Origin of the sequence: Sphingomonas sp. MM-1, assembly GCF_000347675.2 — a bacterium.
Taxonomy (GTDB): Bacteria; Pseudomonadota; Alphaproteobacteria; order Sphingomonadales; family Sphingomonadaceae; genus Sphingomonas_E; species Sphingomonas_E fennica.
In genome coordinates, this window is sequence record NC_020561.1 from 1907455 (window position 1) to 2022797 (window position 115343).

At 66.6% G+C, this 115343-nt stretch carries 102 protein-coding genes, 4 tRNA genes and 1 pseudogene (2 of these 107 only partly in view); 55 read left to right on the plus strand and 52 right to left on the minus strand.

Features of this window, described 5'->3' with window-relative positions; all coding sequences use genetic code 11:
- Both G432_RS09310 and G432_RS09315 read left to right on the plus strand, forming a co-directional pair.
- Positions 1-838, plus strand: partial view of a hypothetical protein gene (locus tag G432_RS09310; protein ID WP_015458571.1) — the 3' portion only. The gene continues 38 nt to the left of window position 1, outside the view; only the last 838 of its 876 coding nucleotides appear in the window; the start codon falls outside the window, past its left edge; the stop codon is at positions 836-838.
- Positions 835-1818 (plus strand): lysylphosphatidylglycerol synthase domain-containing protein, encoded by a 984-nt coding sequence (locus G432_RS09315; protein ID WP_015458572.1) that lies wholly within the window; start codon positions 835-837, stop codon positions 1816-1818. Before G432_RS09310 ends, G432_RS09315 begins: the two co-directional genes overlap by 4 nt.
- A gap of 12 nt (positions 1819-1830) precedes the next feature.
- Here G432_RS09315 and lepA read toward each other — a convergent pair whose 3' ends face one another.
- A complete protein-coding gene (lepA, locus tag G432_RS09320; RefSeq protein WP_015458573.1) occupies positions 1831-3654 on the minus strand; it encodes a translation elongation factor 4 in 1824 nt (607 codons plus the stop codon).
- 188 nt (positions 3655-3842) lie between these two features.
- On the opposite strand from lepA, the gene G432_RS09325 reads away from it, so the two are divergent.
- Positions 3843-4592, plus strand: a complete 750-nt coding sequence (locus G432_RS09325) for a CsgG/HfaB family protein (RefSeq protein ID WP_041865292.1) — start codon at positions 3843-3845, stop codon at positions 4590-4592.
- Between the two features lie 42 nt (positions 4593-4634).
- Here the strand turns inward: G432_RS09325 and G432_RS09330 are convergent, their stop codons facing one another.
- Together G432_RS09330 and G432_RS09335 are read right to left on the minus strand one after the other, a co-directional pair.
- Complete coding sequence (locus G432_RS09330) at positions 4635-5645, minus strand: inorganic phosphate transporter (RefSeq protein ID WP_015458575.1); 1011 nt, start codon at positions 5643-5645, stop codon at positions 4635-4637.
- Positions 5646-5663: 18 nt separating this feature from the next.
- Positions 5664-6776: a DUF47 family protein gene (locus G432_RS09335; RefSeq protein ID WP_041864859.1), complete on the minus strand. Its 1113-nt coding sequence runs from the start codon at positions 6774-6776 to the stop codon at positions 5664-5666.
- A 140-nt stretch (positions 6777-6916) separates the two neighbouring features.
- On the opposite strand from G432_RS09335, the gene G432_RS09340 reads away from it, so the two are divergent.
- From G432_RS09340 to G432_RS09360, 5 genes are all read left to right on the plus strand, one after another.
- Complete coding sequence (locus tag G432_RS09340; protein WP_015458577.1) at positions 6917-8224, plus strand: FAD-dependent oxidoreductase; 1308 nt, start codon at positions 6917-6919, stop codon at positions 8222-8224.
- A gap of 88 nt (positions 8225-8312) precedes the next feature.
- A tRNA-Pro gene (locus tag G432_RS09345) sits at positions 8313-8389 on the plus strand.
- Between the two features lie 227 nt (positions 8390-8616).
- On the plus strand, positions 8617-9354 hold the full coding sequence (locus tag G432_RS22530; protein WP_015458578.1) for a helix-turn-helix domain-containing protein: 738 nt from the start codon (positions 8617-8619) through the stop codon (positions 9352-9354).
- 698 nt (positions 9355-10052) lie between these two features.
- Positions 10053-10448 (plus strand): HNH endonuclease signature motif containing protein, encoded by a 396-nt coding sequence (locus G432_RS22535; RefSeq protein WP_015458580.1) that lies wholly within the window; start codon positions 10053-10055, stop codon positions 10446-10448.
- A 160-nt stretch (positions 10449-10608) separates the two neighbouring features.
- A complete protein-coding gene (locus G432_RS09360; protein ID WP_236626882.1) occupies positions 10609-12033 on the plus strand; it encodes a terminase large subunit in 1425 nt (474 codons plus the stop codon).
- Here G432_RS09360 and G432_RS09365 read toward each other — a convergent pair.
- Positions 12030-12254 (minus strand): hypothetical protein, encoded by a 225-nt coding sequence (locus G432_RS09365; RefSeq protein ID WP_015458582.1) that lies wholly within the window; start codon positions 12252-12254, stop codon positions 12030-12032. The genes G432_RS09360 and G432_RS09365 overlap by 4 nt on opposite strands.
- The gene (locus G432_RS22540) at positions 12247-12555 is read right to left on the minus strand and encodes a hypothetical protein (RefSeq protein ID WP_084673637.1); all 309 of its coding nucleotides are present in this window, start codon (positions 12553-12555) and stop codon (positions 12247-12249) included. Before G432_RS22540 ends, G432_RS09365 begins: the two co-directional genes overlap by 8 nt.
- Before the next feature lie 276 nt (positions 12556-12831).
- Here G432_RS22540 and G432_RS22115 point away from each other — a divergent pair, with 276 nt between their 5' ends.
- The 9 genes and pseudogenes from G432_RS22115 to G432_RS09415 all read left to right on the plus strand — a co-directional run bounded on the left by G432_RS22115 (position 12832) and on the right by G432_RS09415 (position 20119).
- Complete coding sequence (locus tag G432_RS22115) at positions 12832-13245, plus strand: hypothetical protein (protein ID WP_015458584.1); 414 nt, start codon at positions 12832-12834, stop codon at positions 13243-13245.
- Positions 13246-13335: 90 nt separating this feature from the next.
- Positions 13336-13836 (plus strand): MerR family transcriptional regulator, encoded by a 501-nt coding sequence (locus tag G432_RS09380; protein WP_015458585.1) that lies wholly within the window; start codon positions 13336-13338, stop codon positions 13834-13836.
- A gap of 160 nt (positions 13837-13996) precedes the next feature.
- Complete coding sequence (locus tag G432_RS09385) at positions 13997-15220, plus strand: phage major capsid protein (protein ID WP_015458586.1); 1224 nt, start codon at positions 13997-13999, stop codon at positions 15218-15220.
- A complete protein-coding gene (locus G432_RS09390; RefSeq protein ID WP_015458587.1) occupies positions 15220-15762 on the plus strand; it encodes an HK97 family phage prohead protease in 543 nt (180 codons plus the stop codon). The genes G432_RS09385 and G432_RS09390 overlap by 1 nt, the downstream gene beginning before the upstream one ends.
- Complete coding sequence (locus G432_RS09395) at positions 15753-16910, plus strand: phage portal protein (protein ID WP_015458588.1); 1158 nt, start codon at positions 15753-15755, stop codon at positions 16908-16910. Before G432_RS09390 ends, G432_RS09395 begins: the two co-directional genes overlap by 10 nt.
- On the plus strand, positions 16910-17236 hold the full coding sequence (locus tag G432_RS09400; RefSeq protein WP_015458589.1) for a head-tail connector protein: 327 nt from the start codon (positions 16910-16912) through the stop codon (positions 17234-17236). Before G432_RS09395 ends, G432_RS09400 begins: the two co-directional genes overlap by 1 nt.
- An 11-nt stretch (positions 17237-17247) precedes the next feature.
- Positions 17248-17382, plus strand: a pseudogene (locus G432_RS24430) (hypothetical protein); the annotation flags it as partial.
- 23 nt (positions 17383-17405) lie between these two features.
- A complete protein-coding gene (locus tag G432_RS09405) occupies positions 17406-18452 on the plus strand; it encodes a tyrosine-type recombinase/integrase (RefSeq protein ID WP_041864861.1) in 1047 nt (348 codons plus the stop codon).
- 896 nt (positions 18453-19348) lie between these two features.
- Entirely contained in the window at positions 19349-20119 is a 771-nt protein-coding gene (locus G432_RS09415; RefSeq protein WP_084673639.1) for a class I SAM-dependent methyltransferase, read from the plus strand.
- Between the two features lie 159 nt (positions 20120-20278).
- Here the strand turns inward: G432_RS09415 and G432_RS09420 are convergent, their stop codons facing one another.
- The 4 genes from G432_RS09420 to G432_RS09435 form a co-directional block, all read right to left on the minus strand.
- Positions 20279-21037: a class I SAM-dependent methyltransferase gene (locus tag G432_RS09420; protein ID WP_015458594.1), complete on the minus strand. Its 759-nt coding sequence runs from the start codon at positions 21035-21037 to the stop codon at positions 20279-20281.
- The gene (prfB, locus tag G432_RS09425) at positions 21034-22161 is read right to left on the minus strand and encodes a peptide chain release factor 2 (RefSeq protein WP_041864863.1); all 1128 of its coding nucleotides are present in this window, start codon (positions 22159-22161) and stop codon (positions 21034-21036) included. Before prfB ends, G432_RS09420 begins: the two co-directional genes overlap by 4 nt.
- 117 nt (positions 22162-22278) lie before the next feature.
- Positions 22279-24777 carry a penicillin-binding protein 1A gene (locus G432_RS09430; RefSeq protein WP_015458596.1) on the minus strand — a complete coding sequence of 833 codons (2499 nt, stop codon included), beginning with the start codon at positions 24775-24777 and terminating at the stop codon, positions 22279-22281.
- Between the two features lie 48 nt (positions 24778-24825).
- Positions 24826-26139 carry an N-acetylmuramoyl-L-alanine amidase gene (locus tag G432_RS09435; RefSeq protein WP_015458597.1) on the minus strand — a complete coding sequence of 438 codons (1314 nt, stop codon included), beginning with the start codon at positions 26137-26139 and terminating at the stop codon, positions 24826-24828.
- 458 nt (positions 26140-26597) lie between these two features.
- Here G432_RS09435 and G432_RS09440 point away from each other — a divergent pair, with 458 nt between their 5' ends.
- From G432_RS09440 to G432_RS09450, 3 genes are all read left to right on the plus strand, one after another.
- Positions 26598-29234, plus strand: a complete 2637-nt coding sequence (locus tag G432_RS09440) for an Rne/Rng family ribonuclease (protein ID WP_015458598.1) — start codon at positions 26598-26600, stop codon at positions 29232-29234.
- Between the two features lie 79 nt (positions 29235-29313).
- The gene (locus G432_RS09445; RefSeq protein ID WP_015458599.1) at positions 29314-30699 is read left to right on the plus strand and encodes a M48 family metalloprotease; all 1386 of its coding nucleotides are present in this window, start codon (positions 29314-29316) and stop codon (positions 30697-30699) included.
- 49 nt (positions 30700-30748) lie between these two features.
- On the plus strand, positions 30749-31477 hold the full coding sequence (locus G432_RS09450) for a DsbA family protein (RefSeq protein ID WP_015458600.1): 729 nt from the start codon (positions 30749-30751) through the stop codon (positions 31475-31477).
- Positions 31478-31502: 25 nt separating this feature from the next.
- On the opposite strand, the gene G432_RS09455 is transcribed toward G432_RS09450, so the two are convergent.
- Complete coding sequence (locus G432_RS09455; protein WP_015458601.1) at positions 31503-32195, minus strand: RlmE family RNA methyltransferase; 693 nt, start codon at positions 32193-32195, stop codon at positions 31503-31505.
- Between the two features lie 10 nt (positions 32196-32205).
- Entirely contained in the window at positions 32206-33255 is a 1050-nt protein-coding gene (locus G432_RS09460) for a Ppx/GppA phosphatase family protein (protein WP_015458602.1), read from the minus strand.
- Between the two features lie 157 nt (positions 33256-33412).
- Between G432_RS09460 and G432_RS09465 the strand changes: the two genes are divergently transcribed.
- Together G432_RS09465 and G432_RS23700 are read left to right on the plus strand one after the other, a co-directional pair.
- Positions 33413-33486, plus strand: a tRNA-Gln gene (locus tag G432_RS09465).
- Between the two features lie 124 nt (positions 33487-33610).
- A complete protein-coding gene (locus tag G432_RS23700) occupies positions 33611-33781 on the plus strand; it encodes a hypothetical protein (protein WP_170112616.1) in 171 nt (56 codons plus the stop codon).
- Positions 33782-33802: 21 nt separating this feature from the next.
- On the opposite strand, the gene G432_RS09470 is transcribed toward G432_RS23700, so the two are convergent.
- Positions 33803-34810, minus strand: a complete 1008-nt coding sequence (locus tag G432_RS09470) for a hypothetical protein (RefSeq protein ID WP_015458603.1) — start codon at positions 34808-34810, stop codon at positions 33803-33805.
- Entirely contained in the window at positions 34807-36207 is a 1401-nt protein-coding gene (locus G432_RS09475; protein ID WP_015458604.1) for a glycosyl transferase family protein, read from the minus strand. The genes G432_RS09470 and G432_RS09475 overlap by 4 nt, the downstream gene beginning before the upstream one ends.
- 170 nt (positions 36208-36377) lie before the next feature.
- Here G432_RS09475 and G432_RS09480 point away from each other — a divergent pair, with 170 nt between their 5' ends.
- The gene (locus G432_RS09480) at positions 36378-42119 is read left to right on the plus strand and encodes an alpha-2-macroglobulin family protein (protein WP_015458605.1); all 5742 of its coding nucleotides are present in this window, start codon (positions 36378-36380) and stop codon (positions 42117-42119) included.
- Positions 42120-42123: 4 nt separating this feature from the next.
- Positions 42124-44253 (plus strand): penicillin-binding protein 1C, encoded by a 2130-nt coding sequence (gene pbpC, locus G432_RS09485; RefSeq protein ID WP_015458606.1) that lies wholly within the window; start codon positions 42124-42126, stop codon positions 44251-44253.
- An 8-nt stretch (positions 44254-44261) separates the two neighbouring features.
- Here pbpC and eda read toward each other — a convergent pair whose 3' ends face one another.
- The 4 genes from eda to zwf form a co-directional block, all read right to left on the minus strand.
- Positions 44262-44873: a bifunctional 4-hydroxy-2-oxoglutarate aldolase/2-dehydro-3-deoxy-phosphogluconate aldolase gene (gene eda, locus G432_RS09490; RefSeq protein WP_015458607.1), complete on the minus strand. Its 612-nt coding sequence runs from the start codon at positions 44871-44873 to the stop codon at positions 44262-44264.
- Between the two features lie 76 nt (positions 44874-44949).
- Positions 44950-46773: a phosphogluconate dehydratase gene (gene edd / locus G432_RS09495; protein WP_015458608.1), complete on the minus strand. Its 1824-nt coding sequence runs from the start codon at positions 46771-46773 to the stop codon at positions 44950-44952.
- A complete protein-coding gene (gene pgl, locus G432_RS09500; protein WP_015458609.1) occupies positions 46770-47477 on the minus strand; it encodes a 6-phosphogluconolactonase in 708 nt (235 codons plus the stop codon). The genes edd and pgl overlap by 4 nt, the downstream gene beginning before the upstream one ends.
- Positions 47470-48927, minus strand: a complete 1458-nt coding sequence (gene zwf, locus G432_RS09505) for a glucose-6-phosphate dehydrogenase (protein ID WP_015458610.1) — start codon at positions 48925-48927, stop codon at positions 47470-47472. Before zwf ends, pgl begins: the two co-directional genes overlap by 8 nt.
- Positions 48928-49056: 129 nt before the next feature.
- Here zwf and G432_RS09510 point away from each other — a divergent pair, with 129 nt between their 5' ends.
- Positions 49057-50463, plus strand: coding sequence for an MATE family efflux transporter (locus G432_RS09510; protein WP_015458611.1), 1407 nt, complete (start codon positions 49057-49059; stop codon positions 50461-50463).
- On the opposite strand, the gene G432_RS09515 is transcribed toward G432_RS09510, so the two are convergent.
- Both G432_RS09515 and G432_RS09520 read right to left on the minus strand, forming a co-directional pair.
- The gene (locus tag G432_RS09515; protein WP_015458612.1) at positions 50438-51091 is read right to left on the minus strand and encodes a glutathione S-transferase family protein; all 654 of its coding nucleotides are present in this window, start codon (positions 51089-51091) and stop codon (positions 50438-50440) included. The genes G432_RS09510 and G432_RS09515 overlap by 26 nt on opposite strands.
- A gap of 85 nt (positions 51092-51176) precedes the next feature.
- Positions 51177-52454, minus strand: a complete 1278-nt coding sequence (locus G432_RS09520; RefSeq protein WP_015458613.1) for an MFS transporter — start codon at positions 52452-52454, stop codon at positions 51177-51179.
- A 116-nt stretch (positions 52455-52570) separates the two neighbouring features.
- Here G432_RS09520 and G432_RS09525 point away from each other — a divergent pair, with 116 nt between their 5' ends.
- Positions 52571-53083, plus strand: coding sequence for a hypothetical protein (locus G432_RS09525; RefSeq protein ID WP_015458614.1), 513 nt, complete (start codon positions 52571-52573; stop codon positions 53081-53083).
- 12 nt (positions 53084-53095) lie between these two features.
- Here the strand turns inward: G432_RS09525 and G432_RS09530 are convergent, their stop codons facing one another.
- Both G432_RS09530 and G432_RS09535 read right to left on the minus strand, forming a co-directional pair.
- Entirely contained in the window at positions 53096-53581 is a 486-nt protein-coding gene (locus G432_RS09530) for a DUF2721 domain-containing protein (RefSeq protein WP_015458615.1), read from the minus strand.
- Positions 53582-53660: 79 nt separating this feature from the next.
- The gene (locus G432_RS09535) at positions 53661-54737 is read right to left on the minus strand and encodes an alkene reductase (RefSeq protein WP_015458616.1); all 1077 of its coding nucleotides are present in this window, start codon (positions 54735-54737) and stop codon (positions 53661-53663) included.
- 56 nt (positions 54738-54793) lie between these two features.
- Here G432_RS09535 and G432_RS09540 point away from each other — a divergent pair, with 56 nt between their 5' ends.
- From G432_RS09540 to feoB, 4 genes are all read left to right on the plus strand, one after another.
- Positions 54794-55729, plus strand: a complete 936-nt coding sequence (locus G432_RS09540) for a DMT family transporter (RefSeq protein ID WP_015458617.1) — start codon at positions 54794-54796, stop codon at positions 55727-55729.
- A gap of 43 nt (positions 55730-55772) precedes the next feature.
- On the plus strand, positions 55773-56435 hold the full coding sequence (locus G432_RS09545) for a COQ9 family protein (RefSeq protein WP_015458618.1): 663 nt from the start codon (positions 55773-55775) through the stop codon (positions 56433-56435).
- A gap of 63 nt (positions 56436-56498) precedes the next feature.
- Positions 56499-56747, plus strand: a complete 249-nt coding sequence (locus tag G432_RS09550; protein WP_084653402.1) for a FeoA family protein — start codon at positions 56499-56501, stop codon at positions 56745-56747.
- On the plus strand, positions 56744-58609 hold the full coding sequence (feoB, locus tag G432_RS09555) for a ferrous iron transporter B (RefSeq protein WP_015458620.1): 1866 nt from the start codon (positions 56744-56746) through the stop codon (positions 58607-58609). The genes G432_RS09550 and feoB overlap by 4 nt, the downstream gene beginning before the upstream one ends.
- Positions 58610-58640: 31 nt before the next feature.
- Here the strand turns inward: feoB and gltX are convergent, their stop codons facing one another.
- Both gltX and G432_RS09565 read right to left on the minus strand, forming a co-directional pair.
- Positions 58641-59975 (minus strand): glutamate--tRNA ligase, encoded by a 1335-nt coding sequence (gltX, locus tag G432_RS09560; RefSeq protein WP_015458621.1) that lies wholly within the window; start codon positions 59973-59975, stop codon positions 58641-58643.
- A gap of 58 nt (positions 59976-60033) precedes the next feature.
- Complete coding sequence (locus G432_RS09565) at positions 60034-61686, minus strand: NAD+ synthase (RefSeq protein WP_015458622.1); 1653 nt, start codon at positions 61684-61686, stop codon at positions 60034-60036.
- A gap of 128 nt (positions 61687-61814) precedes the next feature.
- Here G432_RS09565 and G432_RS09570 point away from each other — a divergent pair, with 128 nt between their 5' ends.
- Positions 61815-62750, plus strand: a complete 936-nt coding sequence (locus G432_RS09570; RefSeq protein WP_015458623.1) for a ribose-phosphate pyrophosphokinase — start codon at positions 61815-61817, stop codon at positions 62748-62750.
- 117 nt (positions 62751-62867) lie between these two features.
- Here G432_RS09570 and G432_RS09575 read toward each other — a convergent pair whose 3' ends face one another.
- From G432_RS09575 to G432_RS09585, 3 genes are read right to left on the minus strand one after another with little or no spacing between them, the layout of a single operon-like run.
- Entirely contained in the window at positions 62868-63368 is a 501-nt protein-coding gene (locus tag G432_RS09575; RefSeq protein WP_015458624.1) for a L,D-transpeptidase family protein, read from the minus strand.
- A complete protein-coding gene (gene ribA / locus G432_RS09580; RefSeq protein WP_015458625.1) occupies positions 63365-64426 on the minus strand; it encodes a GTP cyclohydrolase II in 1062 nt (353 codons plus the stop codon). The genes G432_RS09575 and ribA overlap by 4 nt, the downstream gene beginning before the upstream one ends.
- A complete protein-coding gene (locus G432_RS09585; protein WP_015458626.1) occupies positions 64423-65217 on the minus strand; it encodes an exodeoxyribonuclease III in 795 nt (264 codons plus the stop codon). Before G432_RS09585 ends, ribA begins: the two co-directional genes overlap by 4 nt.
- 131 nt (positions 65218-65348) lie before the next feature.
- On the opposite strand from G432_RS09585, the gene G432_RS09590 reads away from it, so the two are divergent.
- On the plus strand, positions 65349-66146 hold the full coding sequence (locus tag G432_RS09590; protein WP_015458627.1) for a hypothetical protein: 798 nt from the start codon (positions 65349-65351) through the stop codon (positions 66144-66146).
- Positions 66147-66360: 214 nt separating this feature from the next.
- Here G432_RS09590 and G432_RS09595 read toward each other — a convergent pair whose 3' ends face one another.
- Both G432_RS09595 and G432_RS09600 read right to left on the minus strand, forming a co-directional pair.
- Positions 66361-67026, minus strand: coding sequence for a LolA family protein (locus tag G432_RS09595; RefSeq protein ID WP_015458628.1), 666 nt, complete (start codon positions 67024-67026; stop codon positions 66361-66363).
- A gap of 54 nt (positions 67027-67080) precedes the next feature.
- Positions 67081-69429, minus strand: a complete 2349-nt coding sequence (locus tag G432_RS09600; RefSeq protein ID WP_041864866.1) for an FtsK/SpoIIIE family DNA translocase — start codon at positions 69427-69429, stop codon at positions 67081-67083.
- Between the two features lie 186 nt (positions 69430-69615).
- On the opposite strand from G432_RS09600, the gene G432_RS09605 reads away from it, so the two are divergent.
- The 3 genes from G432_RS09605 to G432_RS09615 all read left to right on the plus strand — a co-directional run bounded on the left by G432_RS09605 (position 69616) and on the right by G432_RS09615 (position 72677).
- A complete protein-coding gene (locus G432_RS09605) occupies positions 69616-70848 on the plus strand; it encodes an FAD-dependent monooxygenase (RefSeq protein ID WP_015458630.1) in 1233 nt (410 codons plus the stop codon).
- Between the two features lie 125 nt (positions 70849-70973).
- Positions 70974-71930, plus strand: a complete 957-nt coding sequence (locus G432_RS09610; protein ID WP_015458631.1) for a glycosyltransferase family 2 protein — start codon at positions 70974-70976, stop codon at positions 71928-71930.
- An 18-nt stretch (positions 71931-71948) separates the two neighbouring features.
- Positions 71949-72677, plus strand: coding sequence for a class I SAM-dependent methyltransferase (locus G432_RS09615; RefSeq protein ID WP_015458632.1), 729 nt, complete (start codon positions 71949-71951; stop codon positions 72675-72677).
- 2 nt (positions 72678-72679) lie between these two features.
- Here the strand turns inward: G432_RS09615 and G432_RS09620 are convergent, their stop codons facing one another.
- Entirely contained in the window at positions 72680-73663 is a 984-nt protein-coding gene (locus tag G432_RS09620) for an acyltransferase family protein (RefSeq protein ID WP_015458633.1), read from the minus strand.
- A 244-nt stretch (positions 73664-73907) separates the two neighbouring features.
- On the opposite strand from G432_RS09620, the gene G432_RS09625 reads away from it, so the two are divergent.
- On the plus strand, positions 73908-74690 hold the full coding sequence (locus G432_RS09625) for a glucose 1-dehydrogenase (protein WP_015458634.1): 783 nt from the start codon (positions 73908-73910) through the stop codon (positions 74688-74690).
- 64 nt (positions 74691-74754) lie between these two features.
- On the opposite strand, the gene G432_RS09630 is transcribed toward G432_RS09625, so the two are convergent.
- Together G432_RS09630 and G432_RS24275 are read right to left on the minus strand one after the other, a co-directional pair.
- A tRNA-Gly gene (locus tag G432_RS09630) sits at positions 74755-74828 on the minus strand.
- 4 nt (positions 74829-74832) lie between these two features.
- A complete protein-coding gene (locus tag G432_RS24275; protein WP_269078705.1) occupies positions 74833-74958 on the minus strand; it encodes a hypothetical protein in 126 nt (41 codons plus the stop codon).
- On the opposite strand from G432_RS24275, the gene G432_RS09635 reads away from it, so the two are divergent.
- Both G432_RS09635 and G432_RS09640 read left to right on the plus strand, forming a co-directional pair.
- On the plus strand, positions 74957-75328 hold the full coding sequence (locus tag G432_RS09635) for an STAS/SEC14 domain-containing protein (RefSeq protein WP_015458635.1): 372 nt from the start codon (positions 74957-74959) through the stop codon (positions 75326-75328). The two genes, G432_RS24275 and G432_RS09635, sit on opposite strands and share 2 nt — an antisense overlap.
- Before the next feature lie 50 nt (positions 75329-75378).
- Positions 75379-76212: an arylamine N-acetyltransferase family protein gene (locus G432_RS09640; RefSeq protein WP_041865305.1), complete on the plus strand. Its 834-nt coding sequence runs from the start codon at positions 75379-75381 to the stop codon at positions 76210-76212.
- Here the strand turns inward: G432_RS09640 and G432_RS09645 are convergent.
- The 5 genes from G432_RS09645 to G432_RS09665 form a co-directional block, all read right to left on the minus strand.
- Positions 76202-77437 (minus strand): hypothetical protein, encoded by a 1236-nt coding sequence (locus tag G432_RS09645; RefSeq protein ID WP_015458637.1) that lies wholly within the window; start codon positions 77435-77437, stop codon positions 76202-76204. The two genes, G432_RS09640 and G432_RS09645, sit on opposite strands and share 11 nt — an antisense overlap.
- Entirely contained in the window at positions 77434-78702 is a 1269-nt protein-coding gene (locus G432_RS09650; protein WP_015458638.1) for a sulfotransferase family protein, read from the minus strand. Before G432_RS09650 ends, G432_RS09645 begins: the two co-directional genes overlap by 4 nt.
- A gap of 55 nt (positions 78703-78757) precedes the next feature.
- Positions 78758-79768, minus strand: coding sequence for a zinc-dependent alcohol dehydrogenase (locus G432_RS09655; RefSeq protein ID WP_015458639.1), 1011 nt, complete (start codon positions 79766-79768; stop codon positions 78758-78760).
- 97 nt (positions 79769-79865) lie between these two features.
- Entirely contained in the window at positions 79866-80723 is an 858-nt protein-coding gene (locus tag G432_RS09660; protein WP_015458640.1) for a helix-turn-helix transcriptional regulator, read from the minus strand.
- A gap of 218 nt (positions 80724-80941) precedes the next feature.
- Positions 80942-81559 (minus strand): calcium-binding EF-hand-containing protein, encoded by a 618-nt coding sequence (locus G432_RS09665; protein ID WP_015458641.1) that lies wholly within the window; start codon positions 81557-81559, stop codon positions 80942-80944.
- Positions 81560-81774: 215 nt separating this feature from the next.
- Between G432_RS09665 and G432_RS09670 the strand changes: the two genes are divergently transcribed.
- Positions 81775-82995, plus strand: coding sequence for an argininosuccinate synthase (locus G432_RS09670; protein ID WP_015458642.1), 1221 nt, complete (start codon positions 81775-81777; stop codon positions 82993-82995).
- Here G432_RS09670 and G432_RS09675 read toward each other — a convergent pair.
- On the minus strand, positions 82949-84694 hold the full coding sequence (locus tag G432_RS09675; protein WP_015458643.1) for a hypothetical protein: 1746 nt from the start codon (positions 84692-84694) through the stop codon (positions 82949-82951). The two genes, G432_RS09670 and G432_RS09675, sit on opposite strands and share 47 nt — an antisense overlap.
- 108 nt (positions 84695-84802) lie before the next feature.
- Here G432_RS09675 and G432_RS09680 point away from each other — a divergent pair, with 108 nt between their 5' ends.
- Positions 84803-86368 (plus strand): hypothetical protein, encoded by a 1566-nt coding sequence (locus G432_RS09680; protein ID WP_015458644.1) that lies wholly within the window; start codon positions 84803-84805, stop codon positions 86366-86368.
- A gap of 18 nt (positions 86369-86386) precedes the next feature.
- On the opposite strand, the gene G432_RS09685 is transcribed toward G432_RS09680, so the two are convergent.
- The 4 genes from G432_RS09685 to G432_RS09695 all read right to left on the minus strand — a co-directional run bounded on the left by G432_RS09685 (position 86387) and on the right by G432_RS09695 (position 88931).
- Positions 86387-87898 carry an ATP-binding protein gene (locus tag G432_RS09685; RefSeq protein WP_041864867.1) on the minus strand — a complete coding sequence of 504 codons (1512 nt, stop codon included), beginning with the start codon at positions 87896-87898 and terminating at the stop codon, positions 86387-86389.
- Positions 87899-87971: 73 nt separating this feature from the next.
- Positions 87972-88157, minus strand: coding sequence for a hypothetical protein (locus G432_RS23225; protein WP_139181803.1), 186 nt, complete (start codon positions 88155-88157; stop codon positions 87972-87974).
- Between the two features lie 146 nt (positions 88158-88303).
- Positions 88304-88462: a hypothetical protein gene (locus G432_RS23705; protein ID WP_015458646.1), complete on the minus strand. Its 159-nt coding sequence runs from the start codon at positions 88460-88462 to the stop codon at positions 88304-88306.
- Positions 88463-88640: 178 nt separating this feature from the next.
- Entirely contained in the window at positions 88641-88931 is a 291-nt protein-coding gene (locus tag G432_RS09695) for a hypothetical protein (RefSeq protein WP_015458647.1), read from the minus strand.
- A gap of 215 nt (positions 88932-89146) precedes the next feature.
- Here G432_RS09695 and G432_RS09700 point away from each other — a divergent pair, with 215 nt between their 5' ends.
- Positions 89147-90439, plus strand: coding sequence for a homoserine dehydrogenase (locus tag G432_RS09700; RefSeq protein ID WP_015458648.1), 1293 nt, complete (start codon positions 89147-89149; stop codon positions 90437-90439).
- Positions 90440-90494: 55 nt separating this feature from the next.
- On the opposite strand, the gene G432_RS09705 is transcribed toward G432_RS09700, so the two are convergent.
- A complete protein-coding gene (locus tag G432_RS09705; protein WP_236626883.1) occupies positions 90495-91043 on the minus strand; it encodes a pilus assembly protein PilZ in 549 nt (182 codons plus the stop codon).
- Positions 91044-91227: 184 nt separating this feature from the next.
- On the opposite strand from G432_RS09705, the gene glpX reads away from it, so the two are divergent.
- The 4 genes from glpX (at position 91228) to G432_RS09725 (ending at position 95421) form a co-directional block, all read left to right on the plus strand.
- Positions 91228-92202: a class II fructose-bisphosphatase gene (gene glpX / locus G432_RS09710; RefSeq protein WP_015458650.1), complete on the plus strand. Its 975-nt coding sequence runs from the start codon at positions 91228-91230 to the stop codon at positions 92200-92202.
- A 77-nt stretch (positions 92203-92279) separates the two neighbouring features.
- Positions 92280-94055, plus strand: coding sequence for a single-stranded-DNA-specific exonuclease RecJ (gene recJ / locus G432_RS09715; RefSeq protein WP_041865306.1), 1776 nt, complete (start codon positions 92280-92282; stop codon positions 94053-94055).
- An 81-nt stretch (positions 94056-94136) separates the two neighbouring features.
- Positions 94137-94211 (plus strand) — tRNA-Glu (locus G432_RS09720).
- 622 nt (positions 94212-94833) lie between these two features.
- Complete coding sequence (locus tag G432_RS09725) at positions 94834-95421, plus strand: recombinase family protein (RefSeq protein WP_015458652.1); 588 nt, start codon at positions 94834-94836, stop codon at positions 95419-95421.
- Between the two features lies 1 nt (position 95422).
- Here G432_RS09725 and G432_RS23230 read toward each other — a convergent pair whose 3' ends face one another.
- Positions 95423-95956, minus strand: coding sequence for a PEPxxWA-CTERM sorting domain-containing protein (locus G432_RS23230; RefSeq protein WP_144062018.1), 534 nt, complete (start codon positions 95954-95956; stop codon positions 95423-95425).
- 403 nt (positions 95957-96359) lie between these two features.
- Here G432_RS23230 and G432_RS23235 point away from each other — a divergent pair, with 403 nt between their 5' ends.
- The 4 genes from G432_RS23235 to G432_RS23245 are packed head-to-tail and all read left to right on the plus strand — an operon-like array spanning position 96360 to position 97910.
- A complete protein-coding gene (locus tag G432_RS23235) occupies positions 96360-96806 on the plus strand; it encodes a hypothetical protein (RefSeq protein WP_144062019.1) in 447 nt (148 codons plus the stop codon).
- 12 nt (positions 96807-96818) lie between these two features.
- A complete protein-coding gene (locus G432_RS23240; protein ID WP_144062020.1) occupies positions 96819-97196 on the plus strand; it encodes a hypothetical protein in 378 nt (125 codons plus the stop codon).
- A gap of 12 nt (positions 97197-97208) precedes the next feature.
- A complete protein-coding gene (locus tag G432_RS09730) occupies positions 97209-97526 on the plus strand; it encodes a hypothetical protein (RefSeq protein ID WP_015458653.1) in 318 nt (105 codons plus the stop codon).
- Positions 97527-97565: 39 nt separating this feature from the next.
- Positions 97566-97910: a hypothetical protein gene (locus G432_RS23245; RefSeq protein ID WP_144062021.1), complete on the plus strand. Its 345-nt coding sequence runs from the start codon at positions 97566-97568 to the stop codon at positions 97908-97910.
- Between the two features lie 157 nt (positions 97911-98067).
- Here the strand turns inward: G432_RS23245 and G432_RS22550 are convergent, their stop codons facing one another.
- A complete protein-coding gene (locus tag G432_RS22550; protein ID WP_015458654.1) occupies positions 98068-98526 on the minus strand; it encodes a MucR family transcriptional regulator in 459 nt (152 codons plus the stop codon).
- A gap of 480 nt (positions 98527-99006) precedes the next feature.
- Between G432_RS22550 and G432_RS23250 the strand changes: the two genes are divergently transcribed.
- Positions 99007-100401, plus strand: coding sequence for a hypothetical protein (locus G432_RS23250; RefSeq protein WP_144062022.1), 1395 nt, complete (start codon positions 99007-99009; stop codon positions 100399-100401).
- A 123-nt stretch (positions 100402-100524) separates the two neighbouring features.
- Here G432_RS23250 and G432_RS24435 read toward each other — a convergent pair whose 3' ends face one another.
- The 4 genes from G432_RS24435 to G432_RS09745 all read right to left on the minus strand — a co-directional run bounded on the left by G432_RS24435 (position 100525) and on the right by G432_RS09745 (position 105174).
- On the minus strand, positions 100525-100842 hold the full coding sequence (locus tag G432_RS24435) for an AlpA family phage regulatory protein (protein WP_084673641.1): 318 nt from the start codon (positions 100840-100842) through the stop codon (positions 100525-100527).
- 123 nt (positions 100843-100965) lie between these two features.
- Positions 100966-101382 (minus strand): hypothetical protein, encoded by a 417-nt coding sequence (locus tag G432_RS23255; RefSeq protein WP_187294042.1) that lies wholly within the window; start codon positions 101380-101382, stop codon positions 100966-100968.
- A gap of 68 nt (positions 101383-101450) precedes the next feature.
- On the minus strand, positions 101451-102683 hold the full coding sequence (locus G432_RS23260) for a phage integrase N-terminal SAM-like domain-containing protein (protein WP_144062024.1): 1233 nt from the start codon (positions 102681-102683) through the stop codon (positions 101451-101453).
- A gap of 298 nt (positions 102684-102981) precedes the next feature.
- Positions 102982-105174 carry an alpha-galactosidase gene (locus tag G432_RS09745; RefSeq protein WP_015458657.1) on the minus strand — a complete coding sequence of 731 codons (2193 nt, stop codon included), beginning with the start codon at positions 105172-105174 and terminating at the stop codon, positions 102982-102984.
- 234 nt (positions 105175-105408) lie between these two features.
- Between G432_RS09745 and G432_RS09750 the strand changes: the two genes are divergently transcribed.
- Positions 105409-108144, plus strand: coding sequence for a TonB-dependent receptor (locus tag G432_RS09750; RefSeq protein WP_015458658.1), 2736 nt, complete (start codon positions 105409-105411; stop codon positions 108142-108144).
- Positions 108145-108279: 135 nt separating this feature from the next.
- Entirely contained in the window at positions 108280-109410 is a 1131-nt protein-coding gene (locus tag G432_RS09755) for an aldose epimerase family protein (protein WP_236626884.1), read from the plus strand.
- On the opposite strand, the gene G432_RS09760 is transcribed toward G432_RS09755, so the two are convergent.
- The 4 genes from G432_RS09760 to G432_RS09775 are packed head-to-tail and all read right to left on the minus strand — an operon-like array spanning position 109373 to position 112507.
- Positions 109373-110116, minus strand: coding sequence for a FadR/GntR family transcriptional regulator (locus G432_RS09760; protein ID WP_015458660.1), 744 nt, complete (start codon positions 110114-110116; stop codon positions 109373-109375). The two genes, G432_RS09755 and G432_RS09760, sit on opposite strands and share 38 nt — an antisense overlap.
- 21 nt (positions 110117-110137) lie before the next feature.
- Positions 110138-110761, minus strand: coding sequence for a 2-dehydro-3-deoxy-6-phosphogalactonate aldolase (locus G432_RS09765; protein WP_015458661.1), 624 nt, complete (start codon positions 110759-110761; stop codon positions 110138-110140).
- 1 nt (position 110762) lies between these two features.
- Entirely contained in the window at positions 110763-111650 is an 888-nt protein-coding gene (locus G432_RS09770; protein WP_015458662.1) for a 2-dehydro-3-deoxygalactonokinase, read from the minus strand.
- Positions 111647-112507 (minus strand): SMP-30/gluconolactonase/LRE family protein, encoded by an 861-nt coding sequence (locus G432_RS09775; protein ID WP_015458663.1) that lies wholly within the window; start codon positions 112505-112507, stop codon positions 111647-111649. Before G432_RS09775 ends, G432_RS09770 begins: the two co-directional genes overlap by 4 nt.
- Positions 112508-112660: 153 nt before the next feature.
- Between G432_RS09775 and G432_RS09780 the strand changes: the two genes are divergently transcribed.
- The 3 genes in view from G432_RS09780 to araH are tightly spaced (at most 19 nt apart) and all read left to right on the plus strand, a layout consistent with a single transcriptional unit that may run on beyond the window.
- Positions 112661-113632, plus strand: coding sequence for a substrate-binding domain-containing protein (locus tag G432_RS09780; RefSeq protein ID WP_015458664.1), 972 nt, complete (start codon positions 112661-112663; stop codon positions 113630-113632).
- Positions 113629-115134, plus strand: a complete 1506-nt coding sequence (gene araG, locus G432_RS09785) for an L-arabinose ABC transporter ATP-binding protein AraG (protein WP_015458665.1) — start codon at positions 113629-113631, stop codon at positions 115132-115134. The genes G432_RS09780 and araG overlap by 4 nt, the downstream gene beginning before the upstream one ends.
- Before the next feature lie 19 nt (positions 115135-115153).
- Positions 115154-115343, plus strand: partial view of an L-arabinose ABC transporter permease AraH gene (gene araH / locus G432_RS09790; protein ID WP_015458666.1) — the beginning only. It continues 827 nt past the right edge of the window; only the first 190 of its 1017 coding nucleotides appear in the window; the start codon lies at positions 115154-115156; its stop codon lies beyond the right edge, outside the window.

Sequence of the window (115343 nt, forward strand, 5' to 3'; positions counted from 1 at the left end):
CGGGGGCGCCCCGGCGCCGCTGGGCAGCGAGACGCACAAGACGCTGTTCTGCCGCACCCTGCTGGATACCCATGATCCCTACCGCCCCGCGCTGATCGAATGGCCGAAGCTGGACGCGGACACGCAGGGCAAGATCACCTCGCTGCCGATCTGGGACATCGCCGTCGCCACCGAGGGCCGGGCCGGCATGAACGTGCGCACCTTCGGCGAGGCGGTTTCCGACCCCCTCCTCAAGGAAGCGATCATGATGAACGCCTTCGAGGAGAGCCGCCACAAGCTGGTGCTGGCGGATATGGTGCAGGCCTATGGGATCGAACTGGCGCCCGAGCCCGAATATCGCCGCCCGCGCGATCCCGAATTCGCCTTCATGCGCACCGGATATTCCGAATGCATCGACAGCTTCTTCGGATTCGGCCTGTTCGATGTCGCCCGCAGATCGGGCTTCTTTCCGCCGGAGCTGGTCGACACGTTCGAGCCGGTGATGCGCGAGGAAGGGCGCCATATCCTGTTCTTCGTCAACTGGGTGGCCTGGTGGCGGCGCAACATGCCCTGGTGGCGCCGGCCTTGGTTCGAGCTGAAGGTGATCGCGGTGTGGATCGTGCTGATCCTCGAGCGGATCGACATGGCCAAGGGCATGGGCAGCAACACCAAGGCGCAGGAGAATAATTTCACGCTCAACGGTTCCAAGGAACTGGGCGTGGAAATCAGCTTTCCCGAGCTGGCCCGCATCTGCCTTGCCGAAAACGACCGGCGGCTGGCCCCTTATGACCGCCGCCTGATCCGGCCGCGCTTCGTGCCCGGCGCGATCCGCTTCGTGCTGCGCTTCATGCGATCGTGAAGGTCCCGTTCCGCTGGCCGCTGCTGGCGGCGACCGCGATCGGGCTCGCCATCGCGCTGTGGGCGATCGGCCGGGCGGGGCTGGGCGACATCATGGCCGCCGCCGGCCGGCTGGGCATCGGCGGCTTCCTGCTGCTGATCGCCTGTTCCTTCGCGGTGCTGGGCCTGCTGGGCGCGGCGTGGCTGACGGCGATGCCGGACGCACCTTTCCGCCGCCTGCCGCTCTTCACCTGGGCACGGACGACGCGCGAGGGGGCGAGCGACCTGCTGCCCTTTTCCCAGATCGGCGGCATCGTGGTCGGGGCGTGGACGCTGATCGGCCGCGGCCTGCCGGCGACGCGGGTCTATGCCTCGATCATCGTCGATCTCACCACCGAGATGGCGGCGCAATTGCTGTTCACCCTGTTCGGCCTGTGGATGCTGGGGGCGATCCTGCTGGACGCCGATGCGATGCGATCGCTGCGCACGCTGGCACTGATCGGCGCGGGCGTGGCCGTGGCGGTGACGATCGCCTTCGCCCTTCTGCAGGTGCCGGCGCTGCGCTTCCTCGCCTTCCTCGCCCGGCGGATGCTGCCCAGGGCGGAGGTGGCGGTGGATGCGGTGGTGGCCGAGCTGACGCGCTATTACCGGGTGCGGCGCGCGATCCTCGCCTCCTTCTTCTTCAACCTGCTCGCCTGGGCGGGGAGCGCGGCCTCGGCCTGGCTCACCCTGCGGCTGATGGGGGAGCATCAGACGATCTGGCACATCATAGCGCTGGAAAGCCTGATCTTCGCGCTGCGCAGCGCCGCCTTCGTGGTGCCGGGCGCGATCGGCATCCAGGAGGCGGGTTATATCCTGCTCGGCCCGATATTCGGCATCGGGCCGGAGGCGGCGGTGGCGCTGTCGCTCGTCAAGCGGGCGCGGGACATCGCGATCGGCGTGCCGGCGCTCCTCATCTGGCAGATGGGCGGCGTGCGATCGGGCCTCAGGAAAAGCGCCTGAAACCCGGACGCCTTATCCCTCGTCACCCATGCGCAGCGCGGCGATGAAGGCTTCCTGCGGGATGCTGACCGAACCATATTCGCGCATCCGCTTCTTGCCTTCCTTCTGCTTTTCCAGAAGCTTGCGTTTGCGGGTCGCGTCGCCGCCATAGCATTTGGCGGTCACGTCCTTGCGCAGCGCCGCGATCGTCTCGCGCGCGATCACCTTGCCGCCGATCGCCGCCTGGATCGGGATCTTGAACATGTGGCGGGGGATCAGGTCCTTCAGCCGCTCGCACATGTGGCGGCCCCGCGCCTCGGCGGCGGCGCGGTGGACGATCATGCTGAGCGCATCGACCGGCTCGTTGTTGACGAGGATCGACATCTTCACGAGATCGCCCTCGCGATAGCCGATCTGGTGATAGTCGAAGCTGGCATAGCCGCGCGTGATCGATTTCAGGCGATCGTAGAAATCGAACACCACTTCGTTCAGGGGCAGCTCGTAGGTCACCTGCGCGCGGCCGCCCACATAAGTCAGGTTCTTCTGGATGCCGCGCCGATCCTGGCAGAGCTTGAGGATGCTGCCCAGATATTCGTCGGGCACGTAGATCGTCGCCTCGATCCACGGCTCCTCGATCATTTCGATCTTGTTGGGATCGGGCATGTCGGCGGGGTTGTGCAGCTCGATCGTCCGCGCCTCCGCCTCGCCCGCCGAACGGGTGAGCAGCAGGCGATAGACCACCGACGGCGCAGTGGTGATGAGGTCGAGATCATATTCGCGGGTCAGCCGCTCCTGGATGATCTCCAGGTGGAGCAGGCCGAGGAAGCCGCAGCGGAAGCCGAAGCCCAGCGCGGCGGACGTCTCCATCTCGAAGCTGAACGAAGCGTCGTTGAGGCGCAGCTTGGAGATCGATTCGCGCAATTTCTCGAAATCATTGGCGTCGACCGGGAAGAGGCCGCAGAACACCACCGACTGCACTTCCTTGAAGCCGGGCAGCGGCTCTGCCGCCGGCTTCTTCGCATCGGTGATGGTATCGCCGACGGCGGTCTGCGACACTTCCTTGATCTGGGCGGTGATGAAGCCGACCTCGCCGGGGCCGAGATCGCCGAGCTGCTCGATCTTCGGGCGGAAGCAGCCGACGCGATCGACCAGATGGGTGGTGCCGGCCTGCATGAACTTGATCTGCTGGCCCTTGCGGATCACGCCGTCGATCACGCGGATCAGGATGACGACGCCCAGATAGGGATCATACCAGCTATCCACCAGCATCGCCTTGAGCGGCGCGGTCGCATCGCCCTTGGGCGGCGGGATCTTGGCGACGATCGCCTCGAGAATGTCGTCGATGCCGATGCCCGACTTGGCCGACGCCAGCACCGCGCCCGATGCATCGAGGCCGATCACCTCCTCGATCTCCTCGCGCACCTTCTCGGGCTCGGCGGCCGGCAGGTCGATCTTGTTGATGACGGGCACGATCTCGTGATCATGCTCGATCGACTGGTAGACGTTGGCCAGCGTCTGCGCCTCCACGCCCTGCGCCGCGTCCACCACCAGCAGCGCGCCCTCGCAGGCGGCGAGGCTGCGCGAGACCTCATAGGCGAAGTCCACGTGCCCCGGCGTGTCCATCAGGTTCAGGACATAGCTCTGCCCGTCCTTCGCGGTATAATCGAGGCGCACGGTCTGCGCCTTGATGGTGATGCCGCGCTCCTTCTCGATATCCATGTTGTCGAGGACCTGGGCGGACATCTCGCGGTCCGAAAGCCCACCGGTGCGCTGGATCAGGCGGTCGGCCAGCGTCGACTTGCCATGGTCGATATGCGCGATGATCGAGAAATTGCGGATACGGTCGAGCGGGGTCACGGAAAGGGCCGATCTTCTGGGATGGATGGAATTGGCGCCGCCGATAGCATCAAGCAGGCCGCTTGCCAAAGATATGTGAAATCCGCCGGCATGTGACCCGCGTCACAAAATCCGTTAAGGGGTTGGTGTTAACGCGCAGGCGTTATCGGGGGTCGCATAACTGGGAGGCATTTGTTGTGAAGAAGATCATGTTGCTCGCTGGCGCGTTGGCCAGCGTGGCCCTGCTGCCGCCCGCGGCCCAGGCGCAATCCTCGGCCCGCAAGCAGCAGACCGCCAAGCAGGCGGAGATCCCCGTCTGCACCCGCAAGCTGGGCACCATCGCCATCGTCGAGCCCGAGAATCAGTGGTGGCGTGAACTGAGCCTCGGCAGCCCCGAGGCGATCATCAAGACGTTCGTCCAGAAATCGGGCTGCTTCACGCTGGTCAATCGCGGCCGATCGCTCGCCAGCCGCAACATGGAGCGCGCGCTGGCCGATTCCGGCGAGCTTCAGGCCAAGTCCAATATCGGCAAGGGCCAGGTGAAGGCGGCCGATTATTTCCTGCAGCCGGATATCGTGAGCTCCAACAACAATGCCGGCGGCAATGCGCTGGGCGGCCTGCTGGGCGGTGTCCTCGGCCGCAACACGTTCGGCGCGCTGGCCGGCGGCCTTTCGATCAAGAAGAAGGAAGCCAACGTCACGCTTTCGGTCGTCAACGCCCGCACCACCGAGGAAGAGGCGCTGATCGAAGGCTATGCCCGCAAGCAGGATCTGGGCTTCGGCGCCGGCGCCGGCCTGTTCAGCGGCGGGGCCTTCGGTGCCGGCGGCGGCGGTTATGAGAATACCGAGATCGGCCAGGTGATCGTGCTCGCCTATCTCGATGCCTATACCAAGCTGGTCACCCAGCTCGGCGGCCTGCCCGCCGACGCATCGGCCGCGGCGCCCAAGGCGGCCAACTGATCGGGCAGGCGGGCGACCCCGAGGTCGCCCGCCTGTTTGCGGTCACCAGGCGAAAAGACCCGCCAGCCAGTAGAAGAGCGCGCCGATCGCGGCCGCCGCCGGCAGCGTCACCACCCAGGCGATGACGATGCGGCTGGCGATGTTCCAGCGCACGGCCGACATGCGCCGTGCCGATCCCACGCCGACGATCGCGCCGGTGATGGTGTGCGTGGTCGATACCGGCACCCCCAGCCATGTCGCGCCGAACAGGGTGAGCGCGCCGCCCGTTTCCGCGCAGAAGCCCTGCGCCGGGGTGAGGCGGGTGATCTTCGATCCCATGGTGTGGACGATCTTCCATCCGCCCATCAGCGTGCCCAGCCCCATCGCCGCCTGGCAGCTTATCACCACCCAAAAGGGCACGTGAAATCCGCCGCTCAGCATCCCCTGCGAATAAAGCAGCACGGCGATGATCCCCATCGTCTTCTGCGCGTCATTGCCGCCATGGCCGAGCGAATAGAGCGATGCCGAGACGAGCTGGAGCTTGCGGAACCAGCGATCGGCAAGCGTGGGCGTGGCCTTCACGAACGCCCATGAGGTGATGAGCACCAGCACCAGCGCCAGCACCAGGCCGATGGTGGGCGACAGCACGATGGCGGCGGCCGTCTTGAACACGCCGCTCCACACCACCGCGTGCAGCCCCGCCTTGGCAGTGCCGGCGCCCAGAAGGCCGCCGATCAGCGCGTGGCTGCTGCTGGAAGGGATGCCCAGCCCCCAGGTGATGAGGTTCCACGATATCGCCCCCATCAGCGCGCCGAAGATCACATGGGCATCGACGATCTCCGCGCTGACGATGCCGCGCCCCACCGTCTCGGCGACATGCAGGCCGAAGAAGAGGAAGGCGATGAAGTTGAAGAAGGCGGCCCAGACCACCGCATATTGCGGGCGGAGCACCCGGGTGGAGACGATCGTCGCGATCGAGTTGGCGGCATCGTGCAGGCCGTTCAGGAAATCGAACAGCAAGGCGACGCCGATCAGCCCGATCAGCAGCGGCAGCGAAAGAGCAGCGGCTTCCATGATGATTGTCCGGCGCGATCAGGCGTGATCGATCACGAGACCCTGGATCTCGTTGGCCACGTCCTCGAACCGGTCGACGATCTTTTCCAGATGGCTGTAGATTTCGCGCCCGACGATGAATTCCAGCGGCTTGCTGTCGATATGGGCGCGGTAGAGCGCGCGCAGGCCGGCATCGTGGATCTCGTCGGCATGGCCTTCGATCCTGACCAGCCGTTCGGTCAGCTCATGCAGCCGCCCGCCATTGGTGCCGACGGACCGCAGCAGCGGCATCGCCTCCACCGTGATCCGCGCAGCCTCCACGATGATACCGGCCATGTCGCGCATCTGCGGCTCGAACCGGGTGATCTCGTAGAGGGTGATCGCCTTGGCGGTCTTGTTCATCTGGTCGATCGCATCGTCCATCACCCCGATCAGGCTGGTGATGGCGCTGCGGTCGAACGGGGTGATGAGGATACGGCGCACATCCTGCAGCACCTCACGGATGATCTCGTCCGCTTCATGCTCGCGCTCGAAGATCTCGCGGACATGGTCCGCCATGTCGTCGCCGCCTTCCAGCAGCCGCGCGAGCGCGTCGGCGCCGGCGACCAGCGTGGCGGCATGATCCTCGAACTGTTCGAAGAAGCGCCCCTGTTTCGGCATCAAGGCCTGGAACCAGCGCAGCATCGGTATCGTAGCTCCCCAATTGCGGACGCAGGCGAGGCCGCGCTCCAGCAGGCCGGCGGGCGCGACGGGCGCCCGGAAACCGGCGATCAGTTGTTTCAGTTGCGGCTCGGCGACGGCATCCGCGGCCTCGGCCAGGGTGAACCATCGCGTCTCGCGCTCATCCTGCTCCGGCCATTCTTCCGCCTGCTTCAGCACCGCCAGCGGGAAGACCGCGACGGTGGCGTTGCGCGATTCGCCATTATTCTTTCTCTTGCGATAGCGATAGGTGCCGAGCGCGGACGGGCAGGGAATGCCCGATACGCCCGCTTCCTCATAAGCCTCGTGCGCGGCGGCGCGGTGCGGGTCGAGCCCGCGGATCGGATTGCCCTTGGGAATCACCCAGCGCCCCGTATCGCGGGAGGTGATGAGCATCACGCGCGCCGATCCGTCCGCCTCGATACGGTAGGGCAAGGCAGCGATCTGGCGGATGGGACGGGCTCCTTCGGGAATGCGCGGCTGTCATTGAAACGTAATATTGGCAAATGCAATCGCCAGCCGCCCGCCGGACGGCCCTTGTGCCGCGCCCGCACCGCGTTACCATCGTCCAAAATACTGGAGAGGCGAACGATATGCGGCATATCGCGATCATCGGTTCGGGCCCGGCGGGCTATTATACGGCGGAAGCCTGCCAGAAGCAGTTCGGCGACCAGGTGAGCATCGACATCATCGATCGTCTGCCCGTGCCCTACGGCCTCATCCGGTTCGGCGTCGCGCCGGATCACCAGTCGATCAAGGCGGTATCCCAGCGCTACGAGCAGGTATCGCTCAACCCCAATGTCCGGTTCGTCGGCAACATCACCGTCGGCGGCGAGGTGACGGTGGCGGAGCTGATCGCCCTCTATGACGCCGTGATCCTCGCCACCGGCGCACCCGTCGATCGCCCGCTCGGCATCCTCGGCGGCGACCTGCCCGGCGTCATCGGGTCGGCAGCCTTCGTCGGCTGGTATAACGGCCATCCCGATTTCGCCGGGCTCAACCCGCCACTCGACTGCGAGGGCGCGGTGGTGATCGGCAACGGCAATGTCGCGCTGGACGTGACGCGCATCCTCGCCAAGGCGCCGGCCGAGTTCGTCGGGTCGGATATCGTCGCCCACGCCTTCGAGGCGCTGGGCAATTCGGCCATCCGCAGGGTGACGATGGTGGGCCGCCGCGGCCCGCACGAAATGCAGATGACGCCCAAGGAGCTGGGCGAGCTCGGCCACCTCCAGCGCGCCGTGCCGCATGTCGACCCCGCCGATCTGCCGCCCGTGGAGGCCGATGCCGCGCTCGAGCCGGGCCAGCGCAAGGCGATGGGCCATCTGCGCGGCTTCGTCTCGCTCGCCCAGGACAAGGAGGTCGCGATCGACTTCGATTTCTTCGCCAAGCCGGTCGCGATCGAGGGCGACGGCCGCGTCGAGCGCCTGATCGTCGAGCGCACCCGGCCGATCGGCGACGGGCAGGTGGAAGGCACGGGCGAAACCTATGCGATTCCGTGCGGGCTGGTCGTATCCTGCATCGGCTATCGCACGCCGCCCATTCCCGGCGTGCCCTATGACGAGAGCGCCGGGCGATTCGCCAACAGCGAGGGCCGCGTGCCCGTGGACGGCGGCAACCTCTACGCCGTCGGCTGGGCCAGGCGGGGGCCCACCGGCACGATCGGCACGAATCGTCCCGATGGCTACAAGATCGCCGAGGAGATCGCCGCCGATCATCCCGCCCCCGCCAACAAGGCCGGCGGCAAGGGGCTGGACGCGCTGCTGGCCGAGCGCGGGGCGGACAAGGTGAGCTTCGCCGACTGGCAGAAAATCGAGGCGGCGGAGACCGCGCGCGCCCGCGACGGAGCCCCGCGCGAAAAATTCGTGGTGGTTGCGGACATGCTGGCTGCACGAGGCGCTTGAAAGCCGGAAAAATCCCCCCTATAGGCGCCCGACTTGGCAAGCAGTCGCGCCTTCCCGAGAGGCACAAAACAGCGATTGCACTCCGCGTCGGGGAGTAGCTCAGCCTGGTAGAGCACTGTCTTCGGGAGGCAGGGGCCGGAGGTTCGAATCCTCTCTCCCCGACCATTAATTTCAATAGCTTCGGTGGAAAACGGGCAGGCCTTCGGGCCGGGCCCGTCCGAGTTATGTCCGCGTTACGCCGATCCGCCCGATAACGAGAAAGCCCCCGCACCGGCTGGACCCGGGGCGAGGGCTGAAACTGGCTACCGTGCGGGCGGCCTCGATCTGGATAGCACAGCCGCCGCCGCCAGCCAACGCATTCGGCGCCCGATCCTCTCGCTGAGGTTCGGGGCATGAGCATTCGTATCATGTCGGCAGTGTGGGGCCTGAAGCTGGGTGACAGCGACAAGCTGGTACTGCTCGCGCTCGCCGATCAGGCGAACGACGATGGCGTCTGCTGGCCCTCCATGGCTTCGCTCGCGGCAAAGTGCAGCAAGTCGGATCGGACGGTTCAGGCGGCCATCAAGTCGCTTGTGGACGCCGGCCACCTTTCCCGCGTCGAGCGGCCGGGAAAAGGGGTCCGCTATACCGTCCACCCCCGAAGCGATTTCACCCCCGAAGCGGCTTCACCCCCGAAGGGAACGACGTCCACCCCCGAAGCGGCTTCGGACAAACCATCAAGAACCATCACTCTTTCTCAGAAGACTTCGTCTTCTTCGAAAGCGCGCGCGAAGAAATCGGCTGTTGAGCCGTTCGCGGTTCCTGACTGGGTTCCTGCCGATGCCTGGAATGGCTGGCTGGAGATGCGGCGGCAGGAGGGCAAGCGCCCGACTCCCCGGGCCCTCGAACTTGCGATCGAGGAACTGAGAAAGCTGGCGGACGCAGGCCACCCGCCCGGTGCGGTGCTCGACCAATCGACACTCCGCCAGTGGACTGGCCTCTTCCCGATCAAGGACAATCGCAATGAGCAACATCACCAATCTTTCGGATCGTCGTCCCACCGCCCTCAGCACGGAAGCGAGGGAGTGGGGAAAACAGTGCATGCGGCAAATCGCGCGATCGCCAGCCTTTCTGGCTCTGAAGGCGGGTGACGAGGCGACGGCAGCGGAAGCGGCGCGTGGCATGCGTTCCGAGATCGTGGACGCCTGGCGTGTGGCTGACGAGGCCATGCGGCCGACACCACCGGCAACGATCATCGCCAAGTTGACGCACGTTCTGGCGCTGTGTGCGGGCGTGGGCATGAGTGCCGACGATCGGGGCGAGTGGCTGGCGGCGGCTGCAACGGCGCTCGATGGCATCCCGCCGGATCTGCTCGCCATCGGCATCGAGGCTGCGCGCCGGACTGCGGATCACCCGAGCAAGATCGTGCCGGCCATCAACGCGGCCATTGGCGTGTATTGGACTGACAGGCGCGACGAATTGCGGATGTGCACGCGGCTGGGTGCGCTCACGAAGGCCGATGCCGTCGGGATTGCCGATACCATTGGCGCCAGCGGCGATGGTATCCACCCGAGCGAGGTTGCCGAAACCAACCGCCTGATGCGCAAGCTGGGCCTGCGGCAGCGCTACCGGCCGGATGGCGCCGGCTACCAGTTGGAGCGCGGCCGGCCCGACCCGGCCGGCGATGCTCAGCCCGGCGATGCGCCCATGCCGGCGGATACCGAGGTGCGGCGGCATGAGGGGCCGGCCCGCAATCCGACGATCAACGATTACGTGGCCTTGGGCGTGGACCGGGAAACGGCCGCGCGGTTCGTGGCGGAGCGCGCCGGCAAGCACGGGACCAATCACGATGGCTGATTGGCCGTACAACACGGCGGCATGGAAGCGGCTGCGGCTTGCCCACCTCACGCGCTTCCCGATGTGCGAGGAATGCGAGCGCGTGGGCCGGCTGGTGCCTGCCAACACCGTGGACCATCGCCATGCGATCAGCGACGGCGGCGCGCCCTTCCCGGGGCACGATGGCCTCGCCAGCTACTGCCCGTCCTGCCACGGCGCGAAGACGGCGCGCGGATCGGAGGCCGGCGCGATCCGTTCGAGCAAGCCCCGCAAGGGATGCAACCCGGACGGCACCCCGCTCGACCCCGCGCACCCGTGGCACGGAAAATCGCTCAGGGCTGGGGCTGTAAGACCGACACCCGAGACAAATACTCAATTAGTTTCGGGGGATCGCGGCCGGCATGGGTAAGAGGGGGCCGGGTGCTGGTCGGCTGCGCGCGGCGGCGCGGCGACCGGGGGCCAATCGCGTGCGCCATCCATGGTCCAAGCGGGGCATGCCGCCGGAGGAACAGGTGCTCGCCTTCCTCCGTTCGCTACCGATCGTCTCGGGCCTGAAGGCGGGCGAGAAAATGGAGCTGCTCGAATTTCAGGAGCGGTTCGTGCGCGCCGTCTATGGCCCGGCGGACGATGAGGGCCGCCGGCTGGTGCGGCTGGCCGCGCTGTCCGTCGGTCGCGGCAACGGCAAGTCGGCGCTGCTCGCCGGCCTGTCGCTCGCCCACCTGCTCGGGCCGATGGCCGAGCCGCACGGCGAATGCTACGCGGCTGCTCTCGATCGCGAACAAGCGGGCGTGCTCTACCGCATGGTCCGGGGGTATATCGAGGAAACCCCGTGGATGGCGGCGGCGGTGAATATCCGCGACTGGCACAAGTCGATCGAGGTGGAGACCACCCGTTCGACCTGGACGGCGCTCACGTCGGACGCCCGCAAGGCGCACGGCCTGGCGCCGTCGTTCTGGATCGCCGACGAGGTGGCGCAATGGCGCTCACGTGAGCTGTGGGACAACCTCGCGACCGGCATGGGCAAGCGCAAGCATGCGCTTGGCGTGACGATCTCGACTCAGGCCGCCGACGACCTCCATTTCTTTTCGGAGATGCTGGACGCGGATCCGGACCCGTCGATCTATGTCCAGCTTCACGCGGCGGCCAAGGAATGCGCGCTCGACGATCGCGAGGCATGGGCGGCTGCGAACCCGGCCCTGGGGGCCTTCCGTGACGAACGTGAATTTGAGCTGGCGTCCGAACGGGCATCGCGCATGCCGTCGTTCGAGCCTGCGTTCCGGCTGCTCTACCTCAACCAGAGGATCGCGGCCGAGGGCCGATTCCTGAACCCGCTGGACTGGGATGCCAATGGCGACCCGTTCGACCCAGCGGAGTTGGAGGGCAAGCGTTGCTATGGCGGGCTGGACCTGTCGAGCACGCGCGACCTGACCGCGCTGGCGCTGTGGTTTCCCGACGAGGGCAAGTTGCTCGCCTGGCACTTCGTGCCGGCGGACACGCTCAGGGAGAGGGTGGAGAGGGACCGGGTGCCCTATGACCGCTGGGCGGCGGAGGGATGGATGGAAACCACCGTTGGCCGCGCGACCGATCGAACCGCCGTGGCCCGGCGGCTGGCCGACATTCGGCAGATGTACGACGTGCAGGGCATCGCCTTCGATCGCTGGCGGTTCGAGGATTTGGGCAAGCTGTTATCGGACGAGGGAATCGAACTGCCGCTGAAAGAGTTCGTGCCGGGGTTCAAATCCTACGCCCCGGCCGTGGATGCGTTCGAGCGCGCGGTGCTGGAAAAGCGCATGCAGCACAATGGATCGCCAATCCTCCGCTGGCAGGCCGGCAACGTAATTGTGGAGAAAGACCCGGCCGGCAACCGCAAGCCCACCAAGGCCAAGAGCCGCGACAAGATCGACGGCATCGTTTCCGCGATCATGGCGTGCGGGCTGGCCGCGACGGATGAGGGACCGGCGGTGTACCGGGGCGCGGGATTGGTGTGGATTTAGACCCGCAGCACACCCCGTTTTGCATAGACTGACTGTGGATGATTGCCAGGCCGATTCGCGCTGACGAAGCTCGGGCTGCCGGTATTGAAGATATACTCGTGGCCGGTTCCGTCGTGGCACTTCAAGAGGGGCGCCTCATAAGCAAGAACGGTGTAAACCGTGGTCCCTTCCTCTTCGCCTATGCCGGTAGCAATCTCATATTTCTCGCCGACTTCAAACATCTTCACCTCTCATTTTCAACATGGCGCGATCGTAGTCGCCCTTATAGAAAGTGGCTCCGTTGTGGCCGCCATCTATGCTGAATACAATCCGCTGGGCGAGTTCATCTTCCAAGCCGAGCTTGCGCGCCACTTCATTCGTACCGACACCATAGATTGCGTCGTCGGGCTCGCCGGCAAGCAGATTGTTGATGTAATTTTCCACGCTTGCCGCCGCGTCGTTGTAGTCACGCTGCTTGCGCCTTCTGGCGTCATTTGCGCCTCGATAGACGTCGCGCGGGACACTTATCGGGTACTGTTTCACCGGAATTTCTCCGCGAGAATGAGGCGGATCGCTTCCGGCCGGCTGGGCTTGGGATCGGGTTGAGCCCCGATCCATGCATCAAGGGCGCCTAGCTGGTCTGGTTGAATGCGGACGGTAACGGGCAATCCCTTGCCAGTCGGTGCAGGACCACGCCGTTTTCGTGACGGCAGAGTTTCTTGACCAGCCGATTTAACCATGCCATCACAGTAGCGAGCCGAACGCGAGGCTGCAACCTCACGTCCGGCTCTAACCGCAACCACCTGCCTAGAGGTGCTTATGGCTATTCACGCCCCTATCACGGGCGCGCTGTCGTGCGCGACCGTAGTTTCCGATTATCCCGCCGATTTCTGGCGGACCCTCGTCAATCTGGATCGGCTTCGGCTGGAAGGTGTGATCGAAATGGCGATCAGCCTGCTTGACGCGGATGACGGCGACCCGGATCTGGAACCCAACGGCGATGAACTGGATGGGACTGGCGGCGAAGACGATTTTTGCAATCATTCGGCTTACATGTCCGGCCCCGGCTGCCCGATCGCGGATCCGGATGTTGGGATCGACGACGTCCCACGTGATCGGGAAGCACCGCTGCGCCCCAAATATGGGATCGACCAGTCGGCCGGGCCGATCAACGAGGTGCAAGCTGCCCGCGAGTGGCAGGAGGCTCAACGGAGGCGATACGCGATCGGCTGAGGCGGCGCTGTTGTGATACGTACTCGCGAGAGTATTTTTGTTGACGCAGGGGTGCGGCAAGTGCAAAACGAACTCATTGGAGATCGTTTTATGAACCAGCTGACCGTACCCCGCGTTCGTTTCCGCCACGCTGCGGCGGCTGTCGGCGTTACGAAAAAGACGCTGCGCAATTGGCTGGTTCGCGGCCAAGTCCAGATTGAAACCGAGTCGGAAGGCTGGAACGAGTTCTCGCTGATTGACCTTGCCGAACTGACCCTCACGGCCGAGCTTGTAAGGTATGGGGTTGGTATCCTTCCGGCCTCAATGGCGGCCCGCAGCCAAATCTCCCTGTCCACGCACCTGCTCGCGTCTTACAAGAACACACCCGCACAGGCGTTCATGTTCGCATTCCGGGGCGCGCGGCTTTTCATGCAGTCGCCGAGAGCGGGGCTAACGCATTTCAAACACGCGCGGGATAACGAAGGTGCGCCGGCCGATTGGGCGGGTGCGAGCCTTCTGACCATCGATATTCAAACGCTTATTGAAGAGATGCTCGATCGACTTGCCGCCGCCATGGGCGCGGACGATGGCGCCGACGAGGGCGACGAGTAATGCTCGCTTCCTCCATTATTTCACGAATTGCGCGCGTGCTCCTGGGGGTGGCCCTGTTCTGGGCGCCCCTCGGCGCGTTCGCGCAACAATCGCCCACGCTGGGAAGCGTCGGCTGTCTCCGTGCCGGGGCTCAGTGCCCCGGCCAGATAGAGGATATCGCATGAAGACGAGTGATCTGATCGAACAGCGGGCGGCGATCGTCGCTCGCATGACCGACGCCCACCAGGCGGATAACGGCGAAGCCTTTACCGCCGCCGAAACCGAGTTGCGCGCACTGGACGCCAAGATTGGCCGCGCCCGCGCGATCGACGACGCGGAGCGCAATGAGCCGGGCCGGCCGATCAACGGCGACGGCCGGCTCGACGGCGAGATCCGTTCGCGCTTCAACGTGTCGCGGGCGCTCGCCGGCGCGGCCGGCCTTGCCGTCGATTGGGGTTTCGAGCGCGAGGTGCAGGGCGAGCTTGCCAAGCGCGCCGGCCGTTCGGCCGAAGGCATTTTCATCCCGACCGAGGTTTTCGAAACCCGCGTGCTGACCACCGCGACCGGGACCGAGCTGGTGCCGACCGAGCACCGCCCGGATCAGTATATCTCCGCGCTGGTCGCCTCGTCCGTCGTGCGTGGACTGGGTGCCCGGGTGCTGTCGGGCCTTGTCGGCAATCTCAGCATCCCGCGCGAGACGGATAGCCCGGCGATCGGATGGGTTGCGGAGAATACCGCGCTGACCGCCGACGACGCCAATTTCGACGCGGTGACGCTCTCCCCCAAGCATGCCGGCGCGCTCAGCGAGTGGAGCCGCAACATGCTGTTGCAGGCCAGCCCCGACGTGGAGGCTCTGCTGCGCCAGATGCTCGCCCGCAACCTCGCGCTGGCGATCGACAAGGCTGCGATCCAGGGCGGCGGCGCCAATGAGCCCAAGGGCGTGCTCGCCACCGCCGGCATCGCGACGCAGGCCTATGCGACCGATCTTTTCACCACCACGGCCGAGATGATCGCCAAGGCGGACATTGCGAATGTCGGCATGCCGCGTCGCAGCTTCCTGACGACCAACCTCATCAAGAAGATCTGCTCGCTGGAGCTGGACGCGAACAAGCTGCCCGTGGGCATCCCGCCGATCTTCCACAATGAGGCGGTGACGTTCTCCAACCAGGTGCCGACCAACCTCGGCGGCGGCGACGAGCACGGCCTGATCTATGCCGACTGGTCCGAGCTGCTGATCGGTATCTGGTCGGAAATCGACATTCTCGTGAATCCGTTCGAAAGCACGGCCTACAGCAAGGGCAATGTCTCCATCCGCGCCATGGCGACGGTGGACAGCGCCGTGCGTCACCCGGCCGCGTTCGTGTCGGCCACGGGCGTCGAAACCACCAGCGTGGGCATCGCCTGATGGTGGCCGGGGGCGATATGGAGCGGCGGGCCTTCACCGAGGTTCGCACGGCCGGGCGGCGTATCGAGGGATATGCCGCCACCTTCGGCACGGTGGCCAATCTCGGCCGCTTCACCGAAACCATTGCCCCCGGCGCCTTTCGCGAGGCGCTGGCCGGCGACGTGCTGGCCATGCTCGACCATGATCCCGGCAAGGTGCTGGGGCGGACCCGTTCGGGCACGCTGCGCCTGTCGGAAGATAGTCGCGGCCTCGCTTTCTCGCTCGACCTGCCCGACACGCAAGCCGGCCGCGACGTGCTCGCGCTGGCCGATCGCGGCGACCTGGGGGGCATGTCCTTTGGCTTCACGGTGCCCAAGGGCGGTGAGGCGTGGCAGGGCAATCGCCGCTCGCTCAACCGCGTGGGCTTGCGCGAAATCTCGATCGTGCAGGCGTGGCCGGCTTATCCCGACACGGAAATCGCCCTGCGCTCGCTCACGGCCGGCGCGGAGGCCAACCGCCGCGCGCGCCGGCTCATTCTCGCGGAGCTTGGCGCATGGGCATGATCGAACGCTTTGCCGCATGGGCCGGCTATGAAAAGCGCGCGGGCGATGATCCGAGCTGGGCGGCGCTCGCCCCCGGCATCGGCGCCATGGCCGGCATGTCGGCGCGCGCCGCTGAGAACCTGTCCGCCGTGCTCGCTTGCACGGGCGTTATCGCCAGTTCGCTCGCCTCGATCCCGGCGCTGATCTATCGCCGCGAGGGCGATGGCCGGACGGAGGTTTCGGGCCACCCGCTCGCCCGCATCACCCGCGAAGGCGTCACGGCCGCGATGACGTGGCCCGAGTTCATCGAGCATCTGGTCGCCTCGACGCTGCTAACCGGCAATGGCCTGGCAGAGATCCTGCGTGGACCGGGCGGTGAGCTTTCCGGCCTGCGCCATATCCCTTGGGGGATGGTAACTGTGGCCGAGCTATCGAGCGGCCGGCTGGCCTATGACGTAAGCGACGGCCGGGGCCGTACTTGGCGCCTGCTGGCCGGTGAGGTGATCCACCTTCGCGACCGGACGGATGATGGCCTGATCGGCCGCTCGCGTCTCAGTCGCGCCGGCGATGCCTTGGCCGGTGCGATGGCCGCGAACGATTTTGCGCGTAGCTTCCTCAACAATGGCGCGCAGCCGAGCGGCGTGCTCGAAATGCCGGGCGTGCTGACGGCGGATCAATTCACGCGGCTGCGCACGCAGATGGCTGAACGCCATGCCGGCGCCAAGAAGGCCGGCAATGTGATGATCCTCGACGGCGGCGCGCAGTGGAAGGCGTCGCAAATTTCGCCCGAGGATGCCGAGCTGCTTGAAAGCCGCAAGTTCGCGGTCGAGGAGATTTGCCGCATCTATCAGGTGCCGCCGCCACTTGTGCAGGACTACAGCCACAACACCTTCACCAACTCCGAAACGGCTGGCCGCTGGTTCGCCATGTTCACGCTCGCCCCGTGGGCGCGCAAGATCGAGGCCGAGTTCGCGCGCAGCGTTTTCCCGGCCGGTAGTGGCCTCGAAATGGAGCTGGACCTGTCGGGCTTCCTGCGCGGCGATCCGGCGACGCGGTGGAATGCCCACAAGATCGCGATCGACGCGGGCGTGCTCGACGCGGACGAGGTGCGCCAGGTGGAGGGGTGGAACCCCCGCACCAAGCAGGACAAGCAGGAGGTGCCGGCCTGATGCTCGCCACGTTCATCGCCGCTGGCGTGATCCCGACCGCCCCCGCGCCGGTTACGGCCGATCTGGTCACGCTGGCCGAGGCCAAGGAATATTGCCGGATCGACGGCGCAGCCGCATATGAGGACGCAACCTTGTCGATCCTGATCGCTGCGGCATCGGGCACGGTGCGCGATTACGCCGCCGGCTGGGACGGAACGGGCGAGGTTCCCGCGCGCCTGAAGCTGGCCGCCCTTGAGCTTATCGCCGCCCATTTCGACACCCGTGGCGATGTGCCCGACGTGCACCTTGAGCGCATCCTTGGGCCGTATCGGGAGCACAACGTCTGATGGCCCGGTTGATGACAGCGGAACAGGTGGCCAGCGAGTTCGGGCTTCCCTCTGCGCGCACTGTTCGGACCATGCGCGCGGACGGCCTCGCTGCCGTCCGGCTGGGGAAGGCCTATCTCTTTGACGTGGATGACGTGCAGGCGTTCATACAGAGCCGGAAGGAAACCAAATGCCGCGACCGAATCGAGGTCCATATCTCGCCTTCGTCCGGGATCGGGGCCGCTGGTACATCCAATGGAGCGAAGCTGGCCGCACCCGGCAGCACAGCACAGGCACTGACGATAGCGCAGCGGCTCAAATCGCACTCGCCCAGTTCATCCAGGAAAGGGAGCGCGCCACTCGACCCGCCGGGCCGCGTGATCCCTCTCAATTCTCGATCGACGAAGCGCTGACGCTCTACGGGACCGAACATGCACCGCACGCCGCAGATCCCCAGCGGATTGGCTACGCTATCGCGGCGCTTGCTCCGTTTTGGGCCGGCCGGGCAGTCGGCGACGTGACGCGCGAGACGTGCCGCGCCTATGCCCGTGAGCGCGGCAAAGCGCCCGGCACGATCCGGCGCGAACTGGCGACGCTGCGCGCGGCGATCAACTATGCCAAGGATGAAGGCCGGATCACTTACGCGCCCACTGTCCATCTTCCGCCCAAACCGGAAGGTAAGGACAGGTGGCTTCGCCGTTCGGAGGCCGCCGCGTTGCTCAATGCCGCCCGCAATGGGCACGCGACCACTCGCCCCTATCTGCCGCTGTTCATCCTGATTGCGCTTTATACAGGCGCCCGGAAGGGAGCGATATTGGAGCTCCGCTGGCCTCAGGTGGATCTTGTGGCCGGCCGTATCGACTTCAATCCGCCCGGCCGGCAGCGCACGTCCAAGGGACGCGCACATTTGCCGATCCCGCGCCGGCTGTTGACGTTCCTTCGCCTGGCGCGCCGGCGCGGCACCGACTTGGGTTGGGTGATCCACAAGGACGGCGCGCCGCTCGACAACATGAAGCGCGCTTTCAACACCGCATGCGCCGATGCGGGCTTGGACGACGTGACGCCGCACACCTTACGGCACACATGCGGGACGTGGCTGGCGCAGGCGGGCGTGCCTCTCGACAAAATTGGCGGCTGGCTCGGGCATTCGGACGCGCGCACGACGCAGCTCTACGCCCACCACCATCCCGATTTCATGGAAGAAGCTCGCAACGCCGTCGATCGGCGGAGAGCGTGAGCGTGTCCGAGTTATGTCCGCGCTACGTGCGTCAGTTCATGTCATGTTCCCGGCAACAAAGCCGGAACACGCTGGAAAAAATGAGGAAAAACATGGTGCCACGTGTTTTCGGGAGGCAGGGGCCGGAGGTTCGAATCCTCTCTCCCCGACCATTCATCCTGTCCGTCGTCAGCGGTAGCCGGCCTCCTTGGCCGGCGCCGGACGCACTGAGCGGGCCGCTTGCCCCGAATGGATCGGGGGCCTTCCAATCTTACGATGATCTTTCGAATGGCGCGGTCGCCGGATCGCCCCGCCCCTGCGCTGCGCGCGGCATCGTCCGCCCCTCGATCCAGTGCGGCTCGCCCAGCGGAATTCGAGCCAGCTTCGTCATCCACCGACGAATCGACTTCTGGCCGGTCTCGGCGTCGCGCGTCAGCCTCGATTCCTTCTGCACCCGCGAAGGCGTCTGAGCCGATTTCACCTCGACATATAGCGGATGGGCTCTGATGCGCTCGGTGAGCTGGCGGGCACAGGCCCGACCGGACGATATTTCCTCGCCCGGCGCCTCCCGCACTGGTTGAACGCGAGAGCGCGGCTGTCAGGAGATCACTGCCAATTTCGGATCGGTCGAAATATCACGGGAGGCATCGGTTCGGCGGGCGGCCGATAGTGATTGCGTGTCTGGAGGCAATATTTGCCGTGAAGGATGCCGAGGTAGCGGTTCCGAAGGGGAGGCTGGACCAAAATTTCCGCAGCGATCCCCGGCCATGAAGCAGACGGTATTCGATGATCTGACATGAAATTGAGCAATCCAGGAGATACCAAGTCCTCCGGGATCGTTACTGGTGCTGCGGTGATTTTTAAGCTTTAGCCAATGACTTGGCCGTGATAGTCGACCTCAATTCCTGGAGGCCCTCATGACTCGCACTCCGTACGCAACTGTCGCCGCGCAAACCCCAGGCGCTGACAACAACTGGTTTCGCGCGCACCCCTACGATCCGCCGTTTCTGCATGTCCTTTCCGCGGAAGACCATGACATCCTAATCGCCTGGCTTCGCCAGACAAGCGAACAGTGGCCAAATTCAGGCGCCTCCAGCATCGATACAATTACAATGCTTACCGGTCTGATGATGTCGTCGGGCATCAAGCGCGTTGTCCAATGTGGGCACTATGTCGGGTTTTCGACGCTCTTGTTGGGCATGATCGCCCGCCGTATGGGGATAGGAACGAAGCTCTACACGGTAGATATTGATCCGAAGTCGAGCGCCTATACTTCGAGTTGGCTGGAACGAGCGGAACTGTCAGACATAGTCCAAGTCGCGGTCCGCGACTCATCAGATCCGATCTGCGCTAAGGAAGCTGCGGCTTTTCTCGGAGGAGCGCCGCAGCTTGTATATATCGACAGCTCCCACCAATATGACCATACTCGGCAGGAACTGGAACTATGGTGGGAAGCCCTTCCCCCCGGCGGCTTGCTTGTGATGGACGACGTGTCGGGCCTGTCGGCTGACTTCGATCGGACGAAGAAGGGTGGCTCGCATCGCGCCGCAATGGAGTTCCGCAGCCACACGGCCCCGAATGCCGTGATCCTAAACAGCACCCATTACCTGGAAAACAAACACCCCACCGTATTTCGGGGAGTTTGCGGCCTGGGACTGTTTCAGAAGCCCTATCCCTTCGGGGGTTAGCGCGACCCACGAAAGCAATGGAGCCACGGGGCGATTGGAACGAAGTCCGTGGGTTCGCCGCCTCGCTGTTGTCCGATCAAGCTATCGCCGGAAATCCTCGCGGATGTAATCCATCGGCCGATGGGCGGATAACGGAGCCGCGTGCCGGCGGCCGGCCGGTCAGCGGTCGTGCGGGTTCTTCGGCGCGGGGGTGCCGGGGGCGCTGGTGGAAAGGATGCAGGGCTTGATCGCGCTTGGCCGGGGCCGTTCGCCCCTGGCTTCATACATCGCCATATAGCCGCCGGCCGACGGCATGGTCAGCCGGCCGACGCGGGCATAGCCGACGGCCGCCATCTCGCAATCGAGCAGCGCGGGCGGCGTGCCATGTTCGGCGGTGGGGCGATTCGAATCGACCACGACGACGCGGCCGCCGGGGCGGAGCGCGGGGCGCATCCGCCAGAGGAACTCATAGGGCGCGCCGATCTCGTGATACATGTGCACCAGGAAGATCCGGTCGAAGCTCGCCTCCGGCAGCTTGGGATCGGCGGGCTCGCCCAGCTTGACGCTGACATTGTCGATCGCCTCGCGATTGACGCGCTCGGCCAGCCTGTCGCGCACCTCGGGCACGATATCTTCCGCCAGCACGCGGCCGTCCTCGCCGACGCGGGAGGCGAGGCGGATGGTGTAATAGCCCTCGCCCGCGCCGATATCCGCCACCGTCATGCCGCGCACGACGCCGGAGCGCGTCATGACATTATCGGCCTCGCGCAGGCGATCGCGATCATCCTCGTTCGAGTAGCGGTTGGAGACGATCGGCGCCACCGGGCGATGGGCGGCGGGAAAATCGCTGCTCTTCACCTCGGCATCGCTGCCGGGCGCCGCCGGCGTGCAGGCCGCCAGCGCGCCCAGCAGCAATATGGCCGGCGCCCTCAGCCTCACTCGACGTCCTCTACCTCGACCTTCTCGCCGGTCACGCGCTGGGAAAGGGCGGCGGCCATGAACGGATCGAGATCGCCATCGAGCACGTCCGACGGCGAGGTGGAGGTGACGCCGGTGCGCAGATCCTTCACCAGCTGATAGGGCTGGAGCACGTAGGACCGGATCTGGTGGCCCCAGCCGATATCGGTCTTCGCCTCATAGCCGGCGCTCGCCTCCGCCTCGCGGCGCTGCAATTCCTGCTCGTAGAGGCGCGCCTTGAGCTGCTTCATCGCCTCGGCCCGGTTCTTGTGCTGCGAACGCTGGTTCTGGCAGGCGACGATGATGCCGGTGGGGATGTGGGTGATGCGCACCGCCGAATCGGTGGTGTTGACGTGCTGGCCGCCGGCGCCGGACGATCGGTAGGTGTCGATCTTCAGGTCCTTGTCCAGCACCTCGATATCGATGTCGTCATCCACCTCGGGATAGACCCAGACGGAGGCGAAGCTGGTGTGGCGGCGCGCCGCCGAATCATAGGGGCTGATGCGGACGAGGCGGTGGACGCCGCTTTCCGTCTTGGCGTGGCCATAGGCGTTCTCGCCGCGGATCATCAGCGTGGCGGACTTGATGCCCGCCTGCTCGCCCGCATGATAGTCGATCAGCTCCACCTTCATGCCGTGGCGTTCGGCCCAGCGCGCATACATGCGCTGCAGCATGCCGGCCCAATCCTGGCTCTCGGTGCCGCCGGCCCCGGCATTCACCTCGATATAGGCATTGTTGGCATCGGCCTCGCCGGCCAGCAGCGCCTGCACCTTGTCCCGCTCGGCCCGTTCGGCGAGTGCGGCCAGCGTGGCGACGCCTTCGTCGACCATCGCATCGTCGCCTTCGGCCTCGGCCATCTCCATCAGCTCGATCGTGTCGGAAAGCTCCGTCTCGATCGCGCGGGTGGCGGTGATCGCCTCGTCCAGCCGGCGGCGTTCGCGCATCACCTCCTGCGCGGCCTTGGGGTCGTCCCACAGCTTCGGGTCCTCGACGCGGTTGTTCAGCTCATCGAGGCGGCGCAGCGCGCGGTCCCAATCCAGGAACCGGCGCAGCAGCGCGAGCGCATCGTTGATCTGGTCGGCATAGGCTTGCGCTTCGGCGCGCATCGTCAAGGCTCCTGAACATGGTCTGTCGCCCCGGCGCCGGCCGGGGCAATCCCGCGGCGGCGTGGCGGGACAATGCGGTGGCCCGGCCCGCGCCGGGCGGAAGCATCGGCTGGCGGGTTAATAGATGCCGCCCTCTCTTTGCAAGAAATCGCTGTCGCCGCTGCGCTGCGCGGGCCGCGCGGCATCCGCCTGCTTGGCGATCTCCTCACGCCTTATGGTGCGGCGCGGCTCGCTTTCGGGCTTGAAGGCTTCCCAGATGATCGCCGCCTTGGGATCGGTGCCCGGCCAGCCGGCGAAGACCTTGCGGCCGGACTTGCGATCGATCCGCACCATGCGGATGCCCGGCGGCGCGCGGAAGGGCACGACCGGCATGTCCTTCATCGCCACCTGCGCGAACTGCTTGAAGATCGGCGCGGCGACGGTGCCGCCCTGGGCATAGCCGCCCAGCGAGCGCGGCTGATCGTAGCCGAGATAGACGCCGGCGACGAGATCGGCCGATCCGCCCACGAACCATACGTTGGTGGGGCCAGTGGAGGTGCCCGTCTTGCCGAACAGCGGGCGGCCGAGATCGCGCAGGATGGTGGCGGTGCCGCGCTGGACCACGCCTTCCAGGATATGCACGGTCTGATAGGCCGTCATCGCATCCATCACCTGGCGGCCGCGCGGGCGCGGGCGCGGCATCGAGCCGCCGTTCCAGTCCTTGGCGTTGCAGCCCTCGCACGGCCGGGTATCGGCGCGCCAGATCGTCTTGCCGTTGCGGTCCTGGATATAGTCGATCAGCGTCGGCTTCAGCTCGCGGCCGTTATTGGCCAGCATCGCATAGGCGTTGGTGAGCTTCAGCACCGTCGTGTCGCCGGCGCCGAGCGAGATGGCGAGCACGGCGGGATAATCGCCGATGCCCATCGCCTTAGCGGTCTTCACCACCTTGTCCATGCCGGTCTGGCTGGCGGCGCGCACCGTCATCAGGTTGCGCGACTGCTCGACACCCCAGCGCATCGTCTGCGGGCCGGCATTGCCGCCGGAGAAGTTGCGGAAGCATTTCTGCCCGAGCCTGGCCGACTGGTAGACGCAGAAGGGACCATCGACGATGATCGAGGCCGGTGTCATGCCATTGTCCAGCGCGGCGGCGTAGACGAAGGGCTTGAAGCTCGATCCCGGCTGGCGCTGCGCCTGGGTCGCGCGGTTGAAGGAGGAACCGCGCGCATCGAACCCGCCCTGCATGGCCAGCACGCGGCCATTATGCGGGTCTTCCGCCACGAAGCCGCCGGAAACCGCGGGGATGTTGCGCAGGCCGAAGGCGCCGCCTTCCCGCTTCACCACGATCACGTCGCCCGGCGCCAGAAAATCGAAGGCGCGGCCACCGACGCCGCGCTTCGGCATGGCGGCGGCGGCGGCGTAGAGCGTGCCGGTCGATCCGTCCGCAAGGCCGATCTCGGCGCTGCCGGCGCCCTTCGCCAGCACCACGGCGGCCAGCCAGTCGGCATAGCCCGTGCCGACATTGGCGGCGGCCAGCCGCGCGGGCCAGCCATCGCCCGGATCGATCTTCTTGACCGGGCCGCTCCAGCCCTTGCCGCGATCGTAGCGAACGAGGCCGTCGCGCAGCGCGGTTTCCGCCGCCCCCTGCACCCTGGGATCGATCGAGGTGCGCACCCAGAGGCCGCCCGAATAGACGCTGTGGGGGCCGTCCTTGGCGGCCTCGCCATAACGCTCGATCAGCTCGCGGCGCACTTCCTCCATGAAATAGCCGCCGATGTCGCGGCGGACCACGGCGGCGCGGTGGATGGTGCCGAGCGGCGCGGCGCTGGCGGCGGCGCGCTGCGCCTCGTCGATCCAGCCATTCGCCTTCATCTGCGCCAGCACATAATCGCGCCGTTCCAGCGCGCGGGCGGCGAAGCGATCGGGGTTATAATTGGCCGGGGCCTTGGGCAGGATGGCCAGATAGGCCATTTCCGGCAGCGACAGCTGATCGACGTCCTTGTCGAAATAAGCGCGCGCGGCGGACTGGACGCCATAGGCGTTCCGCCCGAGGAAGATCTGGTTGAGGTAAAGCTCCAGGATCTGCTGCTTGGTCATCGCATGCTCGATCCGGCGGGCGAGGATCATCTCCTTGATCTTGCGGGTCGGCGAATATTCGTCGCCGATCAGCAGGTTCTTGGCGACCTGCTGGGTGATGGTCGATCCGCCGCGCGCCCGCTCGCCCGATCCGAGCTTGGAGACATAATCGATCACCGCGCCGGCAAGGCCGGTCAGGTCGACGCCGCTGTGCGAGAAGAAGGTCTTGTCCTCCGCCGCCAGGAAGGCGTGGACCAGCATCGGCGGATATTCGTCATAGGCCAGCTCCACCCGCCGCTCGCGCGCGAAGCTGTGGACCGGCATGCCGTCGATATCGCGCACATTGGTGGGGAGCGGCGGCTCATAGGCGAGAAGCTGGTCCGCATCGGGCAGGTCGCGCGCGAAGACCAGCCATACCGCCAGCCACAGCACCAGCAGCCCGCCCGCCGCATAGGCCGCCCAGCGGACGATTCGGCGCTGCCACAACGCGCGCAGCGCCGGCCCGAGGCCGTCGCCCGCACGCCTGAGCTTCATGTGCAGATTCTCCGGCGGCGCATCTTCCATCGCCCCGCCATCTAGCAGGTTGAGGCCGCTTTGCCAGCCATCAGGCGATCAGTTGCTCGCCAGCCGCCGTGCGAAGTGGACCTCGATGGCGCGGCGGACCCCCTTGGCGATATCGCGACGATATTTTTCGGAGAAGAGCAGCTTCGCATCCTCCTCGTTGGAGATGTAGCCCGTTTCCAGCAGCACGGAGGGCACGTCCGGGGCCTTGAGCACGATCAGGCCGGCAAAGCGGTGGAACTCGTCCTTGAAGGGGATGTGCGGCGCCATCTCGCGCTGGAGCAGCACCGCGAAATCGGCCGAGATGTTCATCGTCTCGCGCTGGGCGAGGTCGAACAGGATCGAGGAGACGTCCTCATTCTCCCCGCCGAGATTGACGCCGTTCAGCACGTCCGCCCGATTCTCGCGCGCGGCGACGGCGGCGGCCACCCGGTCGGACGCGACCTCGGACAGGGTGTAGATGGTGGCGCCCCGCGCCGCCGGATTGGGGGCGCTGTCGGCATGGACCGAAAGGAACAGGTCCGCCCCCAGCCGGCGCGCTATCTCCCGCCGCTCGCCCAGCACCAGGAAACGATCCGTCTCGCGGGTGAGCGCCACGCGCACCCGGCCGGATTCGACCAGCTCGTCGCGGATGGCGAGCGCGATGGCCAGCGCGGCATCCTTCTCCCGGCGCCCGCCCGGCCCCAGCGAGCCCGGATCATGGCCGCCATGGCCGGCATCGATCACCACCAGCGGGCGATTGCTGCCCTTCGCCCCGATCACGCGGGGAAGCGGCGGCCCATCGCCTTCCGCCGAACGATCCAGCGGCACGCGCACGGCCGACCGATCGGACCGGCGCGGCGCGGATGCCTGGACGGCGACGGGCGGCAGGAAGACGCGCCGGGGCGCATCGATGCTGCGGGCGAAGGCGCGTTCGCTGGCGCCCGCTATCTCCAGCACCAGCGACCGGCCGTCCGCCGCGAACCCGCCGCCCTTCACCAGCGCGGGGCCTTTCAGGTCCAGGACGACGCGCGCGGTGCGCGGATCGAACTGCGCCTGCCGGATCGCGGCGATATAGCCGCCGGCCTCCCCGCCCGACCCGGCATGGGCGGATGCGATGTCGATGGCGATACGGCGCGGCCCGTCCAGCGTGAAGACCGACGCCTTCTCCACCGGCCCGTCGAAGCGCAAGGTGATGCTGTCCCCCAATATCTCGACGCCCCGGATCGACGCGGCGTCGATCGGGGTCGCGATGAAGATGGCAAGCAGAACCAGGCAGAGGACGCGTGGAATTGCGGAAAAGATCTGCCTGTCCCCCCCTTCGTCCTTCGATCGGCGCAAGCGACCGAATATTCCGCCGCCAGCCTGCGCGATGCGCGAGATCATGTTTCGTGCCGTCCCGTAGCGCTTTCCGGTTTCGCCTTGAAGCATAGGGGCAAACACTTACTTTACCAAAGTCCCGATATCACGGCCCTGCCGGACAGTTGTGGTTGCCCGCCGTCCGCGCAGATGCTAGCAGCGGAATATCCGCGCGGCTGCCTTTGATCCAACAGGGCAAGGCCCGATCGGAACAGGAGCCGCATTTGCGGCCGCCCATCTAGGTTGACGCTGCATGAGTCTTGATTTCCCGAACCTCAGTCGCCCCTCGAAAGGTGGCGGCGCGTCGGTTCGGGGCCTGTTTCCGGCGCACGGTGCCGGACATGACATTGCGGCAGACGCACAGTTTCTCTTTTTCAACCGGGTGAACTGGCGCGGCATCGCGACGATGCCGGCGCCTGCGCCCCTTACATATCGCGCGCCGCGCCGCAGACTGGCGGATGGCGGACGCGCCCGGAGAATAATGAATGACCATGCGCATGCTGATCGACGCGCGCCACCGGGAGGAAACCCGCGTAGCCGTCGTCAAGGGAAACCGCATCGAGGAATTTGATTTCGAGTCCGCCGAGCGCAAGCAGCTCAAGGGCAATATCTATCTGGCCAAGGTGACGCGCGTCGAGCCGTCGCTGCAGGCGGCCTTCGTCGATTATGGCGGCAACCGCCACGGCTTCCTCGCTTTTTCGGAAATCCACCCCGATTACTACCAGATCCCCAAGGAGGATCGCGAGGCCCTGCTGCGCGAGGAGGCGGAGCACGCCGCCGAGGAAGAAGCGCTGCGCCAGCGCGAGGAGGCCGAGGAGGATCATCATGATGACGAGGATCATCATGACGATCACGATCATGACGACGACGCCAATGGCGAAAGCGAGGATGCGCCCCGCCGCAGGCCGACGAGCGCCGGCGGCGGCGACGAGAATGCCGTGGAGGCGCTGCGCGCCAAGCGCATGAACCTGCGCCGCCGCTACAAGATCCAGGACGTGATCCGCCGCCGCCAGGTGCTGCTGGTGCAGGTGGTGAAGGAGGAACGCGGCAACAAGGGCGCGGCGCTGACCACCTATCTCAGCCTTGCCGGCCGCTATTGCGTGTTGATGCCCAATACCGCCCATGGCGGCGGCATCAGCCGGAAGATTTCGAACGCCGCCGATCGCAAGCGCCTGAAATCGATCATGGCGGAACTCAACCTGCCGAAGACGATGGGCTGCATCGTCCGCACGGCGGGCCTCCAGCGCACCAAGACCGAGATCAAGCGCGATTTCGACTATCTCGCCCGGCTGTGGGACGAGATTCGCGAGAATACGCTGCAGTCCGAGGCACCGGCGCTGATCTACGGCGACAGCGACCTCATCAAGCGGGCGATCCGCGATATCTACAATCGCGACATCGACGAGGTGATCGTCGAAGGCGAGGAAGGCTATCGCCAGGCGCGCAGCTTCATGAAGCTGCTGATGCCGAGCCATACCAAGAAGATCGTGGCCTATAACGATCCGGTGCCGCTGTTCCAGCGCTTCGGGGTCGAGGACCAGCTCGCCGCGATGTATCAGCCGATCGTCCAGCTCAAGTCCGGCGGCTATCTGGTCATCAATCCCACGGAAGCGCTGGTTTCGATCGACATCAACTCGGGCCGTTCGACGCGCGAGCATAATATCGAGCAGACCGCGCTCAGCACCAACCTCGAGGCCGCGCACGAGATCGCGCGCCAGCTTCGCCTGCGCGACATGGCCGGCCTGGTCGTGATCGATTTCATCGACATGGAATCGAACTCGAACAACCGCAAGGTCGAGAAGGCGATGAAGGAGGCGCTGAAGAACGACCGCGCCCGCATCCAGGTGGGCCGCATCTCCAGCTTCGGCCTGTTCGAGATGAGCCGCCAGCGGCTGCGCACCGGCGTGCTCGAGGCCTCGACCCGCCAGTGCCCGCATTGCGAGGGCACCGGGCTCGTCCGCACCGCATCCTCGGCCGGCCTTTCGGCGCTGCGCATGCTGGAGGACGAGGCCGCGCGCGGGCGCGGTTCGCGGCTCGTGCTGCGCGCCAGCCAGGAAGCCGCCTTCTACGTCCTCAACCGCAAGCGCGACGAGATCGGCGAGATCGAGGAACGCTATGGCGTGCTGATCGAAATCCTTTCGGACGGCTCGCTCGAAGGCGCGCGGATGACGGTGGAATCCTCCGGCCCGCCGCCGGCCTATACGCCGCGCCTGCCGCAGCCCGTCGCCATCGAGCCCGAGGATGACGACATCCTCGATATCGAGGACGAGGAAGAGGAAGAAGCCGCCGAGGAAGCCGAGGCCGAGGCCGCCGGTGGCGAGCAGGAACGGCGCGACAGCGAGGAACGCGGCCGCCGTCGCCGCCGTCGCCGCCGTCGCGGCGGCCGGCGCGAGGAGGGTGAGACCGCCCCGCGCGACGAGCAGACCGAGGGCGAGAACGAAGAAGCCGGCGACGACGAGGACGAGCAGGGCGAAGCCCCCGCCGTCAGCGCCGAGAGCGAGGCCGAGCGTGAGGAGCGCGAGGAAGGCCGTCGCCGCCGTGGCCGTCGCGGCCGTCGTGGCGGCCGCCGCCGCAACGGCGACGAGACGGTGACCGACGCCGCGACCGTGGAAGCCGAATCGGCCGAGGCCGAGGAAGCGGAGACCGCCGCGCCGGTGGCGGCCGAGGCTCCCGCCGCCGAGGCGGTGGCCGAGGAAGGCCCGGCCAAGCCGCGCGCTCGCCGGCGTCCGCGTGCCCGCAAGGAGGCCGAGGCCGAAATCGTCGTGGCCGAAGCACCCGCCGCGGTGGCCGCTCCCGTCGAGGAAGCCGCCGTGGAGCCGGTCGCGGAGGAAAAGCCCAAGCGCACCCGCCGCACCGCGCCCAAGGCGGAAACCGCCGAGGCCGTGGCCGACGCGAAGCCGAAGGCGGCGCCCAAGCCCCGCGCCACCAAGGCCAAGGCGGCCGCGCCTGTCGAAACCCCGGCCAATGACGAGGAGGCCCCGGCCAAGCCGCGCCGCCGCACCCGTGCCAAGGCGGCGGATGCGCCTGCCGAGGCGGCCGTCGCGGAAGCCCCAGCCGCGCCCGACGCGGCGGCCGATGCCGCCCCGCGCCGGGGCTGGTGGCAGCGCACGTTCGGCAACTGATCGCCTGACGGCGGCCGGCCATCCATCCGATGGCCGGCCGCTTTCATCCGGAGTTCAGGCGCATGGGGAGACATCCGGCATGATGCATCGCTCCGTCCGTCCCCTTCCCGGCAGGCAGATCGGCCGCTGGCTGATGGCGCTGCTGCTCTCCATGGCGCTGCTGGCACGGCCGGCGATGGCGCAATCCATCCTGCGCGATGCCGAAACCGAATCGCTGCTGAACGATATCGCCCGCCCGATCGTCGTCGCCGCTGGGCTCGAGCCCAACAATGTCCAGATGGTCCTGATCCAGGACAAAGAGATCAACGCCTTCGTCGCGGGCGGCCAGATCGTCTACATCCATTCCGGCCTGATCACCGCGGCGGACAACGCCAACGAGGTGCAGGGCGTGATCGCCCACGAGGTGGGCCACATCACCGGCGGCCATATCGTCCGCTTTTCCGAAGGCGCGCGCGCGGCGACGGGGATCAGCATCCTTTCGCTGCTGCTGGGCGTGGCCGCGATCGCGGCCGGCGGCGGCGAGGCGGGCATGGGCATCCTTTCCGCGGGCCAGCAGGCGGCGATGAGCAACTTCCTCGCCTTCACCCGCACCCAGGAATCGAGCGCGGACGCCGCCGGCGCCAGCTTCATGAAGAAGGCCGGCATATCGGGGAAGGGATCGGTCTCCTTCTTCCAGAAGCTGCGCAAGGAGGAATTCCGCCTCTCCTCCAGCTATGCCGATGTCGATCCCTATGCCCGCACCCACCCGATGTCGGCCGATCGCGCCGCCGTGATGGAGGCGGAGCTGAAGACCGATCCCGCCTGGAACAAGCCGACCGATCCGGCGCTGGAGGCCCGCTTCCAGCGGGTGAAGGCGAAACTCGCCGGCTTCGTCCAGGACCCCAAGGTCACGCTGATCAAATATCCCGAAAGCGACCAGAGTATCCCGGCCTGCTATGCGCGCGCTTATGCCTGGCATCGCGCCGCCTATCCGGACAAGGCGGTGGCGGAGGTCGACAAGCTGATCGCCGCCCAGCCGCACGATCCCTATTTTCTCGAGCTCAAGGGCCAGGTCCTGCTCGAATCCGGGCAGCCCAAGGCCGCGATCGCCCCCTTGCGCGAGGCGGTGGAGCGCACGCGCAGCACCCCGCTGATCGCCACCCTGCTGGGCCATGCGCTGATCGCGTCCGAAGACCCCGCCAACCTGGCCGAGGCCCGCACCGTGCTGCGCAACGCCGTGGCGCGGGACAATGAGAATCCCTTCGCCTGGTATCAGCTCGGCATCGTCTACAGCCAGGAAGGCGATATCGCGCGCGCGGCGCTCGCCACGGCGGAACGCTATGCGATGACCGGCCAGCCGCAGCTCGCGCTCGGCAACGCCGAAACCGCGATGCGCGGCATCCCGCAGGGCACGCCCGATTATGTGCGCGCGGAGGATATCGCATTGACATCCCGGCAGGCGATCGCCGATCGCAAGCGACGCTGAACGGAAAGGGGCCGGCACGCCCGTGCAGGAAAACAGGAAAGGATATTGGGTGGCAGGCATCATCGGTGCGCTGGCCGGGGGAGCGGCCGCGCTGGCGCTCACGGCATTGCAATCGGCCCCCTCGGCGGGAACGGTTCCGGCCAGGGATCGCGCCGCGATCGAGGCGATCGTCCATGACTATATTCTCGCCCATCCGGAGATCATCCCGGAGGCGATGGAGAAATTGCAGGGCCGCCAGACCGCGCAGCTGATTGAAGCCAACCGCAAGGCGCTGGAAACGCCCTTCGCGGGCGCCTGGGCCGGCGCGCGCGACGGCGACGTCGTGCTGGTCGAATTCTTCGATTATTCCTGCGGCTATTGCCGCCAGAGCGTCGCCGACGTCGATCGGCTGATCAAGGAGGACCCGAAGCTCAAGGTCGTCTTCCGGGAACTGCCGATCCTGGGCGACGCCAGCGACGCGGCGGCGAAGGTCAGCCTGTCCGCCGCGCGGCAGGGCGCCTTCTATCCCTTCCATCTCAAGCTCTACAATAGCGGCCGGCCCACGCCCGCTGCCATTGCCGAGGTGCAGAAGCAGGTCGGCCTCGATCCCGTGCGCGTGGCGGCGGACGGCAAGGCGGCCGAGGTGCAGGCGGAGATCGACGGCAATATCGGCCTTGCCCGCACGCTCCAGCTCAGCGGCACGCCGGCCTTCATCGTCGGCAACCAGTTGCTGCCCGGCGCCGTCGGCTATGACGCGCTGAAGAAGGCGATCGCGGAGGCCCGCACCGCCAGGCGCTGAGACGCCGATCCGGCGGCGGCGCGGATCAGCTTTCCGCGCCGCTGTCCGGTTCGGGCTTACGCCCCTTGAAGCCCTGGGCGATCACATACCATTCGGACGAGTCCTTGCGGCTCGCCGGCGGCTTGGCGTGCTTGACGGTGGTGAACAGGCGCTTGAGCTCGGCGACCAGATCATTGTCCGCGCCGCCTGCCAGCACCTTGGCGACATAGGCGCCGCCGGGCCGCAGCACGTCCGCCGCGAAGGCGCAGCCGGTCTCGACCAGCGCCATGGTGCGCAGATGATCGGTCTGGGGATGGCCCACGGTGTTGGCCGCCATGTCGGACAGGACGAGATCGGCCGGTCCGCCCAGCGCTTCGCTCAACAGATCGGGCGCGGCATCGTCCATGAAATCCATCTGCAGGATGGTGACGCCGTCGATCGGATCGACCGGCAGCAGATCGATGCCGACGATCGTCGCCTTGGGCGATACCTTGCGCACCACCTGGCTCCACCCGCCGGGCGCGATGCCGAGGTCGACGACGCGGCTCACCCCTTTCAGCAGGTGGAAGCGCTCGTCCAGTTCCAGCAGCTTGTAGGCCGCGCGCGAGCGATAGCCCTCGGCCTTGGCGCGGCGCACATAGGGGTCGTTCAGCTGGCGCTCGAGCCAGCGGGTCGAGGCGGCGCTGCGTCCCCGTGCGGTCTTCACCCTCTGGCGGCCGCCCGATCCGCCGCGGCTCATTGCTTCATACTCATGCGCGCCCGGTCTCACGCGCCATCAGCGAACGCAAGATGCCTTCGCGAATCCCGCGGTCGGCAACCCCCAGCCGCTCCGCCGGCCAGATGTCGATGATCGCCTCCAGGATGGCGCAGCCGGCCACCACCAGATCGGCGCGTTCCGTGCCGATGCAGGGCAGGCCCGCGCGTTCGGCGACGGACATGGACGACAGGCGCGTGCTGATGTCGCGCATCGATTGCGCCGGCACCATCAGCCCGTCCACCGCGCGCCGATCGTAACTTGCGAGGCCGAGATGCAGGCTCGCGAGCGTCGTCACCGTGCCGCTGGTGCCGAGCAGGCGGGACGACGCATGGTTCGCCCCCGCCAGCCCCTCGGCAAAGGGCGCGAACGCCTCCGCCACCCGCGCGCGCATGCGCCCATAGGCGGCCAGCCGCGCCTCGCGGTCCGCCCAGTCGTGAGGCTCGGTCTCGGTGAGCGAGACGACGCCCCAGGGCGCGGAAAACCATTCGATGATGCGCGGCGTATCCCCGACGGGCTCGATCAGCACCAGTTCGGTGGAGCCGCCGCCGATGTCGAAGATGAGCGCCGGCCCCTCCCCCGGCTCCAGCAGCACATGGCAGCCCAGCACGGCCAGCCGCGCCTCCTGCTCCGCCGAGATGATGTCGAGCGCGATCCCCGTCTCACGATAGACGCGCTCTACGAACTCGCGCCCGTTGCTCGCCCGGCGGCAGGCCTCCGTCGCCACCGATCGCACCAGCGTCACCTGCCGGCGCTGCAATTTTTCCGCGCAGATCGAAAGCGCGGCGACCGCGCGGTCCATCGCCCGGTCGCTGAGCCGCCCCGTCGCGGCCAGACCTTCGCCCAGACGAACGATTCGCGAAAAGGCATCGACGACGACGAAACCTTCCTCCGCCGGCCGCGCGACAAGTAGACGACAATTATTGGTGCCAAGATCAAGCGCCGCATAAGTGCGGCGGTGGAGCCGCCTCTGGGGCGCGTCGGGGGCCGCGTTGCGCGAAAAGCTTCCGCGTCGCGGCGCCGCCATTCCGGTCTGCTGCGCCATGCAATCACTCTTATCTTTCCGGCCGATCCGATGCCGCCGGGACTTGGGAGGGAGACTATCGGCACATGGAGGTCGCGGCAAGGCCGCCCGCGACAGGGATCGAACGTTGGGGCGTTGACAGGAGGCAGGACGGCTTATATTGCGCGCGCCTGCCTTTTGCCCCGTCGTCTAAAGGTAAGACTACGGACTCTGACTCCGTCAATCGAGGTTCGAATCCTCGCGGGGCATCCACTTCGGGCGATGCGAAACGTTCCACCGGCAGAAATCCCCCATTCAGGTTGGAATTAAGAGAGTTGCCGGTAAGATGGCCAGGGCGGCCCCGCGTTCGGGCGCCGTTCGCGTAGAGGAGAATCCGATGTCCGAATCCGAATCGACCACCGGCAAGGCGCAATCGTCCGGCACCAAGAAGGCCGGCCGGATCACGCCCGCGGCGGGCATCGGCGTGGGCGTCGCGATCGGATCGGCCGCGATCGTCGCCGCTCTGCTCTACGCCAATCGCAACAAGAAGGGCGACAAGGCCTCCTGATCGGCCAGCCCGCGGGGGGCTTCAGAAATCGGTCGCGAGGGTGAAGGCCACGCCGGATCCGGGCGTGGCGTCGCCCGCCACGCGGAAACGGCCTTCCAGCGCGCCCGTCACCATCGCTCCCGCGATCGGCAGGCTGATCGCGGCACGGGGGCCGATATCGAGGCGGTTCGCGCCGGGCTGGGCACCGCCCCATGCCCCCGCGCCCAGCCGCAGGGCGACATCGGGCGCAATATCCCGGCGATGGGCGATGCGGACCGCGCCGTCGGCCAACAGATCGCGCGCATGGATGCCGACAATCCCGGCCTGGGCATAGCCGTCAGCCTCCATCCCCGCCCCCAGCGCCCGCCAGAATCCGCCCGCCGCATAGGCCGACCAGGCATTGCGGCCCTCGCCGCCAAGATCGATTCGCCGCTCGATCGACAGGCGGATCGCCCGGTCGGGCAAGGGGTGGAGATCGATGCCGATCGCGCCTTCGGCCGCGCGCGGCGAATCGGTCGGCGCATAGAGCCGGGCGGCGAGGCTGAGATCGCGATTCGCCCGCCAGGCGATCCGGCCGCCCACCTGCCCTCCGCCAAGCTGGCCGCCCGCCGCCAGCCCTTCGCCGCCCCCGCCGCGCGCGAAGAGATAAAGACTACCCGACCAGCGCGAGCCTTCCGCCGGCGCCACATCCACGGGAGCGACCGGGAGATCGGAGGGTGGAAACGGTGGCGGGCCTGATGCAGGGACCGGAGCATCCTCCGGCCCGTCCGCCACCTGGGTGACGGGCCAGGGAAATACCGGGACATGTGCGGCCAACCGGGTCTTCGCCACCCCCGCCGTCTCCGGCTCCGGACCCGGATCGGCATACGCGAGAAACGATGGATGGATATCCCGATGCGGCGGCGGCGATTGCGGCCGGATATCCCACCGCGCCGTCAGGAGCGGAGGCGCATCGGCGGCGTCGCTTCCCTGCACCCACCATATCCGCGCGCCGATCCAGGACGCCACCACCAAGGCCAGAAAGCGGATCGGCGGCGCAGCCAGCTTCATTCGGCGCCGCCGGCCGGGAAGCGATGGCGCGTCTTGTCCCATCGGAGCGCGGTGCGCCCGCTCCGCAGATAGAAGAGCAGCGCGCGCCAGGCGGCCATGATGCTGATGATATTGCCCACCATCATCCGCACCGGCGCGCGCATCGCCTCACGCGCACCGTAAAAGCGCCAGACCATCCAGCAGCGCATCGCCATGCGCCAGCCGAGCAGGCCGAGGTTGATCCAGCACAATGTGGACAGCGGCGGATCGAGCACCGGCGCGGGCAGGCCGCCGGCCCGATGCGCCACCGCCGCGGCCGCCCACAGCAGCAAGGCGAGATAGGCCGCGCTCACGATCAGCGCGGCCAGCACCGCCCGGCGATCGCGCAGCCGCATCCAATGTTCGGCGATGCCGCCGCGCCAGCCCAGCCGGTCCCAGCCCGCCAGCGCGATGCCGATCAGCCAGCGCGTCTTCTGCCGCACCGCCGCGTCGATCGTCGCCGGGAAATAGGCGCGCACCGCCACCAGCGGCCCGCCATCGTCCACCGGCAATCGCACGAAGACGCCGCGTCCGCCCATTTCGGCGACGCGCAGCCCAAGCTCATAATCCTCCGTCAGGCTGTCGGCGTCGAAGGGCAGGCCGCCGCGCGTGGCCGCGATCCGGGCGATCGTATCGCGCGCGATCGCGCATCCCACGCCTGCGGAAGGAAGCGCCGCGCCGATCGCCTCGCGCACGACCAGCTGTTTCCCGTGCGCCTCGGCAAACTCGTCGCAATAATGGCCGCTGATCCAGAGCGAGCCCGGCACCACCAGCGGGATCACCGGCAGCTGCACCAAGGCGAAGCGTTCGATCAGCCGGTCGAACACGACAAGCTCGGCCGGGTGCACGACGTCCTCGGCATCGTGCAGCACGATCGCCTTGAAGCGGATGCCGGTCGCCCTTTCCTCCTCCAGCAGCGCCAGCCAGAGGCGGTTCAGGCATTCGGCCTTGGTGGTCGGGCCGGGCAGCCGCCCGTCGACCATCCGCACCCGGCCGCCGCGCGCATGGTTCGCCTGCACGGCCCGGACGGCCATCTGTGTCGCCGGATCATTGGGATAGACGCCCACGAATATGCGGAAATCGGCATGATCCAGCCGATCGAGCGCATGGCGGAGCATCGGGCCGATCACCTCGCCTTCGTCCCAGGCACCGATGAAGATGGCGATCCGGCCGGGGCTATCGGGCGGCGGCAGGCGGGCGGCCGTGGCGGGCCGATGACGGCGATAGACGGTGAGCCGCCGCTTCGCGGTGCGCAGCAGCCACAGCATATCCATGGCGAGATCGTCGATCCCACCGATCAGGATCCCGATGGCCGCAAATAACGCGACTTCGCGCAATGCGGCATCGAGAAGCCATGGCAAAGCCCCCGCTCCCGGCATTCTCCTGCCCCCCGGGACGGGAACATGTCGCGCGGAGTTCGACCGCGCAAGACGATAATGCCATAATAATGCCGGGCTTTACTTTGCCTCGATTGCCGTTGACCTTCGATTGCGGCTGGATTCCCTGTCCGCCAGACGGCATTTTCGAACCACAATGAAAAGGGGAGCGGATGATGCGGCGGCTTTTCGGAATGCGCTGGGCGGCCCTGCTGCTGGTCCTCGCGCCCGTCGCGGCCTCCAGCGACGTCGCTCCGCAGGTGGTGATGGCGAGGCCCGGCGGCGCGGGCGGCCTGATCGAACGCTTCACCATGCGCTTTTCCGAACCGATGGTGCCGCTGGGCGATCCGCGCGCGGCCGCGCCCTTCGCCGTCGCCTGCCCGGTTCCGGGCAAGGGCCGCTGGGTCGACCAGTCGATCTACGTCCATGAATTCGATCGGGCGCTGCCCGGCGGGCTTTCCTGCGCCCTATCGCTGCGCGACGGGCTGAAGACGCTGCGGGGCGCGACCCTTGCCGGCCAGCAGCGCTTCGTGATCGATACAGGCGGTCCCGTCGCCCGCGCCGTCCTGCCGTCGCGCTATGGCGGGGACGTGGCCGAGGACCAGATATTCCTCGTCGCCGCCAATGTCGTGCCGGATCGCGCCTCCGTGGCGCAGGCCGCTTATTGCGCCGTCGACGGCATCGGCGAGAAGATCGCGGTGGACGTGCTGCCGCCCGCGACCGTGGGCGACATCCTCGCCGGCATGGGGCCGGATCGCTACGAGGTGCGCAATTTCCTCTCGGAAGCCGGCCTGCCGGAAGTCCTGCCCAGGGACGCCGGGGAACGGGCGACGGCGCTCGCCGGCATCACCGCGCTCAAATGCCGCCGCCCGCTGCCGCCGGGGCGCGACATGGCGCTGCTGTGGGGTGCCGGCATCAGCGGGCCGGGCGGACGCACGGCCGGCGCGGACCAGCGCTTCGATTTCACGGTGCGCAAGGCGTTCGAGGCGCGGTTCGAATGTTCGCGGGTGAATCCGCAGGCCGGCTGCAGCCCCGTCGAGCCCGCCAATGTCCGCTTCACCGCCCCCATCGCGCGCGCGGCGGCCGAAGGCATCCGCATCCGCCTTGCCGACGGCACCGAGCTGCGGCCCGAGATCGCGGACAAGAGCGCCGCGCAGGTCAGCGCCGTCCGCTTCAAGGCGCCCTTCCCCGAATCGGTGGACGGCAGGCTGCTGCTGCCGGAACGGCTGATCGACGATAGCGGCCGCCCGCTTGCCAATGCCGGGCGCTTTCCGCTCGACATCCGCTTCGATGCCGCGCCGCCGCTGGTGAAGTTCGCGGCGCCGTTCGGGATATTGGAGGCGAAGGAAGGCGGGATGCTGCCCGTCACCGTGCGCAATGTCGAACCGGCATTGCAGGGCGGCACGCTGGCGGTGGGCGGCAATATCGCCCGTATCGATGGCGACGACGGGGCCGTCGCCCGCTGGCTGCGCACGATCGACAAGGCTGACGACAATGATTTCCGGGAGGAGGGACGCGGCAAGGAGAAGGTGACGGTCAACCACACCGGCGCGAACCCGGTGCTGAGGAACGTGGCCGGCGCCCGCCCGATGTCGCTGGCGCTGCCCGGCAAGGGCCGGCAGTTCGAAGTGGTCGGCATCCCGCTGGCCAAGCCCGGCTTCTACGTCGTCGAGCTGGCGAGCCCCGCGCTGGGCCGCGCGCTGCTGGGCCGCGATGCCACCCGCTATGTTTCCGCAGGCGCGCTCGTCACCAACCTCGCCGTTCATTTCAAGTGGGGGCGCAATACTTCGCTCGCCTGGGTGACGGCGCTCGACAGCGGCGATGCCGTCGCCGGCGCCGACGTGCGGATAACCGACAGCTGTTCCGGCCGCCTGCTGGCGCAGGGCCGCAGCGACGCGCGCGGCCGGCTGGCGATCCGCCGCCTGCCGGAGCCCGAGACCTACGGCGCCTGCGATCCCGACGCATCCCATCCGCTGATGATATCCGCCCGCAAGGACGGCGATTTCAGCTTCACCCTGACGAACTGGTCGAAGGGCATCCAGCCTTATGATTTCGACCTGCCTTATGGCTGGTCCGACGATACCGACATCTTCCACACCATCTTCGACCGCAGCCTGATGCGCGCGGGCGATACCGTGCACATGAAGCATATATTGCGCCGCCCGGTGGCCGCCGGCTTCACCTTCGCCGGGCGGTTGCAGGGCGTACTGCGGCTCACCCATCGCGGATCGGACACCCAGTTCGATCTGCCGCTGGACATCGGCGCCGACGGCATCGGCGAGACGGCATGGACGGCGCCCGCCGGGGCGCCGCAGGGCGATTACGATCTTACGATCGTGTCGGGCGACCGGACGATCTTCACCAACCAGTCGATCCGGGTGGACGAATATCGCCTGCCGACGATGCGCGCGACCATCACCGGCCCCAAGGCGGCGGCCGTGCGCCCCCGGCTGCTGCCGGTCGACCTGTTCGTGGGCTATCTTTCCGGCGGCGGCGCATCGAACATGGGCGTCACGCTGCGCACCGCCTTCCAGACCGACGACAGCACGCCCAAGGGCTGGGAGGGCTGGAGCTTCGGCGGCGCCAGGATCGAAGCCGGGGTGAAGCCGCTGGACGGCGACGGCGGCGAGATTGGCGGCGCGGCCCTGCCTGGCGTGCAGATGCTGCCCGTCACGCTCGACGGCCAGGGCACGGCGCACACCAATGTGGAGATACCGCAGGCGATCGACCAGCCGACCGTGATGGCGGTCGAGATGGATTATCAGGACGCCAATGGCGAGGTGCTGACCGCTTCCCGCCGCCTGCCCATCTATCCATCCGCCGTCCGCGTCGGGCTGAAGACCGACGGCTGGCTGATGAAGGAGGACGATCTTCGCCTCAAGCTGGTGGTGCTGGACGTGGACGGCCGGCCGGTGATCGGCCGCAAGGTGAAGGTGGAGCTTTACAGCCGCGAGGTGATTTCGGCCCGGCGCCGGCTGATCGGCGGCTTCTACGCCTATGACAACAGCGCCCGCACCACCCGGCTGAAGCAGGGCTGCACCACCAAGACGGATTCGCTGGGGCTGGCGGAATGCCGGATCGATCCCGGCGTTTCGGGCGAGATCTATGCGGTGGCCACCGCGGAGGACGATGCCGGCAATGCCAGCCGCGCCGTCCGATCGCTATGGCTGGCGGGCGAGGACGACTGGTGGTTCGGCGGCGACAATGGCGACCGGATGGACCTGGTGCCCGAGCGGCTGGACTATAAATCGGGCGAGACCGCCCGTTTCCAGGTTCGCATGCCCTTCCGCGAGGCGACCGCGCTCGTCACCGTCGAGCGCGAGGGCGTGATCGGCAGCTTCGTGACGAAACTTTCGGGCAAGGACCCGGTGATCGAGGTGCCGCTGAACGGCGCCTATGCGCCCGACGTCTATGTATCGGTAATGGCCGTGCGCGGGCGCATCGGCGGGTTCAGGCTGTGGCTGGCCAATCTCGCCCGCGATTGGGGCCTGCCCTTCTTCAGCCGGGAAGGCGCCGCCCCCACCGCGCTGGTCGACCTGGCCAAGCCGAGCTTCCGGCTGGGCATCGCCAAGATCAATGTCGGGTGGGAGGCGCACCAGCTCGCTGTCGACGTGAAGGCCGATCGCGACGAATATCGCATCCGCGATACGGCACAGGTGAGCGTGCAGGTGAAGGACGCCGCCGGCACGGCGCCGAAATCCGCCGAGATCGCCTTTGCCGCCGTGGACAAGGCGCTGCTGCAGCTTTCCCCCAACCCGAGCTGGGCGCTGATCGATGCGATGATGGGCGAACGGCCGCTGTCCGTGCTCACCTCCACCGCGCAGATGCAGGTGGTGGGCAAGCGCCATTATGGTCGCAAGGCGCTGGCGGCGGGCGGCGGCGGCGGTGGCGACCTTTCCGCCGTCAACCGCGAGGATTTCCGTCCGGTGCTGCTGTGGAAGGGGCGCGTGCCACTCGACCCGCAGGGCCGCGCCAAGGTGGCGGTGCCGCTGTCCGACGCGCTTTCCTCCTTCCGGCTGGTGGCGATCGCCACGGCGGGCGCCGATCGCTTCGGCACCGGCAGCGCCACCGTGCGGACGACGCAGGACCTGACGCTCTATTCGGGCCTGCCGCCGCTCGTCCGATCCGGCGATTTCTACGGCGCGAGCTTCACGCTGCGCAACGGATCGGACCGGCCGATGACCGTGACGGCGACGGCGGAGGTCGCGCCCCGCATCGGCACCGCCCGGCCGCTCACCGTGACGATCCCGGCCGGCGGTGCGGCGCCCGTCACCTGGAACCTGCCGGCGCCGGCGGGCATCGATCGGCTCCGCTGGACGGTATCGGCCCGCGCCTCGGACGGGCGGGCGGTGGACAGGATCACGGTGAACCAGGAGGTGGCGCCCGCCGTCCCGCTGGAAACCTGGGCGGCGACGCTGGTCCGCGTCGGCCCGCAGACCAGCATCATGCTGGCGCCGCCCGCCGGCGCCCTGCCGGGGCGCGGCGAGGTTTCGATCCGGCTGACCGACAGCCTCGCCCCACCCTTGGACGGCGTGCGCCGCTACATGGCCGCCTACCCCTATGACTGTTTCGAGCAGCGCCTGTCCAAGGCGGTGGCGACGGACGATGCCGGCGCCTGGGGCCGGCTGGCGGGCGAGATCCCGGCCTATATCGATCGCAACGGCCTGCTCCGCTACTTCCCCGTGGAAAGCATGGAAGGCAGCGAGGCGCTGACCGCCTACGTTCTCCACATCACCGCCGAAGCCGGCTTCGTCCTTCCCGAGGCCGCCAGGGCGCGGATGATCGAGGCACTGAAGGCGGTGGTGGACGGCCGCGTCGAAAGCGCCGGCCAGGGGATCGGCGAGCGGCGCTACCTGCGGCTGGCGGCGCTGGCCGCCTTGGCCCGCAACGGCGCCGCGACGTCGGCGATGCTGGGCCAGATCGGCCTCAGGCCCGCCGACATGCCCAGCTCCGCGCTTGCCGACTGGCTGGTCGCGATCGACCGCACCGGCGGCGATCCCGCCCTGCGGCAGGAGGCGGAACGCGTGCTGCGATCGCGCCTCGTCTATGAAGGATCGCGCTTCGACCTCAACGATGCCGGCGCCGCGCCCTGGTGGATGATGACGAGCGGGGACGAGATGGCGATCCGCGCCCTCATGGCCATTCTCGGCCGGCCCGGCTGGCAGGAGGATGGCCCCCGCATGATGGTGGGCGTGGCGCTGCGCCAGAAGCGCGGCCATTGGGATACGACGCCGGCCAATGCCTGGGGGGCGCTGGCGGCAAAGCGCTTCGCCGCGCTCTACCCCGCCGAAGCGGTGGCCGGCACCACCACGGCCACGCTCGGCAGCACGACCCGCAGCCAGAGCTGGCCGAGGCCCACCGATGCGCCCCTGCTCCGCCTGCCCTTGCCCGCCGCCCGCGCGCCCTTGCTGCTGGCGCAGAACGGCGGAGGCGGGCCGTGGGCGCAGGTCGCGCTGACCGCCGCCGTGCCGCTTCGCCAGCCGCTGTTCGCCGGATACCGCATCGAAAGGCAGGTGAGCGTGATCCAGCAGCGGGTGAAAGGGCGGTTCACGCGCGGCGACGTCCTCAGGATCCGCATCAGCGTGGATGCCACGGCGGAACGCAACTGGGTGGTGGTGAGCGATCCCATCCCGGCGGGCGCCACCATCGTCGGCAACCTCGGCGGGCAATCGCAGCAGCTGGCCGATCAGGCATCGGACGGGGAAGGCGTGCAGCCATCCTATGTCGGGCGCGGGCTGGATGCGTGGCGCGGCTATTTCGAATGGGTGCCGCGCGGGCGCTTCACCGTGGAATATGCCGTGCGGCTGAACGGGGCCGGCACCTTCCAGCTGCCGCCGACGCGGGTGGAGGCGATGTATTCGCCCGATATCCACGCGGCGCTGCCCAACCAGCCGGTGACGGTGGCACTCAGGTGACGTGATGCGTCCTGTTCGCTGGCTCACCCCGATCAATGGCCTGACCGCCGCCGTCCTCGCGCTGGCGATCGGGCTGGCGGGGCTCTGGCTGTGGACCCTGCCGCCGGCCATGCCGGGCTATGCCGGGGTGCGGGCGGCCTACCGGCCGAGCGAGGCGTGGCTGCGCGACCGCGACGGCCGGCTGCTCGATGCCGAGCGCGTCGACTTCCAGGCGCGGCGGCTGGCATGGACCGAACTGGACGCGATCGCGCCGGCGTTGCGCGAAACCCTGGTCGCCGCCGAGGACCGGCGCTTCTTCCATCATGATGGCGTGGACTGGTGGGCGCTGGCGGGATCGGCGCGGGACCGGCTTTCCGGCAAGCGGCCGCGCGGCGCATCGACGCTGTCGATGCAGCTCGCCGCCTTCCTCGCGCCCGATCTCGCCCGGCCCGGCGCACGGAGCTGGCGGGATAAGCTGCGCCAGATGCGCGCGGCGCGCGCGCTGGAGGCGCGCTGGTCCAAGGACGAGATACTGGAAGCCTATCTGAACCTGGCCGGCTTTCGCGGCGAGGCGCAGGGCGTGGGCGCGGCCGCGCTCACGCTGTTCGGCAAGACGCCGGCCGCGCTTTCGCCCGACGATGCACTGCTGCTGACGGCCTTGCTGCCCGCCCCGCAGGCGAGCGCCGCCGAGGTGGCGCGGCGCGCCTGCGCGATCGGGCGGCGGGCCGATTGCGCGCGCCTGCAGGCCGATGCGGTGGCGATGCTGGGGCCGGCGCGGCGGCTGGCGCTCGACCCCGGCCTCGCGCCCCATCTGGCGGTGAAGCTGCTGCGCCAGCCGGGCATGGCGGTGACGACGACGCTGGACCGCGACATCCAGCGCATCGCCGCCGCCGCGCTCGCCCGCCAGCTGCGCGGGCTGGGCGCCGGCCGCGCGCGCGACGGCGCGGTGGTGGTGGCCGACAATGCGAGCGGCGACGTGCTGGCCTATGTCGGCGGCGTCGGCGGGCTATCGACGGCGGCGGCGGTGGACGGGGCGGACGCCTATCGGCAAGCGGGATCGACGCTGAAGCCCTTCCTCTACGCGCAGGCGATGGAGAAGGGCTGGCTGACGCCGGCATCGATGATCGAGGATTCGCCCGTCCAGCTCGATACCGCCTCGGGCCTCTATGTCCCGCAGAATTACGACCGGAACTTCAAGGGCATAGTATCGGCCCGCACGGCGCTGGCCGGGTCGCTGAACGTCCCCGCCGTGCGCACATTGCTGCTGACGGGGGTGGAGCCGTTCCGCGAGCGGCTGGCCGAGACGGGCTATGGCGGCCTGACCGAGGACGGCGATTATTACGGCTTCAGCCTGGCGCTGGGATCGGCCGAGGTGACGCTGCTGGAGCAGGCCGATGCCTATCGCACCCTGGCGAACAGCGGGCGTTATACGCCGCTGCGCATCCGGGCGGACGATCCGAAGGCGTCGCCGCGCACCGTGTTCACGCCGCAGGCCGCCTTTCTGGCCGCCGACATGATGGCCGATCCCGGCGCGCGGGCCGTGACCTTCGGGCTGGATAGCGCGCTGCGCCTGCCCTTCTGGGCAGCGGTGAAGACCGGCACGTCCAAGGCTATGCGCGACAATTGGTGCATCGGCTTTTCCGATCGCTTCACCGTGGCGGTGTGGGTGGGCAATCTGGAAGGCGATCCCATGCGCGGCGTTTCCGGCACCAGCGGCGCGGCGCCGGTGTGGAGGGAGGTGATGCTGGCCCTGCATCGCGACAGGCCGGGCCGCCGCCCCGCCCCGCCGCCGGGGCTGGAGCGCCGCGCCATCCGCTTTGCCGGCGATGTCGAGCCGCCGCGCGGCGAATGGTTCCTGAAGGGGACGGGGCAGGCGATCGTCGCCGCCACCCCGCCGGCCGCGCGGCGGCCGCGCATCGCCGATCCGGTGGCCGGCACCGTCTATGCGATCGATCCCGACATCCCGATGGACCGCCAGCGCATCCGCATCGCCACCTCCGGCGCGGTGGAGGGCCATCGCCTGATGCTGGACCGGCGCGATCTGGGGCCGGCAGACAGCCAGCCGCTGATATTCGCCGGACCGGGCCAGCACCGCCTGCTGCTGGTCGATGCCGGCGGCAGGGCGGTGGACCGGGTGCTGTTCAGCGTGCGGTAGGAGGCGGTTCAGCCGCGCAGCGCGGAGGCCGCGCGGGCGGCGGCCTCGATCGCCGCGCGATCGGGCTCGCCCTTGCCGACCACCCAGCTGCCGCCGACGCACTTCACGGCCGGGATGGCGAGCCAGTCCGGCGCGGTCTTCTCCGTGATCCCGCCGGTGGGGCAGAAGCGGACGGTATGGAAGGGGGCGGCCAGCGCCTTCAGGGCGGGAATGCCGCCATTGGCTTCCGCCGGGAAGAATTTGAAGCGGGTGAGGCCGAGATCGAGGCCGCGCATGATATCGGCGGAGGTGGCGATGCCCGGCAGGAAGGGAATGCCGCTGGTGATCGCCGCGCGGCCGAGCGCCTTGGTGAGGCCGGGACTGACGATGAAGCGCGCGCCGGCATCCACCGCCTGTTCGAGCTGATCGGCGTTGAGCACGGTGCCGGCGCCGACCACGGCGCCCTCCACCTTCGCCATCTCACGGATCACATCCAGCGCGGCGGGCGTGCGCAGCGTCACTTCCAGCGCGCGCAGGCCGCCGGCCACCAGCGCCTCGGCGATCGGGCGGGCATGGGCCACATCCTCCACCACCAGCACGGGGACCACGGGCGCCAGCTCCATCACGTCATCGATATTCATCTTCGGTCCTTGGTCCTTCTGCATGCTCTTCGGGCCGGGCAGGCCCGTCAGGATAGATGGCGATCAGCGCCCCCGATCACAGGCCGGCGCTCGCCAGCATGGCGGAGGCGCCTTGTTCGGCGCCGTCGGCGGAGTGGCGCATGAAGGCGAAGAGTTCGCGGCCGGTGCCTGGCTGGGCGCGGGGCGGGGCGGCTTCGGGGCGGGATGCCCATTCGGCCTCGTCGACCAGCGCCTGCAGCGTGCCGGTGGCGGCGCAGACGCGGACGACATCGCCGTCGCGCAGCCGCGCCAGCGGGCCGCCGCCAAGCGCTTCCGGCGTGATGTGGATCGCAGCCGGCACCTTGCCCGACGCCCCCGACATCCGCCCGTCCGTCACCAGCGCCACCTTGAACCCCTTGTCCTGCAGCACGCCCAAAGGCGGCGTCAGCTTGTGCAGTTCCGGCATGCCGTTGGCGCGCGGGCCCTGGAAGCGCACCACCACCACCACGTCGCGATCCAGCTCGCCCGCCTTGAACGCCCGGTTCACATCGTCCTGGTCGTGGAACACCCGCGCCGGCGCCTCGATCGTCCAGCGGGACGGATCGACCGCGCTCGTCTTCATCGTCGCCCGGCCGAGATTGCCCTGGAGCAGCCGCATCCCGCCATCCGGCTGGAACGGATCGGCCACCGGCCGCAGCATCTGCGGGTCCAGGGGCTCGGCCGGCGCCGGCTGCCAGGCTAGGCTGTCGCCTGCCAGCACCGGATCGGCCGCATAGGCGCGCAGCCCCCCCTGCCAGATGGTGAGGATATCGCCGTGGAGCAGGCCCGCATCGAGCAGGGTGGAAATCACATAGGCCATGCCGCCGGCCGCCTGGAAATGGTTCACGTCGCCCGATCCGTTGGGATAGACGCGCGCGATCAGCGGCACCGCCGAGGACAGCCGGTCGAGATCCTCCCAGTCGATGACGATGCCCGCCGCCCGCGCGATCGCCGGCAGGTGGATGGCGTGGTTGGTCGATCCGCCCGTCGCCAGCAGGCCGACCGCGGCGTTGACGATCGCCTTCTCGTCGATCACGCGGCCGATCGGGCGGTAATCCTCGCCACCCCAGCCGATTGCCGCCAGCCGGTGGACGGCGGCGCGCGTCACTTCCTGCCGCAGCTTGGTGCCCGGATTGATGAAGGCCGCGCCCGGCACGTGCAGGCCCATCACCTCCATCATCATCTGGTTGGAATTGGCCGTGCCGTAGAAGGTGCAGGTGCCGGCATCGTGATAGGAGGCGGCCTCCGCCTCCAGCAGCTCCGCCCGGCCGACCTTGCCTTCGGCATAAAGCTGGCGGACGCGCTGCTTCTCCTTGTTGGCCAGCCCCGAGGGCATCGGCCCGGCCGGCACCAGCACCATCGGCAGATGGCCGAAGCGCAGCGCGCCGATCAGCAGGCCCGGCACGATCTTGTCGCAGATGCCGAGCAGGGCCGCGCCCTCGAACATGCCGTGGCTCAGCGCCACCGCCGTCGACAGGGCGATCACGTCGCGGCTGAACAGCGACAGCTCCATGCCGCGCTGCCCTTGCGTCACCCCGTCGCACATCGCCGGCACCCCGCCCGCCACCTGCGCGGTGATCCCCGCCTCGCGCGCCCAGAGCTTCATCCGCTCCGGATAGCCGCCATAAGGCTGATGGGCCGAAAGCATGTCGTTATAGGCGGTGACGATCCCGACGTTCATCGCCCCGCCCGCCCGGATCGCGGGCTTGTCCGCCCCCGACGCCGCGAAACCGTGCGCCAGGTTGCCGCACGACAGACGCGGACGATCCACCCCGCCATCCCGCTCCCGCTCGATCAGCTCCAGATACGCCCCGCGCCCCGCCGCCGACCGCTCCACCACCCGAGACGTAACTGACGATATAATCGGGTGAAGATCAGTCATGCCGCGGACCAGTGGATATCGATCGGCTGTTCGGCATCGGCCAGCACCCGGCCGATCGGCACGGTCGAAAGCGGGCCGTCCGCGATCGCCTTTTCCAGCACCTTGCGCTTGGCGTCGCCGGAAAGGGTGATGAGGATGGTGCGCGCCGAAAGAATCGCCGCGCGGGTCAGCGTGACGCGGGCGACGGGGGCCTCGGGCGGCAGCGGATCGGGCAGCACGCCCACCGCGCGGCGCGCCTTGGGGCCGTTCAGCGCCTCGTCCTGATCCGGCCCGGCGAAGATCGAGGCGGTATGCCCGTCCGCGCCCATGCCCAGCCAGACGAGATCGGGCGGCCAGTGCAGATCCTGCAGCCGCGCGTCGGCGGCCTTACCGGCCGCGTGATGATCGGTCGCGGCCTCGCTGACGATCGGCATCACCCGCGCGCCCAGCGGCAGGAAGGTGCGCGCGATCATCGCGACGTTGCTCAGCGGATCATTGACCGCCACCAGCCGATCGTCGGTGGGGATGATGGTGACGTTCTTCCACTTGATCTTCGCGTTCGCCAGCTTCGCGAAGACCGGCGCGGGCGTCTTGCCGCCCGGCAGCGCGATCAGGGCCTGGCCGCGTGCGTCCAGTGCGCTTTCGATGATGAAGCCGACGTCGCCGGCGACGGCATCGGCCATCTCATCGGCATCGTCATAATCCCACCATTCCGCTTCAATCATGCCAACTCACTCCGTCACGTTCGGTCAGCGCTATCGCCGCCGACGGGCCCCAGGTGCCCGCCGGATAGCTCTTGGGCGTCATCCCGTTCGCCGTCCAGCCATCGCGGATCGCATCGACCCATTCCCATTGCGCCTCCACCTCGTCGCGGCGGACGAACAGGGTGGGATCGCCCTCGATCAGGTCGAGCAGCAGCCGCTCATAGGCGATGCGCCGCCGGCTGCCGGCGAAGGCGGTGGTGAGCGACAGATCGAGCGGCACCTCGCGCAGGCGGATGCCCTCGCGATCGAGGCCCGGCTCCTTCGCCATCACCAGCAGGCGGATCTCTTCCTCGGGCTGGAGGCGGATGACGAGCTTGTTGGCATGCACCCGGCCGCCGCGCTCGGCGAACATCGAATGCGGCACGGGGCGGAACTGGATGATGATCTCCGACTGGCGGTTGGGCATGCGCTTGCCGGTGCGCAGGTAGAAGGGCACCCCCTTCCAGCGCCAGTTATCGACATGCGCCTTCAGGGCGACGAAGGTCTCCGTATCCGAAGGCCGGCCCAGCTCCTCGACATAGCCGGGCACCGGCACGCCGCCGACCGCACCCTTGGCATATTGGCCGATCACCGTGTGGGTGAGCGCGGTCTCGCGATCGATCGGGCGGAGCGAGCGCAGCACCTTCACCTTCTCGTCGCGCACGGCGCGGGCATCGAAATGGGCGGGCGGCTCCATGGCGACCAGAGCGAGCAGCTGGAGCATATGGTTCTGCACCATGTCGCGCAGGCTGCCCGATCCGTCGAAATAGGCGGTCCGCCCTTCGAGGCCGACGGTTTCCGATACGGTGATCTGGACATGCTCGATCCCGGCGGCGTTCCACAGCGGCTCGAACATCAGGTTGGCGAAGCGTAGCGCCAGCAGGTTCTGGACGGTTTCCTTGCCGAGATAATGGTCGATGCGGAAGGTCCTGGCCTCGGGGAAGACCGCCGCCACCGCATCGTTGATCGCCCGGCTGGAGGCGAGATCGGTGCCGAGCGGCTTTTCCAGCCCAATGCGAACGTTGTCACCGGCCAGACCGGCAGAGGCGAGGCCGGCGATCGTGGGCTCGAACAATTGCGGCGCGGTCGACAGGAAGATGGCGAGATTCTCCCGCGCGGCGCCCACCTTCTTGCCCAGCGCGGCATAGCCTTCCGGGTTGGACGCATCGAGCGGAACATAATGCAGCCGCTTCAGGAAGCCCGGAATCGCATCGCGCGCCATCCGTTCTTCCGGGACATGCTTTTCCAGCGCCTCGCCCGCGAAGGCGCGGTATCCGGCATCGTCCAGGCCGCTGCGCGCCGTGCCGGTGATGGCGAGATCGGGCGCGATCAGCCCTTCGGCGTGGAGCGCGAACAGCGAGGGCAGCAGCATCCGCTGCGCCAGATCGCCGGTGGCGCCGAACAACAGAAGACCACGCGCTCCACTCGTCATGGGATTCCTTTTCGATCGGGTAGGCCCGGTCGAACCGGACGCCGGCATATCTGCGCGTTTCGGGCGCATCCGTCAAAGCCCGGACGGCCCGCGCGTGACAAATTTTCCCGCGCCGATAGAAGGCCCGGCATGAACCGGTCCCCCACCCCCTGGCGCGACGAGATGCGCGCGACGCTGGCGCTGGCGTGGCCGCTGGTCCTGACCAACCTCGCCCAGGCGGCGATCCATGCGACCGACGTGATCCTGCTCGGCCGGCTGGGCGCGCGGCAGCTGGCGGCCGGCGCGCTCGGCACCAACCTGATGATGGCCTGCGTCGTCATCGGCAGCGGGCTGGTGATGGCGGCATCGCCGATGATCGCCAAGGCCGTGGGCGCGCGCTTCAACGCGGTGCGCGACGTCCGGCGCACGGTGCGGCAGACGATGTGGGCGGCCGTCGCGGTGGTCGTCCCCTTATGGCTGCTGCTGTGGCAGGGCGAGCGGGTGCTCCTCCTCCTCGGCCAGGAACCGGCGCTGGCGGCGGACGGCGGGCATTTCCTGCGCGCGATGATGTGGGGGCTGCTGCCCTACATGTTCTATCTGGTGCTGCGCGTGTTCGTCGCCGCGCTGGAACGGCCGGCCTGGTCGCTGGTGATCGCGGTGGGCGGCGTGATCGCCAACGCCGTCATCAATTACGGGCTGGTGCTGGGCGGGTTCGGCATGCCGCAGCTGGGCCTAGTCGGCGCCGGGCTGGGATCGACCATCGCCAACAGCTTGATGTTCGTGGGGCTGGCGACGGTGGTGAGCGTGCATCCGCGCTTCCGCCGTTTCCACCTGTTCGGCCATTTCTGGCGGGCGGACTGGCCGCGCTTCCGCGCCGTCTGGCGGCTGGGGCTGCCGATCGCGATCACGCTGGGGCTGGAGGTGACGGTGTTCAACGCCGCCATGTTCCTGATGGGGCTGCTGGGGCAGGACCCGCTGGCCGCGCATGCCATCGCCATCCAGATCGCCAGCGTCACCTTCATGGTGCCGCTGGGGCTGGCGCAGGCAGCGACGGTGCGGGTGGGGCTGGCGGTGGGGCGGCGCGACCGGATCGCGATCGGCCGCGCCGGCTGGACGGCCTGGGCGATGGGCGTGGGCTTCATGGGCCTGACCGCGATCCTGATGATCACCGCACCCCGGCTGCTGATCGGCATCTTCCTGGATGCCCACAACCCCGCCAATGCCGAGGTGGTGAGGCTCGCCATATCCTATCTGGCGCTGGCGGCGCTCTTCCAGATCGTCGACGGCGCGCAGGCGGTGGGCGCGGGCATGCTGCGCGGCCTGCACGACACGACGGTGCCGATGCTGTTCGCGCTGGTCGGCTACTGGCTGATCGGGCTGGCCTTCGGCGCGTGGCTGGCCTTCCACGCCGGCTGGGCGGGGGTCGGCATATGGACGGGCCTCGCGCTCGGCCTCGCCATTGTCGCCGTGCTGATGACGGCGCGCTGGGCCTTGCGCGAGCGGATCGGGCTGGTCGATGCCGGCCCCGCCGTCAGCCGATCGACGGGCGGACGGTGAATATCGCGAGCTGATCGGCGAAGGCGCGCTTATAGGCCGGCCGCGCTTCGCCGCGGGCGACATAAGCGGAAAGGTTGGGATGTTCCTCCAGCAGGCCCGATCCGTTCAGCCTGCGCAGCACCGTCACCATCAGCAGGTCGCCGGCGCTGAACGCATCGTCGAGCCAGTCGGCATCGCCGAGCCGGCTGGAAAGTTCGGCCAGCCGGCCACGAACGCGATCCTCGAGGAGAGGCAGGCGTTCCTCGTGCCAGCTCTTGCCGGCCTCCAGGAGCACGGCGATCGCCCGGTCGACGATCGGCGGCTCAACCGTGTTGAGCGCGGCAAACATCCAGGCGATCGCGCGTGCCCGGCCGTTCGCGTCGTCCGGCAGCAGGCCGGCATGATGCTCCGCGATGTGCAGCACGATGGCCCCGGACTCGAACAGGGCGAGGTCGCCTTCCTCATAGGTCGGAATCTGCCCGAAGGGGTGAAGCGCGCGATGCGCCGGCTCCTTCATCGCATCGAACGAAAGCAGGCGGACGTCGTAAGGCTGGCCCGTTTCTTCGAGCGCCCAGCGAACGCGCATGTCGCGCGCCAGCCCCCGGCCGCGATCGGGGGAGCGTTCGAAGGCGGTGATGGTGATGCTCATCGCGAAGGCCTCCGTATGGCCGCACGATGCGCGGCAAGGCCGCCTTCTGGCAACCGGAAGCCGATCGGCCGCCTTCCTCCCCGGATCAGTCGTCCGAAATCTGGCTGATCCGGCGGGTATCGGGCAGCGCCACGAAGGCGATGAGCGCGATCGCGATCCCGGCGGAGACATACCAGTAGAAGGCTTCCTCGACGCCCGCATTCTTGAGCCACAGGGCGACATATTCGGCGGTGCCGCCGAAGGCGGTGTTGGCGAGCGCATAAGGCAGCGCCACGCCGAGCGTGCGGATATGGGCGGGATAAAGCTCCGCCTTGGTGATCGGGCCGACGGACGTATAGGCCGACATCAAGGTGAGCGGGATCAGCGCCAGCCAGAAGGCGGTCACGGGATCGCCCGCATCCGCCAGCGCGTGGAAGATCGGCACCGTCGTGACCGCGCCGGTGACGCCGAAGAAGATCATCTGCGGCTTGCGGCCGATCCTGTCCGACAGGCAGCCCCAGAGCGGCTGCTGGAGCATGAAGACGGCGAGCGCGGCGGCCGTGATCGCGGTCGCCTGCGGCCGGGAGAAGCCGGCGCTGTTGACCAGGAATTTCTGGAGGTAGGTGGTGTAGGCATAGAAAGCGAGCGTGCCGCCAATCGTCATCGCCACGATCATCAGCGTCGCGCGGCGATGCCCGGCCCAGAGGTTGCGCGCGGAGGATGCGGGCGTCGCGGCGCGATCGATCGCGGCGAACTGCCGGGTTTCGGCCAGGCCCCGGCGGAACAGGAACACGCCCAGCGCCAGCACCGCCCCCAAAGCGAACGGGATGCGCCAGCCCCAGGCTTCCAGCGCCGCCTCGTCCAGCAGCGCCTGCAGGACGATGAGGACGCCAAGCGCCGCGAGCTGGCCGCCGATCAGCGTGACATATTGGAAGCTGGACCAGAAACCCCGCCGTTCGGCCGTCGCCATTTCGCTGAGATAGGTGGAGCTGGCGCCGAACTCGCCGCCCACGCTCAACCCCTGCAGCATGCGCGCGAACACCAGCAGCACCGGCGCCGCCCAGCCGGCGGCGGCATAAGTGGGCGCGAGCGCGATCAGCAGCGATCCCGCGCACATCAGCCCCACCGACAGGGCCAGCCCCGCCTTGCGGCCATGGCGATCGCCATAGATGCCCATCGCCCACGCCCCCACCGGCCGCATGATGAAGCCGACCGCGAAGATCGCGGCCGTGTTCATCAGCTGGATGGTGGGATTGTCCTCCGGGAAGAAGGCCGGCGCGAAATAGATGCTGAGCGAGGCATAGGCGAACCAGTCATACCATTCGACGAAATTGCCCGCCGATCCGCCGATGATCGATCTCAGCCGCCGTGCGCCGTGCGCCATTCACCATCCCCTGCCCTTTTCAGCACGGATATGACGGGGATAGGCCGGCCGGGCAATCCGATCGGGTGCGACAGACAGGGCTTTTCAGATGCGCCGAGATCGATCATTCCGCTGACATGGCTGGGTTCCCGCTTTCCTTCCGCGCCGCGCTGACGGCAATCGCCCTGCTGGCCGTCGCCGGATGCGTCGCCCCCGAGGCCCCTCCGCCGCCGCCACCCCCGCCGGCCCCCGCGCCTCCCCCGCCCCCGCCGCCCCTGGCCTGGGAGGATGCGCCGCTGACGCCGGGCGACTGGCGCTATGATCGCGGCACGGCGCGCTTCGGCGTGGCCGGGCAGCCGGCGGAGCTGGTGCTGGCCTGCCAGGCCGATCGCACGATCCTGCTTTCGCGCGCCGCGCCGGCGGGAAGCACGGCGAACGGGATCGACGTGACGACCAGCTACGGCAAGCGCCGCTTGCCCGCGACGCCGGCCGCGCAGGGGCTGACCGCCCGGCTGACGGCATCGGATGGCCTGCTGGACTGGATGGCCTTCAGCCGCGGGCGCTTCCGCATCGACACGGAAGGCCTGCCCGCGCTCACCATCCCCGCCTGGGCGGAAGTGGCGCGGGTGGTGGAGGATTGCCGCAAATAACCGGGCGCAGGATCAGCGCCGCCAGCTCCGCCGGTTGGTGCGCTGTTCCAGCAGCTCCTCGCGCACGCGGATGGTGAGCAGCGCCACGCGCACCTCGATCAGGAACAGGAACAGGCCCGATACCAGCAGCAGCATCGCCGCGATGAAGCCGAAGGCCATCGTCCGCGCGAAGCCCAGGCTGGTGAGATCGGCGATGAACAGGCCGGCCACCACCGCGCAGATCAGCGCCGCGCTGGCCGTGCAGAGGAAGATCGCCATGTTGGCGAGCATGATCCGCCGATCCAGCAGCCGCAGCTCATGCACTTGCGCCTCGTGATCGGGATGATCGGTGGGGGTGAATTCGCGCGCGAGCTGGCGGGCGCGATCGACGACGCGGGCGAGCCGGCCGGCCAGCACGTTGAGGATGCTGCCGATGCCCGCCAGCAGGAAGACGGGCGCCACGGCAAGCTGGATGGTGTGCGCGATTTCCGCGACGGCGACGTTGGATGGCGGCAGCATCCCCGCAGGATTGCGGGCGCCGCGACCGGCCGTCAAGCGCCGCCGCGGCGATGGCGGCGGCGCCGTATCCGATCAGCCATCAGGCGACGGCGGGGTAATCCGTATAGCCTTCGCTGCCCTGGCTGTACCAGGTGCGCGGATCATCCTTCTGCAGGGGCAGGCCGTTCGCCAGCCGGTGGGGGAGATCCGGGTTGGCGAGGAAGGTGCGGCCGAAGCTGACGGCATCGGCGATCCCATCGTCCAGCAGCGCCTGCGCGGTATCGCCGACATAATCGGAATTGAGCACCAGCGGGCCGGAAAAGGCCTTGCGGATCAACGGCGCCACCGCTGGCCGATCCGATGCGCCGAAGGTGCCCTGGGGGCCGGGCTCGCGCAATTCGAGGAAGGCGAGGCCGAAGCCGTCGAGCGCGGCAGCGGCGGCCGTGAACAGCGCGTTCTGGTCGCTGTCGTCCACGCCCTGGATCTCGCCATTGGGCGAGAGCCGGACGGCCGTGCGGCCCGCGCCCGCGACGCCGGCCAGCGCCTCCACCACTTCGGCGAGCAGGCGGATGCGGTTGGCGACGGGGCCGCCATAGGCATCGTCGCGATGGTTGGAATTGTCGCGCAGGAACTGATCGATCAGATAGCCATTGGCGGCGTGGAGCTGGACGCCATCGAAGCCGGCGGCCAGCGCGTTGCGCGCGGCGCGGGCATAATCGTCGATCAGCCGGGGAATCTCGTCGAGCCTGAGCGCGCGCGCCTCGGCATAAGGCTGCTTGCCGTCATAGGTGTGCGCCTTGCCGGGCGCGGTGGTCGCGGATGCCGATACCGGCGCGGCGGCGCCGATGAAGCTCGGATGGACGATGCGGCCCATGTGCCAGAGCTGGGCGAAGATGCGCCCGCCCGCCTTGTGGACCGCCTCCGTCACGGGCTTCCACGCTTCCACCTGCCGGTTGCTCCACAGGCCGGGAGCGAACGGCCAGCCGGTGCCTTCCTGGCTGATGCCGGTCGCTTCCGACAGGATCAGGCCGGCACTGGCGCGCTGGGCATAATATTCCGCCATGATCGGCGTCGGCACATGATCGCGGGTGGCGCGCGCGCGGGTGAGCGGTGCCATCAGGATACGGTTCGGCGCTTCCACGGCGCCCAGGCGGATGGGATCGAACAGCGACGGCATGGCTTAGGTCCCTTTTTGAAACTGGACTGCACCGACATAGGCAGCCAGATGGCGCGATGCACGATTCGGATGCGTCAAGATTAACTTCTGCGGAAGAAAGCCGGGAACGGGGTGACGGCGGGCGCGGTCGCGGCCGGGCGCTGGCCTTCGCCGCGATGGTGGCGGCAAACGTCGCGCTGGCCTTCGGCGCCTGGTTCGTGCGGCTGGCCGATGTCGGCCCGGTGGCGGCGGGATTCTGGCGGCTGGCGATCGCGGCGCCACTGCTGCTGATCCTCTGCCGGGCGGCGGGCCAGCCGGTGCCGGCGATGCCGCGCCGGTTGTGGGCGGTGCTGGCGTGCGGCGGCTTCTTCTTCGCCGCCGACCTCGCATCCTGGCATGTCGGCATCCTCCACACGACGCTGGCCAACGCCACCCTGTTCGGCAACATCACCAGCCTGACCTTCCCGATCTACGGCTTCATCATCGCCCGCGCGATGCCGGGACGGACGCAGATATTCGCGCTGATCCTGGCGGCGGCCGGCGCGGTGCTGCTGATGGGCCGATCCTACCAGCTTTCGCCGCAGAATCTGGTGGGCGACCTGCTCTGCATTCTCGCCGGCATCCTCTACACCTTCTATCTCGTCGCGGTGGGCGCGGCGCGCGGGCGGCTGGCGCCGCTGCCGACGATCGCGCTTTCGACCCTGTTCGGCACGCTGCCGCTGCTCATCTTCGCCATGCTGATGGGCGAGGCGATCCGGCCCGGCAACTGGACGCCGCTGCTGCTGCTGGCGATCGGCAGCCAGGTGATCGGCCAGGGGCTGATCGTCTATGCGATCGGCCATCTGCCGCCGCTGGTGATCGGCATCGGCCTGCTGATCCAGCCGGTGGTGGCGGCCGCCGTCGGCTGGATCGCCTATGGCGAGCGGCTGGGCGTGGTGGACGGCATCGGCGCGGTCGCCATCGCCGTCGCCCTGGTGCTGGTGCGCCGGCCCGATCGATCGCGGCCGGCCTGACGCCGCTGTTGGCGCGCGCGGCGCACCGGCCTATGCTCCGCCCATGACCGAGACCGCACCCGACCTCACGCTCGACGAAATCCGCCAGGCGCTGGCGCCGCGCCTCGCCCGCCACGCCGCCTTCGACGGCTGGAGCGCCGCGGCGCTGGACGCCGCCGGGGCGGAGATCGGCCTGCCGCCGGGGCAGGCGGCGCTCGCCTTCCGCGGCGGCGCGGTCGCGATGATCGACGCCTGGTTCGCTTATGTCGACCGGACGATGGCGGAAAGGCTGCCGGGCAAGACGCTGGCGGCGATGAAGATCCGCGAGCGAATATCGGCACTGGTCACCACCCGGCTCGAACTGGTCGATCCCGACCGCGAGGCGCTGCGCCGCGCGCTTTCCATCCTCGCCCGCCCCGCCCATGCCGCCCACGGCGCGAAGCTGGGCTGGCGCGCCGCCGATGCGATGTGGCGGGCGGCCGGCGATACCGCCACCGACTTCGCTTATTATACCAAGCGGGCGACGCTGGCCGCTGTCTATGGCGCGACCCTGCTCGCCTTCCTCGACGACGAGAGCGAGGATTTCGCCGACACCCGCGCCTTCCTGGCCCGGCGGATCGACAATGTGATGCGGTTCGAGAAATTGAAGGCGCAGCTGAAGCCCGATCCCGATCGCCATTTCAGCCCGGCGCGCTTCCTGGGCCGGCTGCGTTATCCTGTGCGGTGACGATCGGGCTGGCCTTTTCCCCGTCCTATTGATAATCACTCGCAGAATATTGACTTGCGGGTGATGATCTTGCGTCTCGATGAACTACCGCTGCGGCGGAACGCCACGGTTTCCGCGATCGACTGGGACGGAATCGGCCCGGCCGAGGCGAAGCGGCTGCGGGAATTCGGTTTCGACGAAGGCGTGGTGGTGCAGAAGCTGCACACCGGCCCCATCGGCAGCGATCCCGTCGCCTGCCGGGTGGGGCGGATGACGGTGGCGCTGCGACGGCGCGTGGCCCTGGCGATAAGCGTCACCGGCCACGAAGCATGAATCCCCTCCCGCTCGTCGCGCTGGTCGGCAATCCCAATGCCGGCAAAAGCGCCCTTTTCAATGCTCTGACCGGTGCCCGCCAGAAGGTGGGCAATTATCCCGGCGTCACGGTGGAGCGGAAATCGGGTCGCTTCTCGCTGGATGACGGCCGCCCGGTCGAGCTGGTCGACCTGCCCGGCACCTACAGCCTCGATCCCGGCAGCCCGGACGAAGCGGTGACGCGCGACGTCGTAACCGGCCACCAGGCGGGCGAGCGGCCGCCGGCGGCGATCGTGATTGTCGTCGATGCCGGCAACCTGGACAATCATCTGCGCTTCGCGCTCCAGCTCGTCGCCCTCGGCCTGCCGACGGTGATGGCGCTCAACATGGTCGACATGGCCGAACGCGACGGGCTGACCATCGATGCCGAGATGCTCTCGCGCGAGCTGGGCATCCCCGTGGTCCCCACGGTCGCGGTGCGCCGGCGCGGGCTGGACGAGCTGCGCGCCGCGCTCGGCAAGGCGGTGGGATCGAACGCCGCGCCGGTCGCGCCGGAGGTGGCCGAGGCCGCCGAACATTCCAGCTACACCGCGCTCCAGCGGCGCGCGCGCGCCATCGCCGCGGCGGCGACCACGCGGCCCGAGGTGACGCGCGACGCGGCCGAGCGGATCGACCGCGTGCTGCTGCACCCGGTGGCGGGCCTCGCCATCCTGCTGGCCCTGCTGTTCGTGATGTTCCAGGCGGTGTTCGCCTGGTCCGAAGCGCCGATCGGCTGGATCGAGGACGGCTTTTCCGTGATCCAGGGCGCCGCGACCGATGCCCTGCCCGCCGGCCTGCTGCGATCGCTGGTCGTCGACGGGCTGATCGCCGGCGTCGGATCGGTGGTGGTGTTCCTGCCGCAGATCCTGATCCTGTTCCTGTTCATCCTGGTGCTGGAGGCATCGGGCTACATGGTCCGCGCCGCCTTTCTGATGGACAAATTGATGGCGGGCGTCGGCCTGTCCGGCCGGGCGTTCATCCCGCTTCTCTCCTCCTTCGCCTGCGCCATCCCCGGCATCATGGCGACGCGCACGATCGACGATCCGAAGGACCGGTTGACGACGATCCTGATCGCACCGCTGATGACCTGTTCGGCGCGGTTGCCGGTCTATGCCGTGATTATCGGCGCCTTCATCCCGGCGCGCGACATGGGTTACGGCATCGGCCTGCAGGGGCTGGTGCTGTTCGGCCTCTATATCGCCGGCATCCTGGGTGCGATGGCGGCCGCCTTCATCCTGCGCCGCACCGTGACGCGGGGGGCCGCCGGCACCTTCATGATGGAGCTGCCGCGCTATCAGTGGCCGGACCCGCGCGACATCCTGATCGGGCTGGCCCAGCGCGCCTGGATATTCCTGCGCCGCGCCGGTACGCTGATCCTCGCGGCATCGCTGCTGCTGTGGCTGCTCCTCTCCTTCCCGCAGGCGCCGGAGGGGCGGAGCCAGGTGGAATATTCCGCCGCCGGCCGCATCGCATCGGTGCTGGAACCCGTGGTGCGGCCGATCGGCTTCAACCATGAAATCGCGCTGGCGATCATCCCGGCGATGGCCGCGCGCGAGGTGGCGGTGGCGGCGCTCGGCACCGTCTATTCGATCGAATCCGATGACGAGACCGTGCTGGAGCAAACGGTGACGGAGCGGCTGAGCGGACGCTGGCCGCTGCCGACGGCGCTGGCCTTCCTGATGTGGTTCGTGTTCGCGCCGCAATGCCTGTCCACCATCGCGGTGATCCGGCGCGAGACCAATAGCTGGCGCTGGCCGCTGTTCGCGCTCGGTTACCTCTTCGTGCTGGCCTATATCGCGGCGGGCGCGACCTTCTGGACGGCAACCGCGCTGGGGCTGGGATAGGCGCGGGGCCGGGAGGCCGGCCCTCCCCCGGTCACCCCGCCGCGCGCAGCCGTTCGATCGCGCGGTCCTTGCCGATCAGCGGCAGCAGCGCAGCCATGTCCGGGCCGTGATCCCGGCCGGTGAGCGCGTGGCGCAGCGGCAGGAACAGCGCCTTGCCCTTGCGGCCGGTGGCGTCCTTCAGCAGCGTCGTCAGCGCCGGCCAGGGATCGCCGGCCCAGTCGAGACCGGCGGCGACGCCGGCCGCCTCGGCCAGATAGGCGCGATCCTGTTCATCGAATGCGGGGGCCGCGACCGGGCCTTCGACCACGGCCCACCAGTCCGCCGCATCGGCCACCTTGTCGATATTCGGCCGGATCGCCTGCCAGGCGGCGGCATCCATGCCGGCGGGCAGCCGATCGGCGACGTCCTGATAATGGAGGCGGTGGATGATGCGGGCGTTGAGCGCGGTCAGCTCCTCCAGGTCGAAGCGCGCGGGCGCACGGCCGAAACGGTTGAAATCGAAGGCGTGGAGCAACTCGTCCACCGTCGCCACCGGCTCGACCGGATCGCTGGTGCCGATGCGCGCCAGCAGCGCCAGCAGCGCCAGCGGCTCGATCCCCATTTCGCGGAAGCCATCGCAGCCGAGCGCGCCGAGGCGCTTGGAAAGCTTGCCCTCACTGCCGGTCAGCAGCGCCTCGTGCGCGAAGGCCGGCGGCGTGGCGCCCAGCGCCGCGAACATCTGGAGCTGGAGCCCGGTATTGGTGACATGATCCTCGCCGCGCACGACATGGGTGACGTCCATGTCCACATCGTCGATCACGCTGGGCAGCATATAGAGCCAGCTGCCGTCGGCGCGGCGGACGATCGGATCGGACAGCAGCGTCGGATCGAAGCGCTGCGGGCCGCGGATCAGATCGTCCCAGGCGATCGGCTCGTCATGGTCCAGCCGGAAGCGCCAGTGCGGCCGGTGCCCTTCCGCCTCCAGCGCGGCGCGATCGGCATCGCTCAGCGCCAGCGCCGCGCGGTCATAGACCGGCGGCAGGCCCCGCCCGGCGAGGATCTTGCGCTTGAGGTCCAGTTCCTGCTGGGTCTCATAAGCGGGATAGACCCGGCCCGCCGCGCGCAACCGATCGAAGGCGGCCTCGTAGAGCGCGAAGCGGCGCGACTGCCGTTCCTCCCCATCGGGCACCAGCCCGAGCCAGCCGAGATCGGCGCGGATCGCCTCAACGAACGCCTCGGTCGATCGTTCGGCATCGGTATCGTCCAGCCGCAGCAGGAAACGGCCGCCCTGCTGGCGCGCGAACAACCAGTTGTGGAGCGCGGCGCGGATATTGCCGACATGCAGCCGCCCGGTGGGCGACGGGGCGAAACGGGTGGTCACGGTCATGCTTCGATCCGATTGAGCGCCGGCGCGGAGCCGGCAGGAATGGCCAGAACGGGCGCGATCACGCCGTGCGGAAGGCGTTGGTGATCGGGTAGCGCCGGTCGCGCCCGAAATTGCGCGTGCCGAGCTTCACCCCCGGCGGAGCCTGGCGGCGCTTATATTCGGCGATGTAGAGCAGCCGCTCCACCCGCGCGACCGTATCGCGATCGAAGCCGCGCGCGACGAGATCGGCGACCGAAAGCTCCTCCTCCACCAGCCCGCGCAGGATGGGATCGAGCACGTCGTAAGGCGGCAGCGAATCCGAATCCTTCTGGTCGGCGCGCAGCTCCGCCGTCGGCGGCTTGGTGATCACGTTCACCGGCATCACCGGCCCTTCCGGCCCCAGGCCCAGCGACGGGCGATTGGCGTTGCGCCATTCGGACAGCGCGAACACCGTGGTCTTGTAGGCATCCTTCAGCACCGAATAGCCGCCGGCCATGTCGCCATAGATGGTGGCATAGCCCACCGACATCTCGCTCTTGTTGCCGGTGGTGAGCAGCATGTGGCCGAACTTGTTGCTGAGCGCCATCAGGGTGACGCCCCGGATGCGCGACTGGATATTCTCCTCGGCCAGATCGCGCGCGCGGCCGGCGAAGGCGGGGGCCAGCATGGCATCGAAAGCCGTCACCGCCGGCTCGATCGGGATGGTATCGAGCCGCACGCCCAGCAGCCGCGCGCATTCGGCCGCGTCGGACAGGCTTTCGTCGACCGTGTAGCGCGACGGCATCATCACGCACCATACCCGGTCCGCCCCCAGCGCATCGACCGCGACGGCGGCGGAAAGCGCGCTGTCGATGCCGCCGGACAGGCCGAGCACCACGCCGGGGAAGCCGTTGCGGTTCACATAATCGCGCAGCGCAATCATCATCGCGTGGTAAAGATCCGCCGGCGCGGGATCGAGCGCATGGCGCTCCCCCGCCTCGCAGGTCCAGCCGCCCGCGCCCCTGTCCCAGAAGGTGAGCGTTTCGGCGGCTTCCCAATCCGGCATCTGCACCGCGACCGCGCCATCGGCGTTGACGACGAAGGAGGAGCCGTCGAACACCAGCTCATCCTGCCCGCCGACGCGGTTCAGATAGGCGAGCGGCAGCCCCGTCTCCTCCACGCGGCGGCGGACGAGCGCCAGGCGCAGATCGTCCTTGTCCGGCTCATAGGGGCTGCCATTGGGGGCGAGCAGCAGCTCCGCCCCGGCTGCCTTCAGCTGCTCGCACACCTTGGGGAACCAGATATCCTCGCAGATCGGCACGCCGATGCGCACGCCGCGAAAATGGATCGGCTCCGGCGGCGGGCCGGGCATGAACAGCCGCTTTTCATCGAAGGTGCCGTAATTGGGTAGCTCATGCTTGCGGATCATCGCCGCGACGGCACCGCGATCGAGCAGCGCCATCGCATTGTAGAGCCCGTCGTCGAGCGCGATCACGGTGCCCACGAGCATCGCCGGCCCGCCATCGGCGGTGGCGGCGGCCATGCGGTGCAGCTCATCATGCGCGCGGGCGATCAGCGCGGGCTTCAGCACCAGATCCTCGGGCGGATAGCCGATCAGCTGGAGTTCCGGGAACAGGATGAGATCGGCCTCGGGCCAGCGATCGCGCACCGCCAGCATGGCATCGGCATTGGCGGCGAGATCGCCCATATTCTGATTGAGCTGGGCGAGCAGGATGGAAAGGCGCATGGTCATGACCCCTGCTTTAGGGCGGGACGGATCGAACGGCCAGAGCGGGCCGCCGTTCCATCGAACGCCCTACCCCCTTCCCCCGCGCGCATCTGGCGACTAATAGGCCGCGAAACGCGGCAGCGAGGACGAACATGAAACTACTGGCCGGCAATTCCAACCTGCCGCTGGCGCGAGCGATCGCCGCCTATCTCGAAATCCCGCTTACCGAGGCGAGCGTGCGCCGCTTCGCCGACGAGGAGGTCTTCGTCGAAATCCACGAGAATGTCCGCGGCGAGGACGTGTTCGTGGTGCAGTCGACCGGCTATCCGGCCAATGACAACCTCATGGAGCTGCTGATCTGCATCGATGCGCTGAAGCGCGCGTCGGCCAAGCGGATCACGGCGGTGATCCCCTATTTCGGCTATGCCCGGCAGGACCGCAAACCCGGCCCGCGCACGCCAATTTCCGCCAAGCTGGTGGCGAACCTGCTGACGACGGCGGGGGCGAATCGCGTGCTTTCGGTCGATCTGCACGCCGGCCAGATCCAGGGCTTCTTCGATATCCCGACCGACAATCTGTTCGCCGCCCCGGTGATGTCCGCCGATATCCAGGCGCGCTTCGCCGGCAAGAATTTGATGGTCGTATCCCCCGACGTGGGCGGCGTGGTGCGCGCCCGCGCGCTGGCCAAGCGGCTGGAGAACGCGCCGCTGGCCATCGTCGACAAGCGCCGCGAGCGCGCCGGCGAATCGGAGGTGATGAACATCATTGGCGACGTCACCGGCCGCTTCTGCATCCTCGTTGACGATATCGTCGATTCGGCGGGCACGCTGTGCAACGCCGCGGCCGCGCTCAAGGAAGCGGGCGCGGAAGACGTGGTCGCCTATGTCACCCATGGTGTGCTTTCGGGCGGCGCGGTCGCCCGCGTGGAGGGATCGCAGCTGCGCGAACTGGTGATCACCGATTCGATCGGCGCGCCGGAAGCGGTCGCGGCGGCGGAGAAGATCCGCCACCTGACGATCGCGCCGCTGCTTGCCGAGGCGATCAAACGCATCGCCGACGAGACGTCGGTATCGTCGCTGTTCGACTGAGGCCATCGCCCGGCCGCCATCCTGACGAAAGCCGCGATTCATTGTCGCTGCGCCCGATATTCGGGCGTTGCGGCGATGGATGCCGAGACCGGGCCGGCACGGCGGTTGTGCGTGCGGTCAGCGAATCTCGACGCTTTCGCCGCGCCCGATCAGGGGCAGCAGGTCGAGCAGCGCGGCCTTTTCGATAGCGACGCAGCCTTCGGTCGGTTTCGCCTCGTTCCAGCAATGCAGAAAGATCGCGCTGCCGAGGCCCGGCACGGGAGGCGCATCATTGTGGCCCAGCGTGACGATCACGTCGTAAAGCCCGTCCTCCCGCCAGAGATGCTCGGCCGAAGCGGCACGCGGATGCCGGATCGGGCGATTATAGGCGGGGTCGGCGGGATCGTCCGACCAGCCATCGTCCGCGCGGGTCCAGCGCCATGGCAGGGCGAGGCCCGCCGGCGGCGCGGCGCGGCCGGGGCGGAACAGCACGGTGCGGATCGCCCAGAGGCCGAGTGGCGTCATGCCGTCGCCCTCGCGCTTGTCCGCCGCCGGGCAGGCGCCCGAACGGCCGATCGCGCAGGCGATCCGCCGGCTGGCGGCCTCGAGCGTCAACGCCCCGGTATCGACGCGAATCATAGCTGGTGGCCGGTGCGATCGCGCTTGGTATCCAGATAGGCGCGATTGTGGGGGTTCGCCTCCATCGCGTGCGCCACCCGTTCGACCACCGCGACCCCCGCCGCCTCCAGCCCCGCGACCTTGGCAGGATTGTTGGTGAGGAGGCGCACCCTATCCTGCCCCAGCAATTGCAGCATCCGCGCGGCCACGCCGAAATCGCGGGCATCGACATCGAAGCCGAGGCGGACGTTCGCGTCCACCGTGTCATAGCCCTGATCCTGCAGCGCATAGGCGCGCAGCTTGTTGACCAGGCCGATGCCGCGCCCTTCCTGCCTGAGGTAGAGCAATATGCCCCAGCGCGAATCGGCGATCTCGTGGAGGGCGGCGTGGAGCTGCGGCCCGCAATCGCACTTCAGCGATCCCAGCACGTCGCCCGTCAGGCATTCGCTGTGGAGGCGCACCAGAGGCGGCGTCCCGTCCGGCTCGCCGATGATGAGGGCGACATGCTCGGCCGCGTCGTCGGCATTGCGGAAGGCGACGATCTCGCTGCGTTCGGACACCTCGACCGGCAGGCGCGCCCGCGCGGCGACGACCAGCCTGGCCGGCGCATCCTGCCCGGCAATGGCTTCGGCCGAAACCTCCACCTCGCCGGCCCCGTCGTCCAGCACGAAGAAGGCGGGCAGCAGGCCGGCCAGCCGCGCCAGCCGCAGGGCAGCGGCGGCGGCATCGGGCGCGGACGTGGCTATCGCGCGGAACGGCCCCTTCAGCGGCGTCGCCAGATCGAGCGCCGGATCGGCCAGCGCCACCGCTGCCGGCAGATCGAGCCAGGGCGCGCGTTCGATGCGGACGGCGGTTCCCGGCGTCGCCGCATCGCGCTGGTTGGCGAGCTTCAGCGTCGCGGCCCGGCCGCTCGACAGCAGCACATCGGCGCGGCCATCGGGATCGAAGGTGGCGAGCCGGCCGTCGTCGGCGGTCTCGATCGCCAGCACCGCGATCGCCCCTTCGGCCGATAGGATGCGCACCGGCCAGCCCCGGCGCAGCGCGTCCAGCGCGCGGGCGGCGTCGCGCAGGCCCGTCAAAAGGAGAACTCCGTCACCAGCGGCACATGGTCGGACGGCTTGAGCCAGCTCCGGCACGGCTCGAGCACGCGATGGCCGGTCGCCGCGGCGGCGACCGTGGGGCTCGCCCACATATGATCGAGGCGGCGACCGCGATCATTGGCGGTCCAGTCCTTCGAACGATAGCTCCACCACGTATAGAGCCGCGCCGGCGCCGGGTGGAAATGCCGGCCGAGATCGATCCAGCCATGGCTCTGCTGCAGGCGGGTCAGCGCCTCCACCTCGACAGGCGTGTGGCTGACGACGTCGAGAAGCTGCTTGTGGCTCCACACGTCGCATTCCAGCGGCGCGATATTGAAATCGCCGACCATCAGCGTCGGTTCGGCCAGCGTTTCGGACCAGCGCGTCATCCGCTCGATAAAATCCAGCTTCTGCCCGAATTTCGGGTTCAGCACGCGATCGGGAATGTCGCCGCCGGCGGGCACATAGACATTTTCCAGCCTGACGCCGTTGGGCAGGCGCACGCCGACATGGCGGGCCTCGCCATTATCCTGCCAGTCATGGTTGAGATTCTCGTCCAGCGGCACCTTGCTCAGGATCGCGACGCCATGGTGCATCCGCTGGCCGTTCAGCACCTGGTGGACATAGCCCATGCGACGGAACGGATCGCCGGGGAAGATGTCGTTCACCACCTTGGTTTCCTGGAGGCACAATATGTCCGGCCGCTCCTCCTCGAGGAAGCGGGTGACGATATCGATGCGGGCGCGCACCGAATTGATGTTCCAGGAAGCGATCTTGAGCGTATCGGACATGGCCGCGATGTAGCGATGCCGCCGCGCCGGCGCCAGTCACCAGCCCCACGGGGCGGCTGCAATCCGTTACGGGGCGCGAAGAATCATGATAGCCTCGGCCCGCCGCCTATCATCGATATGGGGAAGATCGAATGAAGCAGGTCGTTTCCGGCGCCGCGATGGCGTCGTTCCTTATCGCCATGCTGCCGGGCGCGCCGGCCTTGGCGGCGACACCCGGCGACGTCCGCGATCTGGTGGGCGCCCGCGCCTCGGCAGGGGAGTCCGCGCTCGAATCGCGGGGCTATACGTTCCAGCACGGCAGCACCGGCGACGACCGCAAATGGACCTATTGGTGGAACCGCGACAAGAAGCAGTGCCTGTCGGTATCGACGGTGGACGGCCGCTACGACGCGATCACATCCACGCCGGCGGCGGATTGCGGGCAGAAAGGCGGTGGCGGCGATACGGCGGCGGCGGTCGCCGTGGGCGCGGCGGCGCTGATCGGCGTGATCGCGCTGGCCCACAAATCCCACAATCATGACGACGGCCAGCATTATTCGGACAGCCAGTCCGAAGCGGATTATGAACGCGGCTATCGCGACGGGCTCTACAACCAGTCCTACCATAATTATTCGCGCAGCGACGCTTATGCCAACGGCTATTCGGCAGGCGTGGAGCAGCGGAACCAGGAAACCGCCTACCGGCCCAATCATCCGCGCGGGGGCTATGGCGACTACGTCAACCTGTTGGACATTTCCTACCAGGACTGGGACCGGGCGCAGTCCGAACTGTCGCGCCGCGGCTTCCGCCAGGTGGATCGGGACAGCAATTCGGATGGCGGCCACACCGCTTATTACTGGAACGGCGGCACCAGCCAGTGCGTCGCCATCGCCACCCGCAGCGGCCGGGTGACGGACGTCACCACGGTGCGCAAGCGCGTCTGCAGCTGAAGGGCGGCCACCCTGAAAAGGAATGGCCCCTGCTCCGGGGGCGTGGAGCAGGGGCCGACCTTGCGTTCGTCACGCGAAGGCGGGACATGGATATGTGCGACGCGGGCAACAGGGGGAAATCCCGCGCGGCTTCCATGGCCGCTTGGGAATATCTACGCCCCCAAAGCTGTCGCCGGGATGAATGGACATTACAAATCGTTTACCGTCGCGCCGATCAGCCGCGCGGGCCGCGCGGGCGCGGGTCGGTCCAGCGGAAGGCGCCGTCGGCGACGGGCATGTTGAAGGCCTGGCTGTCGAGTTCGATGGTCGAACGGTTGTTCTGCGCGTCAACGATCGTCCAGCCGCGCAGCATCAGCCCCGCCGGCGCCGAGGGCGAGCGGCTGAAGGCGATGGTGATCGTGCCGAATTCCGGCCGCTTGGGATCGCGCGCCTGGACGAGGAGCAGCTTCGGATCGCCGCTGGGCACCACCTTGGCGAAGCGCGACAGATCGCGTGACGGATCGAGCAGCACCGACAGCGGCGAATCGCCGATCGGCCAGCGGGAAACCTGCTTCACCTGATAATCGATCATGGTGAGCGCCTTGCCGTCGCCCACCACCAGCAGGGGCACGCCCTTCTGATATTCGAACCGGATGCGCCCCGGCCGCTTGAGGGTGAGCGTGCCTGTCAGCGTCTTGCCGTTGCGGTCGGTCTGCGCGAACGCCGCGGTCATCGTGTTCACGGCCCTGAGATGCGCCGAAACCTGCGCCAGCGGATCGGCCGCCTCGGCGGCGGCCGGCGCCGCGACCGGGCCGGCGCCGATGACGGCCGCGGCGGCCAGCGGCAGCGCGGCGAGCGCAAGCAGGAAGGGGCGGATCATGCGTTTCTCCGGGTAGGTCATGGCGCGGGGATGCCGTCTGCGGCTTGAATAGGCTGTGAACCGGCGGCGAATCGATCAGCCGAGCCTGCGGCCGAAATCGGGGAGATCGCCCACGTCCAGCAGCACCTCGCGCCGGCCGACATGATCGGGGGACGAGATGACCCCATCCTTCTCCATCCGCTCGATCAGCCGCGCGGCGGAGTTGTAGCCGACGCGCAATTGCCGCTGGAGCCAGCTGGTCGATGCCTTGCGGTTTTCGACCACGAGCTGCACGGCGCGGCGATAATCCTTGGTCTCGGGATCGTCCGGCCCGGTGGGCGCGCCCTCCAGCTCATAGGATTCGGCCGGCTCCTCGGTGACGGCGTTGATATATTCGGGCGTGCCCTGCGCCTTCCAATGCTCCGCCACGGCGCGCACCTCGTCGTCCGAGACGAAGGGGCCATGGACGCGGGCGATCTGCTTGCCGCCGGGCATGAACAGCATGTCGCCCTTGCCGAGCAGCTGTTCGGCCCCCTGTTCGCCCAGGATGGTGCGCGAATCGATCTTGGAAGTGACCTGGAAGCTGATGCGCGTCGGCAGGTTCGCCTTGATGACGCCGGTGATGACGTCCACCGAGGGGCGCTGCGTCGCCATGATGAGGTGGATGCCGGCGGCGCGCGCCTTCTGCGCCAGCCGCTGGATCAGGAATTCCACCTCCTTGCCCGCCGTCATCATCAGGTCCGCCAGCTCATCGACGATAACGACGATCTGGGGCAGCACCTCGAATTCCAGCGTCTCTTCCTCATAGATGGGCTGGCCGGTCTCGGCGTCGTAGCCGGTCTGCACCCGGCGGGTGATCGGCTTGCCCTTGGCGCGCGCGGTGCGCAGCAGATCGTTGAAGCTGGCCAGGCTGCGCACCCCGACCGAGGCCATCATGCGATAGCGGTCCTCCATCTGCTCCACCGCCCATTTCAGCGCGCGGACGGCCTTCTGCGGCTCGGTGACGACGGGCGAGAGGAGGTGGGGGATGTCGTCATAGACACTGAGTTCCAGCATCTTGGGATCGATCATGATCATCCGGCACTGGTCCGGCGTCAGCCGGTAGAGCAGCGACAGGATCATGCAGTTGAGACCCACCGACTTGCCCGATCCGGTGGTGCCGGCCACCAGCAGGTGCGGCATGGGGGCGAGATCGTGGATCACCGGATCGCCGGCGATGTTCTTGCCCAGCACCAGCGGCAGCGCGCCGCCCTGGGTCTCGAAGGCGGCGCTGTCGATCAGCTCGCGCAGCACCACCGCCTCGCGCACCTTGTTGGGCAGTTCGATGCCGATCACGGTGCGCCCCGGAATGGTGGCGACGCGCGCCGACAGGGCGGACATGTTGCGGGCGATGTCGTCGGCAAGCTGGATGACGCGGCTGGCCTTGATGCCGGCGGCGGGCTCCAGCTCATACATGGTGACGACGGGGCCGGGGCGGACCTCGACGATGCGGCCCTTGACGTGGAAATCGTCGAGCACGGTTTCGAGGAGCCGGGCATTGCGTTCCAGCGCGGTGCGGTCGATCGCGGGGCCGGCGGCGGCCGGCGGCTCCGCCAGCAGGGTGAGCGGGGGCAGCGTGTAGGTATCGCCCAGCGGCAGCTGGCGCTGTTCGCGGCGCGCCTCCTTGGGCGGCGGCCGGCGCTCCGGCTCCTTGATCGTGGGGCCGGAAGGCGCCTCGCCCTCATCCTCGTCGACAAGGGCGGTGGCGCGCGGGCGCGGCGCGGGCGTCGCCTCGCGAATCCGCGCGGGCTGGCGTTCGCGGCGCGGGGTTTCGTCCGCATCCGCATCGGCGGCATCGGCGGCCGCGCGATCGCGGCGGCGGAACAGCCATTCGCGCTCGCCGGCCTCCAGCCCCAGGCCCCAGATCCACAAGGCGATGCCGCCCGCCCCGAACAGCAGGATGGCGGCGACGCGCAGTGCCGAGATCCAGCTCGCATTGCCGGCAAGGCCGATCAGGGCGTCGAGGCCGTTGGCGAGGACGAGGCCCAGCACGCCCCCCCAGCCGGCGGGCAGGCCGGAGACCGAGCCGCCGCGCAGCAGCGAGAGCGCCATGCCCAGCAGCAGCAGGCCGGCGATGCACAGCAGCAGCGATCGCTTCCACCGGCCCACGGTGGCGCCGCGCCACAGCCTGAGCGCCGCGATGATCCCGATCGGCAGCAGCAGCGCCGCCGGCGGGCCGAACAGGCTGAGCAGCAGATCCGCCACCCATGCGCCCACCGGCCCCAGGATATTGCCGATGTCCCCGCCGGCGGCGGTGTTGAGCGCGGCATCGGTCGGCTGGTAGCTCGCCAGCGCGAAGGCCAGCGCCAGCATCAGCGCGAGCAGCGCCAGCGCGCCGCCCATCGATCCGCCACGCTGCGCCGCGCGACGCGCGGTTTCCCGCCAGACTGGTTGTTCCATCGCCATGCTGCTTGCCCGCCATGCGCACGTCCGCGCGGCCGGGGCCGGCGGGCGTGCCCGAAATGTTCCGTCCGCCGACAATCGCCTGCGGCGGACTCCGGGTCAAGCGCGACGCCCGGCGCGGCCGGTTTTCCGTATCGTCCGGGCCGTCGGGTGTTTCCACCCGGCTCGAAAATGCTTTAGCAGGCGGGAATGGAAAGCAGCGACCTCAGAAGCGATGTCATCATCCTGGGCGGCGGGCTGGTCGGCCTGACGCTGGCGATCGCGCTCGATGCGCACGGCCTGAGCACGATCGTGATCGACCCCGCCGATCCGGAAGCGACGCTTACCGCCGGCTTCGACGGGCGCGCATCGGCGGTCGCCGCCGCGCCGTGGCGGATGCTGCAGGCGATCGGCGTGGGCGACAGGCTGGCCGGCAAGGGCTGCCCGATCGAGACGATCCGGGTGACGGACGGGCTGACCCCGCAGGCGCTGATATTCGAGCCGGGCGAGGATGAAGGCGCCGTCGGAATCATGTTCGAGAATCGGGCGCTCCGCGTCGCGCTGCGCGAAACGGCGCTGGCGGCGAAGAACATCACCCTGCTGATGCCCGCCCGCCCCGCCGCCGTGGAGCGCGACGGCACGTCCGCCCGCGTCACGCTGGCCGATGGGCGGAGGGTGCAGGCGCCGCTGCTGATCGGCGCCGAGGGCCGCCGGTCGCCCACCCGCGACGCCGCCGGCATCCGCATCGCCCACTGGAAATATGATCACGCCGCGATCATCGGATCGGTGATCCACGAACATCCCCATCAGGGCGTGGCGCACGAGATATTCTATCCGCAGGGCCCCTTCGCCATCCTGCCACTGGTGGACGATGCCGAAGGCCGCCACCGCTCGGCGATCGTCTGGACGGTCGCCGGCAAGGATGCGCCCGCCATGCTCGGCCTCGGCCCGCGCGCCTTCGCGGCGGAGGCGGCCGGCAAGATGGGCGGCCTGCTGGGCGCGCTGGAGCTCGCCTCGCCGCTTTCCAGCTATCCGCTAGGCTTCCACCATGCCGCGCGGATCACCGGCACGCGGCTCGCGCTGGTGGGGGATGCCGCCCACGGCATCCATCCGATCGCCGGCCAGGGCCTGAACCTCGGCTTCCGCGATGTCGCCGCCTTCACCGAGGTGCTGGTGGAAGGCGCGCGGCTGGGAATGGACCTGGGCGATGCGCAGCTTCTCGCCCGCTACGAACGGTGGCGCTCGCTCGATACCTTCATGGTCGCCGCGGCGACCGATGGGCTCACCCGCCTGTTCGGCGTGCCCGGCCGCACCGCATCGGCGATCCGGCGCTTCGGCCTGGGCGCGGTGGAGCGGATCGCCCCGCTCAAGCGCCGTTTCATGGCGGAGGCCAGGGGCGAAACCGGCAAGCTGCCAAGGCTGCTCCAGGGCGAGCGCATCTGACGGGCCGGCCCGCCGCCGGCCCACCCCCCTCGCGATGATTTTACTCCGGCCGCCGCGCGAGGCCATCTGTTCGCCGCGCCTGCGAAAGGCTATGCGCGGGACACCCACCGGATGAAAGCCAGCGCATGACCGCACCCCGCCTTTCGGTAATCGTGCCCGTCAAGGATGAGGAGGCCGCGATCGCGCCGTTCGTCACCCGCGTCGGCGGCGTGCTGGACGGGCTGCGCGAGCCGGACGGCACGCCGTTGAGCTGGGAGATCCTGTTCATCGACGATGGCAGCAAGGATGCGACGCTGGCCGCGATCCACGCCGCCCATCGCGCCGATCCGCGAGTATGGGCGCTCTCGCTCTCCCGCAATTTCGGCAAGGAGGCCGCGCTTTCGGCGGGGCTGGACCATGCGCTGGGCGACGCGGTGATCCCGATCGACGTGGACATGCAGGACCCGCCCGAGGTGATCGGCGAGATGCTCGATCGCTGGCGCGCGGGCTGCGAGGTGGTCTACGGCATCCGCCGCGATCGCCAGACGGATTCGCTGCCCAAGCGGATGACCGCCGATCTCTATTATCGCGCGCACAACTGGCTTTCGTCGGACAAGATACCCGAGCATGCCGGCGATTTCCGCCTGCTCGACCGCAAGGTGGTCGAGGTCATCAAGCTGATGCCGGAACGCAACCGCTTCATGAAGGGGCTGTTCGCCTGGTCCGGCTTCCGCCAGGCGGGCGTGGAATATGACCGCGCCGAACGCCAGGTGGGCCGCACCAAGTTCAATTATTGGAAATTATGGACGCTGGCGCTGGACGGCATCACCTCCGCCTCCACCGTCCCGCTGCGGATATGGAGCTATCTGGGCGCGATGATCGCGTTGGTGGCGCTGGTCTATGCGGCGTTCGTCGTGATCCGCACCGTGATCTACGGCGCGGATGTGGCGGGCTATCCCTCGATGATGGTGGCGATCCTGTTCCTCGGCGGCGTGCAATTGCTGTCGCTGGGCGTGCTGGGCGAGTATATCGGCCGCATTCTGGTGGAGGTGAAGCGTCGCCCCATCTATGTGATCCGCGAACGGATCGAAGGACAGGACTAGCTTGGAAGGCAGAATTGGATGAATCGCGCCATCTATGATCGGATGGCCGAGATCGATGGCGCGCATTGGTGGTTCGTCGCCCGCCGCCGCATCATCGCAGCGCTGATCGAACAACAGGTCCGGCCCGGGCCCGGCGCCCGTATCCTGGAGGTGGGATGCGGCACGGGATCGAACATCCCGATGCTCCAGCGCTACGGCACCGTCGACGCGATCGAGCCGGACGACGCCGCCCGCGCGCTGACCACGGAGCGCACCGGCGTCGCCGTGAAAGGCGGCCTCCTGCCGCATGACGTGGTGCTGGACGACGGCGCCTACGACCTCATCGTCCTGCTCGACGTGCTGGAACATATTCCCGGCGACCGCGAGGCGCTGTCGGCGCTGGTGCCCAAGCTCGCCCCCGGCGGACGCATCCTGGTGACGGTGCCCGCCGCGCCCTGGATGTGGAGCGCGCATGACGTCGCCCACCACCACCAGCGGCGCTACACCATGGCGCATGTCCGCAAGGTCCTTGCCGATAGCGGGCTGAAGGTGCGCCACGCCACCCATTTCAACACCCTGCTCTTCCCGCTGATCGCCGCCGCGCGCGGGCTGGGCAAGCTCAGGGGGCAGGAGGACGGCGACGATGCGATGCCCTCCCCGCTGGTCAACCGCCTGCTTCAGGGCATATTCGCGGCCGAGCGGCACTGGGTGGGCCGGTGGAGCCTGCCCTTCGGCGTATCGATCGGCCTGGTCGCCGAGCCCGCCTGACCTCAGGCCGCCTGCAGCCCGCGGCGGGCGGGCTTGATCCCCAGCAGCGCGATCGCGCTCCATTCGTGTCGGATCGCGACGCGATGGAGCAGGATCGGCCCCGCCAGCCCGCAGAAGGCGCTGGCGAGGAACAGCATCGGCACATCCTCATGGCCCGCCGCGCGCAGCGCCATCCGGCCGCCGGCCAGGAAGAAGACGTGCCAGAGGTAGATCGAATAGGAATAATGGCCGATCGTCGCCAGCGCGCCGATCCGGGGCAATAATGCGAGCAGCGCGGTGCAGGCGGCCGCCCCGCAGGCGAAGGCGGGGATTCCGTCCGGCCGCAGCCGGGGGACGATCCCCAGCAGGCCGCCTTGCGCATAGGCCATGATCGCGAGCGCCGCGACCAGCGCCGCTATCCCGTTCCGCCGGGACAGCAAACCCGCCGGCAATTGCGACAGCAAGAGGCCGTAGAGGAAGAAGGGCAGCAGGTAGATGGCGCGTTCCAGCGAGAGGAAGGAAGTGGTGTGGGTCAGCGCCGAAAGCAGCGCCGCGCCGCCGACCAGCATCGCCAGCCGGACGGGCGAAGGCCGCGCCAGGCAATCGACCAGCGCGACGAACGCGAACACCCAGAGCAGCGCCTGCAGGAACCAGAGATGCTCATAGCTGTGGGTGAGCGCATAAGGCAGCGATACATCCTCGCCATGCACCAGCGACCGGCCGGACCACATCAGCAAGGTCAGCACCAGCAGCGGAATTCCCAGCCGGCGCAGCTTCTTGATCGCGAAATCCTCGATATTGCGCAGGCTGGCGCGGTGGCAGCCGTAAAGCAACCCGGACAGGATGGTGAAGACCGGCATGCGGATCAGCGCAAGGCTGTCGCTGGCATAATGCCAGCCCGATTCCGCCGGCAGCCCCAGCCCGCGCGCCGGCGTATCGCCGACGACGTGGAAGCAGACCAGCAGCAGGCAGGCGAGGCCGCGCACCGTATCGAGACTGGCGGGCAATCTTTCCGCGACGGTCCCGCCGGAATCGGATGAAGGCAATATAGGATACTCCGCATTGCCCCCGATGCTCGCCTAAAGGATTAACCCAAAAGGAAGAAGGGTCAATCGACGGATCGCTCCGCCCTATCGACCAAGATGCTTCCCGCACCGGCATCGCGGTTCCGCCGCCCTTTTCCGCACAACCCGCGATTGCAGGCGGGCACGGCTACGCATATTGGCGATGCAGAGCATCGAGGGAGGATATATGCGTCGCTTGGAGAACAAGGTTGCCATCGTAACGGGTGGCGCGCGCGGCATCGGCGAGGGGATCGTGCGCCGCTTCGTCGCCGAGGGCGCGCGCGTGGTGATCGCCGACGTGCTGGACGATGCGGGCCGGGCGCTCGCCGCCGAGCTGGGCGACGTCGCCGCCTACGAGCATCTCGACGTCACCTCCCGCGCCGACTGGGATCGGGTGATCGCCGCGGCCGAGGCGCGCTTCGGCCGGATCGACAGCCTGGTCAACAATGCCGGCATCATCGTGTTCAAGGGGCTGGACGACCTGAGCGAGGCGGAGATGCGCCGCATCATCGACGTGAACCTGATGGGGGTGATGATCGGCACCCAGGCGGTGATCCCCGCGATCGAGCGCGCGGGCGGCGGATCGATCATCAACATGAGCTCGGCCGATGGCATTTCCGGCGCCAATGCACTGACCGCTTATTGCGCGTCCAAATTCGGGGTGTGCGGCTTCACCAAGGCCGCCGCGCTGGAGCTTGGGCCCCGCGGCATCCGGGTGAACTCCATCCACCCCGGCGGCATCTACACCCCGCTCGCCAACCCCACCGGCGTGCCGCGCGCGGATTATGACCGCAATTTCCGCATCTATCCCGCCCAGCGCGCCGGCGACCCTGCCGATATCGGCGCGGCCGCCGCCTATCTCGCGTCCGACGACGCGACTTATTGCATCGGCACCGAATTGTCGGTCGATGGCGGCCTCAACGCGGGCCATTATTATATGGGCATGCCCGGCGCGCCCGTGCTCGACTGACGCGCCACCGCCAGGCGGAGGGATGCCCCTTCGCCCGCAGCTTCCTGAGATACTGAAGGAAGTCTGGAGCGGGTAAGGGGAATCGAACCCCTCTAGCTAGCTTGGAAGGCTAGTGCATTACCACTATGCTATACCCGCTCGCCTAACGGCCAAGCGCTGCCACTGCCATCAACCGCCCCATGTCGTCAACCTGTTCGGCGGCGGAGCCGAAGCCGGCAAGGATCGTTGTTTCGTGAAGCGCACCTGCACGCGCAACGGAGAGCGCCATGCTGGAAATCCTGCCCTCGCCCGATCATGTCGCCGCCTACCGCCTGTCGGGCATCCTCGACGATGGCGATTATGACCGGATGATCGCGGATATCGAGGCGCGGCTGGACCGGCACGACAAGATCTCCATCCTCGCCGACCTCGCCGATTTCCGCGACATGACCTTCCAGGCCGGCCTCAAGGACATGCGTTACAGCCTGTCCAAGCTGTTCCAGCTCAACCGCTTTTCGCGCGAGGCGGTGATCACCGACAAGGAATGGATCAGGATGGCCATCCGCCTGCTCGATCCCGTCATACCCTTTATGGCGATCAAGACCTTCGAACCCGGCGAAGCCGAAGCGGCGATGGCCTGGGTCTCCGCCAAGGATTGATCGCGGGCCCCGGCGCGGGCACATCGGCGCGCGAGGGAGACGTGCCGCCGATGATCGCAGCCTTGGATAACGGGGAAAGCGCCGCTTATTGCGCGCGGATCGGCCTGGCGGCATTGCCCGCCGCCGATGCCGAGGGGCTGGCGCTGATCCAGCGGGCGCACCGGCTGGCCATCCCCTTCGAGAATCTGGATATCATGCTGGGCCGCGGCATAGATCTGGCGCCGGAAAGCGTGTTCGCCAAGCTGGTGACGGCGCGGCGCGGGGGATATTGCTTCGAGCAGAACCAGCTTTTCCTGCGCGCGCTGCTGGCGGCAGGCTTTGCCGCGCGGCCATTGCTGGCGCGGGTATGGCTGATCCCCACGGGCACGACGCCGCCCCGCACCCACAGCTTCAACCTCGTGGAACTGGGCGGCCGGCCGTGGATCGCCGATGCGGGCTTCGGCGGCGCCTTCACGCCGCCCATGCCGATCGGCGACGGTGCCGAGGCGTCGTCACCCGATGGCGCCCGCCACCGGCTATCGGCACGCGCGATTGGCGGCGAATCCGCCTGGATGCTGGAACGCAACGACGGCAATGGCTGGGCCGATCAATACAGCTTCACCCTGGCGCCGGTGGTGTCCGCCGATCTGGAGATGGCGAACCATTGGACGGCGACCGCGCCGGCATCGCGCTTCACCCGGCTGCATATCGCCAGCCGGGTGACGGAGATGGGATTCCTCTCGCTCACCGACCGCAGCTTCACCGAACGGGCGGGCGGGCGGATCGTCGATCAGGCCGAGGCCGGCGACGCCGCAGGCTGGTCGCGCCTGCTGGCCGACCGGTTCGGGATCGCGCTCGATCCCACGGCGGTCGCGGGACTGGGCCTGTTCGCGCTCAGTCGCTGATTTCGCCGGTCTCGACCGCGTCCGCCGCATCGAGCGCGGCGAGGCCGTCCCGCTTCAGCGCGGCGAGCGGCAGGCGATAGAGGGTGACGGGCGGCGGATCGCCTTCCGTCTTGATCAGGCGCAGGCTCCAGCCGCCATGAGCGTGGCCGAAGGGATCGATCCAGTTGCCGCCGATACCGGGGTCCTCATCGGCCACCACCAGCAGCACCGACCCGTCGGATTCGTAGCGGGCGGTGTATTTCTGCACATAGCCCTGGCCGTCCTCATAATTATCCAGATTTTCCTGCCAGATGTTGCAGAGCTGGAAGATCCAGTAATCGCAGGGCGTTGGCGTGAAGCGCAGGACGATCGCCTCGCCGGGCGCCTTCTGCCACGTGCCGAAGCCGTGATGGCGATCGGGCACGCCGCCATTGGAGAGATAGACGGCGCGGCTGAAGCGGATGCGGTTGGGCCGCTTGGCGAGATTGTCCTGCCACCAGCTTCGCACCAGCTCCGCATAGGCAAGGACGAGCTGGCCCGCCTTGGCGAGCCCGTCGCTCATCTCCGCCGGGCGGATCGGGCGCGGATCGGCGCCGTCGAGCCGCTCGATCCGCATCACCGGCGGCACCGTGGCGCCGCGGTCATGATAGACGGTGCGGACCAGCAGGCCGACGCAATGATCGGTGATCGGCAGCCAGGCGACGTCGCCCGCCGGCTTGTTCCGGCTGACGATCACCTCGAAATCGCCTTTGGCGTCGAAACGGATCGCATCGCTTTGCAGGAAGCCGGTGGTGCGCAGCGTCGCCGGATCGAATTCGGCCAGCCCCTCCACCTCGCGTCCGGCCCAGTCGCGGGCGCCGATGTCGGCGGGCTGCTTCGCCTCCCACGCCGCCATCACGAAATAGGGGATGGTGCCGCGATTGCCGGTGATGCGGTAATCGGCCGATCCGTCCACGAACTCGGCGAGCAGGTGATCCTGATCGGGCGACTGGAAATTGATGCCCTGCCGCCAGGGCGCATCGCGCAGCCGGGGGCGATCGGGCTCGCAATTCTCCATGAAGCGTTCGAAGCCGTTGCGCATCAGCCGCGTCATGAAGCGATACCATTCGGCCCGGTCCAGCGCGTCGGCATCCTCGCCGAAGCGATCGACCATATGGCCGGTGCGGCGAATGGTTTCGCAGAAATCGTCCCACGCCTTGCCGGAAAGCAGGCGCTGGCGCGCGGTTTCGCTGGTGCTATCGGTCATGGGGCCTCCCCGGCCATCCGCTCCCGCCGGACGGGGAAGCGATCGTAATAAAAGGCGAAGCGTTCGCGCAAAGCGCCGATATCGACGCCGAAATCGCCGGCGAGGTCATAGGCGACCTGCCCATGCTTGCCGCGCCGATTGGCGGCGAGATAGCGATCGATCGCGGCTTCGGCCTCAGGCGTGAGATCGAGATCGGCGAGCGCATAAGCGCGGCGGATCACCGCTTTCTGATCGGCCATATATTCGTGGAACAGCACGTCCATCGACCGGCCCGGCGGTAGCAGATCGTGATCGCGAACGCAGGCGCGCAGCAGCATCTCGATCCGGTCGATCCAGTAATCGGCCAGTTCCTTGAGGTCGATCGGCAGGGTGCGGCGGATGCGATCGCCATAGGCCAGCATGGTGACGGCCGACTGGATCACCGCCAGCGGATCGCGATGGGTGACGATCACGGTCGCGTCGGGATAGGTCGCCAGCAGCGGCCCGAAATTCTCCATGTGCGGCGGCGACTTCATCACCCAGCGGTTGGGCCCGCGCAGCCACGTCATCGCCTGCAGCACGCGCCGGCCATAGGCATAATGCGGCGTCTGATCGTGCGCCGCATAATAATCCCGCCAGGCATAAGGCCGGCTCAGCCATTCGGGCAGGTAGGAGGAGAAGTCCGCGCCCTGCAGCTCGATATCCTCATGGACATGATCGGGCGCCATTTCGTGCATCGCCGGCATCAGCGGCACGATCGCCTCGAACTGGCCCCACATCGCCCGCGTGCGGGTGAAGCGCGGGTCCTCCCCCGGCACGGCCGGCGCGTCATCGGCCGGGATCGGCTCCATCGTTTCCCAGAGCGGCATGGACCTGAGGCGCGGATCGGCGGCGAGGATGTTGACGAGATGGGTGGTGCCCGATCGCGGCAGCCCGGCGATCATGATCGGCCGGTCGATCGCGACATCGGCGATCTCGGGATGGCGGCGATGGATATCCTCGGCGCGCAGCCGGGTGGAGGCATAGCGCACGCAATCGCCGAACAGGCCGGCGCGGCCCAGCGGGCCAAGGCCCTTATCCGCATCGAAGGCGGCAAGCCATATGGCCAGCCGCTCGCGGAAATCGGGCGCGCCGAAATCGGCAAGCCCGGTGGCGGCCCGCGCGGCGGCGAGCACCGCCTCCACCTCCATCGCGACCGGCGGGGCGGCCGCGATCGCGGCCGCCTGCATATCGGTGAGCACGGGCCGGGCGAGATCGGCGATGCGGATCGCCGGCGCCTCCTCCATCCCGGTCTTCGCCTGCATCCCCGTCATCGCCCGAATCTCGGTCATCGCCTGAATCTCAGTCATCGAAGGTCACCAGCACCTTGGCCGAGGCATGGCGATCCTGCGCGGTGGCGAAGGCGGCCTCGAAATCGGCGAAGGGCAGGACATGGCTGATCATCGGCGAAAGATCGACGCCGCCTTCGATCGCGGCGATCACGTCCGGGAATTCATCGGGATAGGCCATGGAGGTGACGATCGTCATCTCCTTGCCCAGCGCCATCTGAAAATTGACCGGCACCGGATCGTGGTGGACCGCCACCAGCACCATGCGGGCATGGAAAGGCGCGAGCGCGACGATCGAATCGACCACCGCCGCCGATCCCGTCACCTCGAACCAATGGGTGGCATTCACCACCGGCCAGCCGAACAGCTCGCCCGTGCCGAAGGCGACGCCGAGCGCCTCGCGCAGATCCTGCCGATCCGGGTTGACGGTGAGGGTGGCGCCGAGCCGGCGGGCGCGATCGAGCCGGTGATCGGTGGTGTCGACCACGGCGATATCGGTGATGCCGCGCTGCTTCAGGAAGATGAGGATGCCGAGCCCGATCGGCCCCGCGCCGAACAGCACGACGCGATCGCCCGGTTTCGCTTCCGATCGGTTGACGGCGTGGAGGCTGACCGAGAGCGGCTCCGCCAGCGCGGCGCGATCGAAGGAGAGATCGTCCGGGATGCGGTGGATCGCGCCGCCCAGGGTGGCCTCGCGCACCAGCAGCCAGGGGGCGAAGGCGCCTTCCGGCACGCCGGCGCCGATGGCGTTGCCATCCCCCATCGGGTTGACGATCACCCGGTCGCCCGGCCGGATGCCCTGGACGGCCGCGCCCACCGTTTCGACGGTGCCGGCCAGTTCATGCCCCAGCCCGAACGGCTCGGTCGCGGGCGCGGCAACGCCGCCGGTGCGGACATAGGTGACGTCGCTGCCGCAAATGCCCGCGGCCGCCACCCGGACCACCACGTCGCGCTCGCCCGCCACGGGCGCCTCGACCTCATCCAGCCGGACATCGCCCGGCCCGTGGACGCGCACGGCCTTCATCCAACCCTCCCTTGCTTTTGCCGGCAGCATAAGCCCGCCGGCACAAGCGCGCGCCGGCTATGTCTTCCGCATACGGGCAGGCTGTTGCGCCGCCCGGTCAACGATAGGCATCGCGATAGGCGCTGGGGGTCATGCCGGCGATGCGGCGGAAGGCGGTGGAGAACACGCCCTGATTGGCGAAGCCCAGATCATAGGCGATCGCCTTCAGCGGCAGATCGCCCTCGGTCAGCAGCCGCCGGGCCTGCTCCATGCGCCGGCCCTCCACCCAGGCGCGGACGGTGAGCCCCGTGGTATCGCGGAACAAGGTGGTGAGGCGGCGCGGGCTGATGCCCAGCAACCTCGCCAAGGTGGCGATCGTCGGCGGCTGGCGGGGAAAGGCATCGACATATTCCTCCAGCCGGCGGAGCTGGCCCGCGCTCAGCCGGCCACTCTCGCGCGACTCGTGCACCTTGCCGGCGCGCAGGAAACGGGCAAGCTCCGCCAGCGTGGCCAGGCCCAGCCCTTCCACCATGATGTCAGCGGCGAAGCCAGGCGCGCGCAGTTCCTCGGCCATGCGCCGGAGCAGCCGATCGATCGCGCCGCCCGCCGTGCCGCCGATGTCGAGCGTGGCGGCAAGCCGGCTGCGGCTCCAGCCCTCGCCGATCGGCACGACACGATCGAACAGGGCCGGATCGAACAGGCAGCTGATGCTCACCGGCCGGCCGCCGTCCCCGCGGAACTGGCAATCGGCCGCCGCCGGCGTGAAGACGATGTTGCCGAGGCCGTGATAGTCCGCGCCCGCGCCTTCGTAGCGACCCAGCCGTTCCACCGGATAGGGCGGCATCATCATGCTGATGACGGGCTGGGTCTCGCGCACCGTCATCTCCACCGGCGTCGGCAGCTCATATTGGCGGAGCTGGGCGACGACCCCGCCCGCCCGCGTTTCCGCCAGCGTCGTCCAGTTGGTATGCGCCATCGCCCGCCTCTCGCTTCGAAGGATGACATTGTTCGCGCCGTCAATTCCCATCTTGCGTGGACAGGACGGCAGTTGAATCAGCATAGCGCCGATAGGCAGCCGTGCAAACCGGGCGGGCGGACGCCGTTCCCTTCCCGGAAACGACGATGCCGCCGGCCCCTGGCGTGGAGGCCGACGGCATCAAGGCAGGCCGTGCGCCGGAAGGCCGGCGCCGATCGTCAGTTGCCCGCGGGCGGCGCCTTGCGATCGGCCCGCTGGGCGCGCATCTGATCGAAGGCGGCCTTGCGTTCCTCGGGCGAGATGGTGCCATCCTTGTTGGTGTCGATCCGGTCGAACCAAGCGAGCCGCGCCGCGGTCGCCTCGGCCAGCGAGACCTTCCCGTCCTTGTTGGCATCGGCCATGGCGAACATCCGGTCGCCCCAGCCGCCAGCACCCTGGCCGCCCCAGCCATGTCCGCCCATGCGGTGATGGCCGCGCATGCCCCGGCCCTTGCCGGGGCCGTGATCGCCGCCGCGCCGTTCGGCGAAGCGTTCCTTCGCATGTTCGCGGCCGGCATCCCACTCGGCACGGCTGATCTGGCCGTTCTTGTCGCTATCCAGCGCCGCGAAGCGCTGGTCGGCGCGCGCCTTCGCCCGCGCCTCGCGGCCGGCCTTGATCTCCTCCTGGGTGACGAAGCCGTCCTTGTTGAGATCCATGCGGGCGAAATGCTCGGCGACCTGCGCCTGCACCTCGGCCCGCGTCTGCGGGGCCTTGTGGGCGCGCGGCGCATCCTGGAAGGCCAGGGCCGGCACGGCGACCAGGGCGGCCAGCGAAGCGCCGATGACGAACTTCTTCATGGACTTGTTCCTTTCATCCTGTCGATCGAACGTGCGATTCTCGTTCTGCACCCTCCCTGATTCGCAGGGGGATGTTGCGGCCCGTGTTCGACGCTGAAAGCAAGTTTCAACGCTGACATCTTTGGCCCGCCTGCCTGTATCGCGCTTGAACCGTGGCCAAGCGCTGTGGCAGAGCGCGCCCGCACCGGGAATCCGGCCCCCTTTCGGAGATCAAGATGACGAACGATGTGAAGCGCGTGGTGCTGGCCTATTCGGGGGGGCTCGACACGAGCGTCATCCTGAAATGGCTGCAGCAGACCTACGGCTGCGAGGTCGTGACCTTCACCGCCGATCTCGGCCAGGGCGAGGAACTGGAACCCGCCCGCGCCAAGGCCCGGCTGATGGGCATCAAGGAAGAGCATATCTTCATCGACGATCTCCGCGAGGAGTTCGTGAAGGACTATGTCTATCCGATGATGCGCGCCAATGCGCTCTATGAAGGGCTCTACCTGCTCGGCACCTCGATCGCCCGGCCGCTGATCGCCAAGCGCCAGATCGAGATCGCGAAGCAGGTCGGCGCGGACGCGGTGTCCCACGGCGCCACCGGCAAGGGCAACGACCAGGTGCGCTTCGAGCTGGGCTATTACGCGCTTTCGCCCGACATCAAGGTGATCGCGCCGTGGCGCGAGTGGGACCTGACCAGCCGCACCGCGCTGATCGAATTTGCCGAGAAGCACCAGATCCCGGTGCCCAAGGACAAGCGCGGCGAAAGCCCCTTCTCCACCGACGCCAACCTCCTCCACACCTCGTCCGAGGGCAAGGTGCTGGAAGATCCGTGGGAGGAGGTGCCGGACTATGTCTATTCGCGCACCGTCAATCCCGAGGACGCGCCCGACCAGCCGGAGATCATCACGATCGATTTTGAGCGCGGCGACGCGGTGGCGATCAACGGCGAGGGGCTGAGCCCGGCCACCCTGCTGGCGAAGCTCAACGATCTCGGCCGCACCCATGGCATCGGCCGGCTCGACCTGGTCGAAAACCGCTTCGTCGGCATGAAGTCGCGCGGCATGTATGAGACGCCGGGCGGCACCATCCTGCATCTCGCCCATCGCGGAATCGAGCAGATCACGCTGGATCGCGGCGCGGCGCACCTGAAGGACGAGCTGGCGCCGCGCTATGCGGAGCTGATCTACAACGGCTTCTGGTTCTCGCCCGAGCGCGAGATGCTGCAGGCCGCGATCGACCACAGCCAGGAGAAGGTGACGGGCACCGTCCGCCTCAAGCTCTACAAGGGCGGCGTGCATGTGATCGGGCGGAAGTCCCCCTACACGCTCTACAGCGAGAAGGTGGTGACGTTCGAGGACGACGCCGGCGCCTACGACCAGCGCGACGCCGCCGGCTTCATCAAGCTCAACGCGCTGCGCCTGCGCCTGCTGGGCCGCCGCGACGGCCGCTGAGCGCGGCCCGCTTCTTCTTCGTCGAGAAACGATCGCCGTCCCCGTCACGCGGGGGCGGCGATTTCATTTTGTGGCGGACGGGCGGCTTGTCATCTGGCTCGCAGGGCGCGCGATCCTCGGGGAAGATCTGTGGCGGGCCGGCGACGTCGAGCCGGGCGAGCCCGATGATGTCGATCGGATAGCTTTCGCAATCGCCCACCCGCACGCGGGTGCGATCCAGGGCGTCGAGCAGATGATCGCCCTTGTCGTAGGCGTTGGCGCCCAGCCGCAGCAGCCAGATGGTCGGCACCGCGCGGGCATCCGGCGCATCGGCGATCGCCGCCAGCCGATCCGCCGGCAGCGAGAAGACGCCCCGGCTGCCGGTGGGATTCCAGGCGCCCGGCCCGCCATCCAGCGTCGGTATCGGCGTCGGGATCGGCCGGGTGGCGATCCTGAGGCCGAGATCGCGGACCGCATAATCGAACGGCAGCGCGCCTTCGTTGGGATAGGCCCATACCATGTCGCCGGGGCGGTAGCGCTGCTCCAGCCAGCGGACGGCGGCATACCAGTCCTGCATCGGCGGGCTGGCGCGACGGCGGACGTCGATCACCGCCATCCGGCCCGCCAGCAGGATCAGGCAAACCCCGGCGGCGACCATGGCGATGCGGCGCGGCCAGCCGGGAAGCCCGAATACGCCGCCCATGCCGATGGCGATCAGGATCAGGCTGGGCACCGCCGCCGCCGTCATCGTCCGCACGATGAACACCGGCGCCACCAGCAGCGACAGGGCGATGGAAGCCGCGACCGGCAGCAGCGCCGCGACCAGCAGCGCCGCCGCCAGCCGCCAGCCGCCCCTGCGCAAAGCCAGCAGGACGATCGCGCCGAGCAGGAGCAGGCAGCCGCCGACGATCCCCTTCGTGCCCTGCGCGACATAGATTTCCGCCAGGCGCGGCACGAGATTGACCGTGGAGAAATGCAGCCAGGTGGATTTCACCCAGGTCGGCGCCTGATCGATCAGGATGAGGAGGCCCGGCAGATAGAGCAGCCCGGCCAGCGCCTGCCCGCCGATCAGCAACGCCCAGTCCCGCCGCGAAAGCCCCGGCCGGGCGATCAGCAGCAGCGAGGCGAGCCCGAGCGCGGCGGCATAAAGCGGGCCGAGATTGTGGAGCCAGAGCACCAGCAGCAGGCAGGCGCAATAAGCGGCGAAGGGCCGGCGCGGGATGCGCCCCGCCGCCTCCACCCCGCGCGCGGCGCGGATCAGCGCGAGGAGCGCGGCGGCATAGACGAGGATCAGCACCGGATAGGGGCGCACCTCGCGCGCCATTTCGACCAGCGCCGGCGAAAGCGCCGCCACCAGCCCCGCCGCCAGCATGACCGGCATCGCCGGCAGGCGGACGAGCCGCGCCGCTTCCCGCGCCGCCAGCACCGTCACCGGCACGGTCAGCAGCCCGCAGGCGATGCCGAGCGCGCGGAGCGCGGCGAGCGAATCGCCGAAGCCCAAGGTCCAGAGCCGGAGCAGCGAATAATAAAAGGGCGGATGGGTTTCGTAGAGCGGAACGATATTCCAGAGGAAATCGAAGCCCTTGGCGGCGGCATAGGCGCTATAGGCCTCATCCAGCCACAGCGGTTCGGCCAGCGTGCCGCGGATGCGGAACCAGCCTGCGATCGCGAGGATGAGGATCGCGGCCAGCGCGATCGCGAAACGGCGGATCAGAATCACCGGCGGGCCTGTACTGCCTCGCGCCGGCGATTTGAAGCGGCACAAGGCGCCGAGCGCGATGAAATCCCCGCTTGCGGCCGCCCGCGCGGCGGAGAATAAGCCGCGCGCATGAATCCGCCCCCGACCGACGCTGCCCCCTGGTGGGCCGACTGGCGCTATGCCGCGGCCCTGGTGATCCTCTGCGCGATCCCGCTCGTCTATCCGCCGCTGCCGCCGCTGACCGACCTGCTCGGCCATCTGGCGCGCTACCATGTGCAGCTGACGATCGACAGCTCGCCCTATCTGTCGCGCTATTTCGGCTTCGAATGGGCGCTGCTCGGCAATCTCGGCGTCGACCTGCTGGTGATCCCGCTATCCAAGGTCTTCGGCCTCCAGCTCGCGGTGAAGCTGATCGCGCTGTCGGTGCCGCCGATCACCGCCGCCGGCCTGCTGTGGATCGCGCGCGAGGCGCATGGCCGCATCCCGCCCACCGCTGCCTTCGCCCTGCCGCTCGCCTTCGGCTATCCCTTCCAGTTCGGTTTCCTGAACTACACGCTGGCGATGGCGTTCGCCTTCCTCGCCTTCGGCCTGTGGCTCCGGCTGGCGCGGGCGGAGCGCTGGGCGTTGCGCGGCGCGCTGTTCGTGCCGCTGGGCGCGGCGATCTGGCTGGTGCACAGCTTCGGCTGGGGCGTGCTGGGGCTGCTGGCCTTCGCCGCCGAGCTGGTGCGCGATCGCGGCCATGGCGGCACCCGCCTGCACGCGATCTGGCGGGCGGGCCTTTCCACCTGGCCGCTCTGGCCGCCGGCCGCGCTGATGCTGGCCTGGCGCAGCGGCAATGTCGCCGGGCAGACGGCCGACTGGTTCAACTGGGAGATGAAGGGCTATTGGCTGTGGTGGGCGCTGCGCGAACGGTGGGAGCTGTTCGATACCGCCAGCATCGCGCTGATCGGCCTGCTGCTGCTGGCCGGCCTGTTCCGGGTGAAGCTGCGCTTCGAAAAGATGCTGGGGCTGGCCTTCCTGATCCTGGCGATCGCCTTCGTCATGCTGCCGCGCATCCTGTTGGGATCGGCCTATGCCGACATGCGGCTGGTGCCTTATGCGCTGGCCATCGGCGTGATCGCGCTGGCGCCGAAGCCGGGGGCCGGGCGCGGTTTCGTGCGCGGCATCGCGGTGGCCGCCGCCTTGTTCTGCGTGGCGCGCATCGGCGCCTCCACCGTCAGCTTCTACCAATTCTCCCGCGCCTATGACGACCAGCTGGGCGCGATCGACCATATCCGCCCCGGTTCGGCGGTGATGGTGATGGTCAACCTCAAATGCCGCACGCAATGGATCACGTCGCGCATGGACCATCTCGGCAGCCAGGCGATCCTGCGCCGCGATGCGTTTGCCAACGGGCAATGGACGATGGCGGGCGCGCAATTGCTGACGGTGAAATATGCCGCCGCCGGCCGCTTCGCGCGCGATCCCTCCCAACTGCTCCGCCCGCCGGAATGTCACGGCCGGGGCGAGCCGACCTGGGAGGATACGCTCGCCAACTTCCCCCGCGCCGCCTTCGACTATTTCTGGCTGATCGACATGCCGCGCGAACGCTGGCCCCACGAGCCGGATCTGATCCCGATCTGGCATGGGCGCGAGCGGGGTGTGCTTTACCGCGTCGTGAAGCCGGCCGCCCCGGCGGAGACAGGGGAGAAATAGACCCGCGCCGGCGCCCGCCTAGAAGAGCGTGGCGCCTTCCGTCGGGCGCGGCGGGCGCGGCGGCGCTTCCGCCTCGGCCGCCGTGGCCGCCGTCGTCCAGCCCAGCCGGGGGATGGCGATCGATCGCTTGCCGCCGAGATCGGTGCGCACGACGATCAGGTCGCGCGCCTCCATATAGGCGATCAGGCGGCGGACCCGGCCCGGCGACCGGGTGCCATAGACCTCGGCCAGCTCCGCCTCGCCCGGCGCCTCGCGGCCCTCGCGCGCCGCCCGCGCGATCAGCAGGAAGGCGCCCAGCATATCTTCCGGCAGCTCGGCGGCGAGCGCCAGCGCCTCGGCCCAGCCTTCCTCCCGCTCGTCGAAGATGCCGGCGCGCGCCATCGCCATGCGCCGGCGGAAGGCAACGAGATCGACGCCGGAATCCGTGAGCCGCCGCATCCGGCAACGGAGCTGGAAATCCTGGAACAGCACCGCCACCGGCCGGAAGGCGGCCTCGGGATCGGCGGCGACATCGGCCAGCACCGCCGCGACGATATCGGCACGCTCGTCCTCCGCCATCGCCGGCCCGGCGGGCGCATCCACGGCCGGGGCAAGCTGCGGCCGGGCGATGGCGCGGATCAGGTCCTCCGAAGAGACCGCCGGCCGCACGGGCGGCGGCGGGGGCGGCGGAGGCGCCTCGTCCCGCGCGAGGATGAGATTTTCGACATCCTCGGCCGGCGCGGTGGGCAGCGGCACCAATTTGGGGCTGCCGCTGCGCGCGGACGTCTTGACCGGGCCGATGTTCACCGCGACCGGCCGGCGCGAGACCGCCGGGCCGAGCGCCAGGAACTGGCCGCGCGCCAGATCGCGGATGGTTTCCGCCTGCCGCCGCTCCATGCCCAGCAGATCGGCGGCGCGCGCCATGTCGATATCGAGGAAGGTGCGCCCCATCAGAAAGTTGGAGGCTTCGGCCGCGACATTCTTGGCAAGCTTGGCCAGGCGCTGGGTGGCGATCACGCCGGCAAGGCCGCGCTTGCGGCCGCGGCACATCAGGTTGGTCATCGCGCCCAGCGACGCGCGGCGCGCCTCGTCCGAAACCTCGCCGGCCACGGCGGGCGCGAAGAGCTGCGCCTCGTCCACCACCACCAGCGCGGGATACCAGTGATCGCGCGGCGCATCGAACAGGGCGGAAAGGAAGGTGGCGGCGCAGCGCATCTGGGCTTCCAGCTCCAGCCCCTCCAGGCTCAGCACCACCGACACGCGATGCTCGCGCACGCGGGCGGCGATCCGGGCGATCTCGCCCTCGCTATAATCGCCCGCCTCGATCGGCAGATGGCCATAGGGGCCGGAAAGGGTGACGAAATCGCCCTCGGGATCGATCACCACCTGCTGGACGACCCCGGCGCTCTCCTCCAGCATCCGGCGCAGCAGGTGCGACTTGCCGGACCCGGAATTGCCCTGCACGAGCAACCGGGTGGCGAGAAGCTCCTCGACATCCATCGCCACCGGCCGGCCGGCGGCATCATTTCCCATCTCGATCCTGATCGTCACATATCAGCCTTTGGACGATCCGAGCGGGCGCAAGCAAGGGCCGCGATGCCCCGGCACCCATCTTCCGGTCGCATCAGCCGCCGGCCGCGGCCGGCACCGGCCCGCCAAGCTCCCGATCGAGATGATGGATGGCGAGATCGAGCGTCGCGGCGGCCGGCGAGCGGGAATAGACATCCAGCCGCTCCAGCGCGTCCGCCATCATCGCTCGTGCAACCCGAAGCGCCCGCCGCGCTTCCTCCTCATCCGCTACGCCACGCATGGATACTTGCTCCCTGCCCCGTCATTGCCAGCATCCGGCGTCAGGCGGGAGGGGATAATCCCGTCCCCGTGCGGGACAAAAAAGGGCCGCCCGAAGGCGGCCCGCTTTGACGGTTTCGATTTTGACGGCTTCGAGGGAGAGCCCGGTCAGCGCTGCCGATCGCCGCCTTCGCGATCCTGCTTGCCGCCGCGATCGCCCTGCTGTTGCTGGCCGCGCTGCTGCTGTTGCTGCTGGCGTTCGGCCTGGCGCTGCTGTTCGCGTTGCTGGTTGCGCTGGCCCTGGCCGTCCTGCTTCTGGTTCGCCATGTCCGTTCCTTCCTCGTCCCGGAAAGGGACGGACAATGAACGAAGGCCAAGCGCGGCGGCTCCATCGGCCAATGCGAAAAGCACGGAAAATGCGATGTTCTGCAACTGAAACGGCCCCGCCGGTGAGGGCGGGGCCGCTTGAGCGATCAGCCGATCCGCCGAAGCGATCGGCGGGTGATCAGTTGGAAGCGAGCTCGGCAGCGTCCTTGCGGCGGAACTCGACATTGGTGTTGTTCACCTTGCCGCGCACGCGATCGCCGCGCACGTTGAGGTCGAAATTCACCATCTTGCCGACCACATAGCCCTTGAGGCGGGTGGTTTCGCCGACCTGGCTGGTCTTGACGACATATTCGTCGCCATCGCGCTGGAAGCGGCTTTCGGTCCATTCGCTCTGGGCGAAGGCCGGCTGCGCGGCAAGGGCGGGGGCGGCGACGGCGGCCAGCGCCGCGACGGTCTTGATGAAACGCATCGAACGATCTCCTGTGAGGGGTATCGATCCGGCTTTCCCGTCCTACCCCGATTTCCCGTTCGAATTTATGTTGCAGTGCACATGCTGCAAGTGCGAAGAAAGCGCCTGCGGTTGCACGAAATGCAATCGCTTTCCATCCTGCTGGAAAAACTGGTTCCCACCCCTCGCGCATCTGCTCTAGGAGGCGGCGTGGTTAGAGGCTGGAGAATCTGTTCATGACGCAACCGCTGCGAATCGCGCTCGCGGGGCTCGGCACGGTCGGTGGCGGGGTGGTCAAGCTGCTGGAGGCCAATCGCGCGCTGATCGAGCGCCGCGCCGGCCGCCCGATCGCGATCACCGCCATTTCCGCGCGCGATCGCACGCGGGATCGCGGCGTGGACCTTTCCGGCTTTGCCTGGGTGGACGATGCCGCGACGCTCGCGACGCGCGACGATGTCGACGTGGTGGTCGAGCTGATCGGCGGCGCGGATGGCCCGGCGCTGACGCTGGCGCGCGCCACGCTGGCGGCGGGCAAGGCCTTCGTCACCGCCAACAAGGCGATGATCGCGCATCATGGCGTTGAGCTGGCCGAAGCGGCGGAGAAGGCCGATGCCGCGCTGAAATATGAAGCGGCGGTGGCCGGCGGCATCCCGGTGATCAAGGGCCTGCGCGAGGGCGCGGCCGCCAACGAGATCGGCCATGTCTACGGCATCCTCAACGGCACCTGCAATTATATCCTGACCAAGATGGAGCAGGAGGGCCTCGACTTCGCCGACGTCCTCGCCGAGGCGCAGGCGCTGGGCTATGCCGAGGCCGATCCCAGCTTCGACATCGACGGGGTCGATGCCGCGCACAAGCTTTCGATCCTCGCCAGCCTGGCCTTCGGCACGACGCTCGATTTCGATTCCGTCGCCATATCGGGCATCCGCCACGTGATCGCCGCCGACATCGCCGAGGCGCAGGCGCTGGGCTTCCGCGTCCGCCTGGTCGGGCTGGCCGAAGCCGGCGGGGGCGGCCTGTTCCAGCGCGTCCATGCCTGCCTGGTGCCGATCAGCCACCCGCTCGCCCATGTCGTCGGATCGCTGAACGCGGTGGTGGCCGAGGGCAATTTCGTCGGCCGCCTGTTCTTCGAAGGCCGCGGCGCCGGCGAGGGGCCGACCGCATCGGCGGTGGTGGCCGATCTCATCGATATCGCGCGCGGCGAATATGGCCCCGCCTTCGCCATGCCGGTCGCGAGCCTCGCCCACCTGCCGCCCGCGATTCCCGGCGAACGCAACGGCCGCGCCTATCTGCGCTTCACCGTGGCCGACCGGCCCGGCGTGCTGGCGGAGATCACCGCCGCGATGCGCGATGCCGGAGTCTCGATCGAAAGCCTGATCCAACGCGGGGCGGCGGCCGATGGCGGCGTGCTTCTGGTGATGGTGACGCACGACTGCCCGGAAAGCGCCGTCGCCGACGCGCTCGACCGGCTGAAAGGGTCGGCCAGCATCCTGAGCCAGCCGATGCTGATGCACATCCTCGATATCTGAGGATTCCGGCTCGACATCCGAGGATTCGGGAAGGGGCCTGCCCCTTCCCCCGCCGTCAGCCGAACAGCATCCAGGCGACCGCGACGATCCCGGCCCAGAGCAGGCCGTTGATGAGGAGGATGGAACGCAGCCGCGTGCCGAAGGGCAGCGGGCGTTCGGTCTCGTCGGCCGTCGCCGGCGGCGTCACGGCCTCCGCGACGGCGGCGGCGATCTGGATGGCCGCGCCGCGCGACACTGCGGAGGTCATGTCCTCCGATCCGCCGAATTCGCCCCAAACGACCGGGCTTTCCGCCAGCGCCGCGCGCACCTGTTCGCGCAGCAGCGGTTGGACGAAGGCACAGCCGGCATAGGGATAGCCCGCCCACATCACGTCCGCCTCGCGCACGCCGATGCCCGGCAGGTCGATCTCCACCGTCATGCCCGGCGACAATTCCATCGCCGATTCGGCGCGGAAGCCGTCGACCGACAGATCGTGCACGGTGATGTCGGCGAAATCCTCGGTCCCGTGGCGCACGCCGCCATCCAGCAGCAACCGCGTGCGGGTCGAGCGGCGCTCTTCGTCCTCGTCAAAGGTCTGACGTAGCTTGGCCGCGAGGCTCATCATGGTCTCCGCATCGGCTTATCGCCGACAGAGCTAGTTCAGATTGGTTAACCGAAGGTAAAAGACCATATAACCGATCAAAGCACACGGCCCGCCGTGGTTCCATGAATCTTGTATGCGATCGATTCTCGACTTTGTCGCACGCCTTGCCTATCGGGCCGGTGATTAACGGAAAGGCGTGGGAACGATGGTGAAGGCAAGCAAGGCGCTCGATCGCGTGCTGGTTCTGGAAATGGTGCGCGTCACCGAGGCGGCCGCGATCGCCGCCTCGCGGCTGATCGGCCGGGGGGATGAGAAAGCCGCCGACGCCGCCGCGGTCGAAGCCATGCGTAAGGCCTTCAACGGCCTGGAGTTCGACGGCACCGTCGTGATCGGCGAGGGTGAGCGCGACGAGGCGCCGATGCTCTATATCGGCGAGAAGGTGGGCGCCGCCGTCGGCACCGGCCCGAAGATCGATATCGCGCTCGATCCGCTGGAAGGCACCACCATCACCGCCAAGGCCGGTCCCAACGCGCTCGCCGTGCTGGCCATCGCCGAGGAAGGCGGCCTGCTAAACGCGCCCGACGTCTATATGGACAAGATCGCGATCGGCCCCGGCTATCCGGCCGGCCTCGTCGGCCTCGATCGCACGCCGACCGAAAACATCACCGCGCTGGCCGCCGCCAAGGGCGTGCAGCCGAACGAGATCATCGCCTGCGTCCTCGATCGCCCGCGCCACGAAAAGCTGATCGCGGAGCTGCGCCAGATCGGCTGCGGCATCGTGCTGATCCCCGACGGCGACGTGGCCGGCGTGATCGCCGTCACCGATCCCGACACCACCATCGACATCTATCTGGGATCGGGCGGCGCGCCGGAAGGCGTGCTGGCGGCGGCCGCGCTGCGCTGCGTCGGCGGCCAGTTCCAGGGCCGGCTGCTCTTCCGCAACGAGGAGGAGCGCGCCCGCGCCCACAAATGGGGCGTCACCGATCTCGATCGCATCTATCATCTCGAGGATCTGGTGAAGGGCGACGCCATCTTCGCCGCGACCGGCGTGACCGACGGATCGCTGCTGGAAGGCGTGAAGCGCCGCAAGAACGGCGTTATGACCACCGAAAGCGTGGTGATGCGCGCCAGCTCCGGCACCGTGCGCTGGGTGAAGGGCGAACATCACAAGGGCGGCTGAACGCGCCGCCTCCCGCCATTTCCCGATTCCGCCGCCAGCCGATTCCGGCGGGCGCGAAAATGCTCTAGGGCATGGGCATGACTGCCGTGCTCAACATCTCCCGATCGATCCTCGGCCAGCCCTGGCGCTGGCGGGGATCGGGCACCGACGGCCGCGACGCGGATTTCCGGCCGGACGACCTCGTCGCCGGCCTGCTGATGGCGCGCGGCGTCCCGCGCGAGGCGGTGGAGGCGCACCGCGCGCCCACCATCCGCGGCTTCATGCCGGACCCGTCGATCTTCCGCGACATGGACCAGGCTGCCGAGCGGCTGGCGGACGCCGTCGCGCGCGGCGAGCCCGTGACCATCTTCGGCGACTATGACGTCGACGGGGCGACATCGGCGGCGCTGCTGATCCGGCTGCTGCGGGGGCTGGGGCTCGATCCGCAGGCCTATATCCCCGACCGGCTGATGGAGGGCTATGGCCCGTCGGGCGAGGCGCTGGTGCGGATCGCGGCCGGCGGCGCGCGGCTGATCGTCACCGTCGATTGCGGCGCCCAGGCGTTCGAGGCGCTGGAAATGGCGCGCGCCACCGGCGTCGACGTGATCGTCGTCGATCATCACAAATGCGCCGCCGCTCTGCCCCCGGCGCTGGCGCTGGTGAACCCCAACCGGCTGGACGAAGCGGCCGACGCCGCCGCCCACGGCCACCTCGCCGCCGTCGGCGTCGCCTTCCTGCTGGGCGCCGCGCTGCTGCGCACGTTGCGCGCGCGCAACTGGTTCGCCACCCGCGCCGAACCCCGGCTGATCGACCTGCTCGATCTCGTGGCGCTGGGCACGGTGGCCGATGTCGCGGCGCTGCGCGGGCTCAACCGCGCCTTCGTCGCCCAGGGCCTGAAGGTGATGGCGCAGCGGCACAATATCGGCCTGGCCGCCCTCACCCAGGCCGCCCGGCTGGATCGCGCGCCGACCTGCACCGATCTCGGCTTCGCGCTGGGGCCGCGCATCAATGCCGGCGGCCGCGTCGGCAAGTCCGACCTCGGCGTCCGCCTGCTGACCACCGAGGACCCGGAGGAGGCCTGCACGATCGCCGCCGAGTTGGACCGCTTGAACGGCGAGCGGCGCGCCATCGAGATGCTCGTCACCGAGGCGGCGGAAGTCGCCGCCGCCACGCAGGGCAACCGCGCGGTGACGCTGGTTTCGGGCGCCGGCTGGCATCCCGGCGTGATCGGCATCGTCGCCGGCCGGCTGAAGGAGAAGCTCGGCCGCCCCGCCATCGTCGTGGCGATGGACGATGCCGGCATCGGCAAGGGTTCCGGACGGTCGATCTCGGGCGTCGATCTCGGCGCGGCGGTGCTGGCGGCCAAGGATATGGGCCTGCTCGTCGCCGGCGGCGGCCACGCCATGGCCGCCGGGCTGACGGTGGAGCAGGCGAGGCTCGACGCGCTCGCCGACTTCCTCGACGACAGGCTCGCGGCGGACGTGGCCCGCGCGCAGGACGGCCGTGCCTTGCTGCTCGATGCGGTGCTGACGCCGGGCGGGATCAACCCGGCCCTGGTCGATGCGCTCGATGCCGGCGGCCCTTATGGCGCGGGCTGGCCGTCGCCGCGCGTGGCGGCCGGACCGGTCCGCATCGTCAGGGCCGATATCGTCGGCCAGGGCCATATCCGCGCCATCGTCCAGGGCGACGACGGCCGCGCGATCAAGACGATCGCCTTCCGCCAGGCGGACAGCGCGCTCGGCCAGGCCCTGCTCGGCGCGGGCGCGGATCGCCGCCTGTGGCTGGCCGGCCGGCCCAAGGTGGACGACTGGAACAGCCGCCCGACGGCCGAGCTCCACCTCGAGGATGCGGCCTGGGCGGACGAGCATCGCTGAGCGGACGAAGGCGGGAAATAATATTGCACGGGATGCTTGACCCCGCCCGATCGCTGCTTTAACGGCGCGACACCGATTGACGGCCCCTTCGTCTAGCGGTCAGGACGCGGCCCTTTCACGGCTGAAACACGGGTTCGATTCCCGTAGGGGTCACCAATTCAATGTTTTCAATGACTTAGCGCCTATTTTTGGCGATTGTCTCACACCGTTGTCTCACATTTTTCCTGGCGACCGTTAGGCATGGCTCAGCGATGCGAACGCGTGGATGTGGTGGAATGGATCAGGTGTGTGGAGAATTACCCAAGGGCAGCCCATCCCTAGGGATCGCGAGCATTCTTTCCAGGCATACCTGACGCTCCAGGGCAGAAACTGCTCCGAAGCACCGTTAGCAAGGGAACGAAGGTGGGACATTCAAACGCCTGCCGCCCCATCTGAGATGGGCAACACTATCCCCAAACGTTAAACTGGAAACGACCTCTCAAAAGCCGCTTACTTACCTACTGGCACCGTTTGCCGTCACACTCACCTGCGGTGCAATTTCCATGGGTTTTTGGCTATCGAGCTTCTCGCGCCAAGGCCTATCGAGCACGAATTCTGCTCCCATTCGCTTTGCAAGCCGATCCGTAGCCTGGATCACATCTCGAATGACCTCAACCGCATACGCGTCATTAACGGTCGATTCCGATACACCCTCGCCATATGTATCGAAATATAGGCTGACTCATATATCGATACACTTTTAATTTGAATGCACCTTTCCGATACATGAGGGCATTCGATGTCGCGGGTTTTTGCTTATTGCCGGGTCAGCACGATCGATCAGACCACCGACAATCAGGTTAGAGAGATTGAAGCGGCTGGCTTCACCATCGATCCCAAGCGCATCATCGTTGAAACCATATCAGGCTCCGTTGCCGCCATGGAGCGTAAGGGCTTTGCCAAGCTGATCGATCGGCTGGAAAGCGGTGACGTTCTCATTGTGACCAAACTGGATCGCTTAGGGCGCAATGCCATGGATGTCAGGGCAACGGTTGAGATGCTGGCAAAGGAACGGATCAAGGTTCATTGCCTTGCCCTGGGAGGTGTGGACCTCACCAGCTCGGCAGGCAAAATGACCATGGGCGTCATTGCTGCGGTTGCAGAGTTTGAACGCGATCTTCTGGTTGAGCGAACTCAGGCAGGTTTGGAAAGGGCTAAGGCCTCGGGGAAGACCCTTGGCAGGCCTCAGGCCCTCTCATCCCGGGATCAGCAGGATATCGCCACCAAGCGTTCCCAGGGCCTTTCCCTTGGAGCATTGGCTAAGGAATATGGCGTCTCGCGCTCAGCCATTCAGCGGATTGAGAAGCGCACCCTTTTGAAGATCTAAGTTAAATACTGCTCAGCGATGGGCGCCTGTAGCGCATTACAATTCCGATAAATCCGAAACCCATAATCAACATGAGCCAAATGGAAGGCTCGGGCAAGGCAATGCGCCTATATTGCCCAGAGAAATTTTCTATTGTTATTGATACAATACCGCCAGATGTGTTTGAGAAAACAACACTTCCTTGACCACCCTCCCAAGCAGATCCATAAAATTCTCTGTGAGACAATGAGTTTTCGGCGATGTAGTCTCCAAAAATATAAACAAGACCTTTTATCAGACATTCATCCGTATTATACCCAGGATAATCCGGATTGTAGCACTCACCAATAGGAAGCCTTGACGTTAATTCATAGTTTCCAATAACAGAATAACTACTTTGTCTGTCTGATATATCAGACCAGTAAAATTCCGGCCCCGCGTAACTGAAGTCTATTTTAGCGCCCCACCCTGGTCCAATATTGAACGTCTGAGTCGCGTGAGCCGCGCTTGCTGTTATAAATCCTATCATCGCGAGCAATTTCAAGATGGGTTTCATGGACGCCCTCCATAATGCGTAAATCCACCAGCAAGAATTACGCCATTGAACGTAATGAGTTGATTTTCCTCACTTGACCCAAAGGGCAGTGTAAATTTATCCGACACATATTTCGTTGAATTGCCCTGATTGAGGTTGGCTTGCCTCCCATTGGAACATCCGCTTTCCCCATTTACCCAAGCCGTCCCTTTTGCCATTAAAGGAATGCAGCTCCGCAAAATCGGGGCTGCGGGGCGTCGTAACCCCAAGAGGAGTCAGCCGGTCGAGTTTCTCGGCCGGGTGGCATACGCGCATGTCCAGCCGGAAACGGTAAAGGCGTATGCGCCTGTCGGACTCCTTCAGGTTACGAACACCCGGCTTTGCCCGGGTGGTGCCCCTCCAATTGGAATGACGGGGGCAAAGCATGTCTTCAAAGCATTGGCTTATGGTCGCCATAGGGGCGTTGGCGGCATACGCTTCACCAGCCCATTCAAAAAAGGCCAACCCAACGATTGCTGATCTTGGACCTCCCCCAACCGCAATTCTAGAAAGCGTGAAATCGGCGGCGCAAACCTATCTGAAAGATCCTGCCAGCGCCTACTACCAAATTGGCAATGTCTTCCCCGCCTATTGCAAGAATGGTTGGCTAAGCGGAGGCGGCGTTGCTTGGCAAGGTTGGGCTGCTAATGTTTTAATTAACGCACGTAATTCCTACGGTGGATACACTGGCTACCAAGCTCATACCGTCCTGTTCGTAGGTGACAACGCAATTCGCATCATGGAAGGCGAGAACTTTGGCGTATATGGTCCTCCTACGGGTCTACTTGGCCTCGAAGGAGGCGCCGGTGTCTGCAAATTAATAAAACAATAAGGGGGGGGATAGATGCGAGCAGCGGGAATTTGGCTCACGATCATCGGCATTCTGGGCGCGATTGCTGCACTTTCCATGGATGTGAGCGTATCAACGCCATTCGGACGCGTTGCCAACCTAAGCCTAATGGCAGCTCAGACCAATTTCATCCTGCTTTCAGGCCTCGCCATTCTCGTTGGCGTCATCCTACTCGTTAAAGGCAAACGGGAAGACAAAGCGGACAAGCCTAGAACGCCTGTCAGCAACGAACCCCTGCCATATGGCATCATCGAGCAAGACGGGTTGTTCCTTTGGGCTAATCAAGCCTTCCCATCACGGGAAGAAGCCATCGCCCATGTGAAGCAGCGGCTTGCCGACCATGCGGCAAAAGCTCGCAATCCCCTGCCATAAGGGGATGATCCAATGAAACCTGCGGGGGCAGTCATCACCATAATTGGCGTTTTCTTCGCCATCCTGGCGCTTTCCATGGATGTAAGCGTCGAAACCAGCTTTGGCTCGGTCAACAATATCGGCCTCATGAACGACCAGAGGAATTACCTGTTTCTCTCGGGTCTCACGATTCTCATTGGCGTTCTTTTGATAATTTTTGGGAAACCCATCCCAAAGATGCCAGATCAATCGGATATCGATCACAGCAAATATGACGTCAAAGAAAAGACTCCCTATATCATAATAGGGGTTCTCATTCTGGCGTTCATCGTTTTGATCAAATTCATCTAACAATAAATCGTCGGAGATTTATCTAAAAAGGAAACGATTATGAGAAATTTATTCTCGATCGCCATTCTATCGTTGCTTGCGACAGCCTGCTCTGCTCCACCACAGGAGGAATTCTCCTATGAGAACATGATGCAGCAGATACAGTCAGAGGCTGACAACCTTAATGAAAAAATACATGCTGATGTAGCAGAGGACGCGGAGGAGCAATATTATATTGCTCGAAGGGGAAGCGATTATGTCCAGATTTGCGTTCAAGCGGGCATGGTTGCAGCGGCATATCTCAACGCAAAGAATGAATTCAAATATAGAGAATGGAAAGATAGAGAAAGATTGAATTGCAAAACGTCAGAACGGATAATTATGCAACAAATGGGAGGAATGTAGTTAGAATGCCTATATTTTCCCCTATAAGCTCTATACAGAGAAATTTTACTATTTCGCGTACCATTTAGGCCAAAATCAGCAATTTGCTCCGTATGGGCTTTTAAAAGGAAAATAGAAGGCATCATCCTCATATAAGGAAATTGATGCCTTCCAATCCTTATTCCCCCATCTTCAACCCAAGCCTTTTGCGGGATTTTGCCAAAGCGTCCTTGGCGCTGAGCTTGCTGGATTTGCGCTGAACCCCAAGCGCCTTCGCCTGTTCCGAGCGCAACTGGCTATATAAAGGGGCAACCAAGGGATGATCCGACCTTAAGGCCCATTTGATGCGATAATCGGCTTCCGACAGAGCATGGGCGACGCCGAGATGGCGTTTGAGCATTTTACCGGAAAAGCCGCATTCCAGGCACGTCACCTTATCGGGTTTTACACTGGCCCGAACGGGAACGGCAGGCTGTCGCTTCGATACCGCTGGTCGGCCCGAACCCTGTCTCAGCCCTGCCAAGGCGCCATGGACATTAGCGATCAGATTCCCAATGTCCGCCGTAGGAACACCATTATTCCCCACATGAGCAGCGACAATATCCGCCGTAAAAACAAGAATCGCATCATTCTCCACGCAAATCCTCCAATTTCAAGCTCGAATAGGCCCGATATATGTGAGGATAGAGGATTATCCAACGTAAACCTAATTTTCCCCACTATTTACCAAAGCTATATCACAGATATCAGCCAGCCTTTACCTGATACTTCCCTCGATCTCATTTAAAATCGTTAATTCCATGTCAGATAAACATCTTAGACTAAGATGAATTAAACGATTTTAATTAACTTATTTAAATATAGATAAACTTATCACCTGCACATCGCGTCGTTTCAGCACATAGATAACAATCACTGCTATGAAATCTCCCGTAATCAAGATATGATATAAGGACATTTCTAGACGCTCTTGCACCCTACATCGCCTCCTCATACAATACTCGCAATGACCATCCTGTCTCTTGGAGGATTAAAAAACCTTACTATTACACCCTCTCCCCTCCCTTCCCTCTCTTCTTCTTGGAGAAAGGTATATATACATTATTAAAGGTAGATTATGTTATTAAATACTATAGATAAAAAAGATTATCTTAAGATTGAAATTGAAGACTTGTTATTGGAATTTCTAGGTCATGCTGAAGACCCCTATTCAACTTCGAAAAGAATAGGGTTCTATATGGGGCTAAATAGCCACCAAAATTCAGAAAATGCGTTGGAATTTAGCAAGTTCATAGCTGAACGACTTTGGCTTGGGCTTAAGCATTCTCGAACCAAGCCTGGTGCAGCCTTCATAAAAGCCGTTGGAATTATCCTAGCGGATTTACTAAAGGCTGTATCGATAAATCATGAAATACCGTGTTATCGCTCTATGGGATCAAATAGCTTTAGCTATTTGCCCGTTGGATATGTTCGTTTTAAGAGCATCATGGATGAATTAACGCGGCAATGCCTCGTAAAAAGATTGAAACACATTCCACCATCATTTAAGAACAATATGCAGGGACTCACTACAAGATTTGTTGTTAGCAATGAGCTGGTTGATATAGCCAAATTATTCTCCATTGATCCGGAAAATTGGCTTTTAAACTTCAAGAAGAATGCACGGCCAGCATCCATTGGTTGCCCTGTTACCTTAAGAAGCCCTTCCGAATATAGATTCATCGATACAGGAATAGGGAAAAAACGAGCGAAAGTTCTAGGTAATAGAATTTCTTTCGATAAGACCGATCCAATAGCGATCGACATCAGCAATCAAGTCAATGATCTTAATGAATTTTTCTCAAAGCAGGATATCATTCCCGATGAGCATGACTCCTTTGTCCGTAAATTTAGCATGGGGAAAGAAAGTGGCTATAAATGGAATAAAGGCGGTCGCCTATATTCGGAAGGATATAGCTACCAACAAATGAAATCCGATAAAAGGGCGGAAATTAAAATCAATGGCGAATCCACGGTCGAGATCGATATCCAGGCAAGCCACCTAACGCTTTACCATGGCTTGAGAAAATGGGCCTTTGATCCAACCAAAGACCCTTACACAATTCCGGACATTCCAAGGCACGTTGTAAAATCGTGGATAACAATGACCTTAGGCAATGATAAATTTCAGACACGATGGTCCGAAAATGCTAGGGACGCCTTCAAACAAAAGACAGGATTGAACCTTCAGGAGAAATATCCCATTGCCATGGTTCGAGATAAGATATTAGATCACCTTCCTATTTTAAAGGATTGGCCCGAATATGATTTAGATTGGGCTGACCTTCAGTTTATTGAAAGCGAGATCATTATCGGCACCATGTATGAACTAGCAATGATGCATGGCGTTCCAGCCTTGCCGGTTCATGATTCCTTGATCGTTCCAGCCTCCAAGGAGGCCTTGGCAATCAGGATTTTGGCTAAGGAATTCGAGAGAAGAGCTGGCATAACTCCCTATATAGCAAAGAAATAATGAAAATCCCTTCTCTCTGGTCCCTTCATCCAAGGTGTGAGCTTTGAGAAAATTCGGGCTTTCCTCATTATCGGTAGGGTCATGGCTTGTTAAAATCCTTCTAAGACTTCGGTTTTTCAAACATCATCGGGCAAACGCTCTCCCTTCAGAAAAGCATAGGATGCTTTCCCGACTGGCAATCAGAGCATATGGTTGGATTAACGCGTATCCGATCAGCCTTATTGCGGCGAATAGGCTGGGGCACAAGGCGATGTATTTTAGATGGTAGTTACGCTTTATTAATTCTGTAGAATGATTTTCTGCTCTATTTTGTCGATATAGCGCATCAAAAGAAGCCACCTGCGGTAATGGGGCAGACAGCCATTCCTCAATGGTGGAGGAACGCCAGCCGACAGCACGCGCACCAAGGCGAATAGGCCGGGGGAAACGCCCCTTATCCATCAGCGCATAGAGTTCGTTACCATAATGATGAAATCGCTCCTCGTTTTCGATAACGACGAGCTAGAATGCCTGGGCAAGAAAGGATTTCCTTGCAGTCATATCACCTAGATTATCTCTCTATAATCAAATATTATCCAAACGTGGTATAATCAAGCCATCATATCTACAGGAACGAACATCGGGATAAATTTTCTCGATACTCAATAGACCAACATAGCGTTGATCGATATCGGGATGGGCATGGCCTAACACTTCATCAACGATGTGATTCTGTATACGATTTTTGATGAGCAGCATGGCTTTGAATGCCCCACGAAATCCGTGAAACGTTACTTCCCGTCTGACATTAGCTCTAAGTGTATCCGGCAAAGCGGCTGGCAGGACAGTTCGGTTGAATCCCCTTATCAGGGGCGAGTTGGACCAAGAGGGATATTCATTCGGCCCACCACCCTTGCGCTTGCTGGCAAGCCAATCGGGAAAGAGCCTATCATTCCCAGCCTTTGCTATGCGATCAACATAATCGGCAAAGCCAAGTTCCATAAGGGCGTCAAGAATGGGAACGCTACGTGATTTGCCGTTTTTAATTCGCCTATATTCATTCTCTCGTATCAGTAATGGGGATATTTGTGGTTGATTTTGATATCTTCCAATTTCATTCCACCAAGCTCACCAGCCCTACATCCTGTCAGGAGGGCGACGATAGGAACCCAATACTGACTACCATTCAATCTATGATGACCTGGAGTGTAGATTTCTTTCGATGATTTGCATCCAGTGAACCAGGGATGCTGCAATATTAGTTCGAGTTCCGTGTCCTGGAATCTCCGCTTTTCGGGCATAACGACTTTGTTGGAAGGCCGCCCCAGCGCTGATACCTGCACACCGCTCATGGGGTTGTTGCCTTCGATCCATCCTTGATCGACCGCATATCTAAATACAGCACTGAGCATTCTAAGGCGCTTGTTTATGGTATGGATCGATAGATAACGCTCAACGCTTTCCTGGGATTTTGTGCCAACCTTTTTATGGGAAAGCTTGTTCGCAAAGCTAGTGCAATCCTCCCGAGTCAATGCGATGATGGACTTGTTGCCGATGATTTCTTCGAATTGACGTAACGCCAGTTGTGTTTCCGATATTGCTTTGGCTGATAGGTCACGCGCATCGATATAGCGTTGGGTAGCCTCGCGAAGCGATATCGAGCCTTTGGGTTTCGATGGCTTTGATCGATCAGGCAGAGATGGCAACAGCTCACCAGAAGCCAATTGCGTTACTCTTTCATATCCCTGCTTATAGCCCTTGCGTATGGCAGCGATGATCGCACCGAATTCCTCGCTGCCTTCAGGAGCATTGAACCCCTCATTCCTGACGACAAAGCGAGCATCGTCCACTGTATCGAGCCGGGGATTCTTTTCCGTGCTGAAGCGTATAGCCAAGCAGCGTTGAATATCCTCCGCATCCAGTTCGAGCGCATATTCCATGCGTTCCAGCTCTCGCGCCGAAGCCCGATCGACGTTGGCCTTCCGGTTAAGCCGTTCATAGGGTGCTGCGATCAGATCGCGATAGCGGTTAGCTATCTCCTCCAAATCGATATTGGTCACCATTCTCGAAGGCGGCTGGCTTTCTGGTACAGGATCAAGCGATGACGCACATGCCGGCCTGTCACTCTGCCCTTCCCTGATAAGGGCCTCAAACTCCCTATGCACCAATGCATAGGCCTGTCCCATCTGTCCAAGGTCTTTGGTGCCAAGAGAACGGCGATAGAGAGGTCGATTTCCAAAGCGGGCGTAACGCTCGGGGTTTCGCTGAATAGATCGAGGAACGCGGCGTTCATACTGGAACACCCCCTCCCTTTCACGAACATGCTTTACAGTTCTAGCCAAATGAGTCTCCGTCAGGTGCGCATTGTCTCACACCATTGTCTCGCACTCTTCGGCCGAAAACCCAGGAAAATCAACGCTCCCTCATTTTTACACTACTTAAATTTGCTTCGATATTTATCCCGTAGGGGTCACCATCCATATCGGTGAATCCGGCAACGTTGGTCGATCTACGCCATGCCTCCCAGGCAGGCAGGCGCACCATTTTTCCGGTCGGGAGCGGAACCGCACCGGCACGCCGTTCCGTTTACCCCGCCATCAATCAGCCGACGGCTTCGAACAGCAGGCCGATGGCCTGGAAATCCCCCCGCAGCGCCGGATCGACGCCCTGTTCCATCCAGAAGCGACCGCTGGCTTCCACGGGCATGCCGGCCGGCAACGTGCCGCCGCCGAGGCGGCTGACGCGATAGCGCCTGTCGGCATCGAGGCCTTGGAGCCGGATGGCGGGCGCCGGCTCCAGCTTGGTGCTGCTGTGAAGGAAAGCGAAAAGCACCGCCTGGCGCCGGTCCGGCGCAACCGAAAGCGTGGCCGAGTGCTCGCTGCCTTGCTGGGGAGAGACGAGGCGATAGAGGTCGCCCTGCTGCACCGTGGCGCGGACAGTTTTATAGGCCGCGATCATCCGCGTGGCGGTAGCATAATCCTCATCCTGCCAATGGTTGAGGTTGGCGCCGACGCCGAGGCCGCCCTGCATCGCGGACAGGAAGCGATATTCGAGCGAGGTCTCCCGCTTGTTCACCCAGTTGGGCGAATCCGTGACCCAGGCCATCATCACCGCTGGGGCATAGGCATGGCTGAAGCCGTCCTGCATCGTCAGCCGATCAAAGGGGTCGGTATTGTCCGACGGCCAGACCTGATCGGTGAGGGCCATGATGCCGAGATCGACGCGGCCACCGCCGCCCGAGCAGGATTCGATCTCCAGCCCTGGATGCCGCCGCCGCAGCTCGGCCAGTATCCAATAGAGATTGCGGACATATTCGACATAGAGCTTCTGCTGGTCCTCAGGCGCGACCTCCGGCCAGCCGGGTTCGGACCAGTTGCGATTATGATCCCATTTGAGGAACCTGATGTCGTTGGCGCTGACCAGATCGTCCAGCACTTTGAGCAGATGATCGCGCACATCCTTCCGTGCGAGATTGAGGACGAGTTGGTTGCGGCCCTCGCTGCGGGGCCGGGTGGGAAAATTGATGACCCAATCGGGATGGGCGCGGTAGAGATCGCTGTCGGGATTCACCATTTCGGGTTCGACCCACAGGCCGAATTCCATCCCCAGGCTCTTCACCTTGTCGATCAGCGGCTTGAGACCGTTAGGGAATTTGGTGCGGTTGACCGTCCAGTCGCCCAGGCCGGCCTTGTCGCTGTTGCGCGCGCCGAACCAGCCGTCGTCCATCACGAAGCGTTCGACACCGATGCGCGCCGCCTTTTCGGCGAGCGCCATCTGACCGGCCTCGTCCACGGCGAATTCGGTCGCTTCCCAGCTATTATAGAGCACGGGCCGAATCTTCGGCTTGCCGTTGCCCGGCAGGATCTCGTCACGCTGGAAGCGGTGCATCAGGCGTGAGGCGCCGCCCATGCCCCTGCTGCTGTAGCCCGCATAGAAGACCGGGGTTTCCAGCTTCTCGCCCGGCTGGAGGCGATAGGCGAAATCATAGGGATTATAGCCACCGACGATCCGCACCTTGCCGATCTGGTCCTTGTCAACGCTGATCCGCCACGATCCCGACCAGGCGAGTGCCCCGAACCATACCGGCCCGCTTTCCTCGGTCGAAACGGCGGTGCGATCGATCGCGAACCAGGGATTATTCTGGTGGCCGGTCGATCCGCGCCGGCTTTCGATCACCGTCGCGCCCTCCGTCACCGGCCGCTGCTGGAGCGTCCATTCCGCCGCCCAGCGGCCTGTGAGGTAATGGAGCCGGTAATCCGACCCGACCGGCAGCGTGTAGGATGCGGATTCGGCCTGGTCGATTCGCACCCAGCCCTTGCCGTTGTTCGCGATCGTCGCCGACCGGCCGACGATGCCGGTTTCGGGATCGATCTCGTAGCGCAGGGTGACGTCGACCGGGCGGGAAACATCCCTGAGAGCGATGGTGATGGTGTCGCCCGCTATCTTGTGGGAGACATATTTCAGGACGACGTCCCGCACGCCATCGGGATAAGCGAGCTTCAGCGTGGGCTCGGCGAAGGTGCCGGCACCCTGGCCGGGAAACTCCTGGGGCGCGATTGATGCCGCCATGTCGACGCTGGAATGATCGCGCAGCGCCGGGATCGGCCCCAGGGGATCGCCGTCCTGGAGCCGCCCCCCCCAATAGATCGATTCGAGATAGCCCGCAGGATTGATGCCGAACGCATAGGTGACGTCGCCGCCATCCAGCCGGAAGACGCGGGCCTTCGAATCATAGCGCGCCGACGCATGCGCGCCGCCAGCCGAGAGCGCGGCCAGCGCCAGCGCCGAAACCATCGCCACACTCAATCTGCCTGCCCGCATCATACTCTCCCTGATCTCATATTTATCATATAAAAAGGCAGCATTTCAGCGCATGTCAACCTCGCGCCGGCGCACTTTATTGTGGGCATCGGCCAAAAAGCTTCTCCTTTCCCGAGTGCGGGGTGGACGAAGCATCTTATTTGTCATATTTATGAGACCACGGCTGGCACTCTCAACGATCCAGCCTCCGATATTGGGGAGTGATGCATGATAAAGGTCCACGGTCGTCGCCATGCCACGCTGTTGCTGATGGGGGCGAGCCTAGTTTCGTTGTGCGCCGGAACCGCCGCCTTCGCCCAGGATGCCGCGCCGTCCTCGCTGCAGTCCGACACCGCCGCCGCTGACGACATCATCGTGACCGGCACTCGCGCCAGCCTTTCCAAGGCGCTCGACATCAAGCGCGAGACGATCGGCGTGGTCGATTCAATCGCAGCCGAGGATATCGGCAAGTTCCCCGATCAGAATGTCGCCGAATCGCTGCAGCGTATCACCGGCGTTTCGATCGATCGCAGCGGCGGCGAGGGCCGCTTCATCACGGTTCGCGGTTTCGGCCCGGAATTCAACACCGTGCTGCTCAATGGCCGGCTGCTCGCGACCGAGAATAGCGGGCGCGAGTTCAGCTTTGACATCCTGCCTTCCGAAGTACTGAGCGCGGCCGAGGTCTACAAGTCGGCCACCGCCGAGCAGCAGGATGGCGGCATCGGCTCCACCGTGATGCTGCGCACCGCGCGGCCGCTCGACAATCCCGGCTTCCACTTCTCCGGCAGCGCCGCTGCCAAGTTCGACAGCACGCGCGACAAGGCTGCGCCGGTCATCTCCGGCATCGTCAGCAACACCAATGCCGACGAGACGTTCGGCGTGCTGGCGAGCTTCAATTATGACAAGCGCATATCGCGCTTCTCCAACGTCAACACCAGCGGCTGGATCACCGGCCAGAATCTCGATTTCGACAAGGACGGCACGGTCGATCTCGCCGATGTCGCCCTCCCCCGCACCTACAACACCACGGTGGAGCGCAACACGCGCGAGCGCATCACCGGCACGATCGGATTCGACTGGATCGTCAGCGACAAGCTGAAGCTCCAGCTCGACGGCCTCTACACGCAGCTCAAGGTGGATTCCTGGTCGAACCAGCTCGGTTTCTACACCGATCCCGGCGACATTATCGATGCGACCGCGAACGAGAACGGCACCGTCACCCATTTCGTTCGCAGCGCCGGCGGCGGCCTTGCCAGCGACAATATCGTCTTCGATTCCCCGCGTGACGCGAAGACCTACCAGATCGGCCTGAATGCGCGCTACACGCCCGGCGATCGCACTACGATCGATTTCGATATCTCGCATTCGCGCGCCAAAGAGGGCTACACGTCCGTATTCTACGTGGTGGGCGAGAAGAATGCGGGCGTGAACCCGACCTTCGATCTCAACCCCGGCAGCCTGCCGACCATCACCAACATCCTGCCGACCGACGATCCCTCGCGCGCCGTGCTGCACTGCTGCTCCGAACGCGGCAGCAAGGTTTCCGACGACATCACCTCGCTCCGGATCGACGGCAAGCAGGAATTCGATACGGTGTTGAAGTCGATCCGCTTCGGCGCGGTCGGCACGCGGCGCAAGAAGGACATCACGTCACTACTGACGCCGGACCCGCTGGGCTGCTTCTATTGCGGCTATTTTGCCAGCGCCGACCCCGGCTTGTTCACCACCTTCAACGATGGCGGCGTGCTCGGCGGAGCGCCGATGAGCTGGCTGACCTACGATCCGGTCAAGCTCGCCCAATATTATGGCAACCCGTCCGCTGTTTCCCAGAAGGGCGATCAAACCGCGGAAGACGCCTTCAATGCCGTCTATGCCGCCAACGGCTACAGCATGCGGCCGACCTACGACCCGCGCGGCTCGGGTTCGGTGCGCGAATATACCGCGGCGGCCTATCTGCAGGCCGAACTCGGCGGCGATCTGGGCGATCATCCCTGGAATGCCGTGGTCGGCGCCCGGTATGTCTATACCAACACGCTGGCGCGCGGCAATTCGGTGCAATTGCTGAACATCACCCAGAATCCCGGCGATCATACCGCCGGCGTGGCGACGTTCAGCCCGCCGGTGCCGGTTTCGGAAAAGCATAATTACAGCTATGTCCTGCCGTCGGCGACGTTCCGGGTGAACTGGACGGACAAGCTGGTGACGCGGGCGGCCTTCTCGCGCACCCTGACGCGGCCGACACTGTCCAACCTGACGCTCAGTAAATCCTATGATTTCCGTCCGCCCCAGTCGAATACGATCAGCAGCGGCAATCCCGGCCTGAAGCCCTATCTGGCGTGGAACGCGGATATCGCCGCCGATTATTTCATCGGTAAGACCAGCTATGTGAGCGTTGCCGGCTTCTACAAATGGGTCGACAACTTCATTTCGCAGGTCACGACCACCGAAACCTATTTCGGCTTCGACTTCAACGTGACCCGGCCGGAAAATACCCGGAAGTCGAAGGTTTATGGCTTCGAGGTCGCGGCGCAATATACGTTCGACAAGCTGCCTGCGCCGTTTGACGGCTTCGGCGTGCTCGCCAACTATACCAAGGTGAAGAGCTCAACGAGCTTCGATCCGTCGATCGCGAGCGGCATCTTCTCGGTCGAAGGCCTGTCGGACAGCGCCAATGCGGTGCTGTTCTATGAAAAGGGGCCGGTCCAGCTTCGCGGCGCCTATAACTGGCGCGACAAGTTCCTAGCCCGCGCCCGCGGCCTCAATGGCGAACCGGAGAATGTCGACAGCTACGGCCAGTATGATCTGAGCGGCAGCTTCAAGTTCACCGAGAATTTCGCCGTCTTCGGCGAGGTGGTGAATCTGACCAACAAGCACCGCCGCACCTTCTCGCGCTATGATGAGCGGCTGATCCAGCTCGACGACACGGGGCGTCGCGTCTCGGTCGGCGTCCGCGCGACCTTCTGATCCCCCCTGTGGCCGGGCCGTTCGCGGCCCGGCCACCCCTTGCCTACGCGGGGCCGCATTGATCCGGGGCCATGCGGCGCGCTAATCCTTTCCCGAACCTCCGGTTCAACCCGCTCCAGCGCACAGGTCGTGCCCATGCCCGCTCCCGCCGTTCGGATGGATCGCGAACCCTGGGGCCGGCTGCCCTCGGGCGAAATGGTCGAACGCTTCACCTTCTCCGCCGATGGCGGCATTGCGTTCAGCGTCGCCACCTACGGCGCCACCTTGTCCAGCATCCTCGCGCCCGGCCACGAGGTGCCACGGGAAGAGGTGATCCTGGGGTTCGATCATCTCGACGGCTATCTTTCCCCCGCCTATCGCCGCGCCAATCCCTATTTCGGATCGACCGTCGGCCGCTATGCCAACCGCATCCGCGGCGCCCGGCTGCCCGTGGACGGATCGGTTCACGCGCTTATCGCCAATGAAGGCCCCAATCAGCTCCATGGCGGCTCCGCCGGTTTCGACAAGGCGATATGGGCGGCCGCGCCGTTGGCGGACGGACGCGGCGTTCGGCTCAGCCATGTGAGCCCGGATGGCGACCAGGGATTTCCGGGCAGATTGCGCGTGGAGGCGGATTTCCTGCTGGAAGGCGCGGACACGATCCTGCTCCGCTATCGCGCGGGCGCCGATCGGGCGACACACGTGAACCTGACGAGCCACTGCTATTTCAACCTCGGCGGCCGTTCATCGGCCACCGCCCTCGATCATGACGTCCAGATCCACGCCGAAGCCTATCTTCCGATCGACGCCGCCGCGCTGCCGACGGGCGACTGCCTCGCGGTCGCCGGCACGGCCTTCGATTTCCGCCAGCCGCGCGGGCTTGCCGCCGCGCTGGCGGCGGGCGACCCGCAGCTCGATGCCGGAGACGGCTTCAATCACACCTTCTGCATCGGGGACGATGCCGGCACGCTGAAACCCGCGGTCCGGCTGATGCACGCCGCCAGCGGGCGGCTGCTGGAAATATCGACGACCGAGCCCGGCGTTCAATTCTACAGCGGCAACGGCCTAGACGGATCGATCCCCGATAGGGGCGGCCAGCCGATCGGGCGGCACCGGGCGCTATGCTTCGAAACCCAGCATTTCCCGGATTCGCCCAACATGCCACAATTCCCCTCCACCCTGTTGCGGCCGGGCAAGGAATATCGATCGGAAACGCGGCTGCGCTTCGGGACGATGGCGCCGGAGGCGCTCAGGCCCGGGGACGGGACGGCAGGCCGCCGCGCGTAAGCAGCAGGTTCAGCGCGCCTTCGATCAGGGTGCGCATCTCGCCCGCCGCGCGTTCGGCGTCGCCCGCGGCGATCGCATCGGCGACGCGCTTATGCTCCTCGGCGCTGGCGCGCGGCACGCCCTTATATTCGTTGGTGCGCCGGATGCTGAACCGCAATGTGGTTTCGGCGAGATCGGTGAACTGGCGCAGGAAACGGTTGTTGCTGGCGTTCAGCACGGCAACGTGGAAGGCGATGTCGGCGGCCAGCGCATCGTCGTCGCCATTGTCGGCGGCCACCATGCGGTCGATGGCCGCCATGATTTGCGCGCGCTGCGCGCCCGTGGCGACCGCCGCCGCCAGCGCGGCAGCGCGGGGCTCGATTGCCAGGCGCACATCGGTGAATTCGATCAGCAGATCGATCGAGAATTTGCGCTCCAGCATCCAGCGCAGCACATCGGGATCGAGGAGGTTCCACTGGCTTTCCGGCTGGACGCGCGTGCCCTGGCGCGGCCTCGCGCTCAGCAGGCCCTTGGCGGTGAGCATCTTCACCGCCTCACGCAGCACCGGCCGGCTCGCATCATATTGGCGGCACAGATCGGCCTCAACGGGGAAAGCCTGACCGCTCGAATAACGCTCGGTAACGATCGCGCGGCCGAGATCGTGGACGATATGCGCCGTCAGGTTGCGGCCGTCGAAGGCGGATCGCGGATTGTCGTCGCTGCTCATCGTCTCATCATCCCCCTCCACTCATTCGCCGTTCCGCCAAGCCGCGACAAGTGCCGCAGCGCGCCGGCCCACATCCGCCGCGACCCGCCCCGGCGCATATAGCGAGGAGCCGATGCCGAAGCCGCTCGCCCCGGCGGCGCGATAGGCCGCCATGCCCGCGGCATCGATTCCCCCGACGGGGAATACGGGCACGGAGGCCGGGATGACAGCCCGCATCGCCTTCAGCACCTTCGGCGGGGCCGCTTCCGCCGGAAACAGCTTCAGCCCGTCCGCCCCCGCCTCGATCGCGGCGAAGGCCTCGGTCGGGGTCAGGAAGGACGGGAGCGAGACCATGCCGGCCGCCTTGGTCGCGGCGATCACGTCGGGGCGCATGTTGGGCGATATGATGATACGTCCGCCCGCCTGCGCCACGGCGTCCACCTCATCGGGGCGCAATACCGTGCCCGCGCCGACCAGCGCCCGTCCGCCGAAGCGATCCTGCAGGATTGCGATGCTTTCGAGCGGATCGGGCGAGTTGAGCGGCACCTCGAGGCAGCGGAAGCCGGCCGAAACCAGCGCCTCGCCCACGGCTTCGGCTTCATCGGGCGCCAGCCCGCGCAGGATCGCCACCAGCGGCAGTTCGGCCAAAAGATCGGACCAGATCATCTCAGTCATTCTCCAATATGCGGCGGCCCAGGGCGAGCAGGCCGTTGGCGGATGCGGCTTCTCCGTCGATGATCGCCGGAGCGCCGGCGCCGGCCTCGCGCACCGCGACGGCATAGCGACCGGCAAGGGCGCGCGTGGCGACGATGGTGACGGAGGCGCTGACATCCTCCATCCCCTGCGCCACCTCGGCGCCGATCAGCAGGCCCGAAAGATAATCCGCCAGGCCTTCCGGCGGGATGCCACCGAACAATCCCTCCGTGCGCACGCTGAACAGCAGCCCCGAAAGCGCGGGATCGGCGAGCGACCGGCGGACGCCGGCAAGGAAGGCCGCCTCGTCCGCTGGGCCTTCGACCATCAACCGGCCGAGCAGCGAATGCACCTTCAGCACCGCGAACAATTCGCCGGTCATGAAGGTGCGGAAGGAAAGCACCGTGCCGCCGCCGAGCCTGGCCCATTTGCTGTGCGTGCCGGGCAGCGCGACGATCCCGTCCATCACGCCGGCGCCGGCGATCTGCACTTCCTCGCCGCGCATCACGTCATGCAGCCCCGTCGGCGCGAGATGGCTGAGGCCGGGAACGATCCAGGCCGGCCCCAGATCGGTTTCGACAGGAATCGCCCCGCCGCCGATCGCCGCGGGATCGGCCGGGCACGCCACATAGGGCACCTCCAGCCATCCATTCCGGCTGCCGACCATGCCGCCCAGGATGATGGGCGTGGCGCCATCCGCCCAGTCGCCGATCAGCGGCGCCAGTTGGCCCGCGAAATCGCCGTCCGTCACCGCGGCGATGCCCTTGCCGCCGCTGCGATGCCCGATCACGGCGCCGGCTTCGTCGAAGCGCCAGACGCGCAGGTTGCTGGTCCCCCAGTCGACGCCGATGAAGCCGCTCATCCGGCGAAGCTCACCGGCGGCAGCCCGCACATGCCGGTATCCACCTCGAACAGCGCGCCAGCAAGCGGCTCATCCTCCGCGCCCATCGCGGCGGAGGTGACGAACAGGCGATCCAGCCTTTCACCGGCGAAGGCGCAGCTGGTGATGTTGGTCGCGGGCAGGCGGATCGAGCGGTCGAGCTCGCCATCCGGCAGGAAGCGGCTGATCCGTCCGCCGCCCCAATGGGCGATCCAGAGCCCGCCCGCCGCATCGGCGGTCATGCCGTCGGGATAGCCCCATTCCTTCTTGAAGCGGAGGAAGACCCGCTTGTTGGACAGGCTGCCGTCGGATGCGAGATCGAAGGCATAGACGGTGCGAAGGCCGCTGTCCGTATGGTAGAGCGTCCGGCCATCGGGGCTGAAGGCTGGCCCGTTGGCGACCTGATAGCCGTCGTCCAGCCGCGTCCAGCCGAGATCGGCATCGAGACAGTAGAGCGCCCCGCTCGCTTCCTCGTCGCGATCATCCTTGCTGCCCGCCCAGATGCGCCCCTGGGGATCGACCTTCGCGTCGTTGAGGCGATTGTGCGGGCGATCGGGCTCCGGCGACCCGATCGGATCGATGGCGAAGGGATCGAGCGACAGCCCGGCGAAGCCGCTCTTCAGGCCGATGACGAGATCGTCCCGGTCCGCGCGCTCGATCGCCCAGCCAATCGGCTCATCGAAATCCCAGCTTTTCACCGCGCCGCTGCCCAGCGCCAGCCGATGCAGCCTGTGGCCCACGATATCGACCCAGAACAGCGCGTCGCGCACGGGCGACCAGCATGGCCCCTCACCCAGCATGTCCCGGCCGGACCTCTCCACAATCCGAAAGTTGTTCATTTTCCGTCCGTTTTTCCAAATCACATGATTTATATGATAAAATGTTGACCTCTGTCGATTCCAAACGATAATCAGAGCTCGAAAAGGCGTTTCGCCGATAGAGCGCTTACGATCGCGCCGCAGGGAGTGGGAATGTTTTCCAGACGACAGTTCATGGCGGGGACGACCGCGGCTACGGCCGCAGCGCTCGCCGGCTGCGGCCCGTCGCGCGACGGCAGGGTGCGGATCGGCTTCGTCGTCAAGCAGCCCGAGGAACAATGGTTCCAGAGCGAATGGCGCTTCGCCGGGATGGCCGCGCGCGACAAGGGCTTCGAACTAATTCGCATCGGCGCCGCCGATGGCGATCGGGTGCTGACCGCCATCGACAATCTCGCCGCCAAGAACGCGTCCGGCTTCGTGATCTGCGCGCCGGACCCGCGCCTCGGCACCGCGATCGAGCAACGGGCGCGCGTCAACGATCTGAAGGTGATGTCGGTCGACGATCGGCTGATCGGGCCGGACGGCAAGCCAATCGACTCCATCCCGCATGTCGGTATCTCCGCGCTGGCAATCGGCCGGATGGCCGGCGAGACCGCCATCGCCGAGGCCCGCCGCCGGGAGTGGGATATCGGCCGGACGGGCGTGCTACGCATCGCCTATGACAGCCTGGAGACCGGACGCGACCGGACGATGGGCGCGCGCGGGGCGATCATCGCCGCCGGACTGCCGCCGGCGCATGTGTTCGACGCCCCGCAGCGCACGACCGACACCGAAGGAGGCTTCACGGCCGCCGATCCCGTGCTCACCCGCCACCCCGATCTCAGGCACTGGATCGTCACCGGCCTCAACGACGAGGCCGTGCTCGGCGGCGTCCGGGCGGCCGAGGGTTTGGGCCTGCGCGCGGATTCGGTGATCGGCGTCGGCATCGGCGGATCGGGCACGGCGGAAGCGGAATTCGCTAAGCGCCAGCCCACCGGCTTCTTCGCATCCATCCTGCTCAGCCCGCGCAAGCATGGCTATGACACCTCGGTCGCGATGTACGAATGGATCGTCCGGGGCTCCCGCCCGCCATCCTTGGTATATACCGACGGCAAGCTGATGACCCGCGACAATTATCGCCGGCTGCTGGCGGAGGAAGCAGCGTGAGCGGCGACATCCTGCTGGCCTATGAGGGCGTCGGCAAGCGGTTCCCCGGCGTCGTCGCGCTCGACGCGGTGAGCTTCTCCGTCCGCGCCGGGGAGGTGCGGGCGCTGATGGGCGAGAATGGCGCCGGCAAGTCGACGCTGCTCAAGATACTGGCCGGCGAGCATCGGCCGGACAGTGGCGCGATCGCCATCGGCGGCGAGGACCGTATTTTTGTCTCCCCGCGCGACAGCCAGGCCGCCGGAATCGCGATCATCCACCAGGAACTCCACCTCGCCCCCGACATGAGCGTGGCGGAAAATCTTCTGCTCGGCACTTTCCCGGCCTGCGCGGGCTTCATCCGGCGCGGCGCGATGCGGGCGCGGGCGGCGGGAATATTGGCGCGGCTGGGCGAGGACATCGATCCCGACGCCCGGCTCGGCGATCTTTCGATCGGCAAGCGCCAGATGGTCGAGATCGGCAAGGCGCTGCTGCGCGATGCGCGGATCATCGCCTTTGATGAGCCGACCAGCTCGCTCAGCGCGCGCGAGACCGAGACGCTGAAGCGCATCATCGGCGAATTGCGGGCCGATGGCCGTGCCATCCTCTACGTCAGCCACCGCATGGAGGAGGTGTTCGCGCTGGCGGACAGCGTGACCGTGCTGCGCGACGGCCGCCACGTCGCGGACTATCTCGACATGACGAGGCTGACGCAGGACCAGCTCATCGCCGCGATGGCGGGCCGCACCATCGCCGACATCTACGATTATCGCCCCCGCCCGCTGGGCGATGTGCATGTGGAGATCGACGGGATCGAAGGCCCCGGCCTCAGCGCGCCCATCACCCTTTCGATACGGCGCGGCGAGATACTCGGCATGTTCGGCCTCGTCGGTGCCGGCCGATCGGAGCTTTTGAAGCTGATCTACGGGGCCGAGCGGCCGACCGCGGGCAGCATCCGTCTGGACGGCGGCAGGCTCGACACATCCAGCCCCCGGCGGGCGATCGCCGCCGGCTTCGCCCTCTGCCCGGAGGACCGCAAGGGCGAGGGCATCGTGCCGCTGGCCGCGGTGGCGGAGAATATCGCGATCGCGCGGCGCAATCTGGCCGACCGGCGCGCGCCCTTCATCGATCGCCCCGCCGAGACGCGCGAAGCGGGCGAGATGATCGGCCTGATGCGGGTGAAGACTGCATCGCCGGCAACCGCCATCGCCACGCTTTCCGGCGGCAACCAGCAGAAGGCGATCATCGCCCGCTGGCTCGCCGCCGATGCACGCATCCTGCTGATGGACGAACCGACGCGCGGCATCGATGTCGGCGCCCGCAGCGAGATCTATGCCCATATCTACCGGCTGGCCGAAGCCGGCAGGACCATTCTCTTTGCATCGAGCGACATGCCCGAGGTGATGGGCATCGCCGATCGCATCGTCGTGATGCGGGACGGCGCGATTTCCGGGGTGCTCGCGCGCGCGGAAGCGACGGCCGAACGCCTGCTGCGCCTGGCCCTGCCCGATGCCGCGCCCCGTTGAACGCCCGCAAGGATCCATAATGGCCCAATCCTCCCCACCGCTCCTCCGCCGCCTCGGCGCCGCAGGCCCGCTGCTGATCTTCGTCGTGCTGTTCGCGCTGCTTTCCGTGTTCGTGCCCGACTTCTTCGGCGTCCGTAACATGCGCGGCCTGGTGCTTTCGGTCACGCTGGTCGGCACCATCGCCACCACGATGATGCTGGTGCTCGCCC

Bases quoted from the DNA above. Each gene is read 5' to 3' on its own strand.
- G432_RS09670 (WP_015458642.1), top strand. From the start codon at position 81,775: ATGACGAACGATGTGAAGCGCGTGGTGCTGGCCTATTCGGGGGGGCTC.
- G432_RS09325 (WP_041865292.1), top strand. From the start codon at position 3,843: ATGTTGCTCGCTGGCGCGTTGGCCAGCGTGGCCCTGCTGCCGCCCGCG.
- G432_RS24275 (WP_269078705.1), bottom strand. From the start codon at position 74,958: ATGGCGCTCTCCGTTGCGCGTGCAGGTGCGCTTCACGAAACAACGATC.
- G432_RS09530 (WP_015458615.1), bottom strand. From the start codon at position 53,581: ATGCTGCCGCCATCCAACGTCGCCGTCGCGGAAATCGCGCACACCATC.
- G432_RS09765 (WP_015458661.1), bottom strand. From the start codon at position 110,761: ATGATCTGGTCCGATCTTTTGGCCGAACTGCCGCTGGTGGCGATCCTG.
- G432_RS09525 (WP_015458614.1), top strand. From the start codon at position 52,571: ATGGCTGGGTTCCCGCTTTCCTTCCGCGCCGCGCTGACGGCAATCGCC.
- G432_RS09340 (WP_015458577.1), top strand. From the start codon at position 6,917: ATGCGGCATATCGCGATCATCGGTTCGGGCCCGGCGGGCTATTATACG.
- G432_RS09435 (WP_015458597.1), bottom strand. From the start codon at position 26,139: ATGATCTCGCGCATCGCGCAGGCTGGCGGCGGAATATTCGGTCGCTTG.
- gltX (WP_015458621.1), bottom strand. From the start codon at position 59,975: ATGACCGTGACCACCCGTTTCGCCCCGTCGCCCACCGGGCGGCTGCAT.
- G432_RS09545 (WP_015458618.1), top strand. From the start codon at position 55,773: ATGACCGAGACCGCACCCGACCTCACGCTCGACGAAATCCGCCAGGCG.
- G432_RS09705 (WP_236626883.1), bottom strand. From the start codon at position 91,043: ATGATGAGCCTCGCGGCCAAGCTACGTCAGACCTTTGACGAGGACGAA.
- G432_RS24435 (WP_084673641.1), bottom strand. From the start codon at position 100,842: ATGGATAAGGGGCGTTTCCCCCGGCCTATTCGCCTTGGTGCGCGTGCT.
- G432_RS09515 (WP_015458612.1), bottom strand. From the start codon at position 51,091: ATGAGCATCACCATCACCGCCTTCGAACGCTCCCCCGATCGCGGCCGG.
- G432_RS09635 (WP_015458635.1), top strand. From the start codon at position 74,957: ATGCTGGAAATCCTGCCCTCGCCCGATCATGTCGCCGCCTACCGCCTG.
- recJ (WP_041865306.1), top strand. From the start codon at position 92,280: ATGACTGCCGTGCTCAACATCTCCCGATCGATCCTCGGCCAGCCCTGG.
- feoB (WP_015458620.1), top strand. From the start codon at position 56,744: ATGAATCCCCTCCCGCTCGTCGCGCTGGTCGGCAATCCCAATGCCGGC.
- G432_RS09725 (WP_015458652.1), top strand. From the start codon at position 94,834: ATGTCGCGGGTTTTTGCTTATTGCCGGGTCAGCACGATCGATCAGACC.
- G432_RS09695 (WP_015458647.1), bottom strand. From the start codon at position 88,931: ATGCGTTTCATCAAGACCGTCGCGGCGCTGGCCGCCGTCGCCGCCCCC.
- G432_RS09520 (WP_015458613.1), bottom strand. From the start codon at position 52,454: ATGGCGCACGGCGCACGGCGGCTGAGATCGATCATCGGCGGATCGGCG.
- G432_RS23255 (WP_187294042.1), bottom strand. From the start codon at position 101,382: ATGGAACTTGGCTTTGCCGATTATGTTGATCGCATAGCAAAGGCTGGG.
- G432_RS09365 (WP_015458582.1), bottom strand. From the start codon at position 12,254: ATGTTTGAAGTCGGCGAGAAATATGAGATTGCTACCGGCATAGGCGAA.
- G432_RS09595 (WP_015458628.1), bottom strand. From the start codon at position 67,026: ATGACCTACCCGGAGAAACGCATGATCCGCCCCTTCCTGCTTGCGCTC.
- prfB (WP_041864863.1), bottom strand. From the start codon at position 22,161: ATGCGCGCCGAAGCGCAAGCCTATGCCGACCAGATCAACGATGCGCTC.
- G432_RS09440 (WP_015458598.1), top strand. From the start codon at position 26,598: ATGACCATGCGCATGCTGATCGACGCGCGCCACCGGGAGGAAACCCGC.
- G432_RS09615 (WP_015458632.1), top strand. From the start codon at position 71,949: ATGAATCGCGCCATCTATGATCGGATGGCCGAGATCGATGGCGCGCAT.
- G432_RS09730 (WP_015458653.1), top strand. From the start codon at position 97,209: ATGAAACCTGCGGGGGCAGTCATCACCATAATTGGCGTTTTCTTCGCC.
- G432_RS09680 (WP_015458644.1), top strand. From the start codon at position 84,803: ATGAATCCGCCCCCGACCGACGCTGCCCCCTGGTGGGCCGACTGGCGC.
- G432_RS23240 (WP_144062020.1), top strand. From the start codon at position 96,819: ATGCGAGCAGCGGGAATTTGGCTCACGATCATCGGCATTCTGGGCGCG.
- G432_RS09430 (WP_015458596.1), bottom strand. From the start codon at position 24,777: ATGGAAGATGCGCCGCCGGAGAATCTGCACATGAAGCTCAGGCGTGCG.
- G432_RS09395 (WP_015458588.1), top strand. From the start codon at position 15,753: ATGGGCATGATCGAACGCTTTGCCGCATGGGCCGGCTATGAAAAGCGC.
- G432_RS09405 (WP_041864861.1), top strand. From the start codon at position 17,406: ATGCCGCGACCGAATCGAGGTCCATATCTCGCCTTCGTCCGGGATCGG.
- G432_RS09360 (WP_236626882.1), top strand. From the start codon at position 10,609: ATGGAGCTGCTCGAATTTCAGGAGCGGTTCGTGCGCGCCGTCTATGGC.
- G432_RS09655 (WP_015458639.1), bottom strand. From the start codon at position 79,768: ATGAAGGCCGTGCGCGTCCACGGGCCGGGCGATGTCCGGCTGGATGAG.
- G432_RS23700 (WP_170112616.1), top strand. From the start codon at position 33,611: ATGTCCGAATCCGAATCGACCACCGGCAAGGCGCAATCGTCCGGCACC.
- G432_RS09660 (WP_015458640.1), bottom strand. From the start codon at position 80,723: ATGGCGCATACCAACTGGACGACGCTGGCGGAAACGCGGGCGGGCGGG.
- G432_RS09640 (WP_041865305.1), top strand. From the start codon at position 75,379: ATGATCGCAGCCTTGGATAACGGGGAAAGCGCCGCTTATTGCGCGCGG.
- G432_RS09665 (WP_015458641.1), bottom strand. From the start codon at position 81,559: ATGAAGAAGTTCGTCATCGGCGCTTCGCTGGCCGCCCTGGTCGCCGTG.
- G432_RS09415 (WP_084673639.1), top strand. From the start codon at position 19,349: ATGACTCGCACTCCGTACGCAACTGTCGCCGCGCAAACCCCAGGCGCT.
- G432_RS09650 (WP_015458638.1), bottom strand. From the start codon at position 78,702: ATGGAGGAGGCGCCGGCGATCCGCATCGCCGATCTCGCCCGGCCCGTG.
- G432_RS09460 (WP_015458602.1), bottom strand. From the start codon at position 33,255: ATGGCGCAGCAGACCGGAATGGCGGCGCCGCGACGCGGAAGCTTTTCG.
- G432_RS09700 (WP_015458648.1), top strand. From the start codon at position 89,147: ATGACGCAACCGCTGCGAATCGCGCTCGCGGGGCTCGGCACGGTCGGT.
- G432_RS22115 (WP_015458584.1), top strand. From the start codon at position 12,832: ATGGCTATTCACGCCCCTATCACGGGCGCGCTGTCGTGCGCGACCGTA.
- G432_RS23235 (WP_144062019.1), top strand. From the start codon at position 96,360: ATGTCTTCAAAGCATTGGCTTATGGTCGCCATAGGGGCGTTGGCGGCA.
- G432_RS09535 (WP_015458616.1), bottom strand. From the start codon at position 54,737: ATGCCGTCGCTGTTCGATCCCATCCGCCTGGGCGCCGTGGAAGCGCCG.
- G432_RS09575 (WP_015458624.1), bottom strand. From the start codon at position 63,368: ATGATTCGCGTCGATACCGGGGCGTTGACGCTCGAGGCCGCCAGCCGG.
- G432_RS22535 (WP_015458580.1), top strand. From the start codon at position 10,053: ATGGCTGATTGGCCGTACAACACGGCGGCATGGAAGCGGCTGCGGCTT.
- G432_RS09590 (WP_015458627.1), top strand. From the start codon at position 65,349: ATGAAGCAGGTCGTTTCCGGCGCCGCGATGGCGTCGTTCCTTATCGCC.
- G432_RS09445 (WP_015458599.1), top strand. From the start codon at position 29,314: ATGATGCATCGCTCCGTCCGTCCCCTTCCCGGCAGGCAGATCGGCCGC.
- G432_RS09780 (WP_015458664.1), top strand. From the start codon at position 112,661: ATGGCGGGGACGACCGCGGCTACGGCCGCAGCGCTCGCCGGCTGCGGC.
- G432_RS09510 (WP_015458611.1), top strand. From the start codon at position 49,057: ATGAACCGGTCCCCCACCCCCTGGCGCGACGAGATGCGCGCGACGCTG.
- eda (WP_015458607.1), bottom strand. From the start codon at position 44,873: ATGAATATCGATGACGTGATGGAGCTGGCGCCCGTGGTCCCCGTGCTG.
- G432_RS09330 (WP_015458575.1), bottom strand. From the start codon at position 5,645: ATGGAAGCCGCTGCTCTTTCGCTGCCGCTGCTGATCGGGCTGATCGGC.
- G432_RS09480 (WP_015458605.1), top strand. From the start codon at position 36,378: ATGATGCGGCGGCTTTTCGGAATGCGCTGGGCGGCCCTGCTGCTGGTC.
- G432_RS09455 (WP_015458601.1), bottom strand. From the start codon at position 32,195: ATGAGCCGCGGCGGATCGGGCGGCCGCCAGAGGGTGAAGACCGCACGG.
- G432_RS09610 (WP_015458631.1), top strand. From the start codon at position 70,974: ATGACCGCACCCCGCCTTTCGGTAATCGTGCCCGTCAAGGATGAGGAG.
- G432_RS23250 (WP_144062022.1), top strand. From the start codon at position 99,007: ATGTTATTAAATACTATAGATAAAAAAGATTATCTTAAGATTGAAATT.
- G432_RS09565 (WP_015458622.1), bottom strand. From the start codon at position 61,686: ATGACCATGCGCCTTTCCATCCTGCTCGCCCAGCTCAATCAGAATATG.
- G432_RS09600 (WP_041864866.1), bottom strand. From the start codon at position 69,429: ATGGCGATGGAACAACCAGTCTGGCGGGAAACCGCGCGTCGCGCGGCG.
- G432_RS09550 (WP_084653402.1), top strand. From the start codon at position 56,499: ATGATCTTGCGTCTCGATGAACTACCGCTGCGGCGGAACGCCACGGTT.
- G432_RS09755 (WP_236626884.1), top strand. From the start codon at position 108,280: ATGCCCGCTCCCGCCGTTCGGATGGATCGCGAACCCTGGGGCCGGCTG.
- G432_RS09380 (WP_015458585.1), top strand. From the start codon at position 13,336: ATGAACCAGCTGACCGTACCCCGCGTTCGTTTCCGCCACGCTGCGGCG.
- G432_RS09570 (WP_015458623.1), top strand. From the start codon at position 61,815: ATGAAACTACTGGCCGGCAATTCCAACCTGCCGCTGGCGCGAGCGATC.
- G432_RS23230 (WP_144062018.1), bottom strand. From the start codon at position 95,956: ATGAAACCCATCTTGAAATTGCTCGCGATGATAGGATTTATAACAGCA.
- G432_RS09605 (WP_015458630.1), top strand. From the start codon at position 69,616: ATGGAAAGCAGCGACCTCAGAAGCGATGTCATCATCCTGGGCGGCGGG.
- G432_RS09585 (WP_015458626.1), bottom strand. From the start codon at position 65,217: ATGTCCGATACGCTCAAGATCGCTTCCTGGAACATCAATTCGGTGCGC.
- G432_RS09745 (WP_015458657.1), bottom strand. From the start codon at position 105,174: ATGGTTTCGGCGCTGGCGCTGGCCGCGCTCTCGGCTGGCGGCGCGCAT.
- zwf (WP_015458610.1), bottom strand. From the start codon at position 48,927: ATGACGAGTGGAGCGCGTGGTCTTCTGTTGTTCGGCGCCACCGGCGAT.
- G432_RS22530 (WP_015458578.1), top strand. From the start codon at position 8,617: ATGAGCATTCGTATCATGTCGGCAGTGTGGGGCCTGAAGCTGGGTGAC.
- G432_RS09400 (WP_015458589.1), top strand. From the start codon at position 16,910: ATGCTCGCCACGTTCATCGCCGCTGGCGTGATCCCGACCGCCCCCGCG.
- edd (WP_015458608.1), bottom strand. From the start codon at position 46,773: ATGACTGATCTTCACCCGATTATATCGTCAGTTACGTCTCGGGTGGTG.
- G432_RS09385 (WP_015458586.1), top strand. From the start codon at position 13,997: ATGAAGACGAGTGATCTGATCGAACAGCGGGCGGCGATCGTCGCTCGC.
- pbpC (WP_015458606.1), top strand. From the start codon at position 42,124: ATGCGTCCTGTTCGCTGGCTCACCCCGATCAATGGCCTGACCGCCGCC.
- G432_RS09770 (WP_015458662.1), bottom strand. From the start codon at position 111,650: ATGAGCGGCTTCATCGGCGTCGACTGGGGGACCAGCAACCTGCGCGTC.
- G432_RS23705 (WP_015458646.1), bottom strand. From the start codon at position 88,462: ATGGCGAACCAGAAGCAGGACGGCCAGGGCCAGCGCAACCAGCAACGC.
- G432_RS09540 (WP_015458617.1), top strand. From the start codon at position 54,794: ATGCACGATTCGGATGCGTCAAGATTAACTTCTGCGGAAGAAAGCCGG.
- pgl (WP_015458609.1), bottom strand. From the start codon at position 47,477: ATGATTGAAGCGGAATGGTGGGATTATGACGATGCCGATGAGATGGCC.
- G432_RS23225 (WP_139181803.1), bottom strand. From the start codon at position 88,157: ATGCGTGGCGTAGCGGATGAGGAGGAAGCGCGGCGGGCGCTTCGGGTT.
- G432_RS09775 (WP_015458663.1), bottom strand. From the start codon at position 112,507: ATGAACAACTTTCGGATTGTGGAGAGGTCCGGCCGGGACATGCTGGGT.
- G432_RS09470 (WP_015458603.1), bottom strand. From the start codon at position 34,810: ATGAAGCTGGCTGCGCCGCCGATCCGCTTTCTGGCCTTGGTGGTGGCG.
- G432_RS23245 (WP_144062021.1), top strand. From the start codon at position 97,566: ATGAGAAATTTATTCTCGATCGCCATTCTATCGTTGCTTGCGACAGCC.
- G432_RS09390 (WP_015458587.1), top strand. From the start codon at position 15,220: ATGGTGGCCGGGGGCGATATGGAGCGGCGGGCCTTCACCGAGGTTCGC.
- G432_RS09760 (WP_015458660.1), bottom strand. From the start codon at position 110,116: ATGAGCAGCGACGACAATCCGCGATCCGCCTTCGACGGCCGCAACCTG.
- G432_RS09645 (WP_015458637.1), bottom strand. From the start codon at position 77,437: ATGACCGATAGCACCAGCGAAACCGCGCGCCAGCGCCTGCTTTCCGGC.
- glpX (WP_015458650.1), top strand. From the start codon at position 91,228: ATGGTGAAGGCAAGCAAGGCGCTCGATCGCGTGCTGGTTCTGGAAATG.
- G432_RS09475 (WP_015458604.1), bottom strand. From the start codon at position 36,207: ATGCCGGGAGCGGGGGCTTTGCCATGGCTTCTCGATGCCGCATTGCGC.
- G432_RS09625 (WP_015458634.1), top strand. From the start codon at position 73,908: ATGCGTCGCTTGGAGAACAAGGTTGCCATCGTAACGGGTGGCGCGCGC.
- G432_RS09750 (WP_015458658.1), top strand. From the start codon at position 105,409: ATGATAAAGGTCCACGGTCGTCGCCATGCCACGCTGTTGCTGATGGGG.